The 115,343-nt window shown below is 62.1% G+C and carries 98 protein-coding genes, 4 tRNA genes and 1 pseudogene (2 of these 103 cut by a window edge); 35 read left to right on the top strand and 68 right to left on the bottom strand.

The genetic code is table 11. The features are described 5' to 3' along the window. A protein-coding gene (locus O0879_RS28055) for a hypothetical protein (RefSeq protein WP_251351680.1) crosses the window boundary here: on the top strand, window positions 1–197 show its 3' end. The gene continues 229 nt to the left of window position 1, outside the view; the window shows 197 of its 426 coding nt (coding positions 230–426); its start codon lies off the left edge, out of view; its stop codon occupies window positions 195–197. Between the two features lie 16 nt (window positions 198–213). Here O0879_RS28055 and O0879_RS28050 read toward each other — a convergent pair whose 3' ends face one another. After that, a complete protein-coding gene (locus tag O0879_RS28050; RefSeq protein WP_289914013.1) occupies window positions 214–1,860 on the bottom strand; it encodes a methyl-accepting chemotaxis protein in 1,647 nt (548 codons plus the stop codon). Window positions 1,861–2,148: 288 nt separating this feature from the next. On the opposite strand from O0879_RS28050, the gene O0879_RS28045 reads away from it, so the two are divergent. Continuing rightward, complete coding sequence (locus tag O0879_RS28045; protein ID WP_218965295.1) at window positions 2,149–2,577, top strand: EamA family transporter; 429 nt, start codon at window positions 2,149–2,151, stop codon at window positions 2,575–2,577. A 73-nt stretch (window positions 2,578–2,650) separates the two neighbouring features. Further along, window positions 2,651–3,016: a hypothetical protein gene (locus tag O0879_RS28040; RefSeq protein ID WP_034781254.1), complete on the top strand. Its 366-nt coding sequence runs from the start codon at window positions 2,651–2,653 to the stop codon at window positions 3,014–3,016. Window positions 3,017–3,146: 130 nt separating this feature from the next. On the opposite strand, the gene O0879_RS28035 is transcribed toward O0879_RS28040, so the two are convergent. After that, on the bottom strand, window positions 3,147–3,554 hold the full coding sequence (locus O0879_RS28035) for a hypothetical protein (protein ID WP_289919921.1): 408 nt from the start codon (window positions 3,552–3,554) through the stop codon (window positions 3,147–3,149). A 170-nt stretch (window positions 3,555–3,724) separates the two neighbouring features. On the opposite strand from O0879_RS28035, the gene O0879_RS28030 reads away from it, so the two are divergent. Next, a complete protein-coding gene (locus O0879_RS28030) occupies window positions 3,725–4,567 on the top strand; it encodes a helix-turn-helix transcriptional regulator (RefSeq protein WP_289919920.1) in 843 nt (280 codons plus the stop codon). A gap of 57 nt (window positions 4,568–4,624) precedes the next feature. Here O0879_RS28030 and folE read toward each other — a convergent pair whose 3' ends face one another. Together folE and nudC are read right to left on the bottom strand one after the other, a co-directional pair. Next, the gene (gene folE / locus O0879_RS28025) at window positions 4,625–5,188 is read right to left on the bottom strand and encodes a GTP cyclohydrolase I FolE (RefSeq protein WP_099666133.1); all 564 of its coding nucleotides are present in this window, start codon (window positions 5,186–5,188) and stop codon (window positions 4,625–4,627) included. A 74-nt stretch (window positions 5,189–5,262) separates the two neighbouring features. Further along, window positions 5,263–6,102 carry an NAD(+) diphosphatase gene (gene nudC, locus O0879_RS28020; protein ID WP_289919987.1) on the bottom strand — a complete coding sequence of 280 codons (840 nt, stop codon included), beginning with the start codon at window positions 6,100–6,102 and terminating at the stop codon, window positions 5,263–5,265. Between the two features lie 291 nt (window positions 6,103–6,393). Here nudC and O0879_RS28015 point away from each other — a divergent pair, with 291 nt between their 5' ends. From O0879_RS28015 to O0879_RS27995, 5 genes are all read left to right on the top strand, one after another. Then, the gene (locus O0879_RS28015; RefSeq protein ID WP_289919918.1) at window positions 6,394–8,727 is read left to right on the top strand and encodes a catecholate siderophore receptor Fiu; all 2,334 of its coding nucleotides are present in this window, start codon (window positions 6,394–6,396) and stop codon (window positions 8,725–8,727) included. Window positions 8,728–9,111: 384 nt separating this feature from the next. Beyond that, window positions 9,112–10,425: a dicarboxylate/amino acid:cation symporter gene (locus O0879_RS28010; protein ID WP_077398166.1), complete on the top strand. Its 1,314-nt coding sequence runs from the start codon at window positions 9,112–9,114 to the stop codon at window positions 10,423–10,425. A 108-nt stretch (window positions 10,426–10,533) separates the two neighbouring features. Next, window positions 10,534–11,526, top strand: a complete 993-nt coding sequence (locus O0879_RS28005) for a porin (protein ID WP_289919916.1) — start codon at window positions 10,534–10,536, stop codon at window positions 11,524–11,526. 121 nt (window positions 11,527–11,647) lie between these two features. Further along, window positions 11,648–13,558 (top strand): ATP-binding protein, encoded by a 1,911-nt coding sequence (locus tag O0879_RS28000; RefSeq protein ID WP_289906957.1) that lies wholly within the window; start codon window positions 11,648–11,650, stop codon window positions 13,556–13,558. Further along, window positions 13,551–14,894, top strand: coding sequence for a sigma-54 dependent transcriptional regulator (locus O0879_RS27995; protein ID WP_077398169.1), 1,344 nt, complete (start codon window positions 13,551–13,553; stop codon window positions 14,892–14,894). Before O0879_RS28000 ends, O0879_RS27995 begins: the two co-directional genes overlap by 8 nt. Here the strand turns inward: O0879_RS27995 and O0879_RS27990 are convergent, their stop codons facing one another. Continuing rightward, window positions 14,895–15,632, bottom strand: coding sequence for a metallophosphoesterase family protein (locus O0879_RS27990; protein ID WP_289919914.1), 738 nt, complete (start codon window positions 15,630–15,632; stop codon window positions 14,895–14,897). Window positions 15,633–15,859: 227 nt separating this feature from the next. On the opposite strand from O0879_RS27990, the gene O0879_RS27985 reads away from it, so the two are divergent. Further along, on the top strand, window positions 15,860–16,708 hold the full coding sequence (locus O0879_RS27985; RefSeq protein ID WP_099666128.1) for a hypothetical protein: 849 nt from the start codon (window positions 15,860–15,862) through the stop codon (window positions 16,706–16,708). 6 nt (window positions 16,709–16,714) lie between these two features. Here O0879_RS27985 and O0879_RS27980 read toward each other — a convergent pair whose 3' ends face one another. Further along, window positions 16,715–17,224: a GNAT family N-acetyltransferase gene (locus O0879_RS27980; RefSeq protein ID WP_289919912.1), complete on the bottom strand. Its 510-nt coding sequence runs from the start codon at window positions 17,222–17,224 to the stop codon at window positions 16,715–16,717. 257 nt (window positions 17,225–17,481) lie between these two features. Here O0879_RS27980 and O0879_RS27975 point away from each other — a divergent pair, with 257 nt between their 5' ends. Both O0879_RS27975 and O0879_RS27970 read left to right on the top strand, forming a co-directional pair. After that, window positions 17,482–18,399, top strand: coding sequence for an ABC transporter ATP-binding protein (locus O0879_RS27975; RefSeq protein WP_289919910.1), 918 nt, complete (start codon window positions 17,482–17,484; stop codon window positions 18,397–18,399). A 10-nt stretch (window positions 18,400–18,409) separates the two neighbouring features. Beyond that, on the top strand, window positions 18,410–21,991 hold the full coding sequence (locus O0879_RS27970; protein WP_289919908.1) for a M1 family aminopeptidase: 3,582 nt from the start codon (window positions 18,410–18,412) through the stop codon (window positions 21,989–21,991). An 89-nt stretch (window positions 21,992–22,080) separates the two neighbouring features. Here the strand turns inward: O0879_RS27970 and O0879_RS27965 are convergent, their stop codons facing one another. Then, window positions 22,081–22,479: a hypothetical protein gene (locus O0879_RS27965; protein WP_289919907.1), complete on the bottom strand. Its 399-nt coding sequence runs from the start codon at window positions 22,477–22,479 to the stop codon at window positions 22,081–22,083. A gap of 275 nt (window positions 22,480–22,754) precedes the next feature. Here O0879_RS27965 and O0879_RS27960 point away from each other — a divergent pair, with 275 nt between their 5' ends. Then, on the top strand, window positions 22,755–23,171 hold the full coding sequence (locus O0879_RS27960) for a hypothetical protein (protein WP_289919905.1): 417 nt from the start codon (window positions 22,755–22,757) through the stop codon (window positions 23,169–23,171). 98 nt (window positions 23,172–23,269) lie between these two features. Here the strand turns inward: O0879_RS27960 and O0879_RS27955 are convergent, their stop codons facing one another. The 4 genes from O0879_RS27955 to ssb all read right to left on the bottom strand — a co-directional run bounded on the left by O0879_RS27955 (window position 23,270) and on the right by ssb (window position 27,074). Next, a complete protein-coding gene (locus O0879_RS27955; protein WP_289919903.1) occupies window positions 23,270–24,511 on the bottom strand; it encodes a glycosyltransferase family 39 protein in 1,242 nt (413 codons plus the stop codon). After that, complete coding sequence (locus O0879_RS27950; protein WP_289919900.1) at window positions 24,511–24,876, bottom strand: hypothetical protein; 366 nt, start codon at window positions 24,874–24,876, stop codon at window positions 24,511–24,513. Before O0879_RS27950 ends, O0879_RS27955 begins: the two co-directional genes overlap by 1 nt. Continuing rightward, window positions 24,873–26,348: a UbiA family prenyltransferase gene (locus O0879_RS27945; RefSeq protein WP_289919899.1), complete on the bottom strand. Its 1,476-nt coding sequence runs from the start codon at window positions 26,346–26,348 to the stop codon at window positions 24,873–24,875. The genes O0879_RS27950 and O0879_RS27945 overlap by 4 nt, the downstream gene beginning before the upstream one ends. 216 nt (window positions 26,349–26,564) lie before the next feature. Continuing rightward, complete coding sequence (ssb, locus tag O0879_RS27940; RefSeq protein WP_034781209.1) at window positions 26,565–27,074, bottom strand: single-stranded DNA-binding protein; 510 nt, start codon at window positions 27,072–27,074, stop codon at window positions 26,565–26,567. Window positions 27,075–27,455: 381 nt separating this feature from the next. Between ssb and uvrA the strand changes: the two genes are divergently transcribed. Further along, complete coding sequence (uvrA, locus tag O0879_RS27935; RefSeq protein ID WP_251351697.1) at window positions 27,456–30,305, top strand: excinuclease ABC subunit UvrA; 2,850 nt, start codon at window positions 27,456–27,458, stop codon at window positions 30,303–30,305. 35 nt (window positions 30,306–30,340) lie between these two features. Then, entirely contained in the window at window positions 30,341–31,588 is a 1,248-nt protein-coding gene (locus O0879_RS27930) for a hypothetical protein (RefSeq protein WP_289919896.1), read from the top strand. A 185-nt stretch (window positions 31,589–31,773) separates the two neighbouring features. On the opposite strand, the gene O0879_RS27925 is transcribed toward O0879_RS27930, so the two are convergent. Further along, on the bottom strand, window positions 31,774–33,645 hold the full coding sequence (locus O0879_RS27925) for a phosphoenolpyruvate carboxykinase (GTP) (protein WP_099666117.1): 1,872 nt from the start codon (window positions 33,643–33,645) through the stop codon (window positions 31,774–31,776). Between the two features lie 328 nt (window positions 33,646–33,973). On the opposite strand from O0879_RS27925, the gene O0879_RS27920 reads away from it, so the two are divergent. Next, window positions 33,974–34,987, top strand: a complete 1,014-nt coding sequence (locus O0879_RS27920) for a D-2-hydroxyacid dehydrogenase family protein (RefSeq protein WP_289919893.1) — start codon at window positions 33,974–33,976, stop codon at window positions 34,985–34,987. Here the strand turns inward: O0879_RS27920 and O0879_RS27915 are convergent. Continuing rightward, window positions 34,975–35,748, bottom strand: a complete 774-nt coding sequence (locus O0879_RS27915; RefSeq protein ID WP_251351700.1) for an L-asparaginase — start codon at window positions 35,746–35,748, stop codon at window positions 34,975–34,977. The two genes, O0879_RS27920 and O0879_RS27915, sit on opposite strands and share 13 nt — an antisense overlap. A gap of 178 nt (window positions 35,749–35,926) precedes the next feature. On the opposite strand from O0879_RS27915, the gene O0879_RS27910 reads away from it, so the two are divergent. Further along, on the top strand, window positions 35,927–36,412 hold the full coding sequence (locus O0879_RS27910) for an asparaginase domain-containing protein (RefSeq protein WP_034781194.1): 486 nt from the start codon (window positions 35,927–35,929) through the stop codon (window positions 36,410–36,412). A 608-nt stretch (window positions 36,413–37,020) separates the two neighbouring features. After that, window positions 37,021–39,666, top strand: coding sequence for a TonB-dependent receptor (locus tag O0879_RS27905; RefSeq protein WP_289919890.1), 2,646 nt, complete (start codon window positions 37,021–37,023; stop codon window positions 39,664–39,666). A gap of 141 nt (window positions 39,667–39,807) precedes the next feature. Here O0879_RS27905 and O0879_RS27900 read toward each other — a convergent pair whose 3' ends face one another. After that, window positions 39,808–40,704 carry a recombination-associated protein RdgC gene (locus O0879_RS27900; RefSeq protein ID WP_070302999.1) on the bottom strand — a complete coding sequence of 299 codons (897 nt, stop codon included), beginning with the start codon at window positions 40,702–40,704 and terminating at the stop codon, window positions 39,808–39,810. Window positions 40,705–40,822: 118 nt separating this feature from the next. Beyond that, window positions 40,823–42,007: a DNA polymerase IV gene (gene dinB, locus O0879_RS27895; RefSeq protein WP_289919886.1), complete on the bottom strand. Its 1,185-nt coding sequence runs from the start codon at window positions 42,005–42,007 to the stop codon at window positions 40,823–40,825. 181 nt (window positions 42,008–42,188) lie between these two features. Between dinB and O0879_RS27890 the strand changes: the two genes are divergently transcribed. The 8 genes from O0879_RS27890 to O0879_RS27855 all read left to right on the top strand — a co-directional run bounded on the left by O0879_RS27890 (window position 42,189) and on the right by O0879_RS27855 (window position 47,393). Further along, complete coding sequence (locus tag O0879_RS27890; protein ID WP_289906979.1) at window positions 42,189–44,360, top strand: S9 family peptidase; 2,172 nt, start codon at window positions 42,189–42,191, stop codon at window positions 44,358–44,360. A gap of 99 nt (window positions 44,361–44,459) precedes the next feature. Then, window positions 44,460–44,535 (top strand) — tRNA-Val (locus O0879_RS27885). A 54-nt stretch (window positions 44,536–44,589) separates the two neighbouring features. Then, window positions 44,590–44,666: transfer RNA gene (locus O0879_RS27880), tRNA-Asp, on the top strand. Between the two features lie 217 nt (window positions 44,667–44,883). Then, window positions 44,884–44,959 (top strand) — tRNA-Val (locus O0879_RS27875). A 56-nt stretch (window positions 44,960–45,015) separates the two neighbouring features. Further along, window positions 45,016–45,092 (top strand) — tRNA-Asp (locus tag O0879_RS27870). A gap of 105 nt (window positions 45,093–45,197) precedes the next feature. Next, window positions 45,198–46,301, top strand: a complete 1,104-nt coding sequence (locus O0879_RS27865; protein WP_289919884.1) for a hypothetical protein — start codon at window positions 45,198–45,200, stop codon at window positions 46,299–46,301. Next, window positions 46,292–46,918: an ATP-binding cassette domain-containing protein gene (locus O0879_RS27860; RefSeq protein ID WP_289919883.1), complete on the top strand. Its 627-nt coding sequence runs from the start codon at window positions 46,292–46,294 to the stop codon at window positions 46,916–46,918. The genes O0879_RS27865 and O0879_RS27860 overlap by 10 nt, the downstream gene beginning before the upstream one ends. A 136-nt stretch (window positions 46,919–47,054) precedes the next feature. Then, window positions 47,055–47,393 (top strand): CzcE family metal-binding protein, encoded by a 339-nt coding sequence (locus O0879_RS27855; protein WP_289919880.1) that lies wholly within the window; start codon window positions 47,055–47,057, stop codon window positions 47,391–47,393. A gap of 72 nt (window positions 47,394–47,465) precedes the next feature. Here O0879_RS27855 and ahpF read toward each other — a convergent pair whose 3' ends face one another. The 22 genes and pseudogenes from ahpF to O0879_RS27745 all read right to left on the bottom strand — a co-directional run bounded on the left by ahpF (window position 47,466) and on the right by O0879_RS27745 (window position 73,247). Further along, window positions 47,466–49,061: an alkyl hydroperoxide reductase subunit F gene (gene ahpF / locus O0879_RS27850; RefSeq protein ID WP_099666110.1), complete on the bottom strand. Its 1,596-nt coding sequence runs from the start codon at window positions 49,059–49,061 to the stop codon at window positions 47,466–47,468. A gap of 106 nt (window positions 49,062–49,167) precedes the next feature. Beyond that, complete coding sequence (gene ahpC / locus O0879_RS27845; RefSeq protein ID WP_077398190.1) at window positions 49,168–49,731, bottom strand: alkyl hydroperoxide reductase subunit C; 564 nt, start codon at window positions 49,729–49,731, stop codon at window positions 49,168–49,170. Window positions 49,732–49,926: 195 nt separating this feature from the next. Beyond that, window positions 49,927–50,319 carry a DUF3597 domain-containing protein gene (locus O0879_RS27840; protein WP_289919878.1) on the bottom strand — a complete coding sequence of 131 codons (393 nt, stop codon included), beginning with the start codon at window positions 50,317–50,319 and terminating at the stop codon, window positions 49,927–49,929. A 170-nt stretch (window positions 50,320–50,489) separates the two neighbouring features. After that, window positions 50,490–53,333, bottom strand: coding sequence for an EAL domain-containing protein (locus tag O0879_RS27835; protein ID WP_289919876.1), 2,844 nt, complete (start codon window positions 53,331–53,333; stop codon window positions 50,490–50,492). Between the two features lie 134 nt (window positions 53,334–53,467). Then, window positions 53,468–53,860, bottom strand: coding sequence for a D-ribose pyranase (gene rbsD, locus O0879_RS27830; RefSeq protein WP_099666108.1), 393 nt, complete (start codon window positions 53,858–53,860; stop codon window positions 53,468–53,470). 13 nt (window positions 53,861–53,873) lie between these two features. Then, window positions 53,874–54,782 carry a ribokinase gene (gene rbsK / locus O0879_RS27825; protein ID WP_289906992.1) on the bottom strand — a complete coding sequence of 303 codons (909 nt, stop codon included), beginning with the start codon at window positions 54,780–54,782 and terminating at the stop codon, window positions 53,874–53,876. Further along, window positions 54,779–55,837 carry a LacI family DNA-binding transcriptional regulator gene (locus O0879_RS27820; protein WP_289919873.1) on the bottom strand — a complete coding sequence of 353 codons (1,059 nt, stop codon included), beginning with the start codon at window positions 55,835–55,837 and terminating at the stop codon, window positions 54,779–54,781. Before O0879_RS27820 ends, rbsK begins: the two co-directional genes overlap by 4 nt. A gap of 14 nt (window positions 55,838–55,851) precedes the next feature. Continuing rightward, window positions 55,852–56,823 carry an ABC transporter permease gene (locus O0879_RS27815; RefSeq protein WP_099666105.1) on the bottom strand — a complete coding sequence of 324 codons (972 nt, stop codon included), beginning with the start codon at window positions 56,821–56,823 and terminating at the stop codon, window positions 55,852–55,854. 18 nt (window positions 56,824–56,841) lie between these two features. Then, on the bottom strand, window positions 56,842–58,392 hold the full coding sequence (locus tag O0879_RS27810; protein WP_289919872.1) for a sugar ABC transporter ATP-binding protein: 1,551 nt from the start codon (window positions 58,390–58,392) through the stop codon (window positions 56,842–56,844). An 84-nt stretch (window positions 58,393–58,476) separates the two neighbouring features. Beyond that, window positions 58,477–59,412 (bottom strand): sugar ABC transporter substrate-binding protein, encoded by a 936-nt coding sequence (locus O0879_RS27805; RefSeq protein ID WP_251351573.1) that lies wholly within the window; start codon window positions 59,410–59,412, stop codon window positions 58,477–58,479. A gap of 232 nt (window positions 59,413–59,644) precedes the next feature. Beyond that, the gene (locus tag O0879_RS27800) at window positions 59,645–60,526 is read right to left on the bottom strand and encodes an EamA family transporter (RefSeq protein ID WP_289914041.1); all 882 of its coding nucleotides are present in this window, start codon (window positions 60,524–60,526) and stop codon (window positions 59,645–59,647) included. Window positions 60,527–60,690: 164 nt separating this feature from the next. Continuing rightward, window positions 60,691–61,779 carry a zinc ribbon domain-containing protein gene (locus O0879_RS27795; protein ID WP_289919870.1) on the bottom strand — a complete coding sequence of 363 codons (1,089 nt, stop codon included), beginning with the start codon at window positions 61,777–61,779 and terminating at the stop codon, window positions 60,691–60,693. Between the two features lie 9 nt (window positions 61,780–61,788). Further along, entirely contained in the window at window positions 61,789–62,919 is a 1,131-nt protein-coding gene (locus tag O0879_RS27790) for a zinc ribbon domain-containing protein (RefSeq protein ID WP_289919869.1), read from the bottom strand. Between the two features lie 65 nt (window positions 62,920–62,984). Further along, window positions 62,985–63,710, bottom strand: a complete 726-nt coding sequence (locus O0879_RS27785; RefSeq protein WP_289919867.1) for a hypothetical protein — start codon at window positions 63,708–63,710, stop codon at window positions 62,985–62,987. 47 nt (window positions 63,711–63,757) lie between these two features. Further along, a complete protein-coding gene (locus tag O0879_RS27780; protein WP_289919865.1) occupies window positions 63,758–64,495 on the bottom strand; it encodes a hypothetical protein in 738 nt (245 codons plus the stop codon). A 222-nt stretch (window positions 64,496–64,717) separates the two neighbouring features. Beyond that, window positions 64,718–64,825: pseudogene (locus tag O0879_RS28610) on the bottom strand (zinc-ribbon domain-containing protein); the annotation flags it as partial. 281 nt (window positions 64,826–65,106) lie between these two features. Further along, window positions 65,107–67,368: a YgiQ family radical SAM protein gene (locus O0879_RS27770; RefSeq protein WP_289900575.1), complete on the bottom strand. Its 2,262-nt coding sequence runs from the start codon at window positions 67,366–67,368 to the stop codon at window positions 65,107–65,109. Between the two features lie 357 nt (window positions 67,369–67,725). Continuing rightward, window positions 67,726–68,004 carry a DUF4404 family protein gene (locus O0879_RS27765; RefSeq protein ID WP_034753883.1) on the bottom strand — a complete coding sequence of 93 codons (279 nt, stop codon included), beginning with the start codon at window positions 68,002–68,004 and terminating at the stop codon, window positions 67,726–67,728. Window positions 68,005–68,015: 11 nt separating this feature from the next. Then, complete coding sequence (locus O0879_RS27760; RefSeq protein WP_070219603.1) at window positions 68,016–68,228, bottom strand: VF530 family protein; 213 nt, start codon at window positions 68,226–68,228, stop codon at window positions 68,016–68,018. A gap of 109 nt (window positions 68,229–68,337) precedes the next feature. Continuing rightward, window positions 68,338–70,491 (bottom strand): M3 family metallopeptidase, encoded by a 2,154-nt coding sequence (locus tag O0879_RS27755; RefSeq protein WP_289919861.1) that lies wholly within the window; start codon window positions 70,489–70,491, stop codon window positions 68,338–68,340. Between the two features lie 223 nt (window positions 70,492–70,714). Next, window positions 70,715–72,874 carry a M3 family metallopeptidase gene (locus O0879_RS27750; protein WP_289919859.1) on the bottom strand — a complete coding sequence of 720 codons (2,160 nt, stop codon included), beginning with the start codon at window positions 72,872–72,874 and terminating at the stop codon, window positions 70,715–70,717. Window positions 72,875–73,028: 154 nt separating this feature from the next. After that, window positions 73,029–73,247 carry a SlyX family protein gene (locus tag O0879_RS27745; RefSeq protein WP_034753936.1) on the bottom strand — a complete coding sequence of 73 codons (219 nt, stop codon included), beginning with the start codon at window positions 73,245–73,247 and terminating at the stop codon, window positions 73,029–73,031. Between the two features lie 160 nt (window positions 73,248–73,407). On the opposite strand from O0879_RS27745, the gene O0879_RS27740 reads away from it, so the two are divergent. Beyond that, the gene (locus O0879_RS27740; RefSeq protein WP_251351553.1) at window positions 73,408–73,800 is read left to right on the top strand and encodes a type II toxin-antitoxin system RelE/ParE family toxin; all 393 of its coding nucleotides are present in this window, start codon (window positions 73,408–73,410) and stop codon (window positions 73,798–73,800) included. Next, window positions 73,797–74,153, top strand: a complete 357-nt coding sequence (locus tag O0879_RS27735) for an addiction module antidote protein (RefSeq protein ID WP_251351552.1) — start codon at window positions 73,797–73,799, stop codon at window positions 74,151–74,153. Before O0879_RS27740 ends, O0879_RS27735 begins: the two co-directional genes overlap by 4 nt. 7 nt (window positions 74,154–74,160) lie before the next feature. Here the strand turns inward: O0879_RS27735 and O0879_RS27730 are convergent, their stop codons facing one another. Beyond that, complete coding sequence (locus tag O0879_RS27730) at window positions 74,161–76,221, bottom strand: UvrD-helicase domain-containing protein (protein WP_077398209.1); 2,061 nt, start codon at window positions 76,219–76,221, stop codon at window positions 74,161–74,163. 208 nt (window positions 76,222–76,429) lie between these two features. Here O0879_RS27730 and O0879_RS27725 point away from each other — a divergent pair, with 208 nt between their 5' ends. After that, window positions 76,430–76,915 (top strand): SRPBCC family protein, encoded by a 486-nt coding sequence (locus O0879_RS27725; RefSeq protein ID WP_099666092.1) that lies wholly within the window; start codon window positions 76,430–76,432, stop codon window positions 76,913–76,915. A gap of 113 nt (window positions 76,916–77,028) precedes the next feature. Here the strand turns inward: O0879_RS27725 and O0879_RS27720 are convergent, their stop codons facing one another. Further along, window positions 77,029–78,150, bottom strand: a complete 1,122-nt coding sequence (locus O0879_RS27720) for an HD domain-containing phosphohydrolase (RefSeq protein WP_289919857.1) — start codon at window positions 78,148–78,150, stop codon at window positions 77,029–77,031. Window positions 78,151–78,315: 165 nt separating this feature from the next. Further along, a complete protein-coding gene (locus O0879_RS27715; RefSeq protein WP_289919856.1) occupies window positions 78,316–79,764 on the bottom strand; it encodes a dihydrolipoyl dehydrogenase in 1,449 nt (482 codons plus the stop codon). A gap of 129 nt (window positions 79,765–79,893) precedes the next feature. On the opposite strand from O0879_RS27715, the gene O0879_RS27710 reads away from it, so the two are divergent. Continuing rightward, window positions 79,894–80,784: an ArgP/LysG family DNA-binding transcriptional regulator gene (locus tag O0879_RS27710; RefSeq protein ID WP_289919851.1), complete on the top strand. Its 891-nt coding sequence runs from the start codon at window positions 79,894–79,896 to the stop codon at window positions 80,782–80,784. Window positions 80,785–80,798: 14 nt separating this feature from the next. On the opposite strand, the gene O0879_RS27705 is transcribed toward O0879_RS27710, so the two are convergent. Then, window positions 80,799–82,850: a primosomal protein N' gene (locus O0879_RS27705; protein ID WP_289919849.1), complete on the bottom strand. Its 2,052-nt coding sequence runs from the start codon at window positions 82,848–82,850 to the stop codon at window positions 80,799–80,801. Between the two features lie 840 nt (window positions 82,851–83,690). Continuing rightward, window positions 83,691–84,776 (bottom strand): uroporphyrinogen decarboxylase, encoded by a 1,086-nt coding sequence (gene hemE / locus O0879_RS27700; RefSeq protein WP_099666089.1) that lies wholly within the window; start codon window positions 84,774–84,776, stop codon window positions 83,691–83,693. A 200-nt stretch (window positions 84,777–84,976) separates the two neighbouring features. Between hemE and O0879_RS27695 the strand changes: the two genes are divergently transcribed. The 5 genes from O0879_RS27695 (at window position 84,977) to O0879_RS27675 (ending at window position 94,237) form a co-directional block, all read left to right on the top strand. Beyond that, window positions 84,977–86,920 carry a prolyl oligopeptidase family serine peptidase gene (locus O0879_RS27695; protein ID WP_289919846.1) on the top strand — a complete coding sequence of 648 codons (1,944 nt, stop codon included), beginning with the start codon at window positions 84,977–84,979 and terminating at the stop codon, window positions 86,918–86,920. Beyond that, window positions 86,917–91,098 (top strand): DEAD/DEAH box helicase, encoded by a 4,182-nt coding sequence (locus tag O0879_RS27690; RefSeq protein ID WP_289919845.1) that lies wholly within the window; start codon window positions 86,917–86,919, stop codon window positions 91,096–91,098. Before O0879_RS27695 ends, O0879_RS27690 begins: the two co-directional genes overlap by 4 nt. 69 nt (window positions 91,099–91,167) lie before the next feature. Continuing rightward, window positions 91,168–91,656, top strand: coding sequence for a hypothetical protein (locus O0879_RS27685; protein WP_289907022.1), 489 nt, complete (start codon window positions 91,168–91,170; stop codon window positions 91,654–91,656). A gap of 169 nt (window positions 91,657–91,825) precedes the next feature. Continuing rightward, window positions 91,826–93,685: a DUF885 domain-containing protein gene (locus O0879_RS27680; protein ID WP_289919984.1), complete on the top strand. Its 1,860-nt coding sequence runs from the start codon at window positions 91,826–91,828 to the stop codon at window positions 93,683–93,685. Between the two features lie 171 nt (window positions 93,686–93,856). Then, window positions 93,857–94,237: a hypothetical protein gene (locus tag O0879_RS27675; protein WP_289919843.1), complete on the top strand. Its 381-nt coding sequence runs from the start codon at window positions 93,857–93,859 to the stop codon at window positions 94,235–94,237. Between the two features lie 84 nt (window positions 94,238–94,321). Here the strand turns inward: O0879_RS27675 and tatC are convergent, their stop codons facing one another. From tatC to O0879_RS27545, 26 genes are all read right to left on the bottom strand, one after another. Then, the gene (gene tatC / locus O0879_RS27670; RefSeq protein WP_077398220.1) at window positions 94,322–95,077 is read right to left on the bottom strand and encodes a twin-arginine translocase subunit TatC; all 756 of its coding nucleotides are present in this window, start codon (window positions 95,075–95,077) and stop codon (window positions 94,322–94,324) included. Further along, complete coding sequence (gene tatB / locus O0879_RS27665) at window positions 95,074–95,607, bottom strand: Sec-independent protein translocase protein TatB (RefSeq protein ID WP_289914055.1); 534 nt, start codon at window positions 95,605–95,607, stop codon at window positions 95,074–95,076. Before tatB ends, tatC begins: the two co-directional genes overlap by 4 nt. A 48-nt stretch (window positions 95,608–95,655) precedes the next feature. Beyond that, window positions 95,656–95,892 carry a Sec-independent protein translocase subunit TatA gene (gene tatA / locus O0879_RS27660; RefSeq protein ID WP_034780931.1) on the bottom strand — a complete coding sequence of 79 codons (237 nt, stop codon included), beginning with the start codon at window positions 95,890–95,892 and terminating at the stop codon, window positions 95,656–95,658. 80 nt (window positions 95,893–95,972) lie between these two features. Next, on the bottom strand, window positions 95,973–96,344 hold the full coding sequence (locus O0879_RS27655; RefSeq protein WP_034780933.1) for a histidine triad nucleotide-binding protein: 372 nt from the start codon (window positions 96,342–96,344) through the stop codon (window positions 95,973–95,975). A gap of 15 nt (window positions 96,345–96,359) precedes the next feature. Further along, entirely contained in the window at window positions 96,360–96,731 is a 372-nt protein-coding gene (locus O0879_RS27650) for a phosphoribosyl-ATP diphosphatase (RefSeq protein ID WP_034753849.1), read from the bottom strand. Continuing rightward, complete coding sequence (hisI, locus tag O0879_RS27645) at window positions 96,728–97,165, bottom strand: phosphoribosyl-AMP cyclohydrolase (protein ID WP_034753847.1); 438 nt, start codon at window positions 97,163–97,165, stop codon at window positions 96,728–96,730. The genes O0879_RS27650 and hisI overlap by 4 nt, the downstream gene beginning before the upstream one ends. A gap of 26 nt (window positions 97,166–97,191) precedes the next feature. After that, window positions 97,192–97,953 carry an imidazole glycerol phosphate synthase subunit HisF gene (hisF, locus tag O0879_RS27640; protein ID WP_099666082.1) on the bottom strand — a complete coding sequence of 254 codons (762 nt, stop codon included), beginning with the start codon at window positions 97,951–97,953 and terminating at the stop codon, window positions 97,192–97,194. A gap of 60 nt (window positions 97,954–98,013) precedes the next feature. After that, window positions 98,014–98,787, bottom strand: coding sequence for a 1-(5-phosphoribosyl)-5-[(5-phosphoribosylamino)methylideneamino]imidazole-4-carboxamide isomerase (hisA, locus tag O0879_RS27635; protein ID WP_070219639.1), 774 nt, complete (start codon window positions 98,785–98,787; stop codon window positions 98,014–98,016). Window positions 98,788–98,841: 54 nt separating this feature from the next. Next, a complete protein-coding gene (gene hisH, locus O0879_RS27630; RefSeq protein ID WP_099666081.1) occupies window positions 98,842–99,480 on the bottom strand; it encodes an imidazole glycerol phosphate synthase subunit HisH in 639 nt (212 codons plus the stop codon). Between the two features lie 38 nt (window positions 99,481–99,518). Then, a complete protein-coding gene (gene hisB / locus O0879_RS27625; protein WP_010402123.1) occupies window positions 99,519–100,109 on the bottom strand; it encodes an imidazoleglycerol-phosphate dehydratase HisB in 591 nt (196 codons plus the stop codon). Between the two features lie 19 nt (window positions 100,110–100,128). Continuing rightward, entirely contained in the window at window positions 100,129–101,223 is a 1,095-nt protein-coding gene (hisC, locus tag O0879_RS27620; protein ID WP_289919839.1) for a histidinol-phosphate transaminase, read from the bottom strand. Between the two features lie 33 nt (window positions 101,224–101,256). Then, window positions 101,257–102,210: a site-specific DNA-methyltransferase gene (locus O0879_RS27615; RefSeq protein ID WP_289919982.1), complete on the bottom strand. Its 954-nt coding sequence runs from the start codon at window positions 102,208–102,210 to the stop codon at window positions 101,257–101,259. 5 nt (window positions 102,211–102,215) lie between these two features. Then, the gene (hisD, locus tag O0879_RS27610) at window positions 102,216–103,541 is read right to left on the bottom strand and encodes a histidinol dehydrogenase (RefSeq protein ID WP_099666079.1); all 1,326 of its coding nucleotides are present in this window, start codon (window positions 103,539–103,541) and stop codon (window positions 102,216–102,218) included. A gap of 26 nt (window positions 103,542–103,567) precedes the next feature. Further along, window positions 103,568–104,236 carry an ATP phosphoribosyltransferase gene (gene hisG, locus O0879_RS27605; protein WP_230523264.1) on the bottom strand — a complete coding sequence of 223 codons (669 nt, stop codon included), beginning with the start codon at window positions 104,234–104,236 and terminating at the stop codon, window positions 103,568–103,570. Window positions 104,237–104,248: 12 nt separating this feature from the next. Continuing rightward, window positions 104,249–105,499: a UDP-N-acetylglucosamine 1-carboxyvinyltransferase gene (murA, locus tag O0879_RS27600; RefSeq protein ID WP_289919833.1), complete on the bottom strand. Its 1,251-nt coding sequence runs from the start codon at window positions 105,497–105,499 to the stop codon at window positions 104,249–104,251. A gap of 4 nt (window positions 105,500–105,503) precedes the next feature. Then, window positions 105,504–105,740, bottom strand: coding sequence for a BolA/IbaG family iron-sulfur metabolism protein (locus O0879_RS27595; protein WP_034753824.1), 237 nt, complete (start codon window positions 105,738–105,740; stop codon window positions 105,504–105,506). Between the two features lie 70 nt (window positions 105,741–105,810). Then, on the bottom strand, window positions 105,811–106,572 hold the full coding sequence (locus tag O0879_RS27590; RefSeq protein WP_099379209.1) for an ABC transporter permease: 762 nt from the start codon (window positions 106,570–106,572) through the stop codon (window positions 105,811–105,813). After that, window positions 106,569–107,486, bottom strand: a complete 918-nt coding sequence (locus tag O0879_RS27585) for an ABC transporter ATP-binding protein (RefSeq protein ID WP_077398228.1) — start codon at window positions 107,484–107,486, stop codon at window positions 106,569–106,571. The genes O0879_RS27590 and O0879_RS27585 overlap by 4 nt, the downstream gene beginning before the upstream one ends. 210 nt (window positions 107,487–107,696) lie before the next feature. Then, on the bottom strand, window positions 107,697–108,044 hold the full coding sequence (locus tag O0879_RS27580; RefSeq protein WP_077398229.1) for an STAS domain-containing protein: 348 nt from the start codon (window positions 108,042–108,044) through the stop codon (window positions 107,697–107,699). 52 nt (window positions 108,045–108,096) lie between these two features. Next, a complete protein-coding gene (locus O0879_RS27575) occupies window positions 108,097–108,732 on the bottom strand; it encodes an ABC transporter substrate-binding protein (RefSeq protein ID WP_099666076.1) in 636 nt (211 codons plus the stop codon). Window positions 108,733–108,804: 72 nt separating this feature from the next. Further along, window positions 108,805–109,689: a VacJ family lipoprotein gene (locus O0879_RS27570; protein WP_077398231.1), complete on the bottom strand. Its 885-nt coding sequence runs from the start codon at window positions 109,687–109,689 to the stop codon at window positions 108,805–108,807. Continuing rightward, window positions 109,686–110,156, bottom strand: coding sequence for an outer membrane lipid asymmetry maintenance protein MlaD (gene mlaD, locus O0879_RS27565; RefSeq protein WP_070346035.1), 471 nt, complete (start codon window positions 110,154–110,156; stop codon window positions 109,686–109,688). The genes O0879_RS27570 and mlaD overlap by 4 nt, the downstream gene beginning before the upstream one ends. 80 nt (window positions 110,157–110,236) lie before the next feature. After that, the gene (mlaE, locus tag O0879_RS27560; protein WP_034780952.1) at window positions 110,237–111,019 is read right to left on the bottom strand and encodes a lipid asymmetry maintenance ABC transporter permease subunit MlaE; all 783 of its coding nucleotides are present in this window, start codon (window positions 111,017–111,019) and stop codon (window positions 110,237–110,239) included. Continuing rightward, window positions 111,016–111,825 (bottom strand): ABC transporter ATP-binding protein, encoded by an 810-nt coding sequence (locus O0879_RS27555; RefSeq protein WP_034753922.1) that lies wholly within the window; start codon window positions 111,823–111,825, stop codon window positions 111,016–111,018. Before O0879_RS27555 ends, mlaE begins: the two co-directional genes overlap by 4 nt. Before the next feature lie 259 nt (window positions 111,826–112,084). Continuing rightward, window positions 112,085–113,548: a glutamate synthase subunit beta gene (locus tag O0879_RS27550; RefSeq protein WP_070257787.1), complete on the bottom strand. Its 1,464-nt coding sequence runs from the start codon at window positions 113,546–113,548 to the stop codon at window positions 112,085–112,087. A 79-nt stretch (window positions 113,549–113,627) separates the two neighbouring features. Beyond that, window positions 113,628–115,343: the 3' portion of a glutamate synthase-related protein gene (locus O0879_RS27545; protein ID WP_289919829.1), read on the bottom strand. The gene runs 2,985 nt beyond the window's last position; the window shows 1,716 of its 4,701 coding nt (coding positions 2,986–4,701); the start codon falls outside the window, past its right edge — the gene reads right to left on this strand; it ends in the stop codon at window positions 113,628–113,630.

Below are 115,343 nucleotides of genomic sequence, written 5' to 3'. Positions count from 1 at the left end.
TTGCGGCCGGCGATGGCATATGGAATATCCGCATGGGCAAGCAGCTGTGGCAGGCGGAAACAAATACCTGTAATGAGCTGACGGAAATGGAAAACGACCCGAAAGCCGACCTGGGCCAGCCGATCGGGCAATTCGTGGTCGTCGATGACAAGCTGGAATTCGAACCGGCGCCGCAAGCGGCGGCGCCAGCCCAGTAAGTCCTGAACGAAACCCCTAACGCGCTGCCAGGCTGCGCAGCGGCTTTTTCGCCACGGCGCGTGGCGCGCCAGCCGAGCTTGCCGCCAGGCGCGGCGCCGTCCCCGATTCCTGCGCCGACAGCTTGAAGCGCGCCACCAGTTGCGCCAGCACGGCCGCCTGGTCTTGCATGCTCGATGCCGCTGCCGCCGCCTCTTCCACCAGTGCCGCATTTTGCTGCGTCACGCTATCCATCTCCGTGATCGCCTGGTTGACGTGGCCGATGCCCGTGCTTTGCTCGTGCGAGGCGGCCGTGATGTCGGCCATGATGTCGGTCACGCGCGAAACGGAAGCGACCACCTGATCCATGGTCGTGCCCGCCTGTGCGACGAGGGTGCTGCCGGCCGCGATGCTGTCGACGGAAGCGCCGATCAATTCCTTGATTTCCTTCGCCGCGCCGGCGGACCGTTGCGCCAGGTTGCGCACTTCCGACGCCACGACGGCAAAGCCGCGTCCCTGCTCACCGGCGCGCGCCGCTTCCACGGCCGCGTTCAAGGCCAGGATATTCGTCTGGAAGGCGATGCCGTCGATGACGCCGATGATGTCGACGATCTTGCGCGACGAAGCGTTGATGGTGTCCATGGTGCCGATCACTTGCGCCACCACGGCGCCGCCCTGGCGCGCCACGGCGGAAGCGGACTGCGCCAGTTCATTCGCCTGCACGGCATTGCCCGCGTTCTGCGTCACGGTCGACGTCAATTCCTCCATCGAGGCGGCCGTTTCTTCCAGCGAACTGGCTTGCATTTCCGTGCGCGCCGACAAGTCCATATTGCCGCTGGCAATCTCGCTCGATGCCGTGGCGATCGTCTCGGCGCTGTGGCGGATTTCGCTGATCGCATCGACCAGGTTGGTCTGCATGGTTTTCATCGCGTACAGCACGCTGTGGCGGTCGTTGGCATGCGTGCGCACGACGCCGCTCAAATCGTTATTCGCGATCTTTTCCGCCACGTCGGCCGCATACTCGGGATCACCGCCCAGCGCATGGCGCAGGCTGCGGTTGATCACCACGACGACGGCCGCCAGCAAGCCGCATACCAGTACCAGCACGCCCAGCGAGGTGAGCAGCGACTGGCGGAAGGCCGCATCGATATCATCCATGTACACGCCCACCACCAGGGTCCAGGCCCATGGCTTGTAAGCCACCACGCGGCTCATCTTCGGTTCGGGGGTTTTCTGGCCGGGACGGGGGAAATAATAGTGGACGAAGCCCTTGCCCGCATCGCTCTTGCCGACGGCAACGATGTCGCGGTACAGATAAGTACCGTTGGCATCTTTAAAATCCGACATGTTCTTGCCGTTCGTTTGCGGTGCGGCGGGATTCATCACGACGACGGCATCGAGGTTGATGATGGACAAATAACCGGTCTCGCCGAAACGCATGCTCTTGATGACGGCCGTGGCCTGCTTCTGCGCTTCTTCCTTCGTCAGGGCGCCGCTGGCGGCCAGGTCGCCGAACATCTTGACGGCGCCCAGACCCAGGTCGGCGGCATTGCTCAGGTCGGCGCTGCGCTCTTCGATGCGGATCTTGCGCACTTCCAGGGCGTTATAGACAAAAATAACGGTGATGCACAACAGGCTGCAAATCAGGGGAATCCATAACTTTTGCTGGAACGTCAATTTCTTCATGCTGTGTCTCCAACTATCTATTTGCGGCAAAGGGGCGTGGCCCGCTTCCAGCTCGGCTGGCCAGGAATGCGGCGGCGACGGTGCTCTGGCGGCACCGTTCAGACTGCTTCAGCATACGCTCGAACGACCGATATTTACAATGCCGGGAAGCAATGAATTTTGCCCAGTGTTGTTAATGCGTTGCGACAATTGATGAGAATTGATGGTGCGTTGCAATAAAATTGGGGCCAGCGGCCGCCGTTCTTTTGCGCTACAGTCACTCCCATTCCCCACCGCGCAAGGAGTTCCATGTCCACCACCATGAGCTGGCAAGGCTTTGCCATCCTGTCGGCCGTGTTCGCGGCCCTGACGGCCATCCTGGGCAAGCTGGGCGTGGCCCACCTGAACAGCAACATGGCCACCTTGATACGCACGGGCGTCATCCTGCTGGTGACGGCGGCCATCATCTCACTGCGCGCGGAATGGCAGCGCCCCGCCGGCGGCAACTGGGTGGGCTGGACCTGCCTGATCGCCTCGGGCGTGGCCACGGGTTTGTCGTGGCTATGCTATTTCCGCGCGCTGCAGCTGGGGCCCGTCTCGCTGGTGGCGCCCGTCGACAAGCTCAGCGTGGCGCTGGTGATGCTGGCCGGCTGGCTGGTGCTGGGCGAACCATTCACGCTGAAAGGGGCTCTCGGTGGCGGCTTGATCGTGCTCGGCTCGCTGATTTTGCTACTGTGACGCATTCCACGGCACGCGGCGGCGCGCCTGTGTCAGAATGCACGCCGCATAGATCGAATCACGAAAGAACAGCATGACCAAGAATGAAGCCATGAAACGCATCAACGACCGCCTGGGCAAACCCACCCTGACGGACAAGAACACGCACTTTGCCAGCGTCGCCAGCTATGGCACGGACGAAGGCTGGTGGCTGAAGATCCCCTTCCTGACGTTCAAGCAGGAATTGCACTTCATCCTCAACAATGAAAAAACGAAAAGCTTCCAGCACCTGAAGATCGGCGCCAACCAGATCCTCAGCCCCGGCATGAAGTTCCGCAGCACGGGCGGCGCGGCCGACGCCTTCATGTCGGCCTCGGCGCCGAAGCGCCTGGTCGACTTGCTCGACGGCGGCAGCAAGTACAACTTCACCAAGCATTTCGTCAACGACTACCGCTACTAAAACACCTGACCAAACCTGCTGCGCGTCGGTATAGGCAGCCTGCGATGCTCACCGTACTGGAGTACGGTTGCGCTTCTTAGCCACAAATCACTGCCGCTCGCTACGGTTTTGTCAGGTGCTCTTGAGTTTGTCAGCCCTCCCTTGGCGGCAGCCACGCCCTGAGCAAATGCTGGGCGATGTCGAGCGCGTCGTCGCGGCTGGTGCCGAAATGCAGGGGATAGCCCCAGAACTTGCCAAATAGAACGGCAAAGGCCTTGCCTGCCAGGCGCTTGGCGGCGCTCGGTTCGATCAGCACCATGCCCTGGATATACGCGCGGATGGCGGCCTTGTTCTGCTTCATCCACAGCGATGCGCGCTTGCGCTCCGCCTGCGGGTGTTCATGCCCGTCCTCGTCAAAACCTTCCTCGCTGAGGATGACAAACGCCTGCCGGCGCGCCAGCAGCGCGTCGAACTGGGCAAACAGCACATCGGCCTTGGTATCTGCCGCGCCGTCGCGGCGCATCCAGACGAGAGGGAATGTGGAAAAATCGAGTTGCATGGGATGACTCCTTCAAGGGGGTTGCCGTTCCTCCTCACCTTCATCAGAACACTGGCGGCGGCGGTTGCCGTGGAAGCGGGGCTGCGGATGCCCATACGATAGCGTTGGCAGTGCTGCGCGTCATTGCATAAAATAGCCACAATATTATTCAATCCAGCCAAAGTCTTCCCATGCCCCATCCCCTTTTGCCCAGCATGCTGACGGCCCGCCTGGGCCTGGACGACGACGCCTCCATCCTCGATTTCGATGTCGATGGCGTGCTGCGTCCCTTGCTGGCCGTGGGCCTGGCCAGCGTGCCCGAGGATGCGGAACAGGCGCCGCACCAGCACCGCAAGGGGCAGTTGCTGTATGCCACGCGGGGCGTGATTCATTGCGAGGTGGAAAGCGGCGTGTGGATCGTGCCGCCCCAGTGCGCCGTGTGGATACCGGGCGGCCTGATGCACGCGGCGCAGGGCGTGGGCGAGGCGCAATGTTATTGCCTGTTTGTCGAGCCAGGCATGGCGCCGGCCTTGCCCGCCGTCTGCTGCACCGTGGCCGTCTCGCCATTGCTGCGCGAACTGATCGCCAAGGCGGCCGGTTTTCCCACCCTGGCCGCGCTGCAGGGCGCGCAGGAACGCCTGGTGCTCACCCTGCTCGATGAATTGGCGGCCGCGCCCGTGGAAGACTTGCATTTGCCGATGCCGCGCGATGCGCGGCTGCGCCGCCTGGCCGCCCTGCTGCTGGCGCACCCTGCCGATAAACGCACGCTGGCCGAGTGGGCCAACCGCATCGGCATGAGCGAGCGCAGCATGACCCGGCAATCCCTGGAGGAGATGGGCATGAGCGTGGGCCGCTGGCGCCGGCAATTGCACGTCATCCTGGCCTTGCAACGGCTGGCGCAAGGGCGCAGCGTGAAAGCGGTGGCGCTGGAACTCGGCTATGAAAATACCAGCGGTTTTGTCACCATGTTCCGCAAGGCAGTGGGCAAGCCGCCGGCCCGCTACCTGGCGGAACGGGAATCCAGGAGAATATAAAAATGCATAAAAAAAGGCGGCATATGCCGCCTTCGTCATGCATCATCGCTTAAATCATCATACTTCGCGCGCCAGTGCCAGGAACTCCGTGCGCAGCGCCAGGTTCGGCTGCATCTCGCCCAGCATGGCCGAGGTGATGGTTTCTTCGCCCGGCGTGCGGATGCCGCGGCTTTCCATGCACAGGTGGCGGCAGCGTACGACCACGCCGACCGACTTCGGTTCCAGCACTTCCATCAAGGCATTGGCGATCTGCATCGTCATACGCTCCTGCACTTGCAGGCGCTTGGAGAAGCAATCGACGAGGCGCGTCAGTTTCGACAGGCCGACGATCTTGCCGTTGGGCACGTAGCCGATGGTGGCCTTGCCGAAAAACGGCGCCAGATGGTGTTCGCAATGGCTGTAGACGGGGATGCCGCGCACGACGATCAGCTCGTTGTACTGTTCCGCGCCATCTTCAAAGGCTTTCAACAAATCGACCGGGTCCTGGCCATAGCCGGAGGTCCAATGTTTCCAGGCTTTTGCCACGCGCGCCGGCGTTTCCAGCAAGCCAGGACGCTGCGGATCTTCACCAAAGCTGCTGATGAGCCGGCGCCAGTCGTTTTCGGAGAATTCTTGAGACATGCTAAACCACCCTAAAATTTGCAATTGCCGCCAGTATATAGAAAATGCGGCAAGCTGCCTGAGCAGCCCCCGCTTTACGGCACTGCCGGCGGGCGGTGCGCCTGCACCAGCAGCGCGGAAATCGACACGCTGGAACTCGCTTCCGGCCAGGCATCGCCGGGGCCGAACCAGCGCGCCTCGGCGATCTCGTTCTCGTCGAGGCGGATCTCGCCATCGAGGTAATCGGCCGTAAACGCGATCATCAGCGAATGGGGAAACGGCCAGGATTGGCTCATGAAGTACTGCAGGTTATGCACGCGCAAGCCGACCTCTTCCATCACTTCCCGGTGCACGGCCTCCTCGATCGATTCGCCCGCTTCCAGGAAACCGGCCAGCGGACTGAAGCGCTGCGATGGCGAATGCTTGTGCATGGCCAGCAGCACTTGCTCGCCCTTGCGGATGAGTACCATCATGGCAGGCGAAATGCGCGGATACGCGAGCATGCCGCAGGCGGCGCAGGTGAAACAGCGTTCGCCGCGCGTGCGCTGCATGGGCGTGGCGCACACGCCGCAATGACGGTGCGTGCGCGCCCACTCGGCCAGCTGCGCGGCGCGGCTGGCCAGGCCCAGGAAAGCATCGTCGACGGCATGGAACAGCGAGCGCATGCCGTGCCAGGCCAGGGGCGCATCGGCGGGCAAGGCCTCGTCATCCGTCCAGACGGTCTGGCAATAGCGGCCCTGCCACAAGCCCACGGGCTGGGCGCGGCTCAGGTCGATATCGAGCGCGGCCGCCTCGGCGGCAGTGGGCAGGGTCAGCTCGGGCGTGCGCAACAATAAACGCCCGCGGTGAAAGACGAAGGTGAGCGTGTCGGCTGCCGCCGGGGCCGGTTCGGGAGGATCGATCAGGGGGACGAAGGCATCGGGTGTCTGCAGCATGCTTGGCGGAAATTTGTAAAGGTTGCTCATCATACTCCCGCTGCCGGACGCCTGCGCGCGTAGCAGCGGCCATGCAGCAAAGCAAGCATTCATGGGCCATGACAGTGTTTTTTTTACGGCACACCCAATTCGTTGCGTAAACGAGACTGATAACGATTCTCATTTACGAATTAGCGCCCAATAATTACAATGTCTGCCAACCCGTCCATCGCCAGCCACTTGCCCGCTTGCCACAGCACAGCGTCGCGCAGCCAGCCAGGAACCACTACCTGACCTTTTCGAGAGAGCAAGATGGCAATCAAGAGCCGCAAACACGTCCAATCCCGTTTCAACCAGCACATCGGCGCCGCCCTGGCCGTGATGCTGCTGCCCGTTGCCGCCCAGGCCGCCGATCCGGCCGGCCAGAGCGCGCCTGCATCGCAGCAAACCCTGAACGAAGTCAAGGTCATTGGTTCCAAGGAAAATGATTTCAAGGCCGAGAAAGCCTCGTCGCCGAAATACACGGAAGAGCTGGTCAACACGCCGCAAACCATCGTCGTGATCAAGAAGGAATTGATCGAACAGCAAGGCGCGCTGACCCTGACGGATGCGCTGCGCAACACGCCGGGCGTCGGCACTTTCTTCCTCGGTGAAAACGGCAACACGAACACGGGCGACGCCGTCTACATGCGCGGTTTCGATTCGTCCGGCAGCATCTATGTCGATGGCGTGCGCGACGTGGGCTCCATTTCGCGCGACGTCTTCAACATCGAACAGATCGACGTCTTGAAGGGCCCGGCGGGCACCGACAGCGGCCGCGGCTCGCCGACCGGCTCGATCAATCTGGTCAGCAAGACGGCCACCATGGAAAACAAATTCAATTCGCTGCTGACGGCGGGCAGCGGCAAGCAGAAACGCGCCACGGCCGACTGGAACCGCATCCTCGACAGCGATACGGGCACGGCCTTGCGCCTGAACCTGATGACGCAGGATAGCGGCAACCCGGCACGCGATGAAGTCAAGAACAAGCGCTGGGCCTTCGCGCCCACCGTCACCTTCGGCATCGGTAAACCAACGCGCATCACGGCCAGCTACCTGCACGTGGATCAAAACAACGTGCCCGACGGCGGCGTGCCGACCATCGGCTTGCCGGGCTACTCGACACCGGACGTTCCAACGAAGGATCAACCGGTCATCCGCAGCTTCCTGAACAGCGCCGCCAGGGTCGATCCGAAGAATTTCTACGGTTCCACCTCGGACTACGACAAGATCAAGGCCGACATGGGCACCTTGCGCATCGACCATGATTTCTCGCCCAACGTGCAGATCCAGAACACCACGCGCTACGGCAAGACCAAGCAAGACTACCTGCTGACGGCCTTCATGGGCAGCATGGGCAACCTGAAGACACCGGTCACCACCGATCCGTCGACCTGGACCCTGGCGCGCTCGCTGCGCACCGTGAAGGACCAGGAAAACACGATCCTGACCAACCAGACCGTGGTCAGCGCGCAATTCGACACGGGCGTGCTGAAGCACTCCGTGGTGGCCGGCGCCGAGTTCACCAGCGAAAAACAGACCAACTACAGCTATGTGCCCGCCAGCCTGGGCACCTTGCCGGCAGCGAACCTGTACAAGCCGAATCCGCGCGACACCGTCACCGGCCACAACCCTGTGCGCAGCGGCGCCTTCACCGAAGGCGAAGTCAACACGCAAAGCCTGTATATGTTCGATACCATCAAGTTCGGCGACAAGTGGCTCTTCAACGGCGGCGTGCGCTTCGACCATTTCAACACCACGTATGACGCCGTCGCCCTGCAAGGGGCCGTGACTGCGCCTGCGGTACAGCCATTGCCAGTGGGCACGCCAATTCCCACCCACCTGACCCTGAGCGACACCCTGGCCAACGGCAAGATCTCGGCCATGTACAAGCCGACGCCGGACAGCAGCGTGTACGCCTTGCTGGCCACGTCGAAAGCACCGCCAGGCACCAATTTTGCCCTGAGCACCGCCGCCAGCAGCGCGCAAAACCTGAACTATGACCCACAGGAAACCATCACCAAGGAAATCGGCACCAAGTGGGACTTCCTGAAGCAAAAACTGTCGCTGTCGGCCGCCGTCTACCAGACCACCGTCAAGAATGAAGTGGAGCAAGATCCCGTCATCTCGACCATTTATTACCAGACCGGCAAGAAACGCGTGCAAGGCCTGGAACTGGGCGTGGTAGGCGAAATCATGCCGAACTGGCTGGTCAGCGCCGGCTACACCCGCATGAATACCAAGGTCGAGTCGAACAAGGTCTTCACGGCCAGCGGCGACAAGAACCTCACCTACACGCCAAAACAGGCGTTCACCAGCTGGACTTCGTACACCCTGCCATTCGGCCTGAAGATCGGCGGCGGCGCGCGTTACGTGGGTGAAATGCTGCGCGGCACCGACGGCGCCGTCGGCACGCCGGCCCGCGTGGATGCCTATTGGGTCTTCGACGCCATGGCAACCTACACCGTCAACAAGAACCTCGACGTGCAGTTGAACGCCTACAACCTGGCCGACAAGACCTATGTGGCGGCCATCAACAAGTCCGGCTTCCGCTACACCCCGGGCCAGCCCCGTTCGTTCAGCCTGACGGCGAATATCAAGTTCTAACGTCAAGAGAACACGCATTGCGTCACATCAAGCCCCTCTTCGGAGGGGCTTTTTTATTGTCCTGCCAATCTTGTCTTTTTGGCGCACCGCCGCCCTGCCGCGACTAGCGTATGAAAAGTCATACAGCGATATCCCGCCGCGTCCAATATTTCGCGCAAGCACGCCAAGTTGCGACATCTAAACAACAAAAAAGCTTCCTTAAATCAACAACTTAAGAAGTTAGGTTCCAAATTCCCATTTCAGGCATATCCTTTGCTATGTACAGGTTTTGCTGCAAATAATCGCTGGCACGCAAGGGCTTGTTTTTGAGAAATATTGACTCCAAGCTTGAGTTGCTCGCTATCAATAATCCGCTCACAGCGGCGTTTCACCGGAGGAGTCAAAATGAAAAAGAAACGGCCATTAACCCTGTACATCCTGATTGCCATGATCCTCGGCATTGCCGTGGGCTATGGATGCAACACCGCTTTCCCTGATGCCAAGCTCAGCGCTCAAATCGCTGGCAATATTTCCATCGTCACCGACGTCTTCCTGCGCCTGATCAAGATGATCATTGCGCTGCTGGTGTTCTCCACCCTGACCGTCGGTATCGCCCACATGGGCGACGGCAAGACGGCGGGCCGCATCGGCCTGAAAGCCATGTGCTGGTTCGTGGTGGCCTCGCTGGTGTCGCTGGCGCTGGGCATGGTGCTGTCGAACCTGATGCAGCTGGGAACCAACCTGGGTTTGCCATTGCCGGACATTCACGCGTCGACCAATCTGAAAACGGCCGCCTTCACCTTGAAAGATTTCTTCACGCACCTGGTGCCGAAGTCGCCGATCGAGGCCATGGCCAACAATGAAATCCTGCAAGTGCTCGTGTTCTCGATCTTCTTCGGCGGCGCACTGGCCGGCCTGGGCGAATCGGGCAAGACCCTGACGGCCGTCGTCGACCAGCTGGCGCAAGTCATGCTGCGCATCACCGGCACCATCATGAACCTGGCCCCGCTGGCCGTGTTCGCCGCGATGGCTTCCGTCATCACCACCCACGGCCTGGGCGTGCTGGTCACGTTTGCCAAGTTCATGGGCGGCTTCTACGTAGGCCTGCTGTGCCTGTGGGCCCTGCTGATCGGCGCCGGTTTCGTCGTCATCGGCCCGCGCATCTTCAAACTGGTCGGCCTGATCCGCGAACCTTTCCTGCTGGCATTCTCGACGGCCAGCTCAGAAGCGGCCTATCCAAAACTGCTGACGGCGCTCGACCAGTTCGGCGTGGACCGCAAGATTTCCAGCTTCGTGTTGCCAATGGGCTACTCCTTCAACCTCGACGGTTCGATGATGTACTGCACCTTTGCCGTGCTGTTCATTGCGCAAGCCTACGGCATCGACCTGTCAATCGGCACCCAGATCACCATGCTGCTGCTGCTGATGCTGACCTCGAAAGGCATGGCCGGCGTGCCGCGCGCCTCGCTGGTGGTAATTGCCGCTACCCTGAACCAGTTCAATATTCCGGAAGCGGGCTTGCTGCTGCTGATGGGCGTCGACCAATTCCTCGACATGGGCCGTTCGGCCACCAACGCGGTCGGCAATGCCGTCGCCACGGCCGTCGTCGCCAAGTGGGAAGGTGGCCTGGCCACCGAGGAAGAAGCCGCCGCAGCCAACGCGGCCAGCCTGAACACGGAAAGCCATTGGGGCGAAGCGGATCACGCTAGCAAAGCCTGATAGCGCCATGGCCCGCCACAAGCGGGCCATTTATTTGTTGTCGATGTTGAGTAACAAGCAGTCAGGTAGTGCGATCAGTAGTCATTCCAACTTATTAGAGAGATTTTCATGAAAAAAGTCCTGTTTACCCTGCTGACCCTCGGCGCAGCCTCCACCGGCGCCATGGCCCAATCGAGCGTGACCATCTACGGCGTGGCTGACGCCGGCCTGGTGTTCGACAAGGATGCGGCTGGAGACCGCCTGAACCGCGTTGCATCCGGCGTCGCTTCCGGCTCGCGCATCGGCTTCAAGGGCAAGGAAGACCTGGGCGGCGGCCTGGCCGCTACCTTCGTGCTGGAAAGCGGTTTCAATATCGACACCGGCACCTCGGGCCAGGGCGGTCTGCTGTTCGGCCGCCAGGCATATGTCGGCCTGACCGGCAGCGCCGGCGCCGTCACCCTGGGCCGCCAATATTCCCCGTACTACCTGGCCCTGCGCGACGTGGCCGATCCGTTCGTCATCGGCCTGGCCGGCACGGCATCGAACCTGATGGTGACGAATATCCGCGTCGATAACATGGTGCAATACACCACGCCGACCTATAGCCACCTGTCGGCCGACCTGGCGTATGGCTTTGGCGAAGTAGCCGGCGACAATGCGAAAAACCGCAGCATGGGCGGCGCCGTGCATTACATCGACGGTCCGCTGAACGTGACCCTGACGCACCACCGCAAGGAAAATGCGCTGGCGACCCAGCAAACGCGCAACACCCTGCTGGCCACGCGCTACGACTTTGGCGTGCTGCAAGGCAACTTCGGCTACGCCGACAACCGCGCCCTCGACAACAGCAAGAGCAACGACATCCTGGTCGGCTTCAGCGCCCCGTTCGGCGCCACCAAGCTGGTCGCGTCGTACATCCGCCACAACGACAAGAGCATTGCCAACCGTGACGCCCAGCAGTGGGCCATCGGCGCCTTCTATGCCCTGTCCAAGCGCAGCGACCTGTACACCGGTTACGGCCACATCAGCAACAAGAACGGCGCTACCTTCGTCGTCGGCAATGCCACGGACAATGGCACCGGCAACAGCGGTTTCAACCTGGGCATGCGCCATACCTTCTAAGGACGTCGAGCTGTCCGTGACATAGAAGTGTGAGCCGCCGGATGCATATCCGGCGGCTTTTTCTTTTTACGCAATATTTAAATGCGATACTGTGGGTTCTTGCAAGTTGGCAGCTGATTTTATGAATAGCAGTACTACGAAACCCTCCCTTTCCTGGCGCCAGCGCCTGTCGCAACGGTCGGGCCGCGAAACGCTGGCCTGGGGCGTGGTGCTGGCCGCCTGTCTGGCCACCGTCTGGCTCGTGTATTTCTGGACCGAACGCATCGCCATCGGCAAGCTGCAGGCCAGCGGCGCGCAGCGCCTCGAGGTATATGTCAGCAGCCTGGAAAATGCGCTGGAAAAATACGATTTCCTGCCCAAGACGCTGGAACTGAACCGCGACGTCATCCGCTTGCTGCAGCATCCGGAAGACCCGGTGCTGGTCGATACGGTCAACCATTACCTCGAGCAAATGAATGCTCAGGCGAAATCATCGACCATTTTCATCAGCAACCTCGACGGCAACACGCGGGCCGCCAGCAACTGGCAGCAGCCCGATAGTTTTATTGGCGACAATATCTCGTTCCGCCCCTACGCCCAGGATGCGCTGCGCGGCACGCCGGGCCGCTTCTATGGCGTGGGCACGACGCGGCTGGAACCCGGTTATTTCTTTGCCCACGGCATCTACCAGAATGGCCACATGCTGGGCCTGGCAACGGTGAAGGTGAACCTGGAAAACCTGGAAAAACGCTGGGTGCAGGGCGCCGACAAGGTCATGCTGGCCGACGAGCACGGCGTGATCTTCCTCAGCTCCATGGCGGACTGGAAATACAAGACCCTGGCGCCGCTGTCGCCCGCCATCGTCGAAGAACTCAACCGCACGCGCCAGTATTATTCGAAGCAGCTGGCAGCCATCCCCTTCGTTTCCGACCGCCAGCTGGGCAATGGCGCCCGCGTGATCAGCGTGCGCGAGCAGGAACATGCCGACACGCCGCCGAAGATCAGCTCCAGCGTCATGACGCAGATCAAGCTCAAGTCCCCGCAAGGCTGGACGTTCATTTACCTGTCCGACCTGGCGCAGGCCAAGGCCAGCGCGCGCGCCGCGGCCGCCTTCTCTTGCGTGCTGCTGGGCTTTTTCATGCTGCTGTTCTTTTACCTGCGCCAGCGCCGCGCGGCCGTGGCGCAAAAATTGCGCGCCCGCGAAGATCTGCAGCATGCCTATGACAACCTGGAAGCCATGGTCGAGGAACGCACGTCCGAACTCAATGCCATGACGCAAAGCCTGAGCCAGGAAATCGACGTGCGCAGCAAGGCCGAGCAAAAACTCCACATCACGCAAAACGAACTGTTTCAAGCCGGCAAGATGGCCGTGCTGGGGCAAATGTCCGCCAGCATCACGCATGAACTCAACCAGCCGCTGACGGCGCTGCGCACCATGTCCGACAATGCCGTCATCCTGCTCGAACGGGGACGGCTCGACGACGCACGGCGCAACCTGGCAAAGATCTCGCAAATTGCAGCCAGGATGGGGACCATTACGGGTCAATTGAAGATTTTTGCGCGCAAATCGACGACCAGCCTGACCTCCGTCTCGATCCCCACGGCGATCAGCAACGCCCTGTTCCTCGTCGAACGCCGGCTGCAGGTGGAAAATGTGCGTTTTACTTTGCAACTGCCGCCCGAAGACATCTTCGCCATGTGCGAAAGCAACCGCCTGGAACAGGTGCTGGTGAACCTGTACGCCAACGCGCTCGACGCCATGAACGGCAGCGACGTGCGCAGCCTGCGCGTGGCCGTCGAATGCACGCCGGAGCACGTGCTGATCCACGTGGCCGACACGGGACCCGGCCTGTCGACGGAAGTGTGCGAACACCTGTTCGAACCGTTCTTCACGACCAAGCCGCAAGGCCTGGGACTGGGACTGGGGCTGGCCATTTCCGAACAGATCACGCGCCAGTTCGGCGGCGTGCTGCGCGCCGAAAACGCCCCCGGCGGCGGCGCCATCTTCACCATCGAACTACAGATTGCAACGCAGGAGGAAAAACATGTTTGACGGCTTGAAGGTCTTGCTGGTCGAGGACGACCCCACCGTACGCGAAGGCAGCGAGCAGGCACTGCAACTGGCCGGCCTGGACGTGCTGGCGTTTCACTCGGCCGAGCTGGCCTATAAACTGCTGACGCCGGATTTCCCCGGCATCGTCGTCAGCGACGTGCGCCTGCCCGGCATGAGCGGCCTGGAATTGCTGCAAGCGGTCAAGACGCTGGACGCCAACCTGCCCGTGATCCTCGTCACGGGCCACGGCGACATCACGATGGCCGTGCACGCCATGCGCACGGGTGCCTACGATTTCATCGAAAAGCCGTATTCATCCGAGCAACTGGTCGACGTCATCCTGCGCGCGCTGGAAACGCGGCGCCTGACCCTGGAAGTGCACAGCCTGCGCCGGCAACTGGAAGACGGCGGCGGCATCGAAGCTCGCCTGCTGGGCAATTCCGTGGCGATGCGCGACATACGGCGCCTGATACTCGACGTTGCCGACGAACCGGCCGACGTGCTGATCTATGGCGACACGGGCACGGGCAAGGAAATGGTGGCGCGCTGCCTGCATGACTTCAGCCACCGCCGCAAGCACAACTTCGTCGCCGTCAACTGCGGCGCGATTCCCGAAAGCATTTTTGAAAGCGAAGTCTTCGGCCACGAACCAGGTGCGTTCACGGGCGCGGCCAAGCGGCAGGTGGGCAAGATCGAGCACGCGGATCAAGGCACTTTTTTCCTCGACGAAATAGAATCGCTGCCCCTGTCCCTGCAAGTCAAATTGCTGCGCGTGCTGCAGGAACGCTATATCGAGCGCCTGGGCTCGAACGTGCCCACGCCCGTCGACGTGCGCGTCATCGCGGCGGCCAAGCTGGACCTGGAAGACTTGTCGCAGCAACAGAAATTCCGCAGCGACCTGTACTACCGCCTGAATCTGATCGTGCTGCATCTGCCGCCGCTGCGCGAACGACGCGAGGACATTCCCATCCTGTTCGAACACTTCGTGCTGGCCGCCGCCGCCCGCTACAACCGCGCCGCGCCCGTCGTCTCCAGCGCGCAGATGCGCAACCTGATGGCCCATTCCTGGCCCGGCAATGTGCGCGAGCTGCGCAATATCGCCGACCGCTTCGTGCTGGGCATCGCCGGCGGCGCCTCGAGCTTGCTGGCGGCCGGGCTGGCCAGTCCCCTGTCGCTGGCGGAGCAGGTCAACGGCTTCGAACGCGCACTGATCGAACAGGAACTGCGCGCATATTCCGGCAACGTCAGCGAAGTGAGTGCAGTGCTCGGCTTGCCGAAGCAAACCTTGTACCACAAGATGCAGAAGTACAACCTGGTGGCCGAAGAGTTCCGCTGATCAGCCGACCCGGCCCGTGCGCAAGGGCGTGACCCAGTCGGGCCGCCCGTTCGCCAGGGCCAGCCGGGCCGCCTTTTCCCAGTCATATGCCACGGCGTGCAACTGCGCCGTCCAGGCGCCATCGGTGCCCTGTTCGGCGATGGCATAGCGCGCATGCGGCGTGCCGTTTTCCATCACGTGCGGATAACCATGGTCGTCGTCGTAGGCTTGCAAGCCCACGCTGCCCGGATTGACGACCAGCCGGCCATCGGGCAAGCGCACCTGGCGCGGCATGTGCGTGTGGCCGCACAGGATCAAGGCCGCGTCCGTCGTCCCTGCCCGTTCGGCCACCTCGTCCGGCGTGGCGGCACGGCTGCCTTGCGGCGTGACGCTGTCAAGAAAATACACGAGATCGCTTTGCGGCGTGCCATGCACGAGCAGCACATCCTTGCGCAAGCGCAAGGTGGCAGGCAGCGCATTGATCCACGCGAGTTGTTCAGGCAGCAGTTGCGCGCACGCAAAAGCGTCCGACACGCCCATGCGGGCCGGGTCGCCGAACAATTGCCGCTCGTGGTTGCCGCGGATGGTGGGCAAGTCCAGCCCCATCAGGCGCGCCGCCGTGGCGCGCGGCTGCAGATGGCCCGAGACGATATCGCCCAGGTTGACAATCATGTCCACGCCACGCAGGGAGATGTCGGCCAGCACGGCCTCAAGCGCATCGAGGTTGCCGTGAATATCGGAAATGGCGGCAATTTTCATGCGGTGTCTCCTCCTCGTACACACCATTCTGCCCGCGTTCCCCCTTGCAGGCAATGCCGGCATGTGTACCGGCTCTTACACACGGTAGGACAAATCCGACGGAAATTTGCGTCGTGCGGCTACGTGATCCAAAAGTAACAATTGCTACCATTTCCTCATTGCATTACCGCATCACGCCAGCCGCCCCGACGTCGCGGCCCGTTCACTTTATCTTGAGGAGTAGCCCCATGTTTGCCACGCCCGTTCCCGCCCGCCTGACCCCGCCACGTTTGCGCCATCTTGCCTTGCGCAGCACCATGATGCTGGGCGTGCTGGGTGTCGCCACGGCCGCCGCCACGGCGCGGGCGGAACCGTCGCCCGCGCTGGATCGCGTCAGCATCTCGGTGGGGGCGTTTTCCGCCGATCCGCGCATCAATATCGGCGCCGACACGCAGTTTGGCCGCATCGATGCGCCCGAATCGAAGCAAAGCCACACGACCATCCCCCGCATCAAGGCGGACTTGCTGATCGGCGACCGCCATGGCCTGGCATTCGACTACTACCGCTACGACAAATCCTACACGCCAAGCCTGACAGGCGACACCATCATCAATGGCCAGCCCGTCACGGGCACGGCCACGGCGAATGCCGATTTAAAACTGGACCTGGCCAAGCTGGCCTATAAATGGTGGCTGGGCAGCGGCAACGACACCTTCGGCATCGGCCTGGGCGCCGCCTACTACCACGCCAGCCTGAACGGCACGGCCACCGGCATCGTCAATGGCGAAACGGCCACGGCGCGCGATTCCATCGGCGAGCACGCGTTCGCGCCGCTGCTGGAAGTGGGCTGGCGCCACGCATTCACACCGGACTTGCGCATGTATGCGGAAGCGTCGGGCATCAAGAAAAATGGCGGACGCATCAACGGCCACATCTACGGCGGCAATATCGGCGTGGAATGGTTTCCGTTCAAAAATATCGGTTTCGTGGCCGACTACGGCATTTCGAAAATCAAGCTGCACCGCGACAGCGAACGCGATGCCGACCTGAACGTGCGCCTGACGGGGCCGTCGGCGTATGTGAAAGTACGCTTCTAAACGCGCTCAAGCCGCCGGTTTCAGCAAGGTCAGCTGGAACTGCGGCAAGGCAGGGTCGTCATACGCCTCGACCCTGGCAAACGGCAGGCGCGCAAACGCGTGACGCCAGAACGCGCAGGCAGCGGCATCGTCGCGAAACGTCGCCACCAGCCACGCCTGCGCGCTGTCCAGCAGCACCCTGCGCAGCACTTCCAGCGCCACGCCCCGGCGCCGGTATTTCTTCAGGATAAAAAAGTCGCTGAATTCCTGCACCGGCAGCTCACCCGCCATGCCAGGCTCCGTGAGGAAAAAACCGGCCAGTTCGCCATCGACCTCGATCCAGCTGGCCGTGTGGCCGGCGGCATGCACATACGACGCCAGTCCTGCGTCGCACACGTCATAGCGACCATCGGCCAGCAGCGCCTCGCCGCTCCAGGCGGAATTGTCATAGCAGTACAGTTGAAACAGCTGCGCCAATGCGCCCTCTTCGCCCGGGGCAATGGCGCGCAACGCGATGACCTTGTTTATTGCATGCATGAAGAGCTTTCCCGCACGATGGCGTCCATCCAGTCCGCGATCTTATCACCGTCACTCACCCCCGCCCTCCCGCATTTCATGCCTGCATTTCCTCCCTTGGTCGCAAAATCATTAATTTTCTTCCAATTGGTTATATATTATTGTTTTTAAGTAACATCCGCCATCGCGGTTGACGAAAAACAAGGGTGATCCCCTTCCACAGACCGGCAGACACGCATCTGCCGGCTTTCATACCCAAGCTCTGGAGAGTGCTGCACATGCTATCGATCAAACAGCTGAACAAAACGTATGCGAATGGCGTCAAGGCCATCAACAATGTCAGCCTGGAGATTCCCAACGGAATGTTCGGCTTGCTGGGGCCTAACGGCGCGGGCAAGTCCTCGCTGATGCGCACCATTGCGACATTGCAAGATCCCGATAGCGGCAGCATCCATTTCGATGGCATCGATGTGCTGCAGGACAAGGCCGGCCTGCGCCGCCAGCTCGGCTATCTGCCGCAGGATTTCGGCGTGTATCCGAAGGTCAGCGCGGAAACCCTGCTCAACCACTTTGCCGTCCTGAAAGGCTTGACGGAGAAGGGGCCGCGCAAGGAAGCCGTGGAAGCCCTGTTGCAGCAAACCAATCTGTGGGAAGCGCGCAAGCGCAACCTGGGCACGTATTCAGGCGGCATGCGCCAGCGCTTCGGCATCGCCCAGGCGCTGCTGGGCGCGCCGCGCCTGGTGATCGTCGATGAGCCGACGGCCGGCCTGGACCCGGACGAACGCAACCGCTTCCTGAACTTGCTGGCGAAGATCGGCGAGCAGGTGGTGGTGATCCTGTCGACCCACATCGTCGACGACGTGACGGACCTGTGCCCGCGCATGGCCATGATCGTCAAGGGGCAAGTGCTGGTACAAGGCGAGCCGCAGGCGGCCATCGACACCCTGCTCGGCAAGGTGTGGCGCCGCAGCGTCGGCATGGACGAGCTGGCGCAGTACCAGCAGTCGCACAATGTGCTGTCGACGCGCCTGGTGGGCGGCAAGCCGCAAATCAATGTGTATGCCGACAGCCAGCCCGACAGCGGCTTCGTGCAGATCGCCCCGGACCTGGAAGACGTGTACTTCTTGCATGTGCGCAACGCCGCCCGCAACGGCGCCGCCGTTCCCGCTGCGGCACCATCCGCCGTCGCGGCGTAAGGAGCGCGCCATGTGGAAGGAATTTTTCAAGTTTGACCTCGGCTATCAGCTGAAACAGCCGCTGCTGTGGGTATTTGCCGTCATCCTGGCCTTGCTGGCCTTTGGCGCCAGCAGCAGCGATTCGATCCAGATCGGCGGCGCCATCGGCAACATCAACCGCAATGCGCCCACCGTGGTGGCGCAGCTGTTGACAATGTTCAGCCTGCTGTCGATGTTGCTCATCACCATCTTCATCGCCGGCGCCGTGCTGCGCGACAGCGAAGTGGGCATGGCCGACATGCTGTTCGCCACACCCATGCGTAAATGGGACTACCTGTTCGGCCGCTTCGCCGCCGGCTTTGTCGCCTGCCTGGTCATCTTCGCCTGCATCGCCTTCGGCACCATGCTCGGCCCCCTCATGCCCTGGGTCGATGCGCAGCGCGTGGGCGCGTTCCCGCTGCAGGCGTATGCGTGGAGCTTCGCCGTGATGGTGATCCCCAACCTGCTCTTCATCGGCGCCCTGCTGATGCTGCTGGCGGCCACCACGCGCTCGATGATGCTGGTCTACGTGGGCGTGCTGGGCTTTTTCGTGCTGTGGGGCACGGCTGGCGCCTTTACGCGCGACATCAACAACGAATGGATCGCCGTCCTGCTCGACCCGTTCGGCATGCGCGCCCTGGGCCGCATGACGCGCTACTTCACGTCCGCCGAAGCGAACGCGGGGCTGCCGCCGTTTGCCGGCTTCCTGCTGGCCAACCGCCTGCTGTGGCTGGGTATCACGGCGGTGCTGTTCGCCGCCACCGTGATCCTGTTCAAGCCGCAGCGCACGGGCACGGGAAAACGCCTGTTCGGCAAGCACAAGGCCGAAACGGGCGGCCCCGCCGTCACGGCGCCGCGGGACCTGCCGCGCAGCGTCCCCACCTTGACGGCGGCGACAGCCTGGCGCCAGTGGTGGCAAATCCTGCGCTTCGACGCCGTCGGCGTCTTCAAGAGCCTGCCCTTCCTCGTCATGCTGCTGTTCGGCATGATCAACCTGATCGCTGCCGCGAATGTCGGCAAGAATATGTATGGCACGGCCGTGTATCCGATGACACATTTGCTGTTACAGCAGATCAGCAACAGCTTCAGCTTCCTCCTGATCATCATCGTCACCTTCTATGCGGGCGAACTGATCTTCAAGGAACGGCAAGCGCGGATCGCCGACGTCAGCGACGCCATGCCCGTGCCCGACTGGGTTCCCCTGCTGGCCAAATGCACGGCCCTGATCGGCGTCATCGCCGGCTACCTGCTGGCGGGCGTCCTCACGGCCATCGGCTTCCAGCTCGTCAAGGGCGGCGCGCCCGTGGAACTGGGGCTGTACCTGAAAGGCACCCTGCTGGGCGCCCTCTTCTTCGTGCTGATGGGCTTGTGCGCGCTCACCCTGCAAGTGTTGTCGAATAACAAGTTCATCGGCTACCTGCTGGTGATCCTGCTGATGGTGGCGCAAGCCGTGCAGGGCATGCTGCACTTCGAACACAATCTGTACGCGTTTGGCGGCACGCCGGCCATCCCGTATTCGGACATGAATGGCTATGGCCACTTCTTGACGGGCTGGGCCTGGTTCGCGCTGTACTGGAGCCTGTTTACCGTGGCCCTCGTCATGCTGGCGCAGGCGTTCTGGGTGCGCGGCCTGCCGAACGGCTGGCGCGCGCGCGTGGGCCTGGCCCATCAGCGCCTGCAAGGCCGTGCAGGCGCCGCGCTGGCCATGGTGCTGCTGTGCTGGGCAGGCACGGGCGGCTGGATCTTCTACAACACGAACGTGCTGAACAAGTACGAGACGTCGAACATCGGCATGGACAAGCAGGCGCGCTACGAAAAACTGTACCAGCGCTACCAGCACTTGCCCCAGCCGAAGATCACGGATGTCCAGGCCAATGTGGATATTTATCCTGAGCAACGTAAAGTCTTGATCAAGGGCCATTATGTGCTGCAAAACAAGACGGCGCAGCCGCTCGATACCCTGCGCATCCAGCTCGACCCGCAACTGAAGACGACGTGGTTGAACTTGCCGGCGCACAAGGTCGTACTCGACGACAAGGAGCTCGGTTTCAGCATCCTCAAGCTGGCGCAAGCGCTGGCGCCCGGCGCCACCCTGCCGCTGGACTTCACGGTGGCCGTCACGCACCAGGGTTTCACCAACAGCGGCGCGCCGGACCAGGTCAACCTGAACGGCAGCTTCTTCAACAACCAGGCTTATTTCCCCCACTTCGGCTATGCGAAGGAAATGGAATTGCTTGACCGCAATGAACGCCGCAAGCGGGGCCTGGGCGAACCGCAGCGCATGGCCAAGCTGGAAGACACGTCCGCGTATGGCAACACGGTGCTGGGCGGCGATGCCGACTGGATCCATTTCGACACGACGGTGTCCACCAGCGGCGAGCAGATCGCCCTGGCGCCCGGCTATCTGCAAGGCAGCTGGGAAAAGGATGGCCGCCGCTATTACCGCTACAAGATGGACCAGCCGATGCTGCCGTTCTTTGCCTACCTGTCGGCGCGCTGGGAAGTCAAGAAAGGTGCGTGGCGCGGTTTGCCGATCGAAATTTATTTCGACAAGAAACACGGCTACAACACGGATCGCATGATCACGTCCGTGCAAAAGTCGCTCGACTATTACAGCACCGAGTTTACGCCCTACCAGCACAAGCAGGTGCGCATCCTGGAATTCCCCGGCTACCAGAGCTTCGCCCAGTCGTTTGCCAACACGATTCCGTATTCAGAAGGCATCGGCTTCATCGCCGACCTGCGCAACAAGGATGACATCGACTATGTGTTCTACGTCACGGCGCATGAAATGGCGCACCAGTGGTGGGGCCACCAGGTGATCGGCGCCAATGTGCAGGGTGCCAGCATGCTGATGGAATCGCTGGCGCAATATTCGGCCTTGATGGTGATGGAAAAGGAATACGGCCGCGACAAGATGCGCCGCTTCCTGCGCTATGAACTGGACCGCTACCTGAGCGGGCGCGGCGGCGAAGCCATCGAGGAATTGCCGCTGGCGCGTGTGGAAGGACAGCAATACATCCACTACAACAAGGGCAGCCTGGTGTTCTACCGCCTGCGCGATGAAATCGGCGAAGCCGCCCTGAACCGTGCCCTGAAACGCTATCTGCAGGACAAGGGTTACCAGCAGGCGCCGTTCACCACATCGTCGGAATTGCTGGCCTACATCCGCGCCGAAGCGCCGCAGGACAAGCAAGCCCTGATCACGGACCTGTTCGAGAAGATCGTGTTCTACGATAACCGCGTCACGCAAGCGACGGCCGTCAAGCGCCCGGATGGCCAGTGGGATGTCACCATGCAATTGCACCTGGCCAAGCTGGAGTCCGACGGCAAGGGCAAGGAAAGCCCGCGTGCCTACGATGAACCGGTGGAGATCGCCATCTTCGCGCGCGCGCCGGGCGCCGGGGAGAAGGATGAAAAAGTCTTGTTCACCGACAAGCGCATGTTGTCCGGCAGCGACCCCGTGGTCACCATCACGGTGAAGGAAAAACCATTTGAAGTGGGTGTCGATCCGTACAACAAGATGATCGACCGGGTCTCGCGCGATAACCGCAAGGAAGTCAGCGTGAATTAAGGCTGCAATGAAACCTTGATGCAACGCAAACAGGCCGCCCTATCCGTGATAGCGCGGCCTGTTTTTTTTACGGCGGACCCGGTACTTTTTCAGGCCAGAAAAAAGATCTGGCGCAGCGCACAGCCCACCTGTACCACACAGAACATCATGGCAAGGAGCAATAGCCCCAGATGGATTTTTAAAAAGATATCCAGTCTTTCCCGGCAGGCCACGGGCGGCACGGCGGCCGTTTTAAAACGCAGCCCTTTTCCGGCCAGTAGCAATAACACTATGCTGACTGGAAAAGATTGCAGAAAAATACGTCCTGGATACAAAGTCCACGCCAGTCCGATCAGGATGGAAATCAATGCCAGCACATCGCACAAGAGAAATAGATATTTTCTTTTTTGAAAATTCGCCAGCGATGCAAGCAGCCATCCCTTTTCCTTGCCGAATATGCGCTCCAGAACCAGCCATTGCGAACCTGATGAATCGACAGCTATATGCATTACAAGATTTTTCTTCAATTAAGCCAGTGACATTATCTGCGCACCAATGGCCGTAATATACGCACAGCATATTGCGGCCACGCTACGCTCAGCGATATAAAAATAATCAAGCGGGCATGTTCAACCCGCCATTATCTGTCCGCTTATGCCGAACAATAGGAATTATAGGCATACATCACGCCGGCGCCAATCAAGATGCCGCCACCGAGCGCCTAGCGTAAGATGGACGGTATCGTCGGCGAGTGCGCCGGCACCACGTTCAAGGGGAATTGCCTATGCTGCATCGTCACCTGCCCATCCGCGCCAGCCTGCTGCTGGCGGCCCTCGTTTTCACGGCGCCCGCCTGGAGCGCCGATGCTGTCCACAAGGAAACAGTAGAACTGACGGCAGGCAAGGCTGCGCTCAGCGTGAAAGGCAAGATCAAGGGCTATGCCACGGCCGAATACACGCTGGCAGGCAAGGCGGGCCAGACTCTCGGCGTCAAGCTCAAGACCAATCAACCGTCGAATTATTTCAACCTCCGTCAAGCCGGGCAGGAGGACGCCCTGTTCATCGGCTCGAGCGGCGGCAACAGTTATGAGGCAACGCTGCCGGCCGATGGCGAGTACACGGTGCAGGTGTATTTGATGCGCAATGCGGCGCGCAGGAATGCCGTGGCCAGCTACAGCCTGGAGATGCGGCTGCACAATTGAGTCTCCGCGGCCATGACAGCGCAAGAGGCGCGTTCGCCACCACATGCTCCCCATGTTACGGCAAGGGGCCAATGAGATGCGGGAGCGCCGCCCCTGTCTTATCTGGCCGGATGCGCTGCCTGGCGTCGGGCGGCCACGAGCGATTCCAGCACCAGGCCCGTCATCACTGCCAGGACCGGCATCATGGGTTCACGGTATCGGAAGATCACGTAAAACAGCATGTGAACGCCCGTGTAGCACGCAAGCGCCAGCCAGAGCAGGGCGACCTGCCGATTCCTGAGCCTTGGCATCAGCACAGTCCCGATAGCACCGGCAATCAGGAGCAGGAACTGTATCGCCCACAGCAGACGCACAAGCTTTTCTGCCGGCGACTGGTTGCCTTTTCCCTCATGCAGGGGAGGCGTCCAGAAGTACGCCGCTTTTTTCGCTGCCAATGCCAGGAACGCTGCCGGGTGGGCCTTCACCCAGGAAATGGCCTCCTGTTTCAAGGTCTCGGAAGCCTGGACTTCTCCCGTTTTCCGAAGGGCATCCCAGGTGGGGCCGCGTGGTGTTTCCGAGATGGAAATGAACATGCCTGTCGCGGCGGGATTGTTACCCAAATACAGATTGAAGCCGCCATTGGTGTTCAAGACAGGTGCGCCTATCACTTGCATGTTCCGGAGCAGCCATGGGGCGGAAATCACCAGCGCCGCTGACAGCGCGAGCATGGCCAGGCTTGCCCGCCGGGCCGTCGATGCGGGAGACAGCAGCAACGCCCATGCAAGGACTGCAAGCAGTGACAAGGCGGCATTGCCCGTCAGTGCCAACAGACCGAAGAGTACTCCGCTCCCGGCCGCCACGCTCTTCGAGGGCTGGCGTGCCAGTCTCAGCGCACACCACATGACACCCAGCATCAGGGGAATCATCAGGTTTTCCTTCGCCAGATAGATCCCGTAGATGCCGCTTGGCAGATAGAGCGCCCAGGCAGCCGCGGCGATGAGACGCCCCGACCGGCCTGCGCCAGCCTCTTTGGCCACCAGGTAGCACAGCACGATTGCCGCGCCGCCCAGGCACATGTTCACCAGGCGAACCGCCAGGAGATCGTCGCCAAAGAGGAAAAAGACAGGCGCGAGTATCAACAGGGGATAGCCCACGTTATACATCGCGCGGTTGCCCATGCTGTCGACGATGCCATTCCCGCCAAGCAAGTTAAGCGCCATGCTCCTGTAGGCAAGTTCATCGCCTTCCGGCACATGCTGGAAGCCCGCAATCGCCGCCGCCCTCAGGGCAAGGCCGATGCCTGCGATGATTGCCAGCCACAGCCAATCTCGCTGTTGTTGGGCATCATGCTTGTTATTCATCAACTCCTCCCCACCAAAAACACCCCCGCACAAATCAGCGCCACGCCCATCACACGGGACAGGCTGACCTGCTCGCCCAGCAGGCAGGCGATTGGCAAGGTGAGCACGAATCCCAGGCCTGCCAGCGGATAGGCCTTGCTCACTTCCCATTGCGACAGCACGCCTAGCCAGGCCACCGCCCCCAGGCCATACAGGAGGAATCCCCCCAGCACATACTTGTCCGTGAGGATATGCATGAGAGTCATGAATGACTTGGGCTGCGCCATCATCGCCTGCACCCCGTCACCGGAGATGCCGGTCTTCAATGAGAACTGCGCCATGACGGATAGCGCGATGCTCAGGATGGCAATGCAGAACGTGTTCATGGGTAAGTACCCAACACCAGAAAATGCGCCCCCAGCATGACGGCCACCATGGCGCAGACGGTCATGCGGCTGCCGTGGTCCTTGAGGGCGTAAATCACCGGATCATCGTGCATTTCACCTCGGGAAGTTTTCACCCACAGGCGCGCAAGCCAGTAAATCAATCCCAGGGCAACCAGCCACAGCATCTGCGGGGTGCCGTAGCGTCCCTGCGTTTCCGGTGCACTGATGAACAGCCCGAACACCACCACGGCGGAGAGTGCCGCCCCGCCCCCCAGGGGCCACAACACGGCCAGGTCGCTCACCCGGTAATCCCGTCCACGCGTGGCTGCCTTGCCATTTCCTTCCAGGGTGACCAGCTCCGCACAGCGCTTCACGAGGGCGAGGCTGAGGAACATGAAGACCGAGAAGGCCAGCAACCAGGAACTCGTGGCAGTGCCAATGGCAACGGAACCAGCCAGGATGCGCAAGGTATACAGCAAGGACAGCATGAGCACGTCGATCAGCACGTATTCCTTGAGCACCCAGCTATACGCACTGGTCAGCACCAGGTAAAGCACGAGCATCAGGAGAAAGGCATTCGACACGGACCAGGCCAGAACGAGGGCCAGGAGCAAGGCTCCCGCGGCCACGACCAGGCCCTTCAGAATCGGCAGGCGGCCACTGGCAAAAGGGCGAAGCCGCTTGCGGGGGTGCGCCCTGTCGCTTTCCAGGTCCCACAAGTCGTTGACCATGTAGGTGGCGGAAGCCGCCAAGGAGAACGCCATGAAAGCCACGCCCATGGTGCTCATCTTGCCCAGGTCGAGGAAGGAAAATGCCGTCAGCAGGGGCACGAACAGCAGCAGATTCTTTAACCACTGGTGGACACGCAAGGCTTTGAGCCACACGCCAAGTCCGCCGCTCGCTCCCGGAAACTCGCGTTCGATCGGGACGTGCCGCCGCACGGCTTGGGCCGTATTCCAGGCGACATCCACCAGCACCGCCGCCTCGGCGGCTTGCCAAATGGGAATATCTGCCTTGCTGTCGCCGGCATACACAAAGCATGGCCCGACCTGCTCCCGAATGGCTTGCAGCTTGGCCTTGCCCTTGAGGTTGCGACCGTCCTGCGTCGCCAGCACCTTGTCGAACAGGCCCAGGTGCCCGGCCACGTTGCGGGCAATCGAATGGTGGGCCGCCGTCGCCAGGACAATCATGCGGCCCTTGCGCTTTTCCTCGCGCAGGTAATCCAGCAGGGACGCGCGGTAAGGGAGGTGTTCGCCCGAGATGCCGGCATGCGCCGCAATGGCTTCCTTGAAGCCCGCCCGCCCTCGCATGAGCCAGAACGGCATGCGGAGCACATTGAGCGGGGAGTGCTTCACCACCTGGATGACGGATTCCAGCAGGGTATCGGTTGGCGTCAGCGTGCCGTCAAGATCGACAACCAGGGGCGCTTTGGTCGAAATAGCCACCATTTTCTCCCGATTCTGGTGTGGCATGGCAGATGGAGTGCTGAAAGCAGTGATTAAATTATAGGGGGAGCCACGATGGCGATAACCAACATATATCAAGGAAGAGAGCGGTTATCTGCTTGAGCTGAACGCCCGTAGCACCTGAAAGAGACCCGCAAAAAAAGAGACCCGCAACAACAAATAAAAACGCCTCGCAAATCCAGGATTTGCGAGGCGTTATGCAGCAACGAGCCGTAGTGCGTCTTAGAACGGAATATCGTCATCCATGTCCGAGAAGTTCGGCGCCGGCTTCGGTGCCGGACGTGGCGCCGGGGCTGGTGCCGGACGCGGGGCCGGTGCCTGGCGTGGGGCCGGGGCTTCATAGCCGCCGCCACCGCCGTAGCTGTCATCGCCACCGCCGGCGTCGCCGCCCATGCCGGAACGGCCGCCCAGCATTTGCATCTGTTCCGCGATGATGTCGGTTGCGTACTTCTCGACGCCGTCCTTGTCCGTGTATTTACGGGTTTGCAGGCGGCCTTCCACGTAGACGGACGAACCTTTTTTCAGGTATTGGCCGACGATTTCCGCCAGGCGGCCGAAGAACGAGATACGGTGCCACTCTGTCAATTCTTTTTGTTCGCCCGTGTTGCGGTCCTTCGATTTGTACGAAGTGGCCACGGCGATGTTGGCGATCGCGTCGCCGCTAGGCATGTAGCGGATTTCCGGGTCACGGCCCAGATTGCCGACGATGATGACTTTGTTGACTGATGCCATGAATAACTCCTGATGAACTGCAGCGGGAGCCGGTGTCCCGCGCGTTAGTTTAGTGTACTAAACGAGGATTATAAGCGACCACGCGGCGCAAAGCACCCGCTTTCTGGCGGACGCCCTCTCCCGTGCGGCAGCACGTTTTTTTCACGGCAGGTGAAAACAAGAAACTTGAATACTGGTATTATATACAGTGCTTGAACGTCTGCACGCATCTGTATCAAACTTTGTCAGGGCACGTTCGCCTGGCGGCGCAATCCGCCCGTGGCTGCCTCAGGCATGCAGAGCAAAACCCGGCTATAGTAACAGGTTGACCCGTTGTGGCTCCTCATCTGCACCCAGGCACAATGCGCCGGCCGCACCACTCACTGAAAGCAAGGCAATCACATGGAACAGATCCGCATTCGCGGCGCTCGCACGCATAACCTCAAGAATATCAATCTCGATTTGCCGCGCAATAAGCTGATCGTGATTACCGGCTTGTCCGGCTCCGGCAAGTCTTCGCTGGCCTTCGACACCCTGTACGCAGAAGGCCAGCGCCGCTATGTCGAGTCGCTGTCGGCGTATGCGCGCCAGTTCCTGCAGCTGATGGAAAAACCGGACGTCGACCTGATCGAGGGATTATCTCCCGCCATCTCCATCGAACAGAAGGCAACTTCGCACAACCCGCGCTCGACGGTGGGCACCGTAACGGAAATCCACGACTATTTGCGCCTGCTGTATGCGCGCGTGGGCACACCCTACTGCCCCGATCATCCGGAAAACGCGCTGGCCGCCCAGTCCGTGTCGCAAATGGTCGACGCCGTACTGGCCATGCCGGAAGACACCAAGCTGATGATCCTGGCGCCCGTCGTCGCCAACCGCAAGGGCGAACACGTAGACCTGTTCGAGCAGATGCAGGCGCAGGGCTTCGTGCGTTTTCGCGTGCAGAGCGGCACGCACGCGGCGAAAATCTATGAAGTTGATGACCTCCCGAAATTAAAGAAAACGGAAAAACACACGATCGACGTCGTCATCGACCGCGTCAAGGTGAACCAGGAGATCAAGCAACGCCTGGCGGAAAGTTTCGAGACGGCCCTGCGCCTGGCCGACGGCCGCGCCATCGCCTACGAAATGGATACGGCCCAGGAACACGTGTACTCCAACAAGTTCGCCTGCAATGTGTGCGGCTATTCCCTGCAGGAACTGGAACCGCGGTTGTTCTCGTTCAACAACCCCATGGGCGCCTGCCCCGAATGCGACGGCCTGGGACACATTGAATTCTTTGACCCGAAACGCATCGTCGCGTTCCCGAACCTGTCGCTCGCCTCGGGCGCCGTCAAGGGCTGGGACCGCCGCAACCAGTTTTACTTCCAGATGCTGTCGAACCTGGCCGCGTATTACGAGTTCGACCTGGACATGCCGTTCGAACAGCTGGCACTGAATGCCCAGCAAGCCGTGCTGTACGGTTCCGGCAAGCAAGTGATTCCGTTTACCTATGTCAATGAACGGGGCCGCACCGTCATCAAGGAACACACGTTCGAAGGCGTGGTCAACAATCTGCAGCGCCGCTACCGCGAAACGGACTCGATGGCCGTCAAGGAAGAGCTGGCCAAGTTCATCAATGAAAAATGCTGCCCCTCATGCGATGGCGCGCGCCTGCGCGTGGAAGCGCGCTTCGTCAAGGTCGGCACGGGCAAGCAGCAGCGCGCCATCTATGAAGTGGCGGAAAAACCGCTGCGCGAGACGCTGGAATTCTTTGAAAAACTGAAACTGACGGGCGCCAAGAAAGAGATCGCCGACCGCGTGGTCAAGGAAATCATTTCGCGCCTGAAATTCCTCAACAATGTGGGCCTCGATTACCTGTCGCTGGACCGCAGCGCCGACACGCTGTCCGGCGGCGAAGCACAACGCATCCGCCTGGCGTCGCAGATCGGCTCCGGTTTGACGGGCGTCATGTATGTGCTCGATGAACCGTCGATCGGCTTGCATCAGCGCGATAATGACCGCTTGATCGAAACCTTGAAACACTTGCGCGACATCGGCAACAGCGTGCTGGTGGTCGAGCATGACGAAGACGCCATCCGCACGGCCGACTATATCGTCGACATGGGCATCGGCGCGGGCGTGCACGGCGGCGAAATCATCGCCGAAGGCACCTTGCCCGAGATCTTGAAGAACAAGAAATCGCTGACGGCGCAGTACCTGAACGGCAAGCTGAAAATCGCCGTGCCGGCCAAGCGCCACGCCAGCAATCCGGAAAAGCAGTTGCTCATTACTGGCGCGACGGGCAACAACCTGAAAAAGGTGTCGCTGAGCTTGCCGGTGGGCTTGATGACGTGCGTCACGGGCGTGTCCGGCTCGGGCAAGTCGTCGCTCGTCAACGATACCTTGTATCCTGCCCTGTCGCGCCATTTGTATGGTTCGCAGACGGAACCGGCGCCGCACGACTCGATCAGCGGCCTGGAACACTTCGACAAGGTCATTTCCGTCGACCAGGCGCCGATCGGCCGCACGCCGCGCTCGAATCCCGCCACCTACACGGGCTTGTTTACGCCGATCCGCGACCTGTTCTCCACCGTGCCGACGGCCAAGGAACGCGGTTACAGCGCGGGCCGCTTCTCGTTCAACGTGAAGGGCGGACGTTGCGAAGCGTGCCAGGGCGATGGCGTGATCAAGGTCGAGATGCATTTCTTGCCCGACGTCTACGTGCCATGCGACGTGTGCCACGGCAAGCGCTACAACCGCGAAACGCTGGAAGTGCAATACAAGGGCAAGAACATCACGGAAGTGCTGGGCATGACGGTGGAAGAGGCGCATGAATTCTTCAAACCGGTCCCCTTGATCGCGCGCAAGCTGCAAACCCTGCTCGACGTGGGCCTGGGCTACATCAAGCTGGGGCAAAGCGCCACCACCCTGTCCGGCGGCGAGGCGCAACGCGTGAAACTGTCGCTGGAATTGTCCAAGCGCGACACGGGCCGCACCCTGTACATCCTCGATGAACCGACGACGGGCTTGCACTTCCACGACATCGATTTACTGTTAAAGGTCATCCACCGCCTGCGCGACCAGGGCAACACCCTCGTCATCATCGAGCACAACCTGGACGTCATCAAGACGGCCGACTGGATCGTCGACCTGGGTCCCGAAGGGGGCGCCGGCGGCGGCCAAATCATCGCCACGGGCACGCCGGAAGACGTGGCCCTGAATCCGGCCAGCGTGACGGGTAAATACCTGGGGCCGCTGCTCAAGCAATAAGCCGCGCCTCCCGCTCGATCCCCCGGCGAATGATCTTGTCCGGGGGATTTTTCTATGGGAAACTATTTTCTCTGGTCACAGCACCGGCTTTCAGAGAAAACATGCCGCACTTCCCTTCACGTTTATCCAGCTGGGTTCGCCATTGCGTAACCACGTCATGGTTGCTGTCGTCCAGCGTGGCGGTGGCGTGTTCCTGCATGCAGGGGATATCCGGCGAGTTCCTCCATGCGGCACCGGCCGCATCCGGCAAGCCGGCCGTGGTCACGGTGCCTGCCAATGCACGCGGCATCCTGTTTCTTCCAAATCAATCTCCCGATTTCCTGCTCAGGGATCAGGATGGCCATATCCTTGTCGGCCCGCCAGTCCCCCTTTCCACCAAGCGGTTTCGTATTATCGAACGCGGTACGGGGCGCAAGCTGACACCGGTGGCGGTACGATTGCGCGTGGAAAAACAGATGGGAGTACAGCCCTATATTTACTATCTGGCCAGCCCGGAAATGCAGCAATGCGCCGAAGAGAAGAACGCGTCCATGCCGATATGCCGCGGAGTGAAAGCCATGGAACGGAGCTGGGACAAACCGGAACCGGAGGGGCCGAGCGATGCCGTCAAGCGCTTCGCCATGCAGCAGGGCTTGCGTGAGGTCAGCGAGGAAATCGATGCCTCCTATGGCTTATACAGGATCGAGGCGCGCGAAGGCTTCAAGCCTGGCAAGCTGTACGACATCAGCTATCGCTCTACAGAGCGCAAGCTAACAGCGGTGCTGCGCATGGGCACCACGCCCTTGCGCATCAATGCCCCAGGCCAATTTTCCATTCGCACAGACGGCGCACCGCGGCGTGAGCGTTTGCAGATGGCGCAGGGTGGCACTTGCTCCAGGACCGCCAAGCTGGCCAGCCAGCCCTTGCAACTGGCTTGGCCACCAGCCTACGACGCGTATGAGTCGCTTGTGATGTACTTCATGCGGCACAAATTACATCAGGAAGACAGGCAGCAAACCGCGCCGCCAGGACGCTTTTTTTCATTCCAATACTGGCCGTCCCTGTGTACCGACATCGCCCATGGCAGCAGCTTTCATGGCAATGGCCGCGAACTGGCGGTCGGCGATTGCCAGGCGCCTGCCCCACGCGAGGTCAAGGCCTACGCAGGCGTGCTGGAAGTGGAAGACCGCTTGCATGAGACAGCGCCCCTGTCCGTCACATTTCCAAAGGCAAAGCCGGATGAGTGTCCAGCAATGATGGACGAGGTCTATCCGATTTATCTCGTGCCGGCCCAGACAGGCTAGACGCCTCAAACGCGCAATAAAAAACGGCGCGGATTGCTCATGCAATCCGCGCCGTTTCTCTTTTTGCTAGCACCCCAGTCATTGCCGGCGTGTCATTTATCTCACGCCAGTCTTTGCCGGCGTGTTTCTCCCCCACTACAACTCTTCACACCTGACAAGCTTGTCAGGCGCCGCTTGACGCTAACTTACGCACTCAGCCGCTTTTCCAACGCCGCCTTGTGACCTGCCAATTCCTGCGGCAGATGATACGCGAGTTTTTCGAACAACTCCGTATGCAATTTCAATTCTTCCACCCACGCGGCCTTGTCGATCGAGGTGATGGTGTCGAACTGTTCTTGCGTGAATGGCAAGCCATCCCAGTTCAGGTCGCCATACTGCGGCGTCGTGCCGAACAGGTTTTCCACGCCGCCCGCCTTGCCTTCGATACGCTCCAGCATCCATTTGAGCACGCGCATGTTGTCGCCAAAGCCAGGCCAGACGAATTTGCCAGCCTCGTCCGTACGGAACCAGTTGACGCAATAGATCTTCGGCAGGGCAGCCGGGTTGACCTTGCCCACCTTGACGCCCATGTCCAGCCAGTGCTGGAAGTAATCGCTCATGTTATAGCCGATAAACGGCAACATGGCAAATGGATCGCGGCGCACGACGCCCATCTGGCCCACGGCCGCGGCCGTCGTTTCCGAGCCCATGGTGGCGGCCATGTAGACGCCCTCGACCCAGTTGCGCGCTTCGGTGACGAGCGGCACGGTGGTGGAGCGGCGGCCGCCGAAGATGAAGGCCGAGATCGGCACGCCGGCCGGATCGTCCCAGGCAGCGTCGATCACTGGGTTTTGCGTTGCCGCAACCGTGAAGCGCGCATTCGGGTGCGCCGCCTTGGTGCCGGACGCTGGCGTCCAGTCCTTGCCCTGCCAGTCGATCAGGTGGCTTGGTGCTTCTTTCGTCAAACCTTCCCACCAGACGTCCCCGTCGTCCGTCAGCGCCACGTTGGTGAAGATCGTGTTGTCGCGCATGGACGCCATGCAGTTGTAATTGGTTTTTTCGTTGGTGCCCGGCGCCACGCCAAAATAACCGGCTTCCGGGTTGATGGCGTACAGGCGGCCGTCGGCGCCCGGCTTGATCCAGGCGATATCGTCACCGATGGTCGTCACTTTCCAGCCGTTAAAACTTGCCGGCGGAATCAGCATGGCGAAGTTGGTCTTGCCGCAAGCGGACGGGAACGCTGCCGCCACGTAGTGTTTCTTGCCTTCCGGCGATTCCACGCCGAGGATCAGCATGTGTTCGGCCAACCAGCCCGGGTTGCTGTCCGATGCTTGCGCTTCCTGGTAACCCATGTTCGAGGCGATGCGCAGGGCGAAACATTTCTTGCCCAGCAAGGCGTTGCCGCCGTAACCCGAACCGAAGGACCAGATTTCGCGCGTTTCCGGGAAGTGCACGATGTATTTGGTGCTGTTGCACGGCCATTTCACGTCGGCCTGGCCGGCGGCCAGCGGTGCGCCCACGCTGTGTACGCACGGCACGAACTCGCCATCCGTACCCAGCACGTCGTACACGGCACGGCCCATGCGGGTCATGATCTTCATGTTGACGGCGACATATGGCGAATCGGACAGTTCCACGCCGATGTGCGCGATCGGCGAACCCAGCGGGCCCATCGAGAAGGGCACGACGTACATGGTGCGGCCGCGCATGCAACCATCGAACAGGCCGTTCAAGGTGTGGCGCATTTCGCCAGGCTCGGTCCAGTTATTCGTCGGGCCGGCCGCTTCTTTTGTTGCCGAGCAGATATACGTGCGGTCTTCGACGCGGGCCACGTCGCTCGGATCGGAGCAGGCCAGGTAGGAATTCGGGCGCTTTTGCGCATTCAGTTTTTTCATGGTGCCGCTGGCAACCATTTCAGCGCACAAGCGCTCATACTCTTCTTGCGAACCATCGCACCAGTAAATACGCTCTGGCTTGGTCAGCGCAGCAATGTCGGCCACCCAGTTGATCAGTTTCTGTTGTTTAATATAAGCTGGGACGTTGAGTGCGGCGACGCCACCCATGACGGGCTGATTCATATTACCTCCAATACCAATAAAAGAAATTCTGGTCATTCCGGCAAGACAGGCAGCATCGTTGAGAGGTGGCTGCGGCTCACTGCGGGCGGTATGCTCACGCGGGCAGGGCTCTGGTGTCGTTTACCTGGATCATGCACCCAGGCTGCAGGAACAGTTTGCGCTATAACTATAATCAGGAAGCTTCAAAAGTGCCGGCGATTGTACACCCGCGTAACGGCTATTCTCGCAAAAATGTAGGAGAATAGCTTGACTAATGTAGTAGGCTATTCAGCATTTCCCGTATCCTGTTATTTCCCTACCAAATCCTCACTCAAATCGGCCATCCACCATGAAAATTGCCATACTCGATGATTACCAGGATGCCGTGCGCGGCCTCGATTGCTTCCAGTTGCTCGATGGCCACGAGGTCAAGGTGTTCAGCAACACGGCGCGGGGCCTGGGCCAGCTGGCGATCCGCCTGGCGCCATACGACGCGCTGGTGCTGATCCGTGAACGCAGCAGTTTCAACCGCGCCTTGCTGTCGAAATTGCCGAACCTGAAACTGATTTCGCAAACGGGCAAGGTCAGCGGGCACATCGACGTGCCGGCCGCCACCGAGCTGGGCATCGCCATCGCGGAAGGCATCGGCTCGCCCACGGCGCCGGCCGAACTGACGTGGGCGCTGATCATGGCGGCGCAGCGCAAGATCGTGCCGTACGCGCAACATTTACAGGAAGGGCTGTGGCAGACATCGTCGCTGGAGCCAGCGCGCAATACGCTCGGCACGGTATTGAAAGGGCGCACCCTGGCGATCTGGGGCTACGGCAAGATCGGGCAATTGATCGCCGGCTATGGCCGCGCCTTCGGCATGACCATCCTCGTGTGGGGCAGCGAAGCGAGCCGCGCGGCGGCCGTGGCGGCCGGGGATACGGCCGCCACGTCGCGGGAAGCGTTCTTTGAACAGGCCGACGTCTTGACCCTGCACCTGCGCCTGTCCGATGCGACGCGTGGCCTGGTAACAGCCGAGGACCTGGCGCGCATGAAGCCGACGTCCCTGTTCGTCAACACGAGCCGCGCCGAGCTGGTGATGGAGGGCGCGCTGGAAGCGGCGCTGCCGCAGGGGCGCCCAGGCGCCGCCGCGCTGGACGTATTTACGGACGAACCGCTGCCGCCAGGCTCGCCATTGCTGCTGCTGCCGAACGTGCTGGCCACGCCACACCTGGGCTACGTCGAGCGTGACAGCTATGAACTGTATTTCCGCTACGCCTTGCAAAACATCGTTGATTTTGCGCAAGGTCAATGCACGCGCCTGCTCAATCCCGAGGCGCTGGCGCATGCGCGGCAAGCTCTTCAGGAACGCTGAAAGCCCTTCAACAAGTCCGGTTCGCCCGTGATGCGGATGGCGGGTGCCGGCAGCACGTGGCGGCCGCGCCACAGGCCGGCCCAGCCGGGTGGCCAGGCGATATCCGGTCCGGCGTACGGCGCCACGCCGGCGCGCACGGCAACGACCGGCACGGGCGGCATGTCGGGCAAGGGCTCGCCTGGCGTGCGCTGCATGTCCAGGCTGTACATGTAATCGGGCAATAAAGCATCGCAGACGCGGCCAAACCAATCGCTATGGTCATCGTCGCGTCCCAGCGCCTGCGCCAGGCCCTGCGGGTCGAAACGGGCCAGGGCATCGATCAGCTCGCCAGTGGTGGCGCCCGGCGTATCGCCCCAGCCCATCACGGGGTTGACGTTGTAATCGGCGCCCGAACCGTACCAGCCTTCGCGCCAGGGCCGCTGCATCCAGTCGCGCGGCCCCGTAAACAAATGCCAGCGCCAGTGCAGGCCGGACGGCTTGGGCCAGGAATACAGATACAGCTTCTGATAGCCGGCCTGGTGCAGCTCGCGCACCATGGCCATCAGGCGCGCATGCGGCATGCGGTCCGGCGGCGCGCGGCGAAACAGGATCGCTTCGCCATCGGCAAACTGCACGTCGTCGGTCGACAGGTTCAGGTCCAGGGTCCGCGCTTCGCTGCCGAAACGGGCGGCGATCCAGCCCGTCAGCAAATTGACGGACGTGATCACCCCGTAACCGCGGTGGCGGTGAAAAATGACGGTGCCGGGAGCGAGCGCTTTCATACGGAGTCGGGGTGGCAGGCAAACAAAGAAACCAGTGTACTCACAGATGGCCAAATTTTCCAGATGCGGCGCGGTAGCGGGACGGCAGGCACGCTGGCCCATCTGCGGCAGCATTCACGCAACGCCGCCAATCCACGCTATCATGCGCGTCATTCTCCACTGACATCGTGACCACATCATGACTTTGCGCATACTCGCCACTGGCGGCACTTTCGACAAACACTACAACGAATTGAACGGTACCCTGGGCTTTTCCGACAGTCATTTGCCGGCAGCGATTGCCCGCGCGCGCATGACGGCGCCCGTGGCGCTGGAGCAATTGCCCCTGCTCGATTCGCTCGACATGCAGGATGCGGACCGCCAGCGCGTGCTGGCCTCGTGCCGCGCGGCACAGGAAAAAGCCATCGTCATCATCCACGGCACCGACACCATGCGCGAAACGGCGCAGGTGCTGGGCGCGGCGAACCTGCAGCAAACGGTCATTTTGACGGGCGCCATGATTCCCTACGAAATCGACAACTCCGACGCCCTGTTCAACCTGGGCTTTGCCTGCGGCGTGGCGCAAACCTTGCCAGCCGGCGTGTACGTGGCCATGAATGGCCAGATCTTCGCCTGGGACAACGTGCAAAAGAACCGCGCCGCCGGCGTGTTCCAGCCCTTGTAGGGCGATGCCAGGACAGGGGTAAAAGCAGACCGGCCCGCGGCCTGACTGACCCTTTGTCACAATTCGACCAGCCCGTTTTCAACGGGCTTTTTTTATGTTTTTTCACCTTTCACAAATTCTGCAAAACCACAGAATCCGTCGAATTATTGCAGGTAAAACATCAAATTGCCAATACAATAATTTTATGTTGTAAAAAAACGCCATTGATCATTTTTAAAAACACCGATATTATTAAATATAAAACTGCAATTTAACAATTAAATTAAATATTCTTCTGTATCCATAATTTATTGCCAAATCCGACACGGTTGATATGCATTTTTTCTTGCTGAGACGACATAATGTTCGCCTCGACAAGTCAAAAGTGCATTTATAACAATATTGCGCTAAGTAGTCTTCCACCTCCCACCGACGTGGTTCCGCCTACCGTACACGAGCACCGCTGGTCATCTACCCGATGGCCAGAGCGGTGCTCGTGTACTGCTTGTCGTTATTAAAACTACTACGGAGTAATTGTTACAATGGCATTTAAAGAAAAAATTGGCGTACGCAGCGTACGCCTGGCCCTGACCGTACTGGCAGGTAGCGTCTTGTTCTCTGGCCAATCCATGGCGGACGAAGCAATTCAAAAAGTTGAAATTACCGGTTCGAGTATCAAGCGTATCGCTGTCGAAGGCGCCTTGCCTGTGCAGCGCCTGACGCAAGAAGCGATCGCCAAGACGGGCGCCACCACGGTTGCCGACCTGCTCCAGGCACTGCCCGCCATGCAGGGCTTTACCGTCGGCGCCGCAGCAGCAGGCACCAATTCGGGCGGCCGCACCAGCGCGTCGATCCATGACATCGGCGAAGATTACACCCTGGTCCTGCTGAACGGCCGCCGCATCGCGCCACAAGGCTCGGGCACCTCCGTCAACCTGAACGCCATTCCGATGAGCGCCGTTGAACGCGTCGAAGTGCTGACCGACGGCGCTTCGGCCCTGTACGGCTCGGACGCCATCGCCGGCGTGATCAACTTCATTCTGAAGAAGAACCAGCAAGGCGGCTCCCTGGAAGCCACCTATGGCGGTCCGGAAGACAAGGGCGGCAACGCCTGGAACACCAGCGTGACCTATGGCGTCGGCGACATCGACGAAGACCGTTTTAACGTGCTGGTATCGTACCGCCATGACGAGCAATCGAACTTGCGCGCCACCGACCGCACGTTCGCCCGTTCGTCGCGTATTCCAGTGAGCTTTAACGGCAAACAATACGTCTACGACAAGACCGCCATAGGCACGGCACCGGCCAACGCCACCGTGTCCGTCAAAGGCAAAGACGATTACCTCTTCAATCCATACCTGGCGAAGAATGATAATTGTGGCGCCGTGACCAATGCCCCACTGGCAGCCAATAAGCTGGCTTGCGGCTACGATGGCGGTTCGACGGTTGAAATCGTGCCTGAATCGAAGCGCGACAGCCTGTTTACCCGCGCCACCTACAAACTCAACGATTCGCTGAATGCGTTTGCCGAAGTCGCCTACTCGCGTTATGACCTGACCGCGCGCATCTCGGCCAATCCGGTGGCAATCCCGATTGCGCTTAACGGTGCGCAGTACAACAAGTATGTCCTGCCTTACCTGACACCAGAGCAGGTCAAGGACATCACCTCCGTGTCAGCCAACTATCGCATGAGCGACTGGGGTACCCGCGACTCCAACACCATCACCGAGACCAAGCACTTCGTCGTCGGCGTCGAAGGCGAAATTGGCGCGTGGAACATCGATGCGGGCCTGACCTGGTCGCAAAATTCCATCGATGAACGCTACATCGGCGGCTATGCGAAAACGGCCGATATGAAGGCCCTGCTGAAAAATCCGGCGTTCAACCCGTTCGTGCCGGCCGGCACGCCATCGCCGGAAATGCAAGCGCTGATCAACAATTCGCAATTCAAAGGCTCGATCCGCACGGCATCGACCACCATGCGCGGCATCGATGCGCACGGTTCCCGTGAACTGTTCACCTTGCCAGGCGGCAAAGCCAACATCGGTATCGGCGCCGACTACCGCGAGTACAACTACGGCCAGACGCCAGATGCAGGTGCAAACACCAGCACCATCTACGGCTTCAACACCTCGCCACGCTATGACCTGAGCCGTTCAACCTACGGCGTCTTCGCCGAATTGCTGGCTCCGATCACCAAAACGGTAGAAGTGAGTCTGGCTGGCCGTTATGACTCCGTGTCGGCGATCGACAATGGCGTCATCAACAAGACCATCGGCAAGGATGCCAATGCCAATACCTACAAGGTCACGGCACGCTGGCAGCCGATACAGCAAGTACTGCTGCGCGGCTCCTACGGCACGGGCTTCAAGGCTCCGGACATGCTGAGCATTGGTCAGCCACTGGTCAACAACGGCTTTACCGGTGCTACCTGGAATTGCCCATTCCCAGGCGATGCGCTGTGCCGTGCGCCTAACAGCCAGTACAATAAAATGGCTGGTGGTAACGAAAACCTGAAACCGGAAAAATCGAAACAGTTCACCGTCGGTTTCCGTATCGAGCCTAGCTCGGCATTCTCCTTCGGCGCCGACCTGTGGGACGTGAAAATCACCGATGCGGTTTCGTCCGTGAGCGAAGCGCAAGCGTTCAACAACCCAGGCATGTACCGCGACCTGTTCGGCATCTACATCGAACCGACGACCGGCAAGCCGTACTATGCGTTCAAGTCGCTGTCGATGAACATTGGCCAGACGCATAACCGCGGTATCGACTGGGACATGACGGCACGCAAGAAGTTCGATATCGGTAACTTCACGGCTAACCTGAGCGGTACGCATATGCTCAAGGCCGACTACACCGTACCAGGCACCAAGGATCAGTGGACCAACAACATGAACTACTACGGTATTTCCGATGCCGTCACGTTCCGTAACCTGATGAAGCTCAACATGAGCCTGGAATCGGGCAAGCTGACCAACACGGTCATCGTGAGCTACCGCAATGGCTACACCGACGCTTCGGCCGAGGTGGTCAACCTGGCCACCAACGCAAAGGAAAATATCCGTCTGCACGTGCCTTCGTACACGACGGTTGACTTCCAGGGCCGCTATGCGTACAGCAAAGCAGTGACCTTGCGCGCAGGTATCAAAAACCTGTTCGATCGTGAACCGCCGCTGTCGCTGCGCAGCTCGCGTGGTCACCAGGTTGGCTACGATCCACGCTACGCAGATCCAATGATGCGTTCGTTCTACTTCACGGCCCAGTACAAGTTCTAAGTTGACCTCGTCAACCTAGGCTGAGCCGACCGAGGGCCTTGCAAACGCAAGGCCCTTTTTTTTCGTCCAAAGCCCGTCATGCCAGGCGAAGGACGAAAAAAAAGGAGCCGCAGCTCCTTTTTCGTACCGGCATGACTGCGCTTATGCAGTCGCTTCGCCGCCCAGGGCTTCGACCACGTCGGCCATCAGCTTGCTCAGCTCGCCCGTCATCAGCATCACGTCGCCGTCGAAACGCTCTTCGTCGTTCTTCGTGCTCGATTCCGTTTCCTTGATCACGTCCAGCGGCTTGACGCTCTTGATCGCCAGCGATTCCGTCAGCACGAACGAAATCTTGTCGTTCCACGTCATGGCCAGGCGCGTGCACTGCTTGCCGGCCGCGATGTGGCGGCGCACGTCGTCCGCTTCCAGGGTGTGGCGCACGTAGCGCACGGTGGCCTTGCTCTCGCCCGTGGCGCGCAATTCCGTATCCATGTCGACCGTGAAGCCGGCAGGCGCATCGTCCGCCTGCAGCCATTCCGTCATCACCGCCACGGGCGAGCGCTGCACGCGCAGGCTTTCCAGCGGCAGCTTGTCCACGGCCTTGAGCAGCAGCTTGATGACTTCATCGGCTTTCGCCGGGCTGGCGGCATCGATCACCAGCCAGCCATTGACGGGATCGATCCACGTCCAGACATTGCTGCGGATGCTGAAGGCGCGCGGCAGCAACTCGTCAGCCACGCGTTCCTTCAATTCCTTCATGGCTTTCTTGCCTGGTGCAAAGCCTTGCGCTTCTTCCATCTCGGCAGCGCGGGCTTTGGCCACCTGATTAATGACGGTGGCTGGCAACAGTTTCTTTTCCGTGCCCAGCAAGATCAGCATCTGCTTGTTGACCACGTGGACCAGGCCGCCATTCGGGCGTGGCGTATCCCAGCCCTGGCGCATCAGATCCATGCTGGTCGCCGGCGTAAATTTGTTCGAGGACAAGGCCTCTTCCAGTTGTTCTGGCGTATAGGCCCATGGTGCGGGCAGGCGGTAAATCTGAAGATTCTTGAACCACATAGTTTTTGTCTTCCGTTTGTTTCAGTAGTGCCAGGGGAACGCCATTCTACACTTTCGACACGGGAATGCCGTCAAAAGCGCGGACTGGCGCGGTGTTGTTGATGCGTGGGGAATGCCGCTACAGGGCGGGAAACAGCTCCGCCTGGGCCGGCGCCTGCCGCATCGCGATGGCCGGATCGGACAAGGTCGAGATGCGCACGCCCAGCAGGCGGATTTTCTTTTCAAATGGCACGCGCCGCAAGCAATCGCGGCTGGCCCGCAGGATGGCAGCGGCGTCCGCCGTGGCGCTGGGCAAGGTGATGTCGCGCGTGACGGTGCTGAAATCCTCGAAACGCAGCTTGATACCCACCGTGCGCCCCGCCAGCGACTGCTTGTCCAGGTCGCCCGCCACGCGCGTGCACAGGCTTTCCAGCTTTTCCGACAGCGTGGCGCGGTCGCGCACCACCTGCAAGTCGCGCTCGAACGTCGTTTCGCGGCTGACGGACTTGGTTTCCCGGCTCGTCTGCACGGGCCGCTCGTCGATGCCCAGCGCCGCCTGGCGCAGCCAGCCCGTGTACAGGTCGCCAAACTGCGTGCGCAGCATGGCCATGTCGGCTTGCGCCAGCTCGCCGATGGTGACTATGCCCAGGGCTTCCAGCTTGGCCGTCGCCTTCGGGCCGATACCGTTGATCTTTTTCGCCGGCAAGGGCCACACGCGCGTGGCGATATCCTCGGGCGACAAAATGGTGAGTCCGTCGGGTTTTTCCAGGTCGGAACAGATTTTCGCCAGCAATTTGTTAGGCGCCAGGCCAATCGAGCACGACAGGCCCGTCGCCTCGAACACGGCCGCCTTCAGGCGCGCCGCCATGGCCGGCGCCTGCGCGCCGTGTTCCGTCAGGTCGACATAGATTTCATCGATGCCCACGTTCTGGATAATGGGGCACAACTGGGCCACGGCTTGCTTGAAGCGGGCCGAATACTCGCGGTACGCCTCGAAATCGGCCGGCAGCAGGATGCTGTCGGGCGCCAGTTTCGCCGCCTTCATGATGCCCATGGCGGAAAACACGCCAAACGCGCGCGCCGCATAGGTCGACGTGGTGACGACGCCGCGCCCCACATAATCGCGCATGCGGGCAAACTGCCGCGTGCCGTCAATCTGCAGCACGGGCTGCTGCAGGCGCCCGCCGCCGATGACGACGGCTTCGCCGCGCAATTCCGGATATTTCAGCAGTTCCACGGAGGCAAAGAAGGCGTCCATGTCCAGGTGGGCGATCCAGCGGCGCGCGGCGGGTGCTTCGGCAAGTGTGGGGGCAGATGAAATCAAAAAACACCTCGCGGCGGATCGGCTTGCCTTCATTGCGGCAAGATACTGTGCATGCATACAGTATTACCGGAAATGACCGCGGATGCAAGTTGAAACGCACAGGACCCGATGGCGACGATCAGCGGTTGCTTTTCTCAATAGCAAGATTACAATCCTGACACAACTATTCAAAGGAGTTGCCTTGTCTACAGCACATCATGCCTTGCGTCGCCGGTCCGTCTGGTCATCCATCCTGCCGGCCCTGCTACTGTCCACGCTGGCGCCATCCGCGCTGGCCGCCGACGCCACCACCACCATCGCCACGGCCGTCGCCCCCGTCGCCGCCAAGACGGCCTGGCAGGAAACGCGCCACGGCACGGTCGTCACGGACGACTACCGCTGGCTGCAAAAGAAAGCCGATCCTGCCGTGATCGACTACCTGAATGCGGAAAATGCCTACACGGCCGCCGTCACGGCGCCGATCCAGCCGCTGGCCGACAAGGTATATGCGGAAGTCAAGGGACGCATGCAGGAAGTGGACTTGTCCGTGCCTGCGCGCCAGGGCAATTTCTACTATTACACGCGTGTGGAAGCGGGCAAGCAATACCCGATTCACTGCCGCCGCCCCGTCGGCGCCAGCGGCGCCTATGATGCGCAGGCGGCCGAGGAAATCTTGCTGGATCAGAATCAATTGGCCGAAGGCCACAAATTCTTTGCCGTGCGCGCATTTAGCATCAGCCCGAATGAACAGTTGCTGGCCTACACCACCGACACGACGGGTTTCCGCCAGTACGAGCTGCACGTCAAGGATTTGAAAACGGGCAAGTTGCTGGGCGACAGCATGCCGCGCGTGACATCGCTGGCCTGGGCGGCGGATAACGCCACCCTGATGCTGGCGCAGGAAGACGCCACCACCAAGCGCTCGGACCGCTTGTTCCGCCTGGCCCTGGGCGGTGCGCCGCAACAGGTCTACCACGAGCCGGTGGAGCAGTTTGCCATCCATGTGGACCGCACGCGCGACAAGCAATTCTTCGTGCTCACCTCGGGCAGCACGGACACGAGCGAAGTGCTGCTGCTGCCAACGAGCAAGCCGCAAGGCACGTTCCAATCCGTGCTGAAACGTGAAAAAGGCCACCGCTACGGCATCGAGCACCGCGACGGCCAGCTGTATATTCTGACCAACAAGGGGGCGAAGAATTTCCGTGTCGTCAGCGCGCCATTCTCTGCGCCGCAGCCGAAGAACTGGAAGCCCGTCGTGCCGCACAACAAGGATGCCGTGATCCAGTCCATCGACGTCTTCCAGGGCTACCTGGTGGTGATGGAAAAGGCACGCGCCCTGAACCGCGCCCGCATCTTTGATTTTGCGCAAAAGAACTGGAAGGCGGTGCAATTCGACGACCCCGTCTACCTGGCCACGGCGGCCGGCACGCCGGAGTTTTCCGCCACGCAATTTCGCATGTCCTACCAGTCGCCCGTCACGCCGCCCACCGTCATCGACGTCAGCATGCAGGACGGCAAGCGCACGGTGCTGAAGCAGCAGGAAATCGTCGGCGGCTTCGACAGCAGCCGCTACACCACGCAGCGCTTGTGGGTGAAGGCGCGCGATGGCGTGCAAGTGCCGCTGTGGGTCGTCTACAAGAAAGGCGTCAAGCTCGACGGTTCAGCGCCGCTGCTGCTGTACTCGTACGGCTCCTACGGCATTTCCACGGAAGCCACTTTTTCCATCAGCCGCATCAGCCTGCTGGAACGGGGCGTCATCTATGCGCAAGCGCATATCCGCGGCGGTACCGACATGGGCGAAGCCTGGCATGAAGACGGCATGCTGATGAAGAAGAAAAACACCTTCAATGACTTCATCGACAGCGCCGACTACCTGGTGCGCGAAAAATGGACCAGCCCGAACCGCCTCATCATCCAGGGCGGCAGCGCGGGCGGCTTGCTGATGGGCGCCGTCGTCAACATGCGCCCCGACCTGTTCCACGCCGTGCACGCGGCCGTACCGTTTGTCGACGTGATGAACACCATGATGGACGCCAGCCTGCCCCTGACCACGGGCGAGTACCTGGAATGGGGCGACCCGAACCAGAAGGCCGCGTACGACTACATGCTCAGCTACTCGCCGTACGACAACATTGCGCGCAAGAATTATCCCGCCATGCTGGTGACGACGGGCCTGAACGACAGCCAGGTCATGTACTGGGAACCGGCAAAGTATGTGGCCAAGCTGCGCGCCTATAAAACGGACAGCAATCCCCTGCTGCTGAAAACGAATATGGGTGCCGGCCACGGCGGCGCGTCGGGCCGCTATAACGCCATCGCCGAGAATGCGTTCAATATGGCGTGGATGCTGTCGCAATGGGGCATTACAGAGTAAAGTGAAAAAAGCGCTTGCAGAAGGATTTTACCCGTCCTATAATAGCGCCTCTTCCAGACGTGGTGACAAACGTCGGGATGGTTTTCTGAGACAAGCAACGGGTGCTTAGCTCAGTTGGTAGAGCGGCGCCCTTACAAGGCGTAGGTCGGGAGTTCGAGCCTCTCAGCACCCACCAAATCAGAAAACTGTCCAGTGCTTCATGGATCAGCAATACAGATCATACGAGCTTGGAGTGGTAGTTCAGTTGGTTAGAATACCGGCCTGTCACGTCGGGGGTCGCGGGTTCGAGTCCCGTCCGCTCCGCCAATAAAAGAAAAGCCCTTTGGTTCCTGGAACCGAAGGGCTTTTCCCATTTCAGAAGCCAAAAACACGTCCATCCCCCCTCGCCTGAACATTTTTGCGCTTTTCAGCAAAAAAACTGCCATTCCCCCTCAAGAATAGTTGCACAAGCATGAAAGCGCCCCCTATAATAGTGCCTCTTCCAGACGTGGTGACAAACGTCGGGATAGTTTTCTGGGTATGCGGGTGCTTAGCTCAGTTGGTAGAGCGGCGCCCTTACAAGGCGTAGGTCGGGAGTTCGAGCCTCTCAGCACCCACCACCAAACAGAAAATTATCCAGTGCTTCATGGATCAGCAACACAGATCATACGAGCTTGGAGTGGTAGTTCAGTTGGTTAGAATACCGGCCTGTCACGTCGGGGGTCGCGGGTTCGAGTCCCGTCCGCTCCGCCAATAAAAGAAAAGCCCTTTGGTTCCTGGAACCGAAGGGCTTTTCCCATTGTGGGAGCGCAAATGCACTAGAATCAGCGCTCTTGCCGACTCCGCCGCTCCTGCCTGATGCGCCTGCCCCGCAGCTTTTCCCCCTACCTCGCCCTGCGCTTGCGCCTGGCCCATCATGCTTTGCTGCAATTTGCCGCCAGCCTGGCCAGTTCCATGGAAATTCTCGTGTTCCTGGCCGGTCCCGTCCTGCTGGGCCTGCTCAGCGTCATCGCCCTGCCCGGATTTCTCGCCATGAACCGGCCCTGGCCAGCGGCCCTGGGCTTGCTGGCGGCGCAAGTGCTGCTCACATGCCTGCCCGCCTGGCTGCTGCGCAAGCGATTATTGCCCGCCGCCACCGCCGCCTGGCTGCGCCAGCTGCCCGTACCGCACCACCTGCGCTGGCAAGCCGACATCGCCGTCGCCGGCCTGCTGATGCTGCCGCTGGGCCTCGCCTATGCCGTCTCGGCCACCATCTGGCTGCTGCAGTCGCCGCCCTGGCTGCGCCCCATTGCCGCGCCCGGCATGGCGGCCACCCTCGCCGTCTGGCTGCTGGCGTGGCTGCTAACGGCGCGCATCGTGGCGCAACGCCTGCGCGCGCCGCGGCCCGCACACAGGGCGCGCCCGCCCACGATGACGGCGTATGTGCCGCAACGGCCCCGCTGGCGCACGATGTTCCTGTGGCGCCAGCTGTTCTGGCTGCCGTTCTGGCGCAATGAAAATGTGATCGGCCTGCAGCAAAGCGTGCTGCTGGCCACGGCTGGCGCCAGCATGCTGGCCTGGCTGCTGCGCGCGCCGCTCGTGCCTGCGCCGTTGCTCGGTTTGCTGGCCAGCGCCAGTCTGATCATCGTGACGGACCGGGGCGACAAGGCCGTGCGCGAGCAGATCGCCGTACTGCGCCCCGCATTGGACGCCTGGCCCCTGGCCAGCACGGTCTTGACGCGCCTGGCCTGCGCCGCCAGCCTGCTCCCCGCCTTTGCCGTGCTGCTGGGCGCTGGCGTCTTGCTGTATTGCATAGATCCCGCCGCCCTGCAGCGGCGCGTGACCGGCGTCTACGCCCTCACCGCCAGCGCGACCCTGCTGGCCATCGTCGGCCTGCCCCGCCTCACGCCGCGCGGGCGCGTCGCCCTCGTCGTTTTCTCCATCCTTGCCTTGAGCGCCATCGGAAGCGAATCATGGAATTGAACCTGCCTACTCCCGTGCTGCACCTCGAGCACCTCGATTTTCACTTCCCCACGCACAGCGTCTTCCAGGGCTACAACCAGCAATTCGGCCCCGGCGTCACCTGGCTGCGCGGCGCGAACGGCGCCGGCAAGACGACCCTGCTGAAGCTGGCGGGCGGCGCCCTGCTGCCCGCGCGCGGCGCCATCCGCCTCGATGACGTCGACAGCGTCGCCATGCCGCTGGCCTACCGTGCCCAGACCTTCTATTGCGGCGGCGACACGCCCGCCCTGCCCTGGCTGCAAGTGCACGAGTTTCTCGACCTGCACCTGACCCTGTACCCAGGCAGCGACCAATCGCTGCTGAACGCGGAATTGCACGCCTTTGCCATGACATCAACCTTGCAGCAAAGCATCACCGCCCTCTCGCTGGGACAGCATAAAAAGCTGCAACTGGCCCTGGCCCTGGCCTTGCCGGTGCGCCTGCTGCTGATCGACGAACCGTTCAACGGTCTCGACGCGGCCGCCATGGCCCACTTGCGCGCGCGCCTGGCCGAGCCATCCCGCCTGGCGCGCCAATGCATCGTGCTGACCAGCCATTTGGCGCCAGACGTGCCGCTGGCGGCGACGCTGGAAATATAGACAGGAAATACAGCTTTGCAGATCGACCAAGGACAGCTTACGATGCCGTGTTGCAAAAACCGGCGATCCCGGTGCAGCCATTACCCATAACACGGCGCGCTTATTCACCGCGCCTGGCTTATTCTTGGAGATTATTATGTTGAACACCCACCGCCGCGCCCTGGCGATTTTGTGCGCCGCCTTCGCCACCTCGGCCATCGCGGCCGGCCCCACGGGCACGGCCGCCGACTATGGCAGCAGCGCCCCGCACGCCGCCGCCCAGCGCACCATCGAGCTGCAGACCGACGCCCGCCACATCAACGTCACGCACGGCGAAACCATCACCATCGCGCGCGCCGGCCAGCGTTTTACGTGGCACGTGCACACCTTCAACAACAGGACCGTCTTCGCCCTGGCCGACATCGCGCCGAAGGACATGCCCGTCGACGGGATTCAAGTGTATGTGGCCGGCAACCCGCTGTACGCGGGCAGCTAAGTTTCTTCTACGCATAAAAAAACCGGAACCCCCTTGCGGCAGTTCCGGTTTTTTCTTGATACGGCTCAATAGTTACGCCGTCAGTGCTTCCTTGGCGGCAGACTCTTCGACCACTTCCTCGTCGTCCGAGCGGATCAGGTGGTCAAAGGCGGACAGGGCTGCCTTGGCGCCTTCGCCGGTGGCGATGATGATCTGCTTGTACGGCACCGTGGTGACGTCGCCGGCCGCAAACACGCCGGGGATCGAGGTCTGGCCGCGTGCATCGACTTCGATTTCGCCGTGGCGCGACAACGCTACCGTGCCTTTCAGCCATTCCGTGTTCGGCACCAGGCCGATTTGCACGAAGACGCCTTCCAGCTCGACCTTTTTCGACTCGCCGCTGACCCGGTCCGTGTAGCTCAGGCCATTGACGATCTTGCCGTCGCCGTGGATCTCGGTGGTTTGCGCCGAGGTGATCACGGTCACGTTAGGCAGGCTGTGCAGCTTGCGTTGCAGCACCGCATCGGCGCGCAGTTCCGCGCCGAACTCGATCAGGGTCACGTGTTTCACGAGGCCGGCCAGGTCGATCGCCGCTTCCACGCCCGAGTTGCCGCCGCCGATCACGGCCACGCGCTTGCCCTTGAACAGCGGGCCATCGCAGTGCGGGCAGTAGGCGACACCGTGGTTGCGGTATTCCTTCTCGCCCGGCACGTTGATTTCGCGCCAGCGGGCGCCAGTGGCCAGGATGACGGTCTTGGCTTTCAGGATCGCGCCATTCGCCGTTTCGATCTGCACCAATTTGCCCGGCGTCAATTTCGCGGCGCGCTGGGTGTTCATGATGTCGACTTCGTATTCCTTGACGTGCTGTTCCAGCGCCATGGCGAACTTCGGACCATCCGTTTCCTTGACGGAAATAAAGTTTTCGATGGCAAGGGTGTCGAGCACCTGGCCGCCGAAACGCTCGGCCAGCACGCCCGTCTTGATGCCTTTGCGGGCCGCGTAGATGGCCGCTGCCGCGCCGGCAGGGCCGCCGCCGACGATCAGCACGTCGAACACGTCTTTCTTGTTCAGCGCTTCGGCCTGGCGGGCGCCGGCGTTGGTGTCGAGCTTGGCGAGGATTTCCTCGACATTCGTGCGACCCTGGCCGAAGTGCTCGCCGTTCAGGAACATCATCGGCACGGCCATGATCTGGCGCGCTTCCACTTCTTGCGGGAACACGCCGCCATCGATGGTGGTGACCTTGATGCGCGGGTTGATCACGGCCATGGCATTCAATGCCTGCACCACTTCCGGGCAGTTATGGCAGGAGAGCGAAATAAACGTTTCAAATTCGTAATCGCCGTCGAGGTTGCGGATCTGCTCGATCACGGCATCGTCGAACTTGATGGTGTGGCCGCCCACTTGCAGCAGCGCCAGCACCAGCGAGGTAAATTCATGGCCCAGCGGCACGCCGGCGAAACGCACGCCGATATCGGTGCCTGGGCGGTTGATGCTGAACGACGGGGTCCGTACGCCAGCGTCAGTGCGCTCGACCAGCGTGATCTTGTCGCTCAACAGGACTATTTCCTGGAGCAATTCTTTCATCTCGCGGGCTTTTGCGCTGTCATCGAGAGAAGCGACCAACTCAAGCGGATACACCACTTTTTCCAGGTAGGATTTCAGTTGGGTTTTGAGGGTGGCGTCTAACATGATGTTTTCCTTTTCTACAAATATTTAGGCGAATGCCGGGCCGGACACCCGGTCCGGCATCGCGGTAACTACTTGTTTGCTGCTAGATGTTGCAAGGTTTCAAGACTTAGATCTTGCCAACCAGGTCCAGCGATGGGGTCAGGGTCGCTGCGCCTTCCGTCCATTTGGCTGGGCACACTTCGCCTGGGTGGTTCGCCACGTACTGAGCGGCTTTGACTTTGCGCAACAGTTCCGCTGCGTCACGGCCGATGCCGTTGTCATGCACTTCCAGCACTTTGATGAAGCCGTCAGGATTGATGACGAAGGTACCGCGCAGTGCCAGGCCTTCTTCTTCGATCATGACTTCGAAGTTGCGCGACAGGGCGCCGGTTGGGTCGCCGATCAGTGCGTATTGCACTTTCTTGATCGCGTCCGAGGTGTCGTGCCAGGCTTTGTGCGCGAAGTGGGTATCGGTCGAGATACCGTAGACATCGACGCCCAGCTTCTGGAATTCAGCGTGGTGATCGGCCAGATCTTCCAGTTCGGTTGGGCAAACGAAGGTGAAGTCGGCTGGGTAGAAGACGAATACCGACCACTTGCCTTTCAGCGACGCTTCCGTCAGGTCGACGAATTTGCCATTGTGGTAAGCGGTTGCCTTGAATGGTTTAACTTGGGTATTGATCAGCGACATAGTCATTTCCTCTCGTGTGGTGAATCAGTAAGACTCTAGTGTAAGGGGTTTTAACCCATATGCAAAATTGATTGTCACAATAGTTTCAATTAGTTTTAGCTATCATGACGCCATGGGAACTCCATGATAGGCAGTTCCCACGGGATTGGATAGCGGTGACAGTGGATACCCCTGCCGCCGCCAGGTGTTCAATTCTTAATTCTTCAGCTCTTCCGGTACCTTGCCGCCGTTTTCCGCCAGCTTGATCATCACCTGGCGGTGCAGCCAGATATTCATGCTGGCCGAATCGTTGGTGTCGCCCGTGAAATGCAGCTCTTGTGCCAGTTCCTTGCGCGAAGCCAGGCTGCTGTCCAGTTGAAGCAGTTTCATCAGGTCAACGATGGACGTGCGCCAATTGAGTTTTTCCGCGTTCTTGCTGGCCAGGTCGACCAGCACCACTTCCACGTCCACCACCGGCACGGCAGCCGCTGGTGCAGCGGCCGGTGCGGCGGCCGCTGGCGCGTCGGTAGCGGCGGCTGGCGTGGCTGCCGGGGTAGCGTCGGACGAATGGTGGAAGATCTTGTTGTAGATATTGCTGAAAATGCCCATGAGGTCACCTCAAGTTGAGTGAATGGAAGAAATACTGCCTGCGCTCCCGGTGTAGGTACCGGTGACAGCAAAGCCGGGCGCAGGCGCCAGCCCGTCGAGTATAAGCCCGTTCAAGCCGGGAGCCCTGTCCCGCAGGCGTGCATGCCATCTGGTGGCAGGCGATACCTGTTTCAAGGGTGCAAGGGCCGCTGCGCGCGCAGCAGCGCATCGAACGCTTCGATGGCCAGCGGCGGCGCAAACAGCTCGCCTTGCGCAAAATCGCAGCCGATCTCCAGCAGGCGCGCGCGCTGCTCATCGGTCTCCACCCCTTCGGCAATCACCCGCAAGCCCAGCTTGTGGGCCATGGTGACGATGGCTTCGCACAGCACCAGCTCGCTGGCGCCGGGCGCCAGCTTGCGCACCAGCACGCCGTCGAGCTTCAGGTAATCGATGCCGCATTGCTGCAATTGCGTCAGCGAGGCATGGCCGCTGCCGAAGTCGTCCAGGGCGATCTGCAAGCCCGCTTCGCGCAAGTGCTGCAAGCGGGGCGCCATGCTGGTGCCGCCAGGTAAAAGCACATCTTCACGCATGTCGAGCACGATGGCCGAGGCCGGCACACCGAGCGCCGCCAGCTGGCGCAGCCAGGTGCCGGGCGCCTCGACTTCGCGCTGCAATTCCAGCGACGACTGGTTCAGGCACAGTTGCAGCCCCGGCAAGCCGATGGCATGGCCTTGCGCACGCCAATGCAGCAGTTGCGCCGCCGCCGTGCACAGCACCCAATCGCCGATCTCCACGATCAGGCCGCTGCTTTCGGCCAGCGCGAGGAAATCCGGCGGGCACACGAGGCCCCGCTGCGGATGGTGCCAGCGCAGCAAGGCTTCCGCCTTCTCGATGCGTCCGCCATGCAGCGCGACGATGGGCTGGTAATACAGCTGCATCTGCTGTTCGCGCAGGGCCGTGCGCAAGTCCGCCCCCAGGCGCATGCGGTTGACGGCCGCCACCTGCATGGCGGGCGTAAAGTAGCTGTAGCGGTTGCGCCCCGCCCCTTTCGACACATACATGGCCTGGTCCGCGTGCTTGAGCAATTCCTCGATGGTGCCCGCGTCGTCCGGATACAGGGTGATGCCGATCGAGGCCGAGACGAACGCCTGCTCCTGCCCCAGCAGGAATGGCGCCAGCAAGCCGTCGAGTATCTGCCGCGCGATGCGGTCGACTTGCTGCAGATCATCGAGGTCGGACAGGATCACCGTGAATTCATCGCCGCCCAGGCGCGCCACCGTGTCCGTCTCGCGCACGCCCACGCGGATGCGCCGCGCCGCCTCGATCAGCAGGATATCGCCCTGGTGGTGGCCGAGGGTGTCGTTGACTTCCTTGAAATGGTCGAGGTCGATGAACAGGATGGCCACGCGGCTCGTATCGCGCCGCCCCTGGGCCAGCGCCTGGCGCAGGCGTTCGTGGAACATGCGCCGGTTCGGCAATTGCGTCAGGGTATCGAAGTTGGCTTGCTGCCAGATCAGCGCTTCCGTTTGCCGCTTGTCCGTCACGTCTTCCAGCATGCACAGGTGGTGCGGGCCGCCATGGCGCGCCGTGGCGATGGCCGTCACCGAGGCGTCGACCCACACCACGCCGCCATCGGGCCGGACGATCCGCTTGGCGTGGCGAAAGCCCTGCAGGCTACGCGCCAGCAACTGCGCCACCTGCTCCTGCTCGCCGGGCACATCGTCGGGATGGCTGATCTCCATCCAGCTCGTTTGCTTCATGTGCTCCAGGCTGCGCCCGCTGATGGCCAGGTAGCGTGGATTGATGTCGAGAAACTGTCCGCTCACGGTATCGATCAGGGCGATGCCCATGGGCGCTTCCTCGAACATGGTGCGAAAGCGCAATTCCCCCTGGCGGATGGTTTCCTCCGTGCGGCGGCGCTCGCGGGCCAGGTTGTTGAAGTGAAAGGCCGCCGACACGGCCAGCAAGCTGCCCGCCAGGCCCAGCGACAGGTATAGCCAGCCCAGGTCGGCGCCCGGCACGGGGCGATACAGGAAACCCTTGTAGGCGCGGCTGTCCGTGGCATTGCGCGGCAGCACGCCCATGCTGGCATACGTGTCGGCGATGTGCTGCCAGCGCTGGGGATTCATGTAGCCGAGCTCCACCAGCACGGGCTGCAGCAGCAATTCCATCTGCTGCGCCTCGTACAGCAGGTGCGCGCGGTCGTGGCGCTGGCTGTATTTGACGTGGATCAGTTGCGCCATTTCCTCGCGGTGCGCCATCGCGTATTGCCAGCCGCGCAGGCTGGCCGCGCGGAACGCTTTCACGCGCTCGGGATGGCGGCGCAGTTCGTGCTCGCTGGTAAACAGGTTGTCGCCGTAGAAATCGATGCCGGCCGTGCGCGGCGTAAACTGGTAATAGGGAAAGCCCGCCCGGTCTAGGTAGTCCGGTTCGTTGGTGGAATACGCGGCGATGGCGTCGACCTTGCCATCGATCAAATCTTCGATGCGGTAGCTGGGCGGCAAGTGGCGCATCTGCTGCGGCGCGACGCCCATTTTCGCCAGGAACAGCGACACTTCATCGGCGGCAAGGGCCACGTCGCCGGCCGCGCCGATCATCACGGGCGCCCCCACCAGCTTGCGCACGTCGGGCGCGCCGCCCTGCTGGCGCATCAGCAGCACGCTGGGCGAATGCTGGAACACGACGGCCAGCACCACCAGGGGCTTGCCCGCCAGGCGGCTGAGCAACAAGGTGCTGTTGCCCACGCCATAGTCGGCCTGGCCCGCCAACACGGCCGCCTCGGCCAGCGGCCCGCCGCCGCCTTCGACCAGCCTGACTTCCAGCCCCGCCTCGCGGTAATAGCCTTGCTCGATGGCCGCGTAATAGCCGGCAAACTGGAACTGGTGCGTGAAATTGAGCTGCAGGGTAACGGGTTCCAGCGCCCGGGCTGGTGTGGGCAGGCACAGCAGCAGGAAGACAAAGCCGCGCCAGGCGCGCGCCAGCCTGCCGGCGAGCGGCAAGACAAGGCGGAAAGCGTCGCGGGCTTTCATCGGCATGGCAGAACACCACAGGAAGCTGCCGAGCTGGCAGGGGTAAGGCTATTGTAGCCGCCCCTTTTGCCAATGGATAACTATTTCAGTGAGGACAATAGCGTTGATGTTTTTGGCAAACAATGTCGCCATTGTTTGCGCTAGAACACGACGCCGGCCACCAAAATGATGTTGGCGTACGGACTGCACTCGCCCGTGCGCACGATGGCGCGCGCGCCCTTGCTCAATTGCTTGAACTCCTCATGCGTCACCTGGCGCGCATCGGGCAGGGACAAGGCCGCCACCTGCGCCGCCATGGCCGGATTATGCTGCGGCAACTCGCTGGCGAGCAAATGGTATTCCACCTGCATTTCAGTCAATACCGTGTTGACGGTATCGATGAAGCCAGGGATGCCGCGCGTCAAGGCCAGGTCGATCAGGGGCACGCCCGGCTGCGACGGTAAGCCCGCGTCGCCGATGACGAGCATGTCGCCATGGCCGAGCGACGCGATCAGTTGCGACAGTGCGATATTGAGCAGCGGTGATTTTTTCATGGGCGTCGTGTCGTTAGAACAGCTCGTGCAAGTGAGGGATCGAGGTTTGCGCACCGGGCTTGGTGACGCTCCAGGCAGCCGCGCGCTGGCCTTGCTGGATCGCTTCCGCCTCGTCCATGCCGGACGCCAGGCCCGCCACAAAACCGCCGATGAAGGTGTCGCCGGCGGCCGTCGTGTCGACGGCTTGCACCACTTCGGCGGGGAAGGTGTAATCGCCACCGTACAGGGCCGCATGCACGCCCTTGGAACCCAGGGTGATAATGACGTTGTCGCTGCCCAGCTTTTGCAGCGCGGCGGCCAGCGCCTTGGCATCCGCGCCATCCGGGCTGACGCCGGCCAGCATGGCCGCTTCGATTTCATTCGGTATCAGGTAGTCGACCAGTTCCAGCACGCCGTCCGGCAGGCTGGCCGCCGGGGCCGGGTTCAGCACCACGGTCTTGCCCAGCGAACGGGCCAGCTTGATCGCATGCACGACGGTGGCCATCGGCGTTTCCAGCTGCAGCACGACGATATCGGCCTGTTCGATCAAGCCTTGCGCCGCATCAATGTGTGCCGGGCTCAACAGATCGTTGGCGCCGCCGGCGATGACGATGCTGTTCTGGCCATTGTCATCGACAAGAATCGAGGCGATGCCGGACGCCACGCCCGGCAAGGTGGTGATGTGGCTATCGATGATGCCGTCGCCGACCAGCGCCGCGCGCAACGTCGCGCCGAACGCGTCGTCGCCCACGCATCCGACCATGGCCACTTGCTGGGCGCCCGCCACTTTGCCGCTCAGGCGCGCGCAGGCCACGGCCTGGTTGGCGCCCTTGCCGCCAGGAATGGTGCGAAAGGCGCCGCCCGTCAGGGTTTCGCCGGGGAGGGGCATGCGCGGTACGCGCAAGACCAGGTCCATATTGATGCTGCCGATAACCACGATCATGATGTCATTCCCATCAGTTCAGTTGCAGGTGAAGAAGTAGGTGCGGAAGAAGGTAACGTGACGGCCGCGCTGGAGCCGCGCACGTGCAATTCCGGGGCGATGCTGCGCTGCTGGCGCGGCAAGGCGGGGTCGGCGATGCGCGCCAGCAGGCAGGCGGCCGTGATGCGGCCCAGTTCGCGCGTATTTTGCGCCACGCTGGTCAAGGCCGGATGCACGAAGCTGGCCAGGTCGATATCGTCGAAGCCGACGACGGCCAGTTCGCCCGGTACGGCAATGCTCCGCTCGGCGGCGGCGCGCAGGGCGCCGAAGGCCATCAGGTCGTTGCAGCAGAACAAGGCGTCGGGGCGCTGGTCTGGCGGCAGCGCCAGCAAGTCCAGCGCGGCCGCATAGCCGCCCGCGCTCGTAAAATCGCTGTGGCGGCACAGGGCGTCGGCCAGGACCACGCCGGCGTCCGCCATGGCGCTGCGCACGCCGGCTATGCGGTCGTTGGAAATGCTCACTTCGCGGGGACCGGCGATGCAGGCGAGGCGCCGGCGTCCCAGGCCCAGCAAATGGCGCGCGGCCAGCACGCCGCCGGCGCGGTTGTCGACAGCCACGGCATCGATGGACAGGTCGCTGGGCGCGCGGTCGAGCAGCACGGCCGGCACCTTCATCTTGCGCAGCAATTCGCCGTCGCTGTCGGCCAGCGCGGACAAAATCAATCCGTCGCAGCGCTTGGTCAGCAGCACGTTCAGGTAATCGCGCTGCTTGACGGGGTCGTCATCGGAATTGCACAAAATGACGCTGTAGCCGGCCGCGTAGCAGCTGTCCTCGATGCCGCGCGCCACTTCCGAAAAATACGGGTTCGTATTGTTGGGAATGATCAGGCCGATGGTGCCCGTGCTGCGGCTGCGCAGGGAACGCGCCAGCGCGCTGGGCACGTAATGCAATTGCTCCGCCGCCGCCAGCACGGCGCGGCGCGCCTCGTCGCTGACGGGGCGGGTATTGTTGAGGACGTGCGACACGGTGGTAAACGACACCCCCGCCGCCTGCGCCACTTGCTTGATGGTTGCCATGGGCGATGTGGCGCTTAGGCGCGTTCGCCGCGGCGGCGGTAGGTGTCGAGCACCACGGCGGCGACGATCACCAGGCCCGTGACGATGCGTTTCACGGGTTCCGACACGCCCACTTGCGCCAGGCCCGCTTCCAGCACGGAGATGATCAACACGCCGATAAAGGTGCTGATGACGGAACCGCGCCCGCCCATCAGGCTCGTGCCGCCGATCACCACGGCGGCGATCACTTGCAATTCCATGCCCACGCCGCCGTTCGGGTCGGCCGCTTCCAGGCGCGACACCTGGAACAGCGCGCCCACGCCGGCAAGAAAGCCCATCAGGGCGAACACCAGCACCTTCGACGGTTTTGTATTGATGCCGGACAAACGCACGGCTTCCTCATTCGTGCCGATGCCGATCCAGTGGCGGCCCAGCACCGTGCGCGTGAGCACCAGGTGGCCGATGACGACGATGGCGATCGAGGCGATGAAGGCGGGCGACAGGCCGAACGCGATTGGCGAGCTGATGCCGTCAACGGCGCTGCCGATGTACTCCGTGCGCGAGTTCGTCACTTGATACGCCATGCCGCGCGCCATTTCCAGCACACCCAGCGAGACGATGAACGAGGGAATGCGCCAGCCGACGGAAATGAGGCCCGTGGTGGCGCCGCACAGGGCGGCGACGAACATGCCCAGCAGGGCCGCGCTCCACACGGGCCAGCCCCAGTGCACGACGGCCAGCGACAGCACGGACGCGGCCAGCGCCATGACGGAACCGACGGACAAATCGATGCCGCCGATGATCAGCACGAACGTCATGCCGACGGCCATCACCACCAGGGTCGGGATATTGTTCGACAGGGTGCTGAGGGTGGCGAGCGTGAAGAAGTTTTCGCTGGCAAACGAGAACAGCACGCACATGGCGACCAGGGCGCCGATCAGGCCCGCATAGTTTTTCAGGTCGGCCAGGCTGCGCTGCAGATACGAAGGAGAGGAGTTGGTGGTCATGGGAATCTTTCCGGCGGATCAGGCCGCAGCTGGAGTGGAAGTGGGGGTCAAATAGCCGGAGAAGGCGGCCGACAGCAGCGCGTCCTGGCTCCAGGCACCGCGCTCGAAGGTGTCGACGATGCTGCCGGCGCTCATGACGGCGATGCGGTCGCAGATCAGCATCAGTTCGCGCAAGTCGCTCGACACGATGACGAGGCCCTTGCCCTGGCGCGCCTGTTCGGCCAGCACCTGATAAATATCAAACTTGGCGCCGATATCGATGCCGCGCGTGGGCTCGTCGAACAGCATGACGGGGCAGTCGCGGTACAGCCAGCGGGCGATCACCACCTTTTGCTGGTTACCGCCGGACAATTCGGCCACCGTTTGCGCGCTGTTGCGCGAGCGGATGCCCAGGCGCTGGATATAGTCATCGGCCACCGTCGCTTCGGCCGCGTCGTTGAGCCAGCCAGCGCCGCTGACGGTGTCGAGCGACGCCAGGGTCGTATTCACGGCGATGGACTGGCGCAGCAGCAAGCCTTGGCCCTTGCGGTCTTCCGTGATCATGGCGATGCCCGCTTGCACGGCGGCCTGCGGCGAGTGCAAGGCGGCGGGCGTTGCGCTGTCGCCGAGGAACACGTCACCGGCGTCGGCGCGGTCGGCGCCAAAGATCAGGCGCAGCAATTCCGTGCGGCCCGAGCCGATCAAGCCGGCGATGCCGAGGATTTCGCCGGCGCGCAAGTCGAACGAGGTCGGGTTGACGACCTTGCAGCGCGCCAGGCCCCGCACGCGCAGCAGCGGTGCGCCGATGGTGCGGCCGCTCAGGTCGACGGCGTCGTCGGCCGAGCGGCCCACCATCAGGCTGACCAGGTCGGCGGCGGAGTGGCCCGCGATATCGTCGTCGCACACGAGCTGGCCGTCGCGCAGCACGGCGATGCGGTCGGCCACGCGCTTGAGTTCTTCCAGGCGGTGGGAAATATAGATGATGCACACGCCGTCGGCCTTCAGGCGTTCGATCTGCAGGAACAGCAATTCCACTTCGCGGTGCGTCAGCATGGCCGTCGGTTCGTCGAGCACCAGCAAGCGGCAAGCGCCAATTAAATTGCGCGCGATCTCGATCATTTGCTGGTGGCCGATGCCCAGTTCGCCGACCAAAGTCCACGGGTCGAGGCCGCCCAAGCCCACTTTTTCCATCTGTTCGCGCGCGTCGCGCTCAAGGCGCGTACGGTCGATGAAGCCGAAACGCTGCGGCAAATTCTTCAGGTACAGGTTTTCCGCGATCGACAGGGTGGGAATCAGATTGAGCTCCTGCATCACCATGCGGATGCCCAGCGCCTCGGCGGCGCCGCGCGAGGCGGGCTGGTAAGGCTTGCCGTCGAGCAGCATCGTGCCCGTGGTGGCTTGCTCCAGGCCGCAGATGATCTTCGACAAGGTGCTCTTGCCCGCGCCGTTCTCGCCCGTCAGCGCCAGCACCTGGCCAGGGGCGAAGCGCAGGCCCACGCCACCGAGGACGGGGCCGACATAGGACTTGCCGATGTTATCGAGCGTTAACAAGGGGATGGCGGCTGGCGCCGGGGGAATGTCGGTGGGCATGATAAAACTCCGCGGTAGTGGCGGCGGGGCCGGCGCCGCCTGCTCGGTGAGCAAGCGGGCGCCGGCCCCGGCGGGATCAAACGATCAGGACTTGGCGCCCTTGGCGACCAGTTCGACCTTGGTTTCGATGACACCACCAAGCTCGGCCTGTTTCTTCTTCTGCGCCAGGGCTTTCAGCACGGTCTCGATGCCGAACACGGCTTGTTGCGAACCGAACTGGTCGGCGGTAGCCAGCACGCGGCCATCGGCCAGCATCGGCTTGATGGCGTTGATGTTGTCGTAGCCGACGACGAGCACTTTGCCCGTCTTGCCGGCCGCCTTGATGGCGGAAATGGCGCCGATGGCCATGTTGTCGTTACCGCACAGCAAAGCCTTGATATTCGGATTGGCGTTCAGCATGGCGGCGGCCACCGTGTTGGCGGGGGCGATTTCCCACTGGCCCGACTGCACGCTGACCACCTTGGCGCCGGCGGCCGTCATGGCATCCTGGAAACCCAGGGTGCGCTGCTGCGCATTGTAGGTGGTGGACACGCCTTCGATGATGCCGACGGGGTCGCCCTTCTTGATTTGCTGCGCCAGGTAGTCGCCGACGACCTTGGCGCCCTTGCGGTTGTCCGGGCCGACGAACGGCACGGTGATGCCCTTCTCTTTCAGGGCGCCAGCGTCGAGCTTGTTGTCGATATTGACGACGATGATGCCCGCGTCGATGGCTTTCTTCAGCACCGGCACCAGCGCTTTCGAGTCGGCCGGCGCGATCACCAGCGCGTTGACGCGCGAGACGATCATTTGCTCGACCAGCTTGATCTGGCTCGACGTATCCGTTTCATCCTTGATGCCGTTCGACAGCAGGTCGTACTTGGCGGCATTCGCCTTCTGATGCGCCTTGGCGCCATTTTCCATGGTCAGGAAAAATTCATTGGCGAGCGACTTCATCACCAGCGCCACCTTTGGTTTGGCAGGTGTCTGCGCCATCGCCGGCACGGCGGGCAAGGCACACACCAGGACAGCGGCGGCAATCATTTTCAGGCGAATACGGGATGTCATGAGCGTCTCCAGAGTTGTTGGTCAAGCACGTGTACTGCATGCTTTTTAGGAAATTCGTTGCGCGCAAACGTTTGCGCGAAGCGAATAGTGCCTCAATGCCCCATATCAGTGCAAGCAAAACTGTATGTGCGGTGCAGCAAAAAGGGAGCGCCCAGAGGGAAACAGGCAGGCTGATGCCATCAGCCTGCCGGAGGGAAATACGCGGAAGTCAGGACTTTGTTGCGGGACGGGCGCTGGCCCACTGCACCGCCAGCACGCTGGCCAGCACCAGCAGCAAGCCCAGCATCGACCAGCCCGTCATGGCCTGGCCCAGCAAGGCCCATCCCAGCACGACGGCCATCAGGGGGCTGAGCAAGCCCAGCGAGGACACGGCCACGGGCGACAGGCGGGCGATGCCGCGGAACCACAAGGCATATGCCAGCAGGGCGCCGGCCAGGCACAGGTAGGCGTAGGCCAGCACTTGCTGCCAGGACAGTGCCGGCAAGGGCGCGTCAGCCAGCCAGGCGACGGGCGCCAGCATCAGGCCGCCGAGCAGCAATTGCCAGCCCGTCAGCGCCAGCACGGGCAAGTCCGGCTTCCAGCGCCGCGTCAGGTAAGTGCCGGCCGCCATGCAAGCCGTGCCGCCCAGCGCGGCGGCGATGCCGATGGGTTCCCACACCGTGCGTGGCGACAACAGCAAGACGCCCATGCCGGCCACGCCCAGCACGCTGGCGCCCAGGGCCAGGCGGGCCGGCCGGCGCCCTTCCACGCCCCAGGCGAGCCCCATCACCAGCAGCGGCTGGATGGCCCCCACCACGGCCGCCAGGCCGCCCGGCAAGCGGTAGGCGGCGACGAACAGCAGCGCCTGGAAGACGCCGATATTCAGGGCGGACAGGATCAGCACGCGGCCCCAGTCGCGCCGTGCGGGCAGGCGCCGCATCAGCAGCAGCAACAGCAGACCGGCCGGCAGCACGCGGATCAGGGCTGCCGTGAAGGGCCGGTGCGGCGGCAGCAGTTCGGACGTGACGATATACGTGGAACCCCAGATCAGGGGCGCCAGCGCCGTGAGCAGAATATCGCCCCAGGCGGGGCGGGCAAAGGAAGAGGCCATGAAACTATCTCGACATTAAGATAAAAGACCAGTGTGGGCGCGAACTATCTTGATGTCAAGATAAATACCTGCCTCCCCTGCCTGGTCGGCGGCGAAAAAAAACCCGGCATGGCCGGGCTTCTGGAATGCTGCAAGGCGGCAAGCTGCGCCGCCTGGACAGCTGCCTAATCGCGCATGCGGCGCAGCGTCGTCACCCGCATGCCGCCCATGCTGATCTGTGCCGTGCTGCCATCGTCGCTGACGATAATGTCCATGGCCGTTTCGCCCGCGCCTTCCGGTGCGATCGTCACGGTATTGCCCTTGGTGGTAAAGGTGGCCTTGGTCGAGGTCCCGTTATTGATCACGCTGTCGCATGTAAATTCCAGGACATTGCCCATCGCCGCCTGCCATTTCCCCACCGCCGGGTGGCCGCCAAAGCTGAACACGCTCTTCAGCTTGTCCAGCATGCCCGCGCCCTGCCCTGCCCGCGCTTTGCCCATCACGCCGGTCATGGCCGCCTGGCTCATCTGCGCTTGGTCGATGACTTGCCACTGCTTGTCGACCAGCGCCAGCGGCAGCCGCACTTCCAGGTCGCCGTCCGGCAAGCGCTGCAGGATCAATGCGCGGTCCGGCGACTTGGCGAACCACGCCGCCTCATCGGTCAACGCCAGGGTGGCCTTGGCCATCGCCACCTGCTGTTCGCCCAGGTCGCGCACCTGATCGTAGCCGCTGACCTTGGCCACTTTCACGCCCTTGGCCACGCACAGCTTGTCGCCGCGCAAGGCCGCCTTGCCCGGCGCGGCCAGCGCGTAGACAAATTGCGATTGCGCAACCCAGCCGCCGCTGCCTTGTTCAACGGGAGTGTTGTACAGCCCGCTACGCACGAGGATATCCAGCCATTGCCGAGTGGAACTGTCGTACGACGCCACGCGGATCTCTTCCTTCTGATACGGCAAGTTGGCAAGGCACAGCAACTTGTCGCGCGCCGCCTCGTCGGCCGCCAGGTGGGCATCGATGGCGCGGCTGAAACTGCTGGACGAGGCTGCCTCTGGCGCCAGCAACCACGCCAGTGCGCCACCGGCCACGACGACCACCGCCAGCACGCCGCCGGCAAGGAGGAGGTGGCGCCGCTGCACACCGGTCGGCTTGACGGGCGCGACGGGCGACGGCGCAGGTGCGGGCGACGGCGCGGCGTTTACGGCCTTGCCGCATTCATCGCAAAAACGCGCGCCGGGAACATGGGCGGTGCCGCATTTGGTGCAGAAGTGAGCCATGGCGTGCCTTTACTTGAGTTTATGCGCGCATTCGCCGCAAAACACATCATCGGATGCGACCGGTGCCTTGCAGCTTGGGCACTGCAGGCTGTCAGCCGGCGCGGCGGCCGGTGCAGCGGCAGCGGCGGGCGCGGCGGGGGCGCTCGCCTGCTCGGCCAGGGCACGCGCGCGCTCGCGCGCTTCCTCGGCTTTTTTCTTGACCGTAGCCAGGCCGTCGTTCAGGCTCGCTTCCGAGGCGCTGAAGTCGACATTGCGCGTGGCGTCCAGGTAAATGATGCACACGCCCTTGGTAAAGATCAGGCCAGGCACTACGGCCGCGGCCGCCATCAGCAAGCCGCCGCCCAGGCCGGCTGCGACGATGTAGCCGGAACCGGAGCCGCCGCGACCCAGGCCCGCAGCCAGCGCATACATATTCATCTCGCCCAGACTGAGGATGCCAGCCGACATGCCCGTGGTCAGCGACACGCCGGTACCGAGCACGCCAAAGATCAGCAGGGCCACAAACGCGGTGATCAGGAACAGCAGCACTTCCAGCAAGATCACGGACACCAGCTTGGTGCGCACGATCTGGTTCAGGCGGGCAATGATCTGGAACACGCTGGCGCCCGACCAGGCGGCGGGGCCGGCCAGCGGCAGCATCACGTAGAACAGTGCAAACACCAGCACGCCCAGCACGATGGCCGACAGCGGGAAGACGACCGCGTACAGCACGGGGCCGAGCACGGGGATCTTGCAGACGAACAAGATGATGGCGATGGCGATCATGGCCGCCAGCACGATCAGAAATTCAAGGAAGACGACCGCGATCAGACGGTGGCTCGTGTACAGCGAAACGAGCACGGCATCCACCAGGCTCATGCCCGGCTGGCCTTGCGCATCGCGCATCAGCAGGATGCCCACGGCATTGGAACCGTAGAACATCACGAGGAAAGCCATCAAAGCGCCCAGGAAGGCCAGCAGCGCGCTGCTCATGCCGCCGGCAAGCATCGTCAGCACGCCACCGACGAGCATGGCGCCGATGAAGGTCAGGGCCAGCAGGGCAATCGCGCGGAAGTTCCTGATGGCGTCGGTCGCTTCGATCAGCGAGCCCACGGCGGAAGAAAAGGGAAGAGGTTTAGCTGCTTCTGTGGAAATGGTCATGTCTAGCCTGAAAGGGGGAAATCGGAAGGGGACGGCCTGCCTGGCCGCCCCGTGGTAACACGGTGTTAGTAGGCCTGCGCCAGTTGCAGCTCGGATACAGGCGCCTGGCGCTGGACGATCTGCAGCTTGACGTCCTGGCCACCGACGCGCTTACTATTCAGGTACAGGGCCGTGCGCACCGGGTAAATGCCCTGCGGCACGCCTTCCGGCATGGGAATCGAGAAGCCGCCCTTGTAGGCGCCGCTGCCGTTATTGCTGCTGACCACCTTGCGCACGGTTTTGATCAAGTCGCCATTTGGCTTGTACAGGCTCAATTCCTCTTCCACCAGCGGGTTCGGATCGCGCGTGCCGGCCGCCACTTCGATATACGAATTGGTCTGCGCCTTCTGGCCCGGACGCACGGAGGACGGCGTAAAGCCCGTCTCGTATTTCACCAGGGTCGACTGCTCGGGCAGCTTGCCCTTGTTGGCCACCTTGTAGTCGGTCTGCACCTGCTGCGCCGTCTTGACTTGCTGGCTTTGATAATTCAAGGCCACGCAAGCGAGCGCGCCCAGGCTGGCGCCCAGGGCCGCGCCGCGCACGGTGTTGTTGCCGCCGCCCAGCAAGCCGCCCACAACGGCGCCGATGCCGGCCAGCATGGCCGTATTGCATTCGCCGCTGGCCGCGTCCGTGCCTGCGGTAGTGGTATTGCCGGTGGCGCCAGGGCCGCCCGGCGCGGCGCAACCGGCCAGCATCGAGGACACGACCAGCATCGCCACCAGGGGCTTGGCCATTTGTTTCAGGTTTTTCACGTTATTCTCCGGAAAGATCAAAATAGGGGGAAGGCAAGCAGCGCGGCTTACTCGATCTGGATTTGCGACAGCGCCTTATCCTGCGCTTCTTTCGCCTTGCGCTTGATGTCGAGCGCGTAGCGGTTGCCCGTGTCCATGCGCAACACGGCATTCGCGTTGGCAATGGCACAGTCGTATTTGCGCTGGCTCATGCAGTGGCTCGCTTCCGACAGGCTGTCCGTGATCACGCTTTCGAGACCGGAAGGCTTGCTGGCAGGCGCGGCTGGCGGCGTCACCTTGACGGGCTTGGCGGGTTTTTCCGCGACAGGTGCAGGTGCAGGTGCAGGCGCCGGCGCCGGCGCTGGCGCTGGCGCTGGCGCCGGCGCCGGAGCAGGAGCCGGTGCGGGAGCTGCCGCTGGCTCAGGCTCGGCAGCAGGAGTCGCGGCATGGTCGGCCGTCGTGGCGCCATCGAGCGCAGGGTCGCTGATGGCCAGCGGCTGCTCGGCGGCAGCCGTCGTGTCTTCGGCGGGAAGCGTCGGCGTGGGGACTGGCGCGGGTTCGGCAGGCTTGGCTGACAGGTAATAGTATCCGCCTGCCGCACCCACTACCACCACCGCCGCGACGGCTGCGACGATCAGCTTGATGCGGCTGCCACCGGCCGGGCTGCTGTCGGATGCCGCTGCGGGCACGCTGGCGGGTGCGGGAGCAGGTTCCGCTGCGGGGCCAGAATCGGCACGGCGCTTTTCCAGCACTGGCGCTGGCGGCGCGACAGGCTCCGCCACTGGCGCTGGGGCAGGCTCAGGCACGGGTATGGATGCAATGACGGGCTCAGTGACGGGCTCGATAAGCGGCTCGATAACGGGTGCGCTCGCAGCCTCGATGACCGGCTCGATGCGCGGCTCGATGACCGCTTCCGGCAGCGGGGGCGGCGCCGCTGCGGCAACGGGCGCCACGGCAAAGCTGAATGCGCACTTGGGGCAGAACTTGGCGTCCGGCTTGCAATCATGGCCGCACTGGCCGCAGGCTTTGCCTGGCACGGGAGCGGCGGCGGCAGGAGCAACGGCAAACGTCGTGCCGCAGGAAGAACAGAATTTTGCGCCCGGCTTATTCTCGGCCTGGCAGGAAAGGCATTTCAATTGGCATCTCTTTTCATCTAAACGCTGGAAGTCGCGTACGCTGGCGCTTGCCAGAATGGCAGCATTGTTGCCGTACGGCTAAATATTCAACGAGTATATTTTCAAACACCAAGTTGCCACAAGGGAAAATTGCCTTTTGCTCTATTCAATTTTTAAATATTGGTAAAAATTCCGCCATCACGGCATGTCGCGCCCCATCCTGGTGCGCAGATAATAAAAAACCCGGCAACGCTGTGTGCGTTGCCGGGTTTTCAGGCGATACCCGGGATGCCGAGGACCGTTTACTTGCGTCCGCCCCGTGCCGGCGCGGCATGGCCGCCCTTGGCTGGCGGCTTGCTGCCACGGCCCATCGGCACGGCGGCCGGCTTGGCCTTCGTCTTGATGGTCGACAAGATCGATGGACGCACCTTCGACTCGACGGCGGTCGCCTTCGGCGCCGCGGCCGTACCGCCCAGGGCGATACGGTTCTTGCCCGGCGTGACCTTGAACTTGTCCGGCGTGCCGGCGCCATGCGTCTGGCGGCTGCGTTCGCCGGCGGCCAGGCCGCCCGACTCGGACGAGGTCCAAGCAGGAATCAAATGCTTGTCGCCATTGCCGATCAAGTCGCCACGGCCCATGTTGACCAGCGCTTCGCGCAGGATCGGCCAGTTGGCCGGGTCCTGGTAGCGCAGGAACGCTTTATGGGTGCGGCGGATCTTGCCGCTGCGCGCCGTTTCCACCACTTCCGAGTCCGCCGTGACCTTGCGCAAAGGATTCTTGCGCGTGTGATACATGGTCGTCGCCATGGCCATCGGCGTGGGCATGAAGGTTTGTACCTGGTCCAGCTTGAAATTGTTTTTCTTCAACCACAAGGCCAGGTTCAGCATGTCCACGTCCGTCGTGCCCGGATGGGCGGCGATGAAGTAGGGAATCAAATACTGCTTCTTGCCTGCTTCCAGGGAGAAACGGTCGAACATTTCCTTGAACTCATCATACGCGCCGATGCCGGGCTTCATCATCTTCGACAAAGTCCCCTCTTCCGTATGCTCGGGCGCGATTTTCAACAGGCCACCGACGTGGTGCGTCACCAGTTCCTTCACGTACTCGGGCGAACGCACGGCCAGGTCGTAGCGCAAGCCCGAGCTGATCAAGACTTTCTTGATGCCGGGAATGGCGCGCGCCTTGCGGTACAGGGAAATGAGCTTACTGTGGTCCGTGCCCAGGTTGACGCAGATGGACGGATAGACGCAGGACAGGCGGCGGCACGAGACTTCGATCTCTTTTTCCTTGCAGGCGAGGCGATACATATTCGCCGTCGGGCCACCCATATCGGAAATGGTGCCCGTAAAGCCTTTGGTTTTATCGCGGATATGTTCAATCTCGCGCAAGATCGACGGTTCCGAACGGCTCTGGATGATGCGCCCTTCATGCTCCGTGATCGAGCAGAAGGTGCAGCCGCCGAAGCAGCCGCGCATGATGTTGACGGAAAAGCGGATCATTTCCCAAGCCGGGATATGCGCCTTGCCATAGCTCGGGTGCGGGGCGCGCGCATAATTCATGTCGTACACGCCATCCATCTCGTCCATGGCCAGCGGCAGCGGCGGCGGGTTGAGCCACACGTCGCGTTCGCCGTGCGCCTGCACCATGGCGCGCGCATTGCCGGGATTCGATTCCAGATGGAACACGCGCGAAGCGTGCGCATACATGACGGGGTCATCCTTGACGACGTCGTAGGCGGGCAGGCGCACCACCGTCTTGTCGTGCTTTTCCTTGGCCATGGCCAGGCGCTCTTCGCGGCTCATGATGCGGATCGGCTTGATGACTTCGGCCGACTTCGACGCATTTTCCGTGGCGCAGGCGGTCTTGTCTTCCTGCACCATCTCGTACGGGCTGTAGTGCGGGTCGATCTTGCCGGGCACGTCGACGCGGGTGGAATTGTGCACGCCCCAGTCGTCGCCAGGCAGCCAGCCGGACGGCACCATGAAGGCCGTGCCGCGCAAGTCGCGGATGTCCTTGATCGATTCGCCGGCAGCCAGGCGGTGGGTCAGGTCGACCAGCGCCCGCTCGGCATTGCCAAAGATCAACAAATCAGCCTTGGAATCGGGCAAGACGGAACGGCGGACCTTGTCCGACCAGTAATCGTAATGGGCGATGCGGCGCAGCGACGCTTCGATGCTGCCGATGACGATGGGCACGTCGGGATACGCTTCGCGCGCGCGCTGGGCGTACACCGTGACGGCGCGGTCCGGGCGCTTGTTCGGTTCCGCGTTCGCCGTGTAGGCGTCGTCGGAGCGGATCTTGCGGTCGGCCGTGTACTGGTTGACCATGGAATCCATGTTGCCGGCGGTAATGCCGTAGTACAGGCGCGGCTTGCCGAGGATGCGGAACGCGTCGGCCGACAGCCAGTCCGGCTGGCTGATGATGCCGACGCGGTAACCCTGCGCTTCGAGCAGGCGGCCGACCAGGGCCATGCCGAAACTCGGATGGTCGATGTAGGCGTCGCCCGTGACGAGGATGACGTCGCACTGGTCCCAGCCCAGCGTGTCCATCTCGGCACGCGACATCGGCAGGAAAGGCGCCACGGCAGCGCGGGCAGACCGCTTGGGAACGGTCGCAAATAAATTGGTAGGGGAGCTCATAGGGTACGGATTGTACCGGAATTGGCCATTTCCAACCTGACGGCCTGCTTTTTACTGTTGGATTTCAGTACAAAAAACGTTTAATTTTCAATCACTTGGGAAATTCTCATCGAGAAATTGTGACTGAGGAGCAGTTTTTTATCATTACATCAATACCGTCTCGGCGCCTCTCAAAACCGTAGCGAGCAAGCTCAATGCCGGGTTGAGTAGCGGAACCGTACGAAGGTACGGTGAGCAAGGCATGCCCGGCAGTGGGCTGCGCAGTAGGTTTTCAGAGGCGCATCAGATACCCATGTTGGCGAGAATTTCACCCAATTCGCGTAAGGCAGGCTCCAGTTTCGGATGCTTGACGGCAAACTTGGCCGACAATTCCTGGCTGCGCTCGGCCAGTCCATAGGTGGTCGATTCTTCTTCCTGTTCCTGCGCGGCGCGCTTTTCCATCAGCAACTTGATGTCGACATCGAGTTTTTGCAGCAAACCATGCAGTTCTTCATCGACGGGGCCGCTGGTTTCCAGTGTCGAATGCAGTTGTTGCAGCGATTCCTTGAGTTTGCTATCCATGTTTTTTCCTGTCAGTCAGTAAATTGCGTGTCCAGAAACAATTGTTCCACCTTGCTCCTGGCCCACGGGGTCTTGCGCAAAAACTTCAGGCTCGACTTGATGCTGGGATCGCTGATGAAGCAATTGATATCGATGTGCTTGGCCAAGCCGTCCCAACCGTAGTGGGCGTGCAGGCGCGTCACGATACCTTCCAGGGTAATGCCATTCAAATCTTGCTGACTCATATACTCTTTCGACTGCCTTCTTGTTTACATCTTACTCAATTCTACGCCGCCGGCACGGAAAGCTTGCGTGCGCCAGGTCAACGCAACGCAAGCTTCTGACGGGGACGTCTTACTTGGCGTTCAAGCCACGGCGTTCCAGCAATGGTTCCACGGTGGCATCACGGCCGCGGAAGTCGCGGAACAGTTGCAGCGCATCGACGCTGCCGCCGCGCGACAGCAATTTGCTGCGGAACCAGTCGCCATTCTTGCGCGTCAGGCCGCCGTTTTCCTTGAACCAGTTGACCGATTCCGCGTCCAGCTTTTCCGACCACAGGTAGGCGTAATACGCCGCCGAGTAGCCGCCGGAGAAGCTGTGCGAGAAGTAGCTGGTGCGGTAGCGCGGCGGCACGGGCGCGTAATCGACGCCCGCATCCTTCAGCGAGGCCGCTTCAAAGGCCAGCACATCGGTCGGGACCTGGTTCGGCGCCAGCTGGTGCCAGCGCTGGTCCAGCAGGGCCGCCGACAGGTATTCCGTCGTCATGAAACCCTGGTTGAATTTCTTCGCCGCCGTCACCTTGTCGAGCAATTCCTGCGGCATGGCCGCGCCGCTCTGGTAGTGCTTGGCATAGTTTTGCAGCACTTCCGGCCACACGGCCCACATTTCATTGACTTGCGATGGATACTCGACGAAGTCGCTCGGCACGCTGGTGCCGGCAAAGCGCGGATATTTCACGTTCGAAAATATGCCGTGCAGCGCATGGCCGAATTCGTGGAACATGGTCGTCACTTCATCGAACGTCAACAGCGTCGGCTGGCCGGCGGGCGGCTTCGGAATGTTCAGCTGGTTGGCGACGACGGGATGCGTGCCCATCAGCATCGACTGCGACACGTATTCATTCATCCACGCGCCGCCATGCTTGTTGCCGCGCGCATAGAAGTCGGCGATGAACAGGGCCAGCGGCTTGCCGTTCGCGTCCAGCACGTCGTAGACGCGCACGTCCGGGTTGTACACCGGCAAGTCCTTGCGTTCTTTGAAGCTGATGCCGTACAACTTGTTCGCGGCAAAAAAAACGCCGTTGTTCAGCACGCTATTCAATTCCAGGTACGGTTTCAGCTCGTTTTCATCGAAATTGAAACGCTGCTTGCGCAGCTTGTCCGTGTAGATGGCCCAGTCGGCTGCTGCCACCTGGAAACCGCCCTTCTCCGCATCGACGATTTGCTGCAGGTCGGCCGCTTCGCGGCGCGCATTGGCAACGGCCGGTTTCGCCAATTCCGACAGCAGGGTGTTGACGGCCGTGGTCGTCTTGGCCGTCTGGTCTTCCAGCGAGTACGCGGCGTAATTGGCGTAACCGAGCAGGGTGGCCCGTTCGGCGCGCAGTTTGGCCAGCTTCAGCACGATGGCGCGGTTGTCGAACTCGCCGCCCTGGCTGCCGCGGTTCAGCGACGCATCCATCAGGCGCTGGCGCGTCTTGCGATCCGTCAATACCGCCAGCGGCGGCTGGCCGCTGGTGTTCACGAGAGCGATGACGAACTTGCCCGTCAAGCCGCGCTCCTTGGCTGCCGTGGCGGCCGTATCGATATCGCTGTCCGTCATGCCGGCCAGCTCAAGACGCGTGTCGACGACGATGCTCTTGGCATTCGTTTCCTTCAGCACGTTTTGCGCGAAGGCCGTTTCCAGGCCCGCCTGTTCGGCGTTATAGGCTTTCAGCTTTTCCTTGTCCGCATCGGACAGCTTGGCGCCGGCGCGCACGAAATCCGTGTGATAGCGTTCCAGCAGGCGCAAGGATTCGGCATCCAGGCCCAGCTTGTCGCGCTTGGCGTACAGGGTGTCGATGCGGTTAAACAGTTTCGGATTCAGGGTGATGGCGTCGCCATGCGCGGCCAGTTTCGGCGACACATCCACTTCCACCGCTTCCAGCACGCTGTTCGTGTTGGTCGACGTCATGTTGCTGAAGATGCTTTGCACGCGGTGCAGCAGCTGCCCCGTGCGCTCGAGGGCCACGATGGTGTTCTCGAACGTGGGCGCCTGGCGGTTGCTGGCGATCGCGTTGACTTCAGCCAGCTGGCGTTTCATGCCTTCGGCAAACGCCGGCGCGTAGTGTTCATCCTTGATCAGGCCGAACTGCGGCATCTGGAATGGCAGCGGACTGGCTTTCAGCAGGGGGTTCTGGGCGCTGACGGCGGCGGCAGGCGCGGTTTTTGCAGTGGCGGCAGCCATGGCGGATGGGGCGGCGTGGGCCAGCATGACGCTGGCGGCGATGACGAGCAGTTGTGGACGGATCATGACATCTTTCAGGAAGCGCGGGAAGAACCGCGATCGCGTCGCGGGCCAGTGGCAGATCATAGCAGCCTGTCACACAGGCGTCATCCAACATGGGCGATCCTGTGGTGCATCACGCCAACTGCGCGGTTTACCACGGTTTACGAGCAGAATCGCCAAATAAAAATGGCCGCCCGTTGCGGGGCGGCCATCGATATTCAGCACCGGCCAGGCCGGTGACGGGGGATTACTTGGCGTTCAAGCCACGGCGTTCCAGCAGCGGCTCGATCTTCGCATCGCGGCCGCGGAAGTTGCGGTAGATGTCGAGCGCATCGGCGCTGCCGCCGCGCGACAGCAGTTTATTGCGGAACCAGTCGCCGTTCTTGCGCGTCAGGCCGCCGTTTTCCTTGAACCACTCGACCGTGTCGGCGTCGAGCTTTTCCGACCACAGATACGCGTAGTAGCCGGCCGAATAGCCGCCCGCGAACGCATGCGAGAAGTAGGTGGTGCGGTAGCGCGGCGGCGCCGGGGCGAAATCGACGCCCGCGTCGCTCAAGGCGGTTTTTTCAAACGCCAGCACGTCGGTGGGGATCTGCGCCGGGGTCAGCTGGTGCCAGCGCTGGTCCAGCAGGGCCGACGCCAGGTATTCCGTGGTTTTATAGCCCTGGTTGAAATTGTCGGCCGCCGTCACTTTCGCCAGCAGCTCGGCCGGGATGGCCGCGCCCGTCTGATAGTGCTTGGCGTAGTTTTGCAGTACTTCCGGCCACAGCGCCCACATTTCATTGACTTGCGACGGGTATTCGACGAAGTCGCGCGGCACGCTGGTACCGGCGAAGCGCGGGTATTTCACGTTCGAGAACATGCCGTGCAGCGCATGGCCGAATTCGTGGAACATGGTGTTGACTTCGTCAAACGTCATCAGGGTCGGCTGACCCGCTTCCGGCTTGGGAATGTTGAGGTTATTCGCAATCACCGGCTTGCGGTTCAGCAAGGTCGACTGGCCCACGTAGGCATTCGCCCAGGCGCCGCCGCGCTTGTTGCTGCGCGCGTAAGGGTCCAAGGTAAAGATGGCCAGCTGCGTGCCGTCTTCATTGAAGACGTCGTACACCAGCATGTCGGACGTGTAGACGGGCAAGTCGGTGCGCTGCTTGAAGGTCAAGCCGTACAATTTACCTGCGGCAAAGAACACGCCCTTGGTCAGCACGCTGTGCATTTCAAAGTACGGTTTGAGTTGATTTTCGTCAAAGTTGTAGCGTTCGGCGCGGACCTTGTCGCTATAGAAGGCCCAGTCGGCGGCGCCTACCTTGAAGCCGCCTTTGCCCGCATCGATAACCTTCTGGATATCGTCCGCTTCACGGCGCGCATTGACGACGGCCGGCTTCGCCAACTCGCCCAGCAAGGCGTTCACGGCGGTCGTGTCGTGCGCCGTCTGGTCTTCCAGCGAGTAGGCCGCGTAGTTCGGGTAGCCCATCAGCGCGGCACGTTCGGCGCGCAGTTTCGCCAGTTCCAGCACTTCCTGGGTGTTGTCGAACTCGCCGCCACGGCTGCCGCGCGCCTGCGAAGCGGCCATGATGCGTTCGCGCACGGCGCGATTGGTCAGCAGCGACAGCGGCGCCTGGCCCGTCGTGTTGACGAGGGCGATCACGTATTTACCGTCCAGGCCGCGCTTCTTGGCCAGGCCGGCGGCCACTTCGATGGCGGCCGGCGACAGGCCGTCGAGCTCTTCGCGCGTATCGACGACGACGGCCGACGCGTTCAATTCCTTCAGCACATTCTGTGCGAACTTGGTCGACAGGGCAGCCAACTGGCCGTTGTAGGCGCGCAGCTTTTCCTTGTCCGCCGCCGACAGCTTGGCGCCGGCGCGCACGAAGTCCGTGTGATAGCGTTCCAGCAAGCGTTTCGATTCGGCATCCAGGCCCAGCTTGCCGCGCTTGGCGTACAGGGTGTCGATGCGCTTGAACAATTTGTCGTTGAGCATGATCGCGTCGCTGTGGGCCGCCATTTTCGGCGCCAGTTCGCGTTCCAGGCCCTGGATCGTGTCATTCGTGTTCGAACCGGACATGACGGAAAACACGGTGCGCACGCGGCTCAGCAGCTGGCCCGAGCGTTCCATGGCCACGATGGTGTTGTCGAAGGTGGCTGCTTTCGGGTTATTCGCGATGGCATTGATTTCCGCCAGGTTGGCGGCCATGCCTGCCGTAAAGGCCGGCGCGTAGTCGGCGTCCTGCACCTTGTCGAACGGCGGGTAGTTGAATGGCAGGCTGCTGGCCTGCGCAAACGGGTTCGAAACGGGCAGCGCCGCGGCCGCGGTAGCGGCGGTGGTTGGCGCGGTGGTGGCGGTAGCGGCAAAAGCGGCTGGCGCCAGCATCAGGCTGGCGGCGATGACGAGCATTGTTGGACGGGTCATGTCTACTTTCAAGGAACGCAAGAGAGCCGCGATTGTGTCGCGGGCCAGCCTGAAATAATAACAGCCTGAAACACTTGCGTCACCAGCAACTACCGATGGTAGCGCGCCCGCCAGTAATGAACGGTTTTCATGTGCCCTGCATCACGATGCCGATTTAGTAATGCGGCGGACGTTCGTTGACCAGCCCGCCATTTGCCTGCTGCGCCCCGTCGCGCACGTGCTCGCCCAGCTTGTGCAGCATGGCTTCCAGCTGGTCGATGCGCTTGCCCTGCTGGTACACCATCTGGTTCAGCGATTCGACCAGGTCTTCCTGCTGCGCCAGCTTGATTTCGATATCGACGAAACGTACTTCCATCTGTTCTGCATTGTCCATGGTGCTTCTGCTCATTTCTGACTGAAAGCGGCATTCTACCGCCGCAGCGGCGTGCGCCAGGACAAACAAACGGCATTCTTCCCGGTGCGGCGCCGATTCTTGCCTATTCTCTCCTTATAGCTTGATCAAGCCGCTTGACGAATGAGAACAAACGATTACAATGGTTGAACCAACACCAACACCAACCGAGCCACTGCTGATCGACACGCGCAAGACGGCCGAATACCGGCGCTGGGAAGATTCCCTGCACGACGTGGCGGCCGCTGCCATCGATGCGCGCATCAAGCACTTGCAGCACGGTAAAAAGGGCGACTGGCGGCCAGTGGGTGAAGGCGTGTGCGAACTGCGTTTTTTACAGACGGGACCGGGCTGGCGCGTGTATTTTCATGAAACGAACCGGGGCACCCTGATCTTGCTGCTGTTGGGCGGCAATAAATCCAGCCAGCAGCGCGACATCAGGCAGGCGCAAGCCATCCTGCGGGAGCTGAAAGCCCGGCAGGCGGCCCTCAAGAAAGCAGCAGCAAGCCCCTCGACAGGAGTACGAAAGAAATGAACCACGACATCGACCACGACACCTTCGACCTCGACGACCTGGAAGCATTGGGACTGAGCAAATTCGACCCGACGCAACACCTGACCAGCAAGGCCGCCGTGGCCGCTTACATGAGCGAAATCGTCGCCACCGGCAATGCCGAACTGTTCCAGTCGGCCATGAACGACGTGGTGCGCGCCTACGGCATGGGCAAGGTGGCGGCCCGTGCCGACATCACGCGTGAAGGCGCGTATAAGGCCTTGCGCGAAGGCAGCAAGCCGCGCTTCGAAACCATTTTAAAGATGCTCGATGCGCTGGGCATGCAGCTGGCCATCGTGCCGAAAACCACGCCGGACGGCGCCGCGGAAGCCTGAACGCCGCTTACACTTTCGGCGCGGCCAACAGCGCCTTCATGCGCGCCAGCCGTTCTTTCGGCGAAATCACTTCCGCCTCCGTGGGCACGGCGTCGCCCACGTCGAGCTGCATTTCCTTGATGAAACGCGACGGGTCGCAATGGACTTGCTCGCCGGCCCGCTTGCGCTTCTTACACCAGGTGACGTGCAAGGTGCGCTGCGCGCGCGTGATGCCCACGTACATCAAGCGGCGCTCTTCCTGGATGCGCGCGGCGATGGTTTCGGCCGGCGCATCCGCGTCGCCCTTGTGCGGCAAAATCCCCTCTTCCACGCCGACCAGGAACACGTGCGGAAATTCCAGCCCTTTCGACGCGTGCAGGGTGGACATGCGCACGGCGTCCTGCTCCTCGTCCTTGCCTTCCAGCATGGTCATCAGGGCCACCATCTGCGTCAATTCCAGCACGTTCTTTTCTTCGCCGTCGCGGTCCTTGCCGCCCCGGCCCCGTTCTTTCAGCCAGTTGACGAATTCCAGCACGTTCTGCCACTTGCTTTGCGCTTGCCGTTCCTCGAAGGCATCGTACAGATACGATTCGTAGTGGATTTCCTTCATCATGTCGTCCAGCACTTCGGCCGCGTTGTCGCCGCTGCCGGCCGCGCCGGGACGGCTGGCGCGCGATTCCAGGTCGTTGATGAAGTTGCAGAAGTCGCGCAGCGGCCCCAGTTGGCGATCCGTCAGCTTGGCCTCGATGCCGCCTTTAAAAACGGCCTGGAACAGCGAGCACTGCCACTGCCCCGAAAACGCGCCCAGGACCTCCAGCGTCGACTGGCCCACGCCCCGGCGCGGCGTCGTCACGGCGCGAATAAACGCCGGATCGTCGTCTTCGTTGGCCAGCAGGCGCAGATAGCTGATGATGTCCTTGATCTCGGCCTTGTCGAAGAAACTCTGGCCGCCAGAGATCGTGTACGGGATGCGTTCCTTGCGCAAACACTGCTCGATGATGCGCGCCTGGTGGTTGCCTCGGTACAAAATGGCGTAATCCGAAAATTTGTTTTTCCGCTCGAAATGGTCGGCCGAGATCATGATGGCGACCTGCTCCGCCTCCTGCTCGTCCGTCTGCATGCCCAGCACCTTGATCGGCTCGCCCAGGCCGTGCTCGGACCACAGCGACTTTTCAAACAATTTGGGATTGTTGCCGATGACGGCATTGGCCGCATTGAGCACGCGCATGGTGGAGCGGTAATTTTGCTCCAGCTTGATCACGCGCAAATCGGGGAAATCCGTCTCCAGGGTCTTCAGGTTTTCCACGGTGGCGCCGCGCCACGCATAGATCGCCTGGTCGTCGTCGCCCACGGCCGTAAACATCGGCTTCTTGCCGATGCCCGTCACCATCAGTTTCACCAGTTCGTACTGGCAAGTGTTCGTATCCTGGTATTCGTCGACGAGCAGATAGCGCAAACGGCGCTGCCACTTGTCGCGCACGGGGCCGTTGTTGCGGAACAGCTCCACCGGCAAACGGATCAAGTCGTCGAAATCGACGGCCTGGTAGGCGGACAGCGTTGCCACATAGCTGCGGTAGATGCGCGCCGCATTCGCCTCGTCCTCATCCTTGGCTTGCGCCAGCGCCATATCCGGATCGATCAGGCCATTTTTCCACAAGGACATGGCGTTCTGGATGCCACGGATCACCTGTTTATCGGTGGTAATGGCGAGGTCTTGCACGAGGGAAAAACAGTCGTCGCTGTCCATGATGGAAAAGCGGTCCTTCAGCCCCACGCCATTGGCTTCCTGGCGCAGGATTTTCACGCCCAGCGAGTGGAAGGTCGACACCGTCAACTGCTTGGCCTGGCGCGGCTGTTTCAACAGTTTGGCGATGCGTTCCTGCATCTCCAGCGCCGCCTTGTTGGTGAAGGTCAGGGCAGCGATGGTGCGCGGGTCGTAGCCCCGGTCTTCGATCAGGTGGGCGATCTTTTGCGTGATCACGCGCGTCTTGCCCGAGCCGGCGCCCGCCAGCACCAGGCAGGGGCCGTCGAGGTAGGTAACCGCTTCGCTTTGGGGCGCATTCAGACCGAACTGTGGTGCTTTGGACATCAGGGTATTTCCGCAGGGAACAGCAGCCCATTGTAACAGCGTCGCGCCCGCCTTTTGCACGCTGGCGCATGCCCGAAAAACAGGCAATGGCATTGATATATCGCCATATGCCGCCATCTGGGCCGCTGCAATGCGTGCGGCGATGCCACGCCTGGAGTACCATTCCGCCTATATCGCCCTGCGCGCCCACTTACCGAATGGCAGTCCCATGAAATTTGAACACCTGATTGAAATCAACGATCCCTTGAACCCGCTGATCGACACCTTGACCCTGGAACAGGTCTGGCGCGGCCTCGTCTTGCGCGCCGAATCGCCAAAACTGTTCGTGCCGCACCTGGACGAATGCCAGATCAGCGAGCGCAGCGACGCCGGTTTCGCGCGCAGCCTGCGCTATGGCGAGCTGGTCATCAACGACAAGGTGGTGCTGGTGCCGCAACTGCAGGTGCGCTACGAAGTGCCGGCGCAAAAGGATATCAGCGCCTCCTCGCTGGTGATGACGATCGAGATGCCCGACGAAGCGAGCCTGTGGGTGCGCTTCCAGTACGACGACGGCCACGACGCGGCCACCGATGCGGCCAACGCCCTGTACGACGACTTCCGCCGCTCCGCCTACAAGGAGTCCGACATCGACACCGTGCGCATCATGCGCGAACTGGCGCTCGAAGGACGGCTCGATGCGGGTTTGCTGAATTAAGCTATTCATGTAGAGAGTGTCTGGAAAACGCTCAGGGCTAGGCGCAGTGCCGAAGGCAGTACGAAAGTACGACTAGGCAATGCAACAACGCCATGGGCGTCTTTCCAGGCGCTCTACGTTCTGGCGCTGCGGCCCCATAGCTGGTCGGGCCGGAACTGCAGCCCCGCCTGCTCTGCGCTGAGCACTTCGCGGATGGCGTGCAAGTCCACGCGCGTATCGCGCCGCAGCGGCACGTCCAGGCGTGCGCCGCGGGGGCCGATCAGCGATTGCACGTGGGGCGTGCTGGCGTTCAAGCCCTTGCGCGTGACGACGCCGATTTCTCCATTCAGCAGTTTCACGAAGGTGCCGACGGGGTAGATGCCCAGCTCGCGCACCAGCAAGGACGCCAGCGGCGCATCCAGGGTGGCCTTGTCGGCCATCAGCATTTCGCGCAGGGCCACGTTCGGCAGCAAGGGCTGGCGGTAGCTGCGCTTCGACACGCGCGCGCAATAGCGGTCGGCCAGCATGATCAGGCGGGCGCCGATGCCGATCGCCTCGCCTTGCGTGCCCAGCGGATAGCCGCTGCCGTCGATATTTTCATGGTGCTGCAACACGGCTTGCAGCCAGACGGCGTCCGTCACGCCCGTCGCGCGCAGCAAGTCGACACCGGCTTGCGGATGGGCGCGCAAATAGGCGCGTTCCTGCGCATCCAGCGGCCCCGCCTTGTGCTGGAAATCCGCATGGCGTTCCAGCATGCCCACATTCATGCTCAGCGCGGCCAGCACCAGGCTGCGGATCACGCCCTCATCAAGTTTCAGGGCGCGCGCCAGCAAGGCCGTGATGACGGCTGTGTCGACGCTGTGGCGCACGGCAAAGTCGCCCGCGCCCTGATTGTGCAAGATGCAGGCCAGCGCCACGTCGGCGTCCAGCACGACCGCTTCTTCCACCAGCTGCGCCAGCGCGGCCAGCGGCAGGTGGCTGCCCGCTTGCCCAGTGGCAATGGCCGGCAAGACGAGGGCCAGGCCAGCCGTGACGAGGTTCAGCATGCGCAAGGCTGACGGCGCTTCCGTGGCCGTGCGCGGCACGTCGGCACTGGCATCGGCGATGACGCCGCGCGCCAGCAGCAATTCGATCTGGTTCTCGCTGCTGATGACATGGCCCAGCCTGGCCAGCAAGCCGCCCGTTTCGCCGTGCACGTCCCAGGGCAGGGCCACGCCCAGTGCGAGTTCTCCTGCGTAAATGCGCCGAATTTTCACATCGTCTCCATCATCGCCTGCACCCGCCTGTTTTTACCATCCTGGCATCAGCGGTATGTACCGATTGAAATGTTTTTTGCTTTTAATCAATATTTCAATGTGGCAGCGATGATCGCGCAATCATGTGAGCTTGTCTACAAAATTATGTAAATCGCAAAGTTGCATTCAAGGGCCAGGGGTGCAGTCGGCGCAGCCGGGCGCGTGTTCCGGGTCTTTTTCCAGGTGCAGCGCCAGCTCGCGCAAGGCCGTGCGCACGCCTTCCTCGATGACGGGGTGGTAAAACGGCATGTCGAGCATTACCGGCACGGTCAACTGCGCCTGGCACGCCCAGGCCAGCAAATGGCCCAGGTGTTCCGCCCGTGGGCCGATCAGCTCGGCGCCGAGAAAGCGCTTGCTGCCGAATTCCGCATACACGCGCAGCAAGCCCTGGTTTTGCAGCATCACGCGGCTGCGACCCTGGTTGCCGAACGACACGGCGCCGACGGCGAAACGGCCCGCGTGGCTCACGCACAGTTGCTGGTATGTCGCGCCCAGGGTGGCGATCTGCGGCTCCGTGAAGGCGATGGTCAAGGGCGTGCGGCGCAAGCCCGGTTTGACGTCCGGAAAGCGCGCCGCGTTGTCGCCCGCGATGCGGCCCTCGTCGGCCGCTTCGGGCAACAGCGGCAAGGCGTTGTCCGCATCGCCGGCGATGAAGATGGCGCTCTTGCCGCACTGCATGGTGTGCGCATCATGCAGGGGGACACCATGACGGTCGAGCTCGATTTGCGCCGTTTCCAGGCCGATCTTGTCCACGTTCGGGCGGCGGCCGACGGCGGCCAGCAGATACTCGAACTGCTCGGTTTTTTCCACGCCGGCGGCATCGCGGCTGGTGAGCAGGATGCCCTTGCCGTCGGGCGTTTTTGCCACGTGCGCGACGCCGGTCATGAAGCGGATATCGAGTTCGCGCGCCAGCACGGCGTCCGCCTCGCGCAGCACCAGCGGGTCCGTCAGCTGCGCGACTTTATTGCCTCGCGCAAACAGCGTCACGCGCACGCCCAGCCGCGCCAGCGCCTGGCCCAGTTCCAGGCCGATCACGCCGCTGCCGACCACGGCCACGGAAGCGGGCAAGTCCGTCCACTCGAACACGGCGTCGCTGGTGATGACTCTGTCTCCCGCCGCTTGCCACTCGGGCGGCACGATGGCCGTGGAACCGGTGGCGATCACCACGCTGGCCGCTTCCACCAAGGTATGTTCATCCACCTGCAATGTGCCGGGGGAAATAAAACGCGCATGGCCGCGCAGCTTTTCTTCGTCGGCAATGGCGTTGACACCGTCGAGCACGAAGCCCACAAAGCGGTCGCGCTCGCTGCGCACCCGGGCCATCACTTGCCGGCCGTCGATGCGTACGGGGCCCGGATGCACGCCAAACGCCGGCGCGGCAGCCACGGCATGGGCCGCCTCGGCCGCCGCGATCAGCAGTTTGCTGGGCATGCAGCCGACCCTGGCGCACGTCGTGCCGTACGGCCCGCTTTCTATCATCAGCACACGCTTGCCCTGCATGCGCGCCGCCCTGTGCGCCGTCATGCCGGCCGTGCCGCTGCCGATCACGGCCACATCCACTCGTATCGTCTTCATGCTGCTGTCCATCCGTTTGAGGTTGCTCACAGCATTCGATACTACCCGTTTGCCGAAAATAAGGTTTTACTTTGCAGCAATATATGCATTAGTATAACTAATCATTTTCAAAATTTATAAGCTGAGCTAATGGGATCACTCGATTATCGCGCGCTGGCCGTGCTGGACGCCGTGGCCAGCCATGGCAGTTTCGACAAGGCCGCCCTGGCGCTGGGCATCACCCAGTCGGCCGTCTCGCAGCGCATCAAGGCGCTGGAAGACGCCAGCGGGCGCCTCTTGATCATCCGTGGCCAGCCAGCCGTGCCGACAGGCCTGGGCCAGCGCCTGATCGTGCATCACCGCAACGTCAAGCTGATGGAAGCCTCGCTCGACATCGACCTGGGCAACAGCGTCAGCATGCCGGAAATCGCCATCGCCATCGATGCCGACAGCCTGGCCACGTGGTTCCCCGACACGTTATCAGCCCTGCTGGCGCCGCCGCGCTGCCAGCTCGACGTGCGCCTGGCCGACAGCGACAGCGCCTTGCAGATGGTGCGCGACGGCTCCGTGTTCGGCTGCGTGGCGGCCGAGTCCGGCACAGCGATCGACGCGGCCGCCGCCACCAGCGTCACGCCGCTGGGCACCTTGCGCTATGTCTGCGTGGCCACGCCCGTGTTTGCGGGCCACTGGTTCGGCGACGGTTTTATTGCCGAAGCGGTGCAACTGGCGCCGGCCGTCGTGGGCCAGCACGGCTTGCTGGCGCGTTTCCTCGCGGAACAATTGAACATGCGTGAACCGTTTCCGCACCACACCTTGCCCGTGGAAGCGGCGCGCCGCGGCTGCGTCCAGGATGGCCTGGCCTATGGCTTGATGCCGCAGCGCCTGGCCGCGCAAGCGCTGGCGACGGACCGTCTCGTGGATCTGATGCCGGGCCGCACCCTGGACGTACCGCTGAGCTGGCATGCGTGGACCCTGGACACGCCGTTTACCAAGCTGCTGTCCGAGCAGATCGTCAAGTCCGCGCGCGACTATCTGAACTAATTCAGTGAATTAATTTAAATATCCAACGGGTCCACTTCCAGCGACCATTTCACGCGCGTCTTCATGGCGCGCAATGCCATCAGCCATTCCTTTAAAAACGCTTGCAGGGCGGGACGCGAGGCGGATTCCAGCAGCAGCTGCGCGCGGTCCACGTTGTAGACGCGCGTCATGCTCATGGGAATCGGGTCGTTGATGGTCACCTGCGGGTGTTCCATGCATTCCTTGGCCGCCTGCAGGAACTCGATGGCCGTGGCCAGCTCGGGTGCTTCCGCGCGCAGCAGGGCCTGGAACAGATACGGCGGCAGCGCCGCCTGCGCCCGCTCTTCCAGCAAGGTGGTGGCGAAGTGGTCGTAATCGTGGTTGACGACGGCGTCGTACAGCGGATGGCGCGCATAGCGCGTCTGGATCAGCACTTCGGACACGCTGCCCCCTTCCGTCTGCGCAGCGCGCCCTGCCCGGCCCGCCACCTGCATCAACTGGGCGAACAGCCGTTCGCTGGCCCGGTAATCCTGGGAAAACAGGGCCGTGTCCGGATTCAGAATGCCGACCAGAGTCAGCTTTTTGAAATCGTGGCCCTTGGCCACCATCTGCGTACCGATCAAAATATCCACTTCGCCCCGGTGCACGGTGTCGAACGCTTCCTGCGCGCTGCCTTTCTTGCGCGTGGAATCGGCATCGATGCGCAAGATCCGCGCCTCTGGAAACAATTGCTGCAAGCCTTCTTCCACGCGCTGCGTGCCGCGTCCCAGCGGCTGCAGGTCGACGTTGCCGCACGTGGGGCAATGGCGGGGAATGCGCAGTTCCAGGCTGCAATGGTGGCAGCGCAGCCGGTGCTCTGGCTTGTGCAGCACCATGAACGAGGTGCAGCGCGTGCAATTGCTGATCCAGCCGCACGATTCGCAGCAGATCACGGGCGAATAGCCGCGCCGGTTCAGGAACAGCAGCGACTGTTCCCCTCGCTCCATGCGCAGTTTCAAGGCGGCTACCAAATGCGAAGTCAGGCCATCTTTCGGCCGGTCGCGTTCCATGTCGAGAATCTTGACGCGCGGCAACACCGCATTCTTGACGGCCCGTTCGCGCAACTCCAGCTTGCGGTAGCGCCCCGTCTGTGCATGGTGCCAGCTTTCCAGCGACGGCGTGGCCGAACCGAGCACGATGGGAATCTGCAATTGCCAGGCGCGCCACACGGCCAGGTCGCGCGCGGAATAGCGCAAGCCTTCCTGCTGCTTGTAGGAAGGATCGTGCTCTTCATCGATGACGATCAATTTGAGTTTCGGCAACGACGCCAGGATGGCCAACCGCGTGCCGAGCACGATGCGCGCCTGGCCCTGGTGGGCGGCCAGCCAGTGCAGCATGCGCTCGCCTTCGGACAGGCTGCTGTGCAGGGTGGCCAGCATGACGCCGGGAAAGCGCGCGCGGATATTGCCTTCCAGCTGGGGCGTCAGGTTGATTTCCGGCACCAGGATCAGGATTTGCGCATCGTCCTCGCGCGCCAGCACCTGGGCGCAGGCTTGCAGATACACTTCCGTCTTGCCGCTGCCCGTCACGCCGTACAGCAGGGTCGGTTTAAAGCCTTGCGCGCCGCCGATGGCGTCGGCCGCCTCTTGCTGGGCAGCATTCAGGGCCGGCATGTTCAGGGGCGTGCCGTCGTGCGCGTCGGCCAGCTTGCCCAGCTTCTTGATGGCGCGGTCGAGCGCCACGGTGGTGAGCACGCGCAAATTCTTCGGTAAACCCGGCAGCGCCACTTCACCGAGCGGACGCTGGTAGTAATCGGCCGCAAAGGCGGCCAGCGCCAGCCATTGCTCCGACAACGGCGCCAGCTGGCTGCGCACGGCCAGCACGTCCTTCAGTTTCGCGGCGGGCACGTCGGTGCTGTCGGACACGCCGACGATCAGCCCCATCACTTCGCGCCGGCCGAACGGCACCAGCGCCAGCTGCCCCACTTGCGGCAGAGGCACGGCAGCGTCCGCATCCGCCGCCGCGTTCCAGCGGTAGTCGAACAGGGCGTTCAAGGGCGTGTCGAGCGCGATGTTCAGGATGCACGACGTCAAAATGCACTGCGACATGGGGGTAGGGCCTATCTCAATAAAAAAGCGCGCCGCAGAATCGATGGCGCGCGGGATGTCCGGCATCAAGCCAGCGGGCCATGATACTTGTTTCGCCCCTCAAACGCCTAACGGCAGGCAGGATGGCGTGGCATCGTGCCTGAAGAAAATTCTGTGGATAACTTTGTGGACAAAGCAAAATTAACTTTCAGAAAAATGTGGACAGAAAATTTCGATCGCCGTCAAGAGCGGCACGCAAGAAAAATTAAGTATTTAAAATCAACGACTTAAAAATTGACGCCCGGGAGGCTGGAAAACCGCGGGGCATTTCCGCCGCTGTGCATAACTGAACCATTTGTAATTTATTTATACAGAAATCAGCCTGCTTTTGCGGCGGCCGATCCGGAAAATCGGCGGCCCCATGCTGCAAAGTTGACAATTGCCGGGCAAGCGTTCGTTTTTACCTGTCGGGCGGCGAAACATTGTTCAATTATCATGCAGTGCAACATGCACTTCAGGTGAAACCTGAACATCGGCGCTAAGTATCGGTTAACAAAATACTTTTCAATTTTATCCACAGAATCTGTTGATAACTTTGTGGACAATGAAGGAATAAGGCAGGCGAACGAAAGAATAACCTTATCAATAGCAACAAAGTCCGCCGAACAAGGCTTTTTTTATGTCTTAATAATCAAGCACTTGCAGAGTGTCTCCGGGCATGGCTTTTCGACTGCCTCTTATTTCCGCAGCAAAAAAAATTGTGCATAAGTCGGTATTTCTTGCGAAGGCGCAGCAAAGAAAAAGGCAGGCTTCCGCTGGAAAGCCTGCCTTTCTGCCCCTGCGCCAGGGGAAAACGGCTACTTACTGGCCGCTGCGCATGGCGCGGCTCATGCTGTGCACGGCTTCCACCATGGCTGCCACCGATTCCGGCGGCGTGAACTGGGAAATGCCGTGGCCCAGGTTGAACACGTGGCCCGTGCCTTCCGACGGCGCGCCGAAGGCGTTGAGCACTTTCGCCACTTCGGCGCGGATCTGCTCGGGGCTGGCAAACAGGATGGCCGGGTCCAGATTGCCCTGCAAGCCCACTTTATGGCCCACCAGCTGGCGCGCGCGCGTCAGGTTGACGGTCCAGTCCAGGCCCACGGCATCGGCGCCGATGTCGGCGATCTGCTCGATCCACTGGCCGCCGCCCTTGGTAAACACGATGGCGGGGATTTTCACGCCATCCTTGTCGCGTTTCAATTGCGCCACCACTTGCTGCATGTAGGCCAGCGAGAATTCCTGGTAGGCGCCATCGGCCAGCGCACCGCCCCAGGAATCGAAAATCATCACGGCTTGCGCGCCGGCATCAATTTGCGCATTCAGGTACTGCGCCACGGAAGTGGCGTTGATGGCCAGGATGTGGTGCATCAGGTCCGGGCGGTTGTACAGCATCTTCTTGATGGTGTGGAACTCTTTCGAACCGCCGCCTTCCACCATGTAGCACGCCAGGGTCCACGGGCTGCCGGAAAAACCGATCAGCGGCACGCGGCCGTTGAGTTCCGTGCGGATCTGCGTGACGGCCTTGAAGACGTAGTCGAGCGATTCCAGGTCCGGCACTTGCAATGCCTTCACATCCTGTTCCGTGCGCAGCGGGCGCTCGAACTTCGGGCCTTCGCCATCGGCGAAATACAGGCCCAGGCCCATGGCGTCAGGCACCGTCAGGATGTCGGAAAACAGGATGGCCGCGTCGAGCGGGAAACGCTCCAGGGGCTGCAGGGTCACTTCCGTGGCGTAATCGGGATTCTTTGCCAGGCCCAGGAAGGAACCGGCCCGCTCGCGCGTGGCGCGGTATTCGGGCAAATAGCGGCCCGCCTGGCGCATCAGCCAGACTGGGGTGTGCTCGGTCGGCTGGCGCAGCAGGGCGCGCAGGAAAGTATCGTTCTGGAGCGGAGCAAATTGTGGCATGGAAGGCAATCAATAGCTTGGAGAAGCGGTATTATCGCATCCAATCGCCGCCATTTCATTGATTCCGGTGCCGCTTTGCAGCATTTGCCACGCACAGCGATGACTTTCGTTGTGCCAGCCCTTCCATTATGATGATGCACGCCGCCGCGCGCCTTGACCCTGCCTGGCGGCCCTTGATCCCCTCACTATACGGAGCCCGCATGACCTCGACCGCATCCAGCACCCCTTATGGCATCTGGCCATCGCCGATCAGCGCGGCCATCGTCGCCGCCGGCGCCTCGCCGCTGACGCAGCTGGCCCTGGGCGGTGCGGATGGCGGCGACGTGTTCTGGCTGGCCGGGCGCGCCAGCGAGGCGGGCCGCAACACCCTGCTGCGCCAGCGCGGCGCGCGCGTCGATGAATTGACGCCGGCGCCCTTCAATGTGCGCACCCGCGTGCATGAATATGGCGGCGGCGCGTATGCCGTGGCCGGCGATACCGTCTACTTTTCGCATTTCGCCGACAATTGCCTGTACCGCGTGAGCGGCGACGCCGCGCCTGCAGCGTTCACCACGGGCGGCAACACGCGCCATGCGGATTTCGTGGTCGATGCGGCCCGTTCCCGCCTGATCGCCGTGCGCGAGCAGCATCCGCAGGAAGGTCATGCCCTGCCGGAAAACTGCCTGGCCGCCGTCGGCTTCGACGGGCGCGAAACGGTACTGGCGCGCGGCCACGATTTCTATGCGGCGCCGCGTTTGTCGCCGGACGGCAGCCAGCTGGCCTGGATCAGCTGGGACCACCCGCGCCTGCCGTGGCAAGGCACGGAACTGTGGCTGGCCGACGTGCACCCGGACGGCAGCCTCGGCTCGCCGCGCCTGATCGCCGGCGGCGCGCGCGAGTCGATTTGCCAACCGGAATGGTCGCCGAACGGCTTGCTGCACTTCGTGTCCGACAGCAGCGGCTGGTGGAATCTGTACCGCCTGCACGGCGCCGACATCGAGGCGCTGTGCCCGATGGAAGCGGAATTTGCCACGCCGCACTGGACCTTCGGCGGCAGCATGTACGGTTTCCTGTCCGACGACGAGATCGTTTGCACGTATATCCAGGCCGGCATCAGCTACCTGGCGCAATTGAACGTGGCGGCGGCCAAACTGGAACCGATACCGCACCCGTACCAGGAAATCCGCGAGCTGCGCGTGGGCCCCGGCTTCGTCGCGCTGCTGGGCGGCAGCCCCACCATTGCGCTGGAACTGGCGCGCATCGATTTGGCCAACCACGAACTGGAAGTGCTGGCGCAGTCGATCACGGCCCTGCCTGCGCTCGGTTACCTGTCCGTGCCGCGCAGCTTGAGCTATCCGAGCAACAATGGCCGCACGGCGCACGCCTTCTTTTATGCGCCCACGAATGGCGACGTGCAGGCGCCGGTGGGAACGTTGCCACCAGTCATCGTCATCAGCCACGGCGGCCCCACCAGCATGGCCAGCAATACCTTGAAACTGGCGACGCAGTACTGGACCAGCCGCGGCATCGGCGTGCTCGACGTCAACTATGGCGGCAGCAGCGGCTTCGGCCGCGAATACCGCGACGCGTTGCGCGGGCAGTGGGGCATCGTCGACGTGGAAGACTGCATCGCCGGCGCGCGCTACCTGGCCGCCAACGGCTTGGCCGACCTGGAACGCCTGATCATCCGCGGCGGCAGCGCCGGCGGCCTGACGACCCTGTGCGCCCTGACCTTCCACGACGTCTTCAAGGCGGGCGCCAGTTACTACGGCGTATCCGACCTGAAGGGCCTGGACAACGATTCGCACAAGTTCGAATCGCGCTACACCGACTACCTGATCGCTTCGCAACCGCAAGCCGAGGCGCTGTACCGCGAGCGCTCGCCCATCCACCACACGGATAAACTGTCGCGCCCGATGATCTTCTTCCAGGGCCTCGATGACAAGGTGGTGCCGCCGCAGCAGTCGCAGCTGATGGTCGACGCCCTGCAGGCGCGCGGCGTGCCCGTCGCGTATGTGCCGCTCGAAGGCGAGGGCCACGGCTTCCGCAAGGCGGAAAACATCGTGCGCACCCTGGACGCGGAACTGTATTTCTACCAGCGCGTATTCGGCCTGCCCGTGGCGGCCGGCGAGCCTCCCGTGCATATCGCCAATTTGCCCGCATGACCGAGCAAAATGTCGACCAGCATCTGTTGGACGAGTTCGCCGCACTGGAGCAGCATGAGCAGATGATCCTCGCCTTGCTGGCGATCACGGGCGAACCGGTGGGCAAGCATGCCGTGTACGAACACTTGCAGCGCGCCAATGTCGTCGAACCGGACGGCACGCCGTTTTCCCTGCTGGTGGTGACGAACATGCTGCTGCGGCTGACGCGCCTGGCGCTGGCGTCGGAGATCGTGGGACGGGGCTTTGCCTGCGAAGCGAGGCTGCGCTGGCCCGCCATGCGCGCCGCCATCGAACACCTGGTGTTTCGCGACCTGTGCCAGGCCATCGAGCTGATCAATCCCGTGCGCCGCAACTGGGATGGCTATGTGGAGCTGCGCAGCTACCGCCAAGGCGTGGCGCGCCTGCGCATCGCCCTGCTGCGCAATGACGAGGTACGCCACGTGGCCGCCATCCTGGCCGCCTGCATGGCGTGCTATGAAGCGCAGCAGCTGCATCCGCTGATCGAAATCTTCGGCCGGCCGTTCGAGCCGGAAATGTTGTCTTTCGTCATGCCGCAACTGCAGGATGACATCCTCGCCGTGCTGCTGGGCAATGCGCCGCGCGAGCCGGGTACGGCGCACGCCATCCGCGCGTACGCGCGCGCCCACCACGCGCGCCAGGCGGCGGCCGGCGACCATATCGGCGCCGCCCTGCCGCTGGCCCTGGCCGAAGACGCCCTGCTGTGCGGCGAACTCGACGCGGCTGCGCGCTACCTGGCAGGCCAGCAGGGCCCGCAGGTGCTGTTTCTCGACAGCAGCATCGCCCTGTTGCGCGGCGAACATGCGCACGCCGTGGCGGGCTTCGAGACGGCCTTGAAAGGACTGCGCAAGGAAACAGGCAAGCGCAAGCTGTGCTTCACGGGCATCGGCGGCCACTTGTACGTGCTGGCCTTGCTGCGCAGCAACGACGCCAAGCTGCTGAAAAGCGCGGAAACTTACCTCGATATCGCCCTGCATGCGCAACCGAACCACGACAGCATCGTCTACCAGCAACTCAATACCCTGCGCCTGGTGCGCGCCGGCGTGCAGCTGGCGGAAAGCATCCCCACGCGCAGCTGGGAAACGGCACTGCAGGCGCAACTGTTCCAAGCCTTGTTGTACTACTGGCTGGCGCTGCCGCAGTTGAGCGAACGCAAGGATCAGCTGCGATCGCTGGTGCAGCAAGCGGACGCGGCCGGCTACGATTTGATCGCGGCGCAGGCGGCCGGCTTGCTGGGCTTGATGGGCGAGCCGCAGCAGGAACGCTATGCGACGGCCAAGCGGGCGCAACATGGCTTGACGGACATGGCACCGTGGTTCGAGCGCCAGGAAGCGTGGCAGCGCCAGCTGAGCGCGCTGATCAACCTGCAGCAGAACGCGCCCGCCGAGGCGCTGGGCGGCGTCTCGCGCCTCGTGTGGCTGGTGGCGTTCGACCCGCGCTTCGGCTTGACGGCCGTGGAAGTGCGCGAGCAGAAGCGCGACGCGCGGGGCGGCTGGAGCAAGGGTCGCGCCATGGGCTTGAAACGCCTGGCGGAGGAGGCGGGCGACATCGATTTCCTCACGCCGCAGGATGCGCGCGCGGCGGGCAGCATCGCGCCTTTTAAACAATATTATTCGTCGGCGCCCCGCTATGAAGTCGAGCTGGACAAGGCAGCCGTCTTGCTGGTGGGCCACCCGCTCGTCTTCTGGCTCGACCACCCCGACACGCGCGTGGAACTGATCGCCGGCGCGCCCGAGCTCCTCATCAAGTCGCACGAGGGGCAGCTGTGGCTGGGCATGCAGCCGCCATTGCCCGACAACGGCAGCAATGTGGTGGTGCAGCGCGAAACGCCGACGCGTTTGCGCGTGGTGCACATCCTCGACGAGCACCGGCGCATCGGCGCCATCGTGGGTCTGGGCCTGTCCGTGCCGCTGCATGCGGAAAAACAGGTGATGCAGGCCATCGGCGCCATCTCGTCCATGGTCACCGTGCAATCGGACATCGGCGGCGGCGCGGGCGACGCGGAAGCCATCACGGCCGACCACCGCCTGCACGTGCATTTGCTGCCCTACCAGCAGGGTCTGAAAATGCAGATTCTGGTGCGCCCCCTGCTCGACAACGGCGCCTATTACGCACCGGGCAGCGGCGCCGAGAGCGTGTTTGCCGATGTGGCGGGCCGGGCCGTGCAGGCGCGGCGCGACTTGAACGGGGAACGCGAAGCGCAGCGCCAGCTCATCGGTCGCTGCCTGGTGCTGGAAGAGGCGGAAGAAGAGCATGGCGAGTGGCTGCTGGGCCAGCCTGCCCTGGGCTTGCAATTGCTGGTGGAATTGCAGGCGTTGGACCCGGACGGCATGGTACTGGCCTGGCCGGAAGGCGAAACCATGCGCGTGTCGAAACGCATCGACAGCGGCCAGATGCGCCTGAACATCAAGAGCGAAAAAGACTGGTTTGCCGCCAGCGGCGAAGTGCAGATCGATGAAGACAAGGTGATGGATTTGCGCGCCCTGCTCGATTTGATGCAGAACAATAAAAGCCGCTTCGTGGCCCTGGGCGACAACCAGTTCCTCGCGCTCAGCGACGAATTGCACCGCCGCCTGTCGGAACTGGCCGCGTATGGCGAAGCACATGCCGATGGCGTGCACATCCACCCGCTGGCCGCGTTCGCGCTGGAAGAGCTGGCCAACGATGCGGGCGGCGTGAAGGCCGACAAACTGTGGCGCGAACACTTGCTGCGCCTGCGTGCCCTCGACGACTATCAGCCGCAGCTCCCCAGCACCTTGCAGGCGGACTTGCGCGACTACCAGCTGGCCGGTTTTAACTGGCTGGCGCGGCTGGCGCACTGGGGCGTGGGCGCCTGCCTGGCCGACGACATGGGACTCGGCAAGACCTTGCAGGCGCTGGCCCTGATCCTGGCGCGCGCGCCGCACGGCCCCACCCTCGTCGTCGCCCCCACATCCGTGTGCATGAACTGGATCAGCGAAGCGCAACGCTTCGCCCCCACATTAACAGTCAAGCTGTTCGGCAGCGGCGACCGCGCCGACATGCTGGAAACACTGCAGCCGTTCGACGTGGTGGTGGCCAGCTATGGCTTGCTGCAGCAGGAAGCGGCGCTGTTTGCCGGCGTGCACTGGCATACGATCGTGCTCGACGAAGCGCAAGCCATCAAGAATGGCGCCACCAAGCGCTCGCAAGCCGTGATGGCCTTGCAAGGGGATTTCCGCATGGTGGCCAGCGGCACGCCGCTGGAAAACCACCTGGGTGAATTGTGGAACCTGTTCCGCTTCATCAACCCCGGTTTGCTGGGCACCCTCGACCAGTTTAATTTGCGCTTTGCCGGGCCCATTGAGAAAGATCAAGACAAGCGGGCGGCGGCCGGCGCGCGGCTGCGGCTGCGCCGCCTGATCGCGCCATTCATCCTGCGCCGCACGAAGACGCAAGTGCTGTCGGAATTGCCGTCGCGCACGGAAATCGTGCTGGAAGTGGAATTGTCGCCGCAGGAAACGGCGCTGTACGAATCACTGCGCCGCGAAGCGCTGGAAAAGCTGGCCATGGTGGAAGGGCCGGCGTCGAAAAAAGCCATCCAGATCCTGGCCGAGATCATGAAGCTGCGCCGCGCCTGCTGCAACCCGCAACTGGTGGCGCCCGAGCTGGGCCTGGCCAGCAGCAAGCTGGCGGCGTTCGCCCAGTTGTTGTCGGGCTTGCTGGAAAACCGCCACAAGGTGCTCGTCTTCAGCCAGTTCGTCGACCATTTGACCCTGATCCGCCGGCACCTGGAGCAGCATGGCGTCAGTTACCAGTATCTCGACGGCAGCACGCCCATGCAGGAGCGCAAGCGCCGCGTCGACGCCTTCCAGGCGGGCGAGGGCGACGTTTTCCTCATCAGCCTGAAGGCGGGCGGCATGGGCATCAATTTGACGGCGGCCGATTACGTGATCCACATGGACCCGTGGTGGAACCCGGCCGTGGAAGACCAGGCTTCCGACCGCGCCCACCGCATGGGGCAATTGCGCCCCGTCACCATTTATCGCTTGGTGGCGAAGCACACGATCGAGGAAGGCATCGTCGAATTGCATCAGCACAAGCGCGACCTGGCCGACAGCCTGCTGGAAGGCAGCGACGCGGCCGCGCGCATGTCGGCCAATGACATGCTGGGCATGCTGCAGGAAGGGTTGAAGCAATGAGATTGAAAAAATGAGCTGCACCACCGCGTTCCATGCGATGATCGTTTTTCCCTGTTTTGATGCCACGCCATGACCGACTATATCGCCACCAGCGCCGGCCAGCGCGCCACCTTTTTGTGCGGCAAATCCTGGACCGCCTACGTCAGCACCTTCCTCATCGCCGTGCTGCTGTTTTTTGCCGCCCTGCCGCTGGCCTTCAAGTACAACGCGCGCGCCGCCTTCGTCGTGCTGATCGGCTCGGCCCTGATCGTCGGCTACCGCCTGCTGACCATCCGCAGCTATCAGCTGTACATTGATGAGGCGGGCGTGTGGCTGGCGTCCGGCATCTTGCCGTGGAAAAAGAAACTGACGGGCGTCAAATGGCGCGACATGGATGAAGCCGTCTATGAAACGAACTTCTGGAGCTGGCTGTTCCAGTCCTATACGGTACGAGTCAGCCAGCGCTACACGCAGGAAACGGAAATCCACGCCACCGGCATGGCGCGCGGCAAGGATGCCGTGGCGGCCATCAATGCGCGCCACCAGGAATTGCTGCACGGCAGCGCCATTGTCGTCTAGCGCCGCGCGCTCCCGGCGCAAAAAACTGCGCAGCGGCGGCAATTAATGCTAATCTTTGGGCCGCCCAGGCAAGCAAGGCCAACCTTTCAATAGTTGTTTGTTACTTATATTATCAGTTTATTATTTTCTGATCAGGACAAACAGCAAAATATTCAAGAGATAAACTATGCTGATAAAAAATAAAGTTGCGTTCGCCGCATTGATGATGGCCTTTACCCTGACACCGGCCAGCGCCGCCAAGAAGCCGCAGAAGCAAGGCAAGGCCAGCACCAGCAGCAGCAAGAAAAAAACCGTCGGCAAGAAGGCGGCCGTCGTCAGCGCCGCCACGGCAGCCACGGTAGCGGCCGTCGCCAGCGAGAACAGCAGCGACCGTTCCATGAATAACCTCAGCGGCCAGTTCCTCACGGCCCTGTGGCGCCTGGACCCGGAAAGCGCGATTTCGGTCGGCAAATACGATGGCGCCGCCAACCTGAGCATTCCCGACGCGGCCAGCCGCCAGAAGCAACTGGCCTTCATCGAAGAATGGCTGGGTAAATTCGGCAAGCTGAATGCGAGCAAAATGTCGGACAAGCAACGTACCGACCTGGTCCTGCTGACGAATAAACTGCAATCGGACCGCTGGTATCTGACCACCTTCCGCGAATTCGAATGGAATCCCGCCCAATACAACGTGGCCGGTTCCATCGATTTCATCCTGAACACGGAATACGCGGCCCAGCCGCAGCGCCTGCGCACCTTGCTCAAGCGCATCGCCACCGTGCCGCAATACTATGCGGCCGCGCGCGCCAGTATCAATCACCCCACGCGCGAACACACGCAGCTGGCCATCGCCCAGAGCGCTGGCGTGCTCAGCGTGCTTGACGACCTGAACAAGACGGCACAGGGCTCCATCCTGACGCCGGTGGAAAAACAGCTGTACACCGTCCGCATCGCCGCGGCCCGCACGGCCGTGCAAGGCTACGCCGCGTGGCTGACGGAACAGGATGCCGCGCTGGCGCAGAACGGCAACGCGCGCTCCTTCCGCATCGGCAAGGAGTTGTATGAGCAGAAATCCGCCTACGATATCCAGGCCAGCGTGAGCGCCGAGCAGATGTACCAGAAAGCCCTGGCCGCGCGCGAAAAGCTGCTCGAGCACATGGATAGCCTGTCCGACGAGCTGTGGGTGAAAACCATGGGCGCCACGGCCAAGCCGGCTGACCGCACGGCAAAGATCGGCATGGTGATCGACAAGCTGTCCAGCAACCATGTGGCGCCTGCCGATTTCGTGCCGGAAATCCGCCGCCAGATTCCCGAGCTGCAGGAATGGGTGACCAGCCACAACCTGCTGACGATGGATCCGAAAAAGCCCCTGGTCGTGCGCGAAACGCCCGCCTACCAGCGCGGCGTGGCCGGCGCCAGCATCGAAGCGCCCGGCCCGTATCGCCCGCAAGACCGCACCTATTACAACGTGACGCCGCTCGACGGCGAAACGCCGGAACAGGCGGAAAGCAGCTTGCGCGAATACAACCACTGGATCTTGCAGATCCTGAATATCCACGAAGCCATCCCCGGCCACTACACGCAGCTCGTGTACGCGAACAAGTCGCCATCGCTGGTCAAGTCCATCTTCGGCAATGGCGCCATGATCGAAGGCTGGGCCGTGTATGGCGAACGCATGATGCTCGAGTCCGGCTATGGCAATAACGCGCCGGAAATGTGGCTGATGTATTCGAAGTGGAACTTGCGCAGCGTCACCAATACCATCCTCGACTACAGCGTGCACGTGCTGGGCATGACGGAAGCGCAGGCGCTCGACCTGCTGACGCGCCAGGCCTTCCAGACCCAGCGTGAAGCCAAGGAAAAATGGCGCCGCGTGCAGCTGAGCTCGGTACAACTGACCAGCTATTTCAGCGGCTACAGCGAAATCATGGACTTGCGCGAACAGCGCAAGCAAGCACTGGGCAGCAAATTCGTGCTGAAGGATTTCCATGAGCAATTCCTCAGCTACGGCAGCGCACCCGTGAAAGTCATCAAGGAATTGATGAATTAACTGGCGCTCGTCGTCAGCTTGCAAAGGGCGCCGCGGCGCCCTTTTTGCATGCGTTTGCGCCGCCGCAAACCACTGGCGCGCCGGTCCATTAAGCTGATGGGAAGGCAGGCGCCACCGCACTCCTCACTGGCAATTGCCGATTTTCCTGCTAGGCTGGATACAGGAGCGTCCATGCATATGCCCATCCAGTTCGACACCCTCGATTACGCCAAACGCCTCGCCTCGGCCGGCGTGCCCACCCAGCAGGCGGAAGCGCATGCGACGGCGCTGGGTGAAGTACTGGGCTCGGCCGTGGTCGTGCATGGCGAACTGGCGGCGCTGGAGCGCAATCTGCTGGGGGAAATCAAGCTGGTGGCGCAAAAGGTCGATACCAGAGTGGATGCGCTGGAACTGAAATTCGATACCAGAATAGATGCACTGGAGCAAAAATTCGACGCCCGCCTGGAACGCATGGACTTGCGCCATGGCGCCGACATGAAACACGTATACTGGATGATGAGCACCCTGATCCTGCTCAACCTGGGCATCCTCAGCAAACTGATGCTGCAGTAAGCACCCACTAACTTTCTTGGCGATAAAAAAGCCGCGGCTCCCGAAGAAGGCCAGCGGCTCGTATCGGCACGCGTTGCGGGCCGTCTAGGACGCTTCTTCCGGCGCCTGGGTAGCCCTGACGAAGATCGGCGCCACCAGCAGGCCCAGCTCGAACAGCAGGCACATCGGGATGGCCAGCGAGAACTGGCTGACCACGTCCGGCGGCGTGACGATGGCGGCAATCACGAAGGCGCCGACGATGATGTAGGGACGCACTTCCTTGAGTTTCGCGATAGTAACCAAGCCCATGCGCACGAGGATCACCACCACCACGGGCACTTCGAAGGTGGCGCCAAAGGCCAGGCACATCGACATGACGAAATCGAGGTAGTTTTCGATATCGGGCGTGACGGCGATCGACGAGGGAGAGAAATCGCTGATGAAGTGGAACACGCGGCCAAACACAAAGAAATAGCAGAAGGCCACGCCGGCCATGAACAGCAGGGACGACGAGATGACCAGCGGCGCGATCAGGCGCTTTTCATGCGTGTACAGGCCGGGGGCGATGAAGGCCCACATCTGGTACAGCACCCAGGGCAAGGCGACGATGAAGGCGATCACCAGCGTCACTTTCATCGGCACCAGGAACGGCGAAATGACGCCGGTGGCGATCATTTTCGAGCCGGCAGGCAGCGAGGCGATCATCGGCGCAGCGATAAAGTCGTAGATATGCGAAGGCCCGGGCCAGTAAAACAGCACGGCGCAGACGACGGCGATACCGATCGAGGCCTTGACCAGGCGGTTGCGCAGCTCGACCAGATGCGAGATAAAGGTTTCTTCCACCGGAGATTTGCTACTCATGAGTAAAAGGAGGAGGAACTGGCGCGCGGACGAAAGCGCGCCACGCGGGCGGCCGCCGACTGCACGTGCAGCTTGCCGCCATGGCGCTGCTTGTACCAGCCGGGAATGGCGGAATTGCGCACCAGCTTCTTGCGGCGGAATTCGCGCGCCTTGCGGGCCAGGTCATCGTTGGTGGCGCGCAGCATGGCTTCATGGGCATCGTGCTGCCCCTCATACGAACTGGCATCGCCGCGCCAGGCGCTTTCCACCTCGGCCAGGTTGCCGGAGATCGAGTTTTCCACGCCATGCATGGATTTCTCCACGCTTTGCTTGACGGAATGGGCCGCATCCTGCACTTCCTTCTGCAGGTTTTTCAGCTCTTCCATTTCAATTTCGCGCGAGACTTCAGATTTCACCTGGTTCAGATAGCGTTGCGCGCGGCCATACAGGGTACCGGCCATGCGCGCCACTCTCGGCAACTTTTCAGGGCCGATGACTATCAACGCAACCACGCCGATGATGGCGATTTTAGAGAGACCGAGATCGATCATAAGCGGACAAGGGCTGTTACCGGACGAGGCAAGCGCCCCGCCACGCTATCAGAACTTGCTTTTCTCTTTCGTTTCGACGTCGATGGTGCTTTTGTCGGCCACTTGCGATGGCGCAGCAGGAGGGGTATTGGCTGCCGGGGCGTCATCTTCGCCCTTGACGCCATCCTTGAAGCCTTTGACGGCCTTGCCGATATCACCGCCGATATTGCCCAGTTTCTTGGTGCCGAAGACCAGCATCACAATGACCAGAACGATCACCCAGTGCCAAATACTCAATGAACCCATCACATTCTCCTTGCGGGACGGTGCCCGAATAGCGTCGACCAATGCCGGTAGTATACACGCGAACCCGGCGCGCAGCGAAATCAGTGTTGACCGCGCCAGGGGCGGGGACCGCCGTACACATGCATGTGCAGGTGATACACCTCTTGCCCGCCGTTCGGGCCGCTGTTGATCATGGTCTTGAAGCCCCCGGCAGGCGCGCCATCGGCGTCATAGCTGACGGCGCAGCCGAACTCGGCAGCGAGTTTCGGCGCCAGGCGCAGCAGCTTGCCCAGCATCTCCGTATGGCTATCGTCGCAGTCGGACAGGCTGGCCACGTGGCGCTTCGGGATCAACAGCAGATGCACGGGGGCGGCCGGGTTGATGTCCTTGAAGGCCAGCAAGTCCTCGTCCTCATACACGATGGTCGAGGGAATTTGTTTTGCGGCAATCTTGCAAAAAATACAGTTATCCACGCACGCTCCAATAGGTCAGTGTTTGTCTGTTTCGCCGGCGTCGCGCAGCTCATCCTTGCGTGCCGCCTTTTCTTCCAGGCCGGACAAGCCTTCGCGGCGCGCCAGCTCGTCGAGCACCTGCTGCGGCGTCAGGTCGAACTGCGCCAGCATCACCAGACTGTGAAACCACAGGTCGGCGCATTCGTACAAGACCTTCGACGGGTCGTTGTCGCGGCGCGCATCCTTGGCGGCCATCACCGTTTCCGTCGCTTCTTCGCCGATTTTTTTCAGGATGGCGTCATCGCCCTTGGCAAACAGGCGCGCGACATAGGAGGTGGCGGGGTCGCCGCCGTTGGCCAGCTTGCGCGATTCGATCACGGCGGCCAGGCGTTTTAACGTTTCACTCATTTGCTCTTGCTTTCCGCGTAAATCGTCTCGGGGTCTTTCAGGACGGGGTCGGTAACTTGCCATTCGCCCGTTTTCTCGTCGCCTTCGAATTTCTGGAAGAAGCACGAATGGCGGCCCGTATGGCAGGCGATGCCGCCGGCTTGCTCGATTTTCAGCAAGACCACGTCTTCATCGCAATCGAGGCGGATTTCCAGCACCTTTTGCGTGTGGCCGGACTCTTCGCCCTTGTGCCACAGTTTCTTGCGCGAACGGCTCCAGTACACGGCTTCGCCCAGCTCCACCGTGCGCGCCAGCGCGTCGCGGTTCATCCAGGCGAACATCAGCACGTCATTGCTGCCCGCTTCCTGCGCGATCACGGGCACCAGGCCGTGCTCGTCCCATTTGACCTTTTTCAGCCACTTGGCATTGCTTGCTACGATGGTTCCGTTTTGCATGTTCTGTATCCTGGGTACTATTTTATTTACGCCAGGCGCATGGGAATGCCCTGCTGCGCCATGAACTGCTTGGCTTCCTGCACCGTGTGCTGGCCATAGTGGAAGATGCTGGCGGCCAACACGGCGTCCGCGCGGCCCACCTTGATGCCATCGACCAGGTCTTGCAAGCCGCCCACGCCGCCCGAAGCGATGACGGGGATGCTGACGGCGTCGGACACGCCGCGCGTCAGGCCCAGGTCGAAGCCCACCTTGGTGCCGTCGCGGTCCATGCTGGTGAGCAAGATTTCGCCGGCGCCCAGGCTTTCCATTTTACGCGCCCAGTCAAAGGCGTCCAGGCCCGTGGCGGTGCGTCCGCCATGGGTAAACACTTCCCACTTGCCGGGCGACACCTGCTTGGCGTCGATGGCGACGACGATGCATTGCGAGCCGTGCTTTTGCGACGCCTCGTACACGAGCTGGGGATTCGTCACGGCCGAGGTGTTGATGCTGACCTTGTCGGCGCCCGCGTTGAGCAGCCGGCGCACGTCTTCCACCACGCGCACGCCGCCGCCCACGGTCAGCGGAATGAACACTTGCGACGCCACGGCTTCGATGATGTCGAAGATCAGGCCGCGGTTGTCGCTCGAGGCGGTAATGTCGAGGAAAGTGATTTCATCGGCGCCCTGCTCGTCATAACGGCGGGCAATTTCCACCGGGTCGCCGGCGTCGCGCAATTCCGTGAAATTGACGCCTTTGACAACGCGGCCATTGGTCACGTCCAGGCAGGGGATGATACGTTTTGCAAGCATGATGGTATCCAGATTGTCGCCAGGCCAGGGCGTGCACGCGCACACCCCGGCCGGGCTGGCTTAAACGGCGGCGTCGGTCAGTTCGTCGGCGCGTTCCTGCGCCTGCGCCAGGTCGATCGTGCCTTCATAGATGGAACGGCCGCAGATCACGCCTTCGATGCCTTCGGCCTGGACCGCGCACAGCGCTTCCACGTCGCCGATATTGTGCAGGCCGCCCGAAGCGATGACGGGGATCTTGACGGCTTGCGCCAGCTTGACGGTGGCCTCGATATTGATGCCGCCCATCATGCCGTCGCGGCCGATGTCCGTGTAGATGATCGATTCGACGCCGTAGGCTTCGAATTTTTTCGCCAGGTCGATCACTTCGTGGCCCGACATCTTGCTCCAGCCATCCGTTGCCACTTTGCCATCCTTGGCATCGAGGCCGACGATGATGTGGCCCGGGAAGGCGCCGCAGGCGTCGTGCAGGAAGCCGGGGCTCTTCACGGCCGCCGTGCCGATGATGATATAGGTGATGCCGGCGTCGAGGTAGCGCTCGATGGTGTCGAGGTCGCGGATGCCGCCGCCCAGCTGCACGGGGATTTCCTCGATGTCATTTTCCACGGCGAAATCTTGCACGGCCTTCAGGATGGCCTTCACGGCGCCTTCGTTCTTCGGCTTGCCGGCAAAGGCGCCGTTCAGGTCGACCAGGTGCAGCCGGCGCGCGCCTTGCATCAGCCAATGGCGGGCCATCTCGGCCGGGTCTTCGGAAAATACGGTGGCAAGTTCCATATCGCCTTGTTTCAGGCGTACGCAGTGACCGTCTTTCAGGTCGATGGCGGGAATGAGCAGCATGGTCAGTGTGATTTAGAGTGAGTGAGAGGCGGAAAAAAAGCCGGATAGCTAACGTTAAGGTTGCCAGTGAACGAAGTTCTTGTACAGCTGCAAGCCAGCGGCAGCGCTTTTTTCAGGGTGAAACTGTGTCGCGAAAATATTATCACGGGCGACGGCACAAGCGAACGGCGCGCCATAGACAGTCTCGCCCACCGTGTGCGCCGCTTCTTGAGGTTGAGCAAAATAGCTGTGCACAAAGTAAAAATAGGCGTTGTCGGCGATACCATCCCACATGACATGGGACGCCGTTTGCCGCACTTGGTTCCAGCCCATTTGCGGCACCTTGAAGCGCGAGCCGTCTTCCTGCACCTGGCCGTCGAGCTGGAAGCGCACGACTTTGCCTGGCAGCAAGCCCAAACCGGCCGCATCGCCCTCTTCGCTGCCGTCGAACAACATTTGCTCGCCGATGCATACGCCCAGCACGGGCTTGCTGTCGGCGGCGCGCAGCAGCGCTTCGAGCACGCCCGATTCGCGCAGGCTGCGCATGCAGTCGGGCATGGCGCCCTGGCCCGGCAAGACGATGCGGTCGGCGCTGTCGATGTCTTGCGCCAATCCGGAAATGCGCACGTCGGCTTCCGGCGCCACGGCACGCAGGGCCTGCGCCACCGAGCGCAGATTGCCCATGCCGTAATCCACCACCACAATTTTATTCATGTTTGATCCCGGAATCTACAATATAGCGAGAGCGGCGCTTACAGGCTGCCCTTGGTCGATGGAATGATGCCGGCCGCGCGCTCGTCGAGCTCGGCAGCCATGCGCAGCGCGCGGCCAAAGGCCTTGAACACGGTTTCGCATTGATGGTGGGCATTCGTACCGCGCAAGTTGTCGATATGCAATGTCACGCCCGCATGGTTGACGAAGCCACGGAAAAATTCCAGGGTCAGGTCGACGTCGAAGCCGGCGATCATGGCGCGCGTAAACGGGATGTGGTATTCGATGCCCGGGCGGCCCGAGAAATCGAGCACCACGCGCGACAGCGCCTCGTCCAGCGGCACGTACGCATGGCCGTAGCGGCGGATGCCCTTCTTGTCGCCGATAGCCTTGGCCACGGCCATGCCCAGGGTGATGCCCACGTCTTCCACCGTATGGTGGTTGTCGATATGCACGTCGCCCGTCGCTTCGATATCCAGGTCGATCAAGCCGTGGCGGGCGATCTGATCCAGCATATGATCGAGGAAGGGCACGCCGGTATTGAGCTTTTGCTGGCCCGTGCCATCGAGGTTGAGGGCGACGCGAACTTGCGTCTCATTGGTGTTGCGCGTGATTTCTGCGGTGCGGTTCATGGGAGGCTCTGGCGATAGGCTAAACGAGGGATGCCTTGAAGGCATCGTAAAAAAGGGAATTCTCTTCCGGGGTGCTGACGCTGATGCGCAGGCAATTGGCCAGCGCAGCATGCATTTTACTCATATTTTTAATTAAAACCCTGCGGGCAAGCAGTTTTGCACAAACATCGTCGGAATCAGCCACACGAATCAGAAGAAAATTTGCCTTCGAGGGAAACACGGTCACGCCCGGCAGTTCCGCCAGGCGCAGCGCCAGCGTATCGCGCGCGCTGTTGAGCAAATCCGCCTGGGCATTCAACACGTCGAGGTGGTCAAGCGCGAATTCGGCCGCCGCCTGCGTCAGCACATTCACGTTATACGGCGGGCGCACTTTTTCAAATTGCGCCAGCAGGGCCGGCGCGGCCGACATGTAGCCGAGGCGGATGCCGGCCAGGCCCAGTTTCGACACGGTACGCATCACCACCAGGTTCTCGAACTCGGGCAGGCGGCCCATGAAGCTGTGCTGCGCGAACGGCTCGTACGCTTCGTCGACGACGGCGATGCCCGTGTCGCCCAGGGCGGCCAGGATGCGTTCGATGTCGGCGCTGGCAAACAGGTTGCCCGTCGGGTTGTTCGGATAGGCGAGGAATACCAGCGCCGGGCGGTGCTGTTCGATCGCCGCCAGCATGGCCGGCATATCCAGGCTGAAGTCAGCCTGCAGGGGCACGCCGACGAAATCCATGCCGGCGAACTGCGCCGAGCGCGCATACATGACGAAGGCGGGCACGGGCGCCAGCAGCACGGCGCGCTTGCCCGGCTCCTGATGGGCGCACGCCATGGCCAGGATGGAAATGAGCTCATCGGAGCCATTGCCCAGCATGACGTCGAAGCCGGCGGGCACGCCCAGCCTGGCGCAGATGGCCGCCTGCAGGCTGGCGTACGACGGCGGATAGCGGTTCAGCGCCACGCCGGCCAGGCGCGCGCCCAGCTCCTCGCGCAGCTGCGCCGGCAGCGGATACGGATTTTCCATCGCATCGAGTTTGATGTAACCGCTGGCATCGGCTACCTGATAGCTTTTGACGGCCCGCACATCGGACCGCACGGTGTTGCTGATTAACTGATCGAGGAAAGACATGCTGCAAACACTCCTGATGGAATTAAATGGAGACTAAATGACGACGTCTTCCGGCACGGCGGCGCTGCGCGCCTTGCGGGCCGGCGCTTTTTTCGCGGCGGGCGGTTTTTTCACGGCAGCCGGTTTTTTACTGGCCGCCTTGGTGGCCTTGGGCACGGCGGCGGCGCGGCGCTTGGCTGGCGCCTTCTTTTCCACCTGCGGCACGGCCGGTTCGGCCAGCTCCTGCGCCAGCGCCGCCAATCGCTGTTCGATGATGGCGCAGTAATCGGGATTCAACTCAAAGCCGACGAAATCGCGCCCGCAGCGCTTCGCCGCCAGGGCCGTGGTGCCGCTGCCCATGAACAGGTCGAGCACCACGCCGCCGGGCGGGCACGAAGCCTTGAGCATGCGCTCGATGATTTCGAGCGGCTTTTGCGTCGGGTGGTCGGCCCGTTCCGGGTGTTCCTTGTGCAGGCGCGACACGCTCCACAAGTCTTTCGGGTTGTAGCCCACTTCCAGCCATTTGGCGCCGATGAAAATCGAGCGCGAACGGGCTTTCTTGGTGGCCGCGTCGTAGGCGATGCGCACCGCGTCAAGGTCGAAGTAGTAATCCTTGCGCTTGACGAAGAAGCCGATGGTGTCGTGCACCGATGAAAAGCTGCGCACGCTGCCGCCCATGGACGGCACGCGGCGGTCCCAGATGATTTCATTCATCATCGCCATGCGCTGTTTCAGCATGACGAAGATCTCCGGCGAATAGCGCCAGGTGAGGAAGATATACAGGCTGCCGTTGGCTTTCAGCTTGGGCAGCGCCGCATCGATCCACTGTTCCGTCCAGCGCAGGTAGTCGGCCACCGACTGCTGGTCCGACGCATTGCCGTAATCCTTGCCCAGGTTGTACGGCGGATCCGTCAGGATCAGGTCCACCGAGCCATCGGGAATGCGCGCCAGCCCCGCCAGCGCATCTTCGCAATAGACCCGGTTGACCCAGTCCGGCTGCTCCGCCATATTCGTCATGGCTGCGGCTTCAGACGCAGTTCGGCGCTGCGCGCGTGCGCCTGCAAGCCTTCGCCATACGCCAGGGTGGCGGCGACGCGGCCCAGGGTTTGCGCGCCCGCTTCACTGACGTGAATGATGGACGAGCGCTTCTGAAAGTCGTACACGCCCAGCGGCGACGAAAAGCGCGCCGTGCGCGAGGTCGGCAGCACGTGATTGGGGCCGCAGCAATAGTCGCCCAGCGATTCGGACGAAAAGCGGCCCAGGAACATGGCGCCCGCGTGGCGGATCTGCTCTGCCCACTGCTGCGGGTTTTCCGCCGAGATTTCCAGGTGTTCCGCGGCGATGCTGTTGGCGATCTCGCACGCTTCTGCCATGCTGCGCACCTTGATCAGCGCTCCGCGGTCGGCCAGCGACGTGCTGATGGTGGCCTGGCGCGGCATCGTCGGCAGCAGCTTGGCGATGCTCTCCTCGACTTGCGCGATGTAGTCCGCGTCGGGGCACAGCAGGATCGCTTGCGCCAGTTCGTCGTGCTCGGCCTGCGAAAACAGGTCCATCGCGACCCAGTCGGGGTCCGTCGTGCCGTCGCACAGCACGAGGATTTCCGACGGTCCGGCGATCATGTCGATGCCGACGATGCCGAACACGCGGCGCTTGGCGGCAGCCACGTAGGCGTTGCCGGGACCGACGATCTTGTCCACGGCGGCAATCGTCTGCGTGCCGTAGGCCAGCGCGCCGACGGCTTGCGCGCCGCCGATGGTGATCACGCGCGTCACGCCGGCAATCGCGGCGGCCGCCAGCACCATCTGGTTCTTCACGCCATCGGGCGTCGGCACGACCATGATGATTTCGCCCACGCCCGCCACGTGCGCGGGAATGGCGTTCATCAGCACGGATGACGGGTAGGCGGCCTTGCCGCCCGGGACGTAGATGCCGACCCGGTCCAGCGGCGTGATCTTCTGGCCCAGCACCGTGCCATCGGGCTCGGTGTAGGTAAAGCCGCGCAATTCCTCGCGCTGGCGTTCGTGGAAGGCGCGGATGCGCTGTGCGGCGATCTGCAGCGCCTCGCGCTGGGCCGACGGCAAGCCGTTCAAGGCTGCCTGCAATTCGGCTTGCGAAATATCAAACGCAGCCATTTCCGCCGCGCCGCCATGCGGGATGCGGTCGAAACGGTTGGTGTATTCCAGTACGGCGGCGTCGCCGCGCGTTTTCACATCGGCCAGGATTTTTGCGACCGACGTTTCAATCGCTGCATCGGTGCCCGCCTCGAACGCCAGCAGCGTATCGAGCGATTGTTGGAAACCATCCTGGCTTGAATCGAGCTTGCGTATCTGTATCGGCATAATCGGCTTTCTGCTACTGAAGGTATCTAGGCTTGCGAAGCGCGTTCAAACGCCTCGATGATCGGCTGCAAGCGCTCGCGCTTGAGCTTGAGCGCAGCCTGGTTGACCACCAGGCGTGACGAAATTTCCATGATGTGCTCGACCTCGACGAGGTTGTTCGCGCGCAAAGTGCTGCCCGTGCTGACCAGGTCGACGATGGCGTCCGACAGGCCCACCAAAGGCGCCAGCTCCATCGAGCCATACAGCTTGATCAGGTCGACGTGCACGCCCTTGGCGGCGAAATGCTCGCGCGCCGTGTGCACGAACTTGGTGGCCACGCGCAGGCGCGCGCCCTGGTGCACGGCCTTTTCGTAGTCGAAGCCGGCCTGCACCGCCACCGACATGCGGCAAGCGGCGATATTCAGGTCGATCGGCTGGTACAGGCCTTCGCCGCCGTGTTCCAGCAAGACGTCCTTGCCCGCCACGCCGAAATCGGCCGCGCCGTACTGCACGTAGGTCGGCACGTCGCTGGCGCGCACGATGATGACGCGCACGTTCGGATCGTTGGTGGCCAAAATCAGCTTGCGCGAGGTCTCCGGGTTTTCCAGCACCTTGATGCCGGCCGCTTCCAGCAGCGGCATGGTGTCCTCAAAAATGCGGCCTTTCGAGAGCGCCAGTATCAGCTGCGAATTGTCGCCCGTGTTCGATCCGTTCATGCTCGTTCCTTGTTATTTAATGCGTACGATGTTCGCGCCGACGGCCGACAATTTCACTTCCATGCGGTCGTAGCCGCGGTCGAGGTGATAGATGCGGTCGATCAGGGTTTCGCCATCGGCGGCCAGGGCCGCGATCACCAGCGACGCCGAGGCGCGCAGGTCGGTCGCCATCACGGGCGCGCCGCGCAGCTGCTTGACGCCAGCGATGATGGCCGTGTTGCCTTCGATGGTGATGTCGGCGCCCAGGCGGTTCATTTCCTGCACGTGCATGAAGCGGTTCTCGAAGATCGTCTCGGTGACGCGGCTGGCGCCATTCGCGATGGTGTTGACGGCCATGAACTGCGCCTGCATGTCGGTCGGGAAGCCCGGATATTCCGTGGTGCGGAAGCTGACGGGGTTCGGACGGGCCGACATCTCGGCACGGATCCAGTCGGCGCCGAAGGTCATCGTCAGGCCCATGGCGCGCAGCTTGTCGAGCGCCGCGTCGAGGATATCGGTGCGCACGTTGCGCAGGGTGATATCGCCGCCGGTGGCCGCCACGGCGCACAGGAAGGTGCCCGTTTCGATACGGTCGGCGATCACCGCGTGCGAAGCGCCGTGCAGGGCATCGACGCCCTGGATCACCAGGCGGCTGGTGCCGATGCCGTCGATCTTCGCGCCCATGGCCACCAGCAGGTGGGCCAGGTCGGTCACTTCCGGTTCGCAGGCGGCGTTTTCCAGGATGGTTTCGCCTTCGGCCAGGGTCGCTGCCATCAGCAGGTTCTCGGTACCGGTGACGGTGATCATGTCGGTGACGATGCGCGCGCCTTTCAGCTTGGCGCACTTGGCGTAGATGTAGCCCGCTTCGATGCGGATCTCGGCACCCAGCGCTTCGAGGCCCTTGATGTGCTGGTCGACGGGGCGCGAACCGATGGCGCAGCCGCCCGGCAGCGAGACCTTGGCTTCGCCGAAGCGCGCCAGCAGGGGGCCCAGCACGAGGATCGAGGCGCGCATGGTTTTCACCAGTTCATACGGCGCTTCCAGGGTGTCGATGGCACTGCCGTTGAGAACCACGCGGTCGCCGTCCTGCTGCACTTTCAGGCCCGTCTGGCCCAGCAGCTTCAACATGGTGGTCACGTCGTGCAGGTGCGGCACGTTCGTCAGGTCCAGGTCGCCCGCGGTCAGGAGACCCGCGCACAGGATGGGCAGGGCGGCGTTTTTCGCGCCGGAGATGGCGATGTCGCCGTTCAGGCGGTTGCCGCCGTTGATGAGGAGCTTGTCCATGTGCTTATCCTTGGAATTCTTCGGGTGTCAGGGTTTTCATCGACAGCGCGTGGATTTCTTCGCGCATGCGGTCGCCCAGCGCCGCGTAGACGATCTGGTGGCGCTGGATCAGGCGCTTGCCGGCAAACGCGGGCGAAACGATCACGGCCTGGAAGTGCTGGCCATCGCCCTCCACTTCGAGGTGCGTGCATTCGAGGCCGGCCGACAGATAGCCGTGGATCAGTTCTGGAGTGGTGGTCACGATAAGTCCTTGATATTGAATAATGTAGTGATGTGATGTGCCGCAATCAACGGCGCAATGAGTGTCGTAATCAATGTCGCAAACGATAGCCGCTCTTCAGCAGGCGGATCGACGCCAGCGCCAGGATCACGAGGAAGCCGGCGACGATGGACAAGCTGAGCCACGGGCTGACGTCGGACACGCCGAAGAAGCCGTAGCGGAAACCGTCGATCATGTAAAAGAAGGGGTTCAGATGCGATACCGTCTGCCAGAACGGCGGCAGCGAGTGGATCGAATAGAACACGCCCGACAAAAAGGTGGCCGGCATGATCAGGAAGTTCTGGAAGGCGGCCAGCTGGTCGAATTTCTCGGCCCAGATGCCGGCGATCAAGCCCATGGTGCCCAGCATGGCGGCACCCAAAAAGGCGAAGACGACGATCCACAGCGGCGCGACGAACGACAGGTCGGCGAACCAGCAAGTGATGGCAAACACGCCAAAGCCCACGGCCAGGCCGCGCGCGACGGAAGCGAGTACATACGCCGAGAAGATTTCCCAGTGCGACAGGGGCGTGAGCAGCACGAACACGAGGTTGCCCGTGATCTTGGACTGGATCAGCGAGGACGAGGAATTGGCAAACGCGTTTTGCAGCACGCTCATCATCACCAGGCCGGGAATCAGGAAGGCCGTGTAGCTGACGCCGGGGCTCGGCTCCACGCGGCCATCTAACACATGGCCGAACACCAGCAGGTACAGCATCGACGTGAGCACGGGCGCGGCCACGGTTTGCGTCGCCACTTTCCAGAAGCGCAGCGTCTCTTTGTAGACGAGGGTGCGAAATCCTGTCGAAATCATACGGTACCTTTATCCATGATCTGCAAGAAGATATCTTCCAGGTCGGCTTGTTGCAATTGCATTTCATCGATCTCGGCGCCCGCTTCGCGCAGGCGGGCGAGGATTTTTTCGACTTCGCTGTATTCGTTGACGCGCAGGCTGAACTTGTTCGGCGCCTGCTGTTCTTCCGGGTGCAGCACCAGGTGCTGCAGGTCGGCCGGCAGGCTGCCATTCTTGAGGTGCAGTTGCAGCTGCGAGCCGGCGATGCGGCGGATCAGGGCCGACATGGTGTCGAGCGCCACCACCTTGCCGGTCTTCAGCATGGCCACGCGCTGGCACATGGCTTGCGCCTCTTCCAGGTAGTGCGTGGTCAGCACGACCGTGTGGCCGCCTTCGCGGTTCAGGCGCGAGATGAACTTCCACAGGGTCTGGCGCAGTTCCACGTCGACGCCGGCCGTCGGCTCATCGAGCACGATGACGGGCGGCTTGTGCACCAGCGCCTGGGCCACGAGCACGCGGCGCTTCATGCCGCCGGACAGGGCGCGCATATTCGTGTCGGCCTTGCCGGTCAGGTCGAGGTTTTCCATGACCTCGTCGATCCACTTGTCGTTGTTCGGCAAGCCGAAATAGCCGGACTGCAGGCGCAGGGTTTCGCGCACGGTGAAAAACGGGTCGAATACCAGTTCCTGCGGCACCACGCCCAGGTTGCGGCGCGCATTGCGGAAGTCCGTGACCACGTCGTGGCCATGGATCTTGACGGTGCCCGCGTCGGGGCGTATCAGGCCGGCGATGATGGAAATGAGGGTGGTCTTGCCGGCGCCATTCGGGCCGAGCAGGCCGAAAAACTCGCCTTCTTCGATGGCCAGCGACACGCCGCCCAGCGCCTTGAGCGATTTATAGCTCTTTTCTACATTCGTTATTTGAATTGCGGTCATGTGCTTGTTTCAAGTGTAATGCGTCTGGTGTGATGCGCCAGTTGCCGGTGCAATGCAGGCCGGCTGGCCGGTGCAGGGCGCCCCTTCCGCAGAGGGTGGCGCAACAGTCAATTATAGTTGGAAACTTCGTGGAACACTTGGAGATCAATCCGACGGCGCTGCTGGCCTGCCGGCTTGAAAGCTACTGCTGATGCGGGGAGTGGGACAGGATCAATGATGATGCAGGTCGGACGGGCTGCGTTCGGCGTGACCGCCGGCGCTGGCGCAGTCGTCGGTCGTCAACGTGCTCGAAACGAGCGAGCAGACGCCATACAGCTTGGTGAGGTTTTTCAGGTTGTCCGGCAGGTTTTTCAGCTCCAGCACGCCGCCGGCATCCTGCGCGGCGCGCTGCCACGTCAGCATGACGGAGACGGCTGCCGAATCGACGGCCTTGACGTTGCGCAAGTCAAACTTCGTCTGACCCGAGCGGATGGCGTCCAGACCCTGCTCCAATGCCGAAGTGGCATTGTGCACGGTCAGGGAAGTCAGGGACTGCAAGGTGTCGAGAGAGTCGGGCATGGCGTCGGGCTGCGCTGGTCTGGAGCTGGGTCAGGAGCTATATGATAGCCGATTATTTGGCTTTGGCAGCGGGACGGCTGGCCAGGGCCTTGTTTTTTGCCTGCAAGGTCTTGATCAGGCCATCGATGCCGCCCTTGCTGATCTCGCTGGCGAAGCTGCTTTTGTACGTTTCCACCAGCCACGCGCCCAGCACGTTGATGTCATAGATCTTCCAGCCGGATGGGGTTTTCGCCACGCGGTAGTTCAGGGGCACGGGTTCGCCGCGCGCCACGTTTACCTGCGAGCGCACTTCCACTTCCGTGTCGGCCGGGTCGGCGCGCAGCGGCTTGAATTCCACGGTTTCGTTCTTGATCTGCGACAAAGCGCCCGAATACGTGTAGATCAGCAGGGTGCGGAATTCGCTGGACAGCTGCTTTTGCTGGTCCGGCGTGGCGTCGCGCCAGAAGCGGCCGGCGGCCAGGGCCGTCATGCGCTGGAAATCCACGTACGGCAGGATCTTGCTTTCCACCAATTCGGTGACGCGCTTGATATCGCCAGCCTGGATGGCCTTGTCGTTCTTGGCCGTCTCGATCACGTCCTGGCTGATGCGTTTGACCAAGACGTCCGGCGCTTCCACGGCGGGAGCGGCCTGGGCGGCGGTGGCAAAGGCGATGGTAGCCATCGCCAGCAGTTGTTTCATCAATTTCATGGTTCTACCTTTCATGGTGTTGCTATGCACCGGCTGGCGTCGATCGCAGCCGTGGTGTTTCTTTACCGCAGTTTACTCCTGAGGCCTAGCCTGGGAAGCCACGGTATTGCTACCAGATGTTACGAGGTCCGCCGGCGCCACATCGGCCGCGGCCGTCGCAGGCGGCGTTTCCGCTGGGACAGGCTGCGGCTGCGCCTCATAGGCCGGCTCGTAATCGCTGGTGTCGTTTTTTGGCACTTTGCGGTCGCGGCGGTCCGTATCGCCATCGAAAACCTTGCTTTCGCGCGCCTGCAGGAAGCCGTCGCGGATGAATTCATAACGGTCCAGCGCGGCCGCTTCCATCAGGTTGGTCGCGTCGAGCAGCGCGGCGCGCTTGTCGACCACGCGCGTCACCGTGCCGATATTGCGCACCGAGACAGGATCCTTGTAGCGCCATGGGTCGCCCGTGATATCGAGCGGCAGGGCCACCGTGTCGCGCACGGTCGATGGGCCCAGCAGCGGCAGCATCACGTACGGACCAGGCTGGACGCCATACCAGCCCAGGGTCTGGCCAAAGTCTTCGTTATGCTTCGGAATGCCCGCCTGCGACGCGATGTCGATCAGGCCGAAGATGCCGAAGGTCGAGTTCATGCTGACGCGCACGACGTCTTGCAAGCCCGCCTCACCCTTGCCTTGCAGCAAGTTGTTCACGGCGCTCCACACATCGGACAAGTTGCCGAAGAAATTGCCCACGCCCGTTTGCACGAACGATGGCGTGACGGTCTTGTAAGCCGTGGCGACCGGTTTCAGGGCCACCTGGTCGACGGTGTCGTTGAACTTGAACATGGCGCGGTTGTAACCCTCGAGCGGGTCGCGCGGATTGGTGCCGGTGGCGCAAGCGCTCACGCTGGCGGCGATGGCCAGGGCCAGGCCGATACGCGCCAGGCTGCCTTGGGATTGTTTGGTCGACTCGCTCATTTGCTGTCCTTTCCTTCCGCTGCCTTGCTGTAGATGAACTGATTGATCAGGTCTTCCAGCACTGTGGCCGATTGAGTACGGGCGATCTTGTCGCCCTCCGCCAGGTTCGCCAGATCGCCGCCTGCTTCCAGGCCGATATATTGCTCACCCAGCAAACCGGCCGTCAAAATCTTGGCCGAGCTGTCTTTCGGAAATTTGTAGCCATCTTCGATGTCGAGTTTCACCAGCGCCTGATACGTCTTGTCGTCAAAGCGGATCTCCGCCACGCGCCCCACCACCACGCCAGCGCCCTTGACGGGCGCCTGCGGCTTGAGGCCGCCAATATTGTCGAACTTGGCACTAATGGTATACGTCTTGCTGAAAGACAGCGAGCTCATATTGCCGGCCTTGAGCGCCAGAAACATCAATGCCGCCACACCCAGCAAGACGAACAAGCCGACCCAGACATCCAAAGATTTACGTTGCATAAACAATCCTAAATAATTTTTACTTGCTGCCGCCTGCGCAACATCTTGCCCAGGCCCGCTGTTTTGTCGCTGATTGGCAATTACTTGCTAAACATCAACGCCGTCATCATGAAATCGAGCCACCACACCATCAACGATGAAATGACCACCGTGCGCGTGGTGGCGCCGGACACGTCTTCCGGCGTCGGCTGTGCCTGGTACCCCTGGAACAGCGCGATGAAGGTCACCGCAATACCAAACACCAGGCTCTTGATGGTGCCATTGCCCACTTCTTTCCAGACATCCACGCCGCCCTGCATCTGCGACCAGAACGAGCCTTCATCGACGCCGATCAGCACCACGCCGACCAGGTAGCTGCCGATGATGCCGACGGCCGTGAAGATGGCGCCGAGGATAGGCATGGCGATCACGCCGGCCCAGAAACGGGGCGCCAGCACGCGCTGGATCGGGTTCACGGCCATCATTTCCATGGCCGACAATTGCTCGCCCGCCTTCATCAGGCCGATTTCCGCCGTCAGCGAGGTGCCGGCACGGCCGGCAAACAGCAGCGCCGTGACGACCGGGCCCAGTTCGCGCGTCAGCGACAGCGCCACCAGCAAGCCCAGCGACTGCTCGGCACCATACGTGGTCAGGGTGTAATAGCCTTGCAAACCCAGCACCATGCCGACAAACAGGCCGGAGACGGCGGTAATCACCAGCGAGCGGTTACCGATAAAGAACAGTTGCTCAATCACCAGGCGCGGACGGCGCCACAGGCCGCCCGACGAGGCGATGATGATGAAAAACGAGCGCACGGCAAAGCCGAGGTCTTGTACCGAATTGCGCAACCATGCTCCGATCGCCGCCAGGAAACGCGCGATCATCGGCCGCCCCCCGCCTGCAAGCCCAGGTCGTCGGCCAGCGACTTGCCCGGGTAATGGAACGGTACGGGGCCATCGGCCTCGGCATTGACGAACTGCTTGACGTACGGATGCGTCGACACTGCCATCTCGGCCGGCGTGCCGTGCGCCACAATCTTGCCCGATGACAGAAAATAGACATAATCAGCGATGGCGAAACACTCCTTCACATCGTGCGATACCAGGATAGACGTGGAACCCAGCGCATCGTTCAGATTGCGGATCAAATTCGCCGTCACGCCCATGGAAATCGGGTCCAGGCCGGCGAACGGCTCGTCATACATGATCAGTTCGGGGTCGAGCGCGATGGCGCGCGCCAGCGCGACGCGGCGGCCCATGCCGCCCGAGATCTCGGCCGGCTTCAATTGCGCCGCATTGCGCAAGCCGACGGCGTGCAGCTTCATCAGCACCAGGGTGCGGATCAGCTCTTCATTCAAATCCGTGTGTTCGCGCAGGGGGAACGCCACGTTCTCGAACGCCGTCAAGTCTGTAAACAAAGCGCCGTGCTGGAACAGCATGCCCATCTTGCGGCGCAGCTGATATAGCTCGTCGGTTCCCAGCGTATGCACGATCTGGCCGTCGACATTCACGGAGCCGGAACTGGGACGCAACTGCCCGCCGATCAGGCGCAATACGGTCGTCTTGCCACTGCCGGAGCCACCCATGACGGCCACAACTTTTCCACGTGGGAAATCCATTTGAAGGCCCGATAAAATCGAACGTTCTCCATAGGCAAAGTGTAAATCACGGATCTCAACAAGATTTGGCACGACGAAGCTCACTATTTTAATGGCGTATTGTAGTGCAGAAACGCCAACCTCTGCTGAGACACCCCTCGGGACAGCCCCGTAAAGGGGAAGAATACAACACTAATGAATCGAAAGTCAGATATTGTAGTGGAAATTTGGCCCGCACATCGCGTCCCTGTCCGGCGATGTTCACAGCTGTTGACTTGACAAGTAAAAATAACAAGGGCCACGCCGCATTCCGCGCCGTGGCCCTGGCAAAAAACGAACAATTGCTCGTTAATTAGCGCGGCAGCAGGGAAGCCCCCATCAGGAACTCATCGACGGCGCGCGCACACTGGCGCCCTTCGCGGATGGCCCACACCACCAGCGACTGGCCGCGGCGCATGTCGCCGGCGGCAAACACCTTGGCCACCGAGGTCTGGTAGCAGCCGGCACCGTCTGTTGTCGCTTTGACATTGCCGCGCGCATCCGTGTCGACGCCGAACGCTTCCAGCACCTGTTGCACAGGGGAAACAAAACCCATGGCCAGGAAGACCAGGTCCGCCTTCATCTCGAATTCCGAGTTCGGCACTTCGCTCATCTTGCCGTCTTTCCATTCGACACGGCAGGCGATCAGCTTTTCCACCTTGCCGCCCTTGCCTTCGAAACGCTTGGTGGCCACGGCCCAGTCGCGCTCGCAGCCTTCCTCGTGCGAGGACGAGGTGCGCAGCTTGGTCGGCCAGTACGGCCAGACCAGCGGCTTGTTTTCCTGTTCCGGCGGCTGCGGCATCAATTCGAACTGGGCCACCGAGGCGGCGCCATGGCGGTTCGACGTGCCGACGCAGTCGGAACCCGTGTCGCCGCCGCCGATCACCACAACGTGCTTGCCCGTGGCCTTGATCTGGTCCTTGAGCTTGTCGCCCGCGTTGACCTTGTTTTGCAGCGGCAGGAAATCCATGGCGAAATGCACGCCCTTCAGCTCGCGGCCCGGCACGGGCAAGTCGCGCGGCTGCTCGGCGCCACCGGCCATGATGACGGCGTCGAATTCTTTTTCCAGGTCTTCCGGGAAAATGGTTTCCTTGGCCCAGTTGTTGACGTGGGCCGGGAAATCCTTGCCCACCAGTACGCTGGTGCGGAACACCACGCCTTCGGCTTCCATCTGTTTCACGCGCAAGTCGATGTGCGACTTTTCCATCTTGAAGTCGGGGATGCCATAACGCAACAAACCACCGACCCGGTCGCTCTTCTCGAACACGGTGACGGCGTGGCCGGCGCGCGCCAGCTGCTGCGCCGCCGCCAGGCCGGCGGGACCGGAACCGACGATGGCCACTTTCTTGCCGGTACTGAAGCCTGCCGGCTGCGGCGTGACCCAGCCGTGCTCCCAGCCCATGTCGATGATTTTATGTTCGATCGACTTGATGCCGACCGGATCTTCGTGGATGCCCAGGGTGCAGGCCGATTCGCACGGCGCCGGGCAGATGCGGCCCGTGAATTCCGGGAAGTTGTTGGTCGAATGCAAGATGTCGAGCGCTTCGCGGTAGGCGCCGCGGTACACCAGGTCATTCCAGTCGGGAATGATGTTGTTCACGGGACAACCCGTGGTGCAGAAGGGAATGCCGCAATCCATGCAGCGCGCGCCTTGCACGGTCGCTTGCGCGTCCGACAGGTGCAGCACGAATTCCTTGTAGTTCTTCAGACGCGCGGCAGGCTCCAGATAGTGTTCGTCCTGGCGCTTGAATTCCATGAAGCCGGTAATTTTACCCACGATGTTTCCTTTGTATTTGCTGGCTGGGAGCGGCCGGGCCGCTCCCTGTCATTGCTCTATGCGATTGATCTTGGCTGGCTCAGGCGGCGACGGCTTGGACTTCCATGGCGGCATCGGCAGCCATTTCAATCAGCGCACGCTTGTATTCGTTCGGGAAGACTTTCACGAACTTGCCGCGCGCCGCGGCCCAGTCGTCCAGCAAGACGCGGGCGCGGGTGCTGCCCGTGTGCTTGAAGTGACGCTCGATCAGGCGCTTGAGGATGACTTCATCCGCTTCCGGCACGCCGTCGCGGTGCTGCGTATGCCAGGCGTCGCGGTCCAGATGCTGTTCCGCCGCGGAGACGACCTTGTCCAGGCTGACCATGGCCGTGTTGCACTTGCTGGCAAAGTCGCCCGCCGGGTCATACACATAGGCGATGCCGCCCGACATGCCGGCCGCGAAATTGCGTCCCGTGTTGCCCAGGACCACCACCGTGCCGCCCGTCATGTATTCGCAGCCATGGTCGCCCAGGCCCTCGACCACCGTGGTGGCGCCCGAGTTGCGCACGGCAAAGCGTTCGCCCGCCACGCCATTGAAGAAGGCTTCGCCGGCGATGGCGCCGTACAGCACCGTATTGCCGATGATGATGTTGTCCACCGCCCAGCCGCGGAATTCCGTATTCGGGCGCACGATGATGCGCCCGCCGGATAAACCTTTACCCACGTAATCGTTGCCCTCGCCCACCAGGTCGATGGTGATGCCGTGCGCCAGGAAGGCGCAGGCCGACTGGCCCGCCGTGCCTTGCAGCTGGATGTGGATGGTGTCGTCCGGCAAGCCGGCATGGCCGTATTTCTTCGCCACTTCGCCGGACAGCATGGTGCCCACCGTGCGGTTCAGGTTGCGCACGGGCGAGATGAAGGAGACGCGCTCGCCCTTTTCCAGCGCCGCGCGCGCTTGCGCGATCAGCTTGTGGTCGAGTGCCTTTTCCAGCGCATGGTCCTGGAACTCCACGTGGCGACAGGCCTGGCCGCTAGGTGTTTCCGGCTTGTAGAAGATGGCCGAGAAGTCCAGCCCCTGCGCCTTCCAGTGCGAAATCGCCTTGGATTTGTCCAGCAAGTCCACGCGGCCGATCAACTCGTCATACGTGCGGATGCCCAGCTGCGCCATCAATTGACGGGCTTCTTCGGCCACGAAGAAGAAGTAATTGACGACGTACTCGGGCTTGCCCGAGAACTTGGCGCGCAGCACCGGATCTTGCGTGGCCACACCCACCGGGCACGTGTTCAAATGGCATTTGCGCATCATGATGCAGCCTTCGACCACCAGCGGCGCCGTGGCGAAACCGATCTCGTCGGCGCCCAGCAGGGCGGCGATGACCACGTCGCGGCCCGTCTTCATCTGGCCGTCGGCTTGCACGCGGATGCGGCTGCGCAAGCCGTTCAGTACCAGCGTTTGTTGCGTTTCTGCCAGACCCAGCTCCCACGGCGTGCCCGCATGTTTCACGGACGACAATGGCGAAGCGCCCGTGCCGCCGTCGTGGCCGGCGACGACCACGTGGTCGGCCTTGGCCTTGGTCACGCCGGCAGCCACCGTGCCGATACCCACTTCCGACACCAGTTTCACGGAGATCGATGCACGCGGATTGGCGTTCTTCAAGTCATGGATCAGCTGCGCCAGATCTTCGATCGAATAGATATCGTGGTGCGGCGGCGGCGAAATCAAGCCCACGCCCGGCACGGAAAAACGCAGGCTGGCAATGTATTCCGACACCTTATGGCCTGGCAACTGGCCGCCTTCGCCCGGTTTCGCGCCCTG

Source organism: Janthinobacterium sp. SUN120, assembly GCF_030397735.1.
Lineage (GTDB): Bacteria > Pseudomonadota > Gammaproteobacteria > Burkholderiales > Burkholderiaceae_D > Janthinobacterium > Janthinobacterium kumbetense.
This window is presented reverse-complemented; position numbering and strand designations above follow the sequence as displayed.

What these genes read in the sequence shown, in the direction of transcription:
- O0879_RS28050 (WP_289914013.1), bottom strand. Translation starts at nt 1,860, where the DNA reads ATGAAGAAATTGACGTTCCAGCAAAAGTTATGGATTCCCCTGATTTGC.
- O0879_RS28045 (WP_218965295.1), top strand. Translation starts at nt 2,149, where the DNA reads ATGTCCACCACCATGAGCTGGCAAGGCTTTGCCATCCTGTCGGCCGTG.
- O0879_RS28040 (WP_034781254.1), top strand. Translation starts at nt 2,651, where the DNA reads ATGACCAAGAATGAAGCCATGAAACGCATCAACGACCGCCTGGGCAAA.
- O0879_RS28035 (WP_289919921.1), bottom strand. Translation starts at nt 3,554, where the DNA reads ATGCAACTCGATTTTTCCACATTCCCTCTCGTCTGGATGCGCCGCGAC.
- O0879_RS28030 (WP_289919920.1), top strand. Translation starts at nt 3,725, where the DNA reads ATGCCCCATCCCCTTTTGCCCAGCATGCTGACGGCCCGCCTGGGCCTG.
- folE (WP_099666133.1), bottom strand. Translation starts at nt 5,188, where the DNA reads ATGTCTCAAGAATTCTCCGAAAACGACTGGCGCCGGCTCATCAGCAGC.
- nudC (WP_289919987.1), bottom strand. Translation starts at nt 6,102, where the DNA reads ATGCTGCAGACACCCGATGCCTTCGTCCCCCTGATCGATCCTCCCGAA.
- O0879_RS28015 (WP_289919918.1), top strand. Translation starts at nt 6,394, where the DNA reads ATGGCAATCAAGAGCCGCAAACACGTCCAATCCCGTTTCAACCAGCAC.
- O0879_RS28010 (WP_077398166.1), top strand. Translation starts at nt 9,112, where the DNA reads ATGAAAAAGAAACGGCCATTAACCCTGTACATCCTGATTGCCATGATC.
- O0879_RS28005 (WP_289919916.1), top strand. Translation starts at nt 10,534, where the DNA reads ATGAAAAAAGTCCTGTTTACCCTGCTGACCCTCGGCGCAGCCTCCACC.
- O0879_RS28000 (WP_289906957.1), top strand. Translation starts at nt 11,648, where the DNA reads ATGAATAGCAGTACTACGAAACCCTCCCTTTCCTGGCGCCAGCGCCTG.
- O0879_RS27995 (WP_077398169.1), top strand. Translation starts at nt 13,551, where the DNA reads ATGTTTGACGGCTTGAAGGTCTTGCTGGTCGAGGACGACCCCACCGTA.
- O0879_RS27990 (WP_289919914.1), bottom strand. Translation starts at nt 15,632, where the DNA reads ATGAAAATTGCCGCCATTTCCGATATTCACGGCAACCTCGATGCGCTT.
- O0879_RS27985 (WP_099666128.1), top strand. Translation starts at nt 15,860, where the DNA reads ATGTTTGCCACGCCCGTTCCCGCCCGCCTGACCCCGCCACGTTTGCGC.
- O0879_RS27980 (WP_289919912.1), bottom strand. Translation starts at nt 17,224, where the DNA reads ATGCATGCAATAAACAAGGTCATCGCGTTGCGCGCCATTGCCCCGGGC.
- O0879_RS27975 (WP_289919910.1), top strand. Translation starts at nt 17,482, where the DNA reads ATGCTATCGATCAAACAGCTGAACAAAACGTATGCGAATGGCGTCAAG.
- O0879_RS27970 (WP_289919908.1), top strand. Translation starts at nt 18,410, where the DNA reads ATGTGGAAGGAATTTTTCAAGTTTGACCTCGGCTATCAGCTGAAACAG.
- O0879_RS27965 (WP_289919907.1), bottom strand. Translation starts at nt 22,479, where the DNA reads ATGCATATAGCTGTCGATTCATCAGGTTCGCAATGGCTGGTTCTGGAG.
- O0879_RS27960 (WP_289919905.1), top strand. Translation starts at nt 22,755, where the DNA reads ATGCTGCATCGTCACCTGCCCATCCGCGCCAGCCTGCTGCTGGCGGCC.
- O0879_RS27955 (WP_289919903.1), bottom strand. Translation starts at nt 24,511, where the DNA reads ATGAATAACAAGCATGATGCCCAACAACAGCGAGATTGGCTGTGGCTG.
- O0879_RS27950 (WP_289919900.1), bottom strand. Translation starts at nt 24,876, where the DNA reads ATGAACACGTTCTGCATTGCCATCCTGAGCATCGCGCTATCCGTCATG.
- O0879_RS27945 (WP_289919899.1), bottom strand. Translation starts at nt 26,348, where the DNA reads ATGCCACACCAGAATCGGGAGAAAATGGTGGCTATTTCGACCAAAGCG.
- ssb (WP_034781209.1), bottom strand. Translation starts at nt 27,074, where the DNA reads ATGGCATCAGTCAACAAAGTCATCATCGTCGGCAATCTGGGCCGTGAC.
- uvrA (WP_251351697.1), top strand. Translation starts at nt 27,456, where the DNA reads ATGGAACAGATCCGCATTCGCGGCGCTCGCACGCATAACCTCAAGAAT.
- O0879_RS27925 (WP_099666117.1), bottom strand. Translation starts at nt 33,645, where the DNA reads ATGAATCAGCCCGTCATGGGTGGCGTCGCCGCACTCAACGTCCCAGCT.
- O0879_RS27920 (WP_289919893.1), top strand. Translation starts at nt 33,974, where the DNA reads ATGAAAATTGCCATACTCGATGATTACCAGGATGCCGTGCGCGGCCTC.
- O0879_RS27915 (WP_251351700.1), bottom strand. Translation starts at nt 35,748, where the DNA reads ATGAAAGCGCTCGCTCCCGGCACCGTCATTTTTCACCGCCACCGCGGT.
- O0879_RS27910 (WP_034781194.1), top strand. Translation starts at nt 35,927, where the DNA reads ATGACTTTGCGCATACTCGCCACTGGCGGCACTTTCGACAAACACTAC.
- O0879_RS27905 (WP_289919890.1), top strand. Translation starts at nt 37,021, where the DNA reads ATGGCGGACGAAGCAATTCAAAAAGTTGAAATTACCGGTTCGAGTATC.
- O0879_RS27900 (WP_070302999.1), bottom strand. Translation starts at nt 40,704, where the DNA reads ATGTGGTTCAAGAATCTTCAGATTTACCGCCTGCCCGCACCATGGGCC.
- O0879_RS27865 (WP_289919884.1), top strand. Translation starts at nt 45,198, where the DNA reads ATGCGCCTGCCCCGCAGCTTTTCCCCCTACCTCGCCCTGCGCTTGCGC.
- O0879_RS27860 (WP_289919883.1), top strand. Translation starts at nt 46,292, where the DNA reads ATGGAATTGAACCTGCCTACTCCCGTGCTGCACCTCGAGCACCTCGAT.
- O0879_RS27855 (WP_289919880.1), top strand. Translation starts at nt 47,055, where the DNA reads ATGTTGAACACCCACCGCCGCGCCCTGGCGATTTTGTGCGCCGCCTTC.
- ahpF (WP_099666110.1), bottom strand. Translation starts at nt 49,061, where the DNA reads ATGTTAGACGCCACCCTCAAAACCCAACTGAAATCCTACCTGGAAAAA.
- ahpC (WP_077398190.1), bottom strand. Translation starts at nt 49,731, where the DNA reads ATGTCGCTGATCAATACCCAAGTTAAACCATTCAAGGCAACCGCTTAC.
- O0879_RS27840 (WP_289919878.1), bottom strand. Translation starts at nt 50,319, where the DNA reads ATGGGCATTTTCAGCAATATCTACAACAAGATCTTCCACCATTCGTCC.
- O0879_RS27835 (WP_289919876.1), bottom strand. Translation starts at nt 53,333, where the DNA reads ATGCCGATGAAAGCCCGCGACGCTTTCCGCCTTGTCTTGCCGCTCGCC.
- rbsD (WP_099666108.1), bottom strand. Translation starts at nt 53,860, where the DNA reads ATGAAAAAATCACCGCTGCTCAATATCGCACTGTCGCAACTGATCGCG.
- rbsK (WP_289906992.1), bottom strand. Translation starts at nt 54,782, where the DNA reads ATGATCGTGGTTATCGGCAGCATCAATATGGACCTGGTCTTGCGCGTA.
- O0879_RS27820 (WP_289919873.1), bottom strand. Translation starts at nt 55,837, where the DNA reads ATGGCAACCATCAAGCAAGTGGCGCAGGCGGCGGGGGTGTCGTTTACC.
- O0879_RS27815 (WP_099666105.1), bottom strand. Translation starts at nt 56,823, where the DNA reads ATGACCACCAACTCCTCTCCTTCGTATCTGCAGCGCAGCCTGGCCGAC.
- O0879_RS27810 (WP_289919872.1), bottom strand. Translation starts at nt 58,392, where the DNA reads ATGCCCACCGACATTCCCCCGGCGCCAGCCGCCATCCCCTTGTTAACG.
- O0879_RS27805 (WP_251351573.1), bottom strand. Translation starts at nt 59,412, where the DNA reads ATGATTGCCGCCGCTGTCCTGGTGTGTGCCTTGCCCGCCGTGCCGGCG.
- O0879_RS27800 (WP_289914041.1), bottom strand. Translation starts at nt 60,526, where the DNA reads ATGGCCTCTTCCTTTGCCCGCCCCGCCTGGGGCGATATTCTGCTCACG.
- O0879_RS27795 (WP_289919870.1), bottom strand. Translation starts at nt 61,779, where the DNA reads ATGGCTCACTTCTGCACCAAATGCGGCACCGCCCATGTTCCCGGCGCG.
- O0879_RS27790 (WP_289919869.1), bottom strand. Translation starts at nt 62,919, where the DNA reads ATGACCATTTCCACAGAAGCAGCTAAACCTCTTCCCTTTTCTTCCGCC.
- O0879_RS27770 (WP_289900575.1), bottom strand. Translation starts at nt 67,368, where the DNA reads ATGTCGCGTGCCGAGATGGACACGCTGGGCTGGGACCAGTGCGACGTC.
- O0879_RS27765 (WP_034753883.1), bottom strand. Translation starts at nt 68,004, where the DNA reads ATGGATAGCAAACTCAAGGAATCGCTGCAACAACTGCATTCGACACTG.
- O0879_RS27760 (WP_070219603.1), bottom strand. Translation starts at nt 68,228, where the DNA reads ATGAGTCAGCAAGATTTGAATGGCATTACCCTGGAAGGTATCGTGACG.
- O0879_RS27755 (WP_289919861.1), bottom strand. Translation starts at nt 70,491, where the DNA reads ATGATCCGTCCACAACTGCTCGTCATCGCCGCCAGCGTCATGCTGGCC.
- O0879_RS27750 (WP_289919859.1), bottom strand. Translation starts at nt 72,874, where the DNA reads ATGACCCGTCCAACAATGCTCGTCATCGCCGCCAGCCTGATGCTGGCG.
- O0879_RS27745 (WP_034753936.1), bottom strand. Translation starts at nt 73,247, where the DNA reads ATGGACAATGCAGAACAGATGGAAGTACGTTTCGTCGATATCGAAATC.
- O0879_RS27740 (WP_251351553.1), top strand. Translation starts at nt 73,408, where the DNA reads ATGGTTGAACCAACACCAACACCAACCGAGCCACTGCTGATCGACACG.
- O0879_RS27735 (WP_251351552.1), top strand. Translation starts at nt 73,797, where the DNA reads ATGAACCACGACATCGACCACGACACCTTCGACCTCGACGACCTGGAA.
- O0879_RS27730 (WP_077398209.1), bottom strand. Translation starts at nt 76,221, where the DNA reads ATGTCCAAAGCACCACAGTTCGGTCTGAATGCGCCCCAAAGCGAAGCG.
- O0879_RS27725 (WP_099666092.1), top strand. Translation starts at nt 76,430, where the DNA reads ATGAAATTTGAACACCTGATTGAAATCAACGATCCCTTGAACCCGCTG.
- O0879_RS27715 (WP_289919856.1), bottom strand. Translation starts at nt 79,764, where the DNA reads ATGAAGACGATACGAGTGGATGTGGCCGTGATCGGCAGCGGCACGGCC.
- O0879_RS27710 (WP_289919851.1), top strand. Translation starts at nt 79,894, where the DNA reads ATGGGATCACTCGATTATCGCGCGCTGGCCGTGCTGGACGCCGTGGCC.
- O0879_RS27705 (WP_289919849.1), bottom strand. Translation starts at nt 82,850, where the DNA reads ATGTCGCAGTGCATTTTGACGTCGTGCATCCTGAACATCGCGCTCGAC.
- hemE (WP_099666089.1), bottom strand. Translation starts at nt 84,776, where the DNA reads ATGCCACAATTTGCTCCGCTCCAGAACGATACTTTCCTGCGCGCCCTG.
- O0879_RS27695 (WP_289919846.1), top strand. Translation starts at nt 84,977, where the DNA reads ATGACCTCGACCGCATCCAGCACCCCTTATGGCATCTGGCCATCGCCG.
- O0879_RS27690 (WP_289919845.1), top strand. Translation starts at nt 86,917, where the DNA reads ATGACCGAGCAAAATGTCGACCAGCATCTGTTGGACGAGTTCGCCGCA.
- O0879_RS27685 (WP_289907022.1), top strand. Translation starts at nt 91,168, where the DNA reads ATGACCGACTATATCGCCACCAGCGCCGGCCAGCGCGCCACCTTTTTG.
- O0879_RS27675 (WP_289919843.1), top strand. Translation starts at nt 93,857, where the DNA reads ATGCATATGCCCATCCAGTTCGACACCCTCGATTACGCCAAACGCCTC.
- tatC (WP_077398220.1), bottom strand. Translation starts at nt 95,077, where the DNA reads ATGAGTAGCAAATCTCCGGTGGAAGAAACCTTTATCTCGCATCTGGTC.
- tatB (WP_289914055.1), bottom strand. Translation starts at nt 95,607, where the DNA reads ATGATCGATCTCGGTCTCTCTAAAATCGCCATCATCGGCGTGGTTGCG.
- tatA (WP_034780931.1), bottom strand. Translation starts at nt 95,892, where the DNA reads ATGGGTTCATTGAGTATTTGGCACTGGGTGATCGTTCTGGTCATTGTG.
- O0879_RS27650 (WP_034753849.1), bottom strand. Translation starts at nt 96,731, where the DNA reads ATGAGTGAAACGTTAAAACGCCTGGCCGCCGTGATCGAATCGCGCAAG.
- hisI (WP_034753847.1), bottom strand. Translation starts at nt 97,165, where the DNA reads ATGCAAAACGGAACCATCGTAGCAAGCAATGCCAAGTGGCTGAAAAAG.
- hisF (WP_099666082.1), bottom strand. Translation starts at nt 97,953, where the DNA reads ATGCTTGCAAAACGTATCATCCCCTGCCTGGACGTGACCAATGGCCGC.
- hisA (WP_070219639.1), bottom strand. Translation starts at nt 98,787, where the DNA reads ATGCTGCTCATTCCCGCCATCGACCTGAAAGACGGTCACTGCGTACGC.
- hisH (WP_099666081.1), bottom strand. Translation starts at nt 99,480, where the DNA reads ATGAATAAAATTGTGGTGGTGGATTACGGCATGGGCAATCTGCGCTCG.
- hisB (WP_010402123.1), bottom strand. Translation starts at nt 100,109, where the DNA reads ATGAACCGCACCGCAGAAATCACGCGCAACACCAATGAGACGCAAGTT.
- hisC (WP_289919839.1), bottom strand. Translation starts at nt 101,223, where the DNA reads ATGTCTTTCCTCGATCAGTTAATCAGCAACACCGTGCGGTCCGATGTG.
- O0879_RS27615 (WP_289919982.1), bottom strand. Translation starts at nt 102,210, where the DNA reads ATGGCGGAGCAGCCGGACTGGGTCAACCGGGTCTATTGCGAAGATGCG.
- hisD (WP_099666079.1), bottom strand. Translation starts at nt 103,541, where the DNA reads ATGCCGATACAGATACGCAAGCTCGATTCAAGCCAGGATGGTTTCCAA.
- hisG (WP_230523264.1), bottom strand. Translation starts at nt 104,236, where the DNA reads ATGAACGGATCGAACACGGGCGACAATTCGCAGCTGATACTGGCGCTC.
- murA (WP_289919833.1), bottom strand. Translation starts at nt 105,499, where the DNA reads ATGGACAAGCTCCTCATCAACGGCGGCAACCGCCTGAACGGCGACATC.
- O0879_RS27590 (WP_099379209.1), bottom strand. Translation starts at nt 106,572, where the DNA reads ATGATTTCGACAGGATTTCGCACCCTCGTCTACAAAGAGACGCTGCGC.
- O0879_RS27585 (WP_077398228.1), bottom strand. Translation starts at nt 107,486, where the DNA reads ATGACCGCAATTCAAATAACGAATGTAGAAAAGAGCTATAAATCGCTC.
- O0879_RS27580 (WP_077398229.1), bottom strand. Translation starts at nt 108,044, where the DNA reads ATGCCCGACTCTCTCGACACCTTGCAGTCCCTGACTTCCCTGACCGTG.
- O0879_RS27575 (WP_099666076.1), bottom strand. Translation starts at nt 108,732, where the DNA reads ATGAAATTGATGAAACAACTGCTGGCGATGGCTACCATCGCCTTTGCC.
- O0879_RS27570 (WP_077398231.1), bottom strand. Translation starts at nt 109,689, where the DNA reads ATGAGCGAGTCGACCAAACAATCCCAAGGCAGCCTGGCGCGTATCGGC.
- mlaD (WP_070346035.1), bottom strand. Translation starts at nt 110,156, where the DNA reads ATGCAACGTAAATCTTTGGATGTCTGGGTCGGCTTGTTCGTCTTGCTG.
- mlaE (WP_034780952.1), bottom strand. Translation starts at nt 111,019, where the DNA reads ATGATCGCGCGTTTCCTGGCGGCGATCGGAGCATGGTTGCGCAATTCG.